Here is a 115343-nt window from a genome sequence, read left to right as displayed (position 1 = left end):
AAGCAATCTTGAAGAGCCGCTCGGACAGCGAAATCAGGCGATTTTAGAGCTTCTTTACGGAACGGGTATCCGTGTGAGTGAGTGCTGCGATATACGGATGGATGATCTTGATGTTGTTGTAGAAACGGTTTTAATTCGTGGAAAAGGTAGAAAAGAACGTTATGTTCCGCTTGGAAGCTATGCAATGGAAGCGTTACAAACGTATATAAATGACGGAAGAAAAAGAATCGTAGAAAAATACCATTCAACTTCCAATCACTTATTTATCAATTATAGAGGCGGGGCACTCTCAAGCAGGGGAGTACGCAATATTTTAAATCAACTGATTGAAAAAACGGCATTAACGGTACATATTAGTCCGCACGTTTTAAGGCATACGTTTGCTACCCATATGTTAGAGAGTGGAGCGGATTTAAGGGCGGTCCAGGAACTGCTTGGGCACTCCCACCTTTCTTCGACACAAATTTATACACATGTAACGAAAGAACATTTGAAAAATATTTATAATAACGCACATCCTAGGGCATAAACGAAAGCAACTTCTAAAATCCGGTTTATCAAAGTAGATTATAAAATGAGGGAAGCGTTTGTCTGCCATTATAAAGAAGAGGGAGGTATTTCAATGACTCATTCGTTTCATGCAACAACTATTTTTGCCATCCAGCATAACGGCCAATCGGCGATGTCCGGCGATGGCCAAGTCACCTTTGGGAATGCCGTCGTAATGAAACATAGTGCCAAAAAAGTAAGAAGACTCTATGGCGGGAAAGTCCTTGCCGGCTTTGCCGGTTCAGTAGCTGACGCATTTACGCTATATGAAAAGTTCGAAGGAAAACTGGAAGAGTATAATGGAAATTTGCAGCGGGCGAGCGTTGAACTTGCAAAAGAATGGAGATCAGATAAAATTTTAAGGAAACTTGAAGCGATGTTAATCGTAATGAATAGGGAACACCTCTTGCTTATTTCGGGCACCGGCGAGGTCATTGAGCCGGATGATGGGATTCTCGCAATCGGTTCCGGCGGCAACTATGCCCTGGCAGCCGGCCGCGCCTTAAAGAAAAACGCACCGCATTTATCAGCCAGCGAAATTGCAAGAGCTTCCTTAGAAATCGCAGGAGAAATTTGTGTTTATACAAATGATCAAATTATTTTAGAAGAGCTGTAAGCGGCCTGTTTTAGAATTCTCACGATCGGACACGACTGTTTTTACATCCATAATTTTTAAGGAGTGTGTTGGAATTGAATACACAATTAACACCTCGCGAAATTGTAGAAAAGCTTGACCAATATATTATCGGTCAAAAAGAAGCGAAAAAGGCTGTTGCAGTTGCCCTCCGCAATCGGTATAGAAGAAGTTTACTCGATGATAAATTACGAGATGAAATTTCGCCAAAAAATATTTTAATGATTGGACCTACAGGTGTGGGGAAAACGGAGATTGCCAGAAGGCTTGCTAAATTGGTAAATGCTCCGTTTATTAAAGTGGAGGCGACGAAATTTACCGAAGTCGGCTATGTAGGCCGTGACGTAGAATCGATGGTAAGAGATCTTGTGGAGACGTCCATTCGTCTTGTAAAAGAACAAAAAATGCTTGCGGTTAAAGACAAAGCAGAAGAAAATGCAAACAAAAGGCTTGTTGAATTATTGGTGCCGGGAAAACAGAAGGAGACCGGATACAAAAACCCATTAGAAATGTTTTTCGGTGGGGGAGGACAGAGCTCTCAAAACAATTCCCAAAGCGAAGAAGATCTTTCCTTAAGGCAGCAAAGAAAACAAATGGCACATAAACTAGCCCTTGGTGAGATGGAGGATCATTTCGTTACCGTTGAGGTAGAAGAACAGGGGCAATCAATGATGGATATGTTCCAGGGATCGGGGCTTGAACAGATCGGATTAAACATGCAAGATATGCTTGGCGGTCTCGTACCAAAGAAAAAGAAAAGAAGAAAGCTTACGGTCAGGGAAGCTCGAAAAGTGCTGACACAAGATGAGGCCGCAAAATTAATAGACATGGATGATGTAACTAGCGAAGCGGTTTATAAAGCGGAACAATCGGGGATTATATTTATAGACGAAATTGACAAGATCGCCGGTAAGAATCATAATAGTTCTGCAGATGTCTCAAGAGAGGGTGTTCAGCGCGATATTTTGCCTATCGTTGAAGGTTCAACGGTCATGACGAAATATGGCTCCGTGAAAACCGACCATATTCTGTTCATCGCTGCGGGTGCGTTCCATATGGCTAAGCCATCGGATTTAATTCCGGAGTTGCAAGGTAGATTTCCAATCCGGGTCGAATTCAAAAATTTATCGGTCGATGACTTTACAAGAATTCTAGTGGAACCTGATAACGCTTTATTAAAACAATATACAGCATTACTTGCGACAGAAGGTATAAATCTTGAATTTTCTGACGAAGCTATAGCTAAGATTGCAAGTATAGCTTATGAGGTTAACCAGGAAACAGACAATATCGGTGCAAGAAGGTTGCATACCATTCTTGAACGATTGTTGGAAGATCTTTCATTTGAAGCGCCGGATGTGAAACTAGACGTCGTAAAGATCACGCCTGAATACGTTAACGAAAAGCTGGCCGACATAGCCAAGAACAAAGATTTAAGCCAGTTTATTTTATAGCAATAACTTAAGGCGCATGCAACGTTTATCGCATGATGCTGGACAATATTTTAGGAGGAAGATTAGCAATGAATTTATTAGAAAAAACAAGAAGGATTAATGCAATGTTGCAACAAACAGGAGGCAAGCCTGTCAATTTCAAGGAAATGGCGGAAACACTTTGTGATGTGATTGAAGCGAACATCTTTGTCGTAAGCCGACGAGGAAAATTACTCGGAATCGCTTTAAAACAAGAGATCGAAAACGAGCGTATGAAAAAAATGTTGGAAGAAAGACAATTTCCGAATGAGTACACAAACGCGCTGTTCAATTTAACGCAAACGACGCCTAATCTTGACATCAACAGCCTTTATACGGCGTTCCCGGTTGAAAACAAGGAGCTGTTTGCTACTGGCTTAACGACAATTGTACCAATTGTAGGAGGGGGAGAACGTCTTGGCACATTAATTCTTTCCCGTTTATCTCGCTCATTCCATGATGAGGATTTAGTCCTTGCTGAATATGGAGCAACGGTTGTTGGAATGGAAATCCTTCGTGAAAAAGCAGAGGAAATTGAAGAGGAAGCAAGAAACAAAGCAGTTGTTCAAATGGCGATCAGCTCATTATCATATAGTGAACTTGAAGCGATTGAACACATCTTTGAAGAGTTAGAAGGAAATGAAGGGCTTCTCGTCGCGAGTAAAATTGCCGACCGTGTAGGAATCACACGCTCCGTCATTGTAAATGCGCTTCGAAAACTCGAAAGTGCGGGAGTCATTGAATCACGTTCGCTAGGTATGAAAGGAACGTACATTAAAGTATTAAACGACAAATTTTTACATGAGCTTTCAAAATTAAAGACTTCTTGATCGAATGGAAAAGGCTTTTGGCAGTCGAAACTGTCAAAAGCCTTTTTGTATGTAGAAAAACGAACAAATAGTATTCTTTAAAAACTGGAAAAATTATAGGACTATATGATTAAAAAAATGCCGGTGATGTAGTAAAAAAATCATAGACAAATTTTGCGAACATCGATTAGAATAATGAATATAAGAAAAATTTGTTACTTTCAAGTAATCTGTTTTTATAGGAAATGAAATTATAGGAAGATATAATTAGGGCTATAGACCTATTTATATCAAAAAATGTCGATTTAGTAAAAAAGTCATAGACAAATTTTGTATACATCAAGTAGAATATGGTATATCGGACCATTTTTTAGTTTCATTTTCCTATTTATAAAAAAGAAGGAGGGGGATCTACGATATGTTTTCAGCTCCGGTAATCCAAATGTTAGAACGGGGGCTCGATGGTGCTGCGCTCAAACAGAAAACGATAACAAATAATCTTGCCAATATTGACACGCCAAACTACAAAGCAAAACAAGTTGTGTTTCGGGATGAACTAGAAAGCTCTATAAAAGCTTTTAAAACAGACAATCGGCATTTCGATTTCAGTAATTCTACTAGAGGAAACTTTACGGTAAAAGAAGCGGACCACTCGGTAATGAACAATAATGGAAATACGGTTGATATTGATCATGAAATGGCGGAAATGGCGAAGAACCAAATTTTATATCAAGCTTTGATTCAAGAATTAAATGCGAATTTTACCAGATTGAAAATGGTTGCAAAAGGTGGTAAGTAATCGATGGGGTTTTTTCAAGCATTGAATAATTCGGCATCAGGCTTGACGGCCGAACGGCTGAGAATGGATATCGCATCGTCGAACATGGCGAATGTCGATACGACAAGAGGAAAAATGGTAAATGGTAAATGGGAGCCATATCGAAGAAAAATGGTTGTCATGGAACCGAATAACACTTTTCAATCTGTTTTAAATAGTTCCTTAAAGCCGGCTCAACAAGGCGGAAATGGTGTTAAAGTAACGGCGATAGTTGAAGACCAGACTCCGTTTAAACTCGTTTACGATCCAGATTCGCCGGATGCGGACCAAAATGGATATGTCAGAATGCCAAATGTTGACCCGCTTAAAGAAATGGTCGATTTAATGAGTGCAAACCGATCGTATGAAGCAAATGTCACTGCTTTAAATGCAGCAAAAGGAATGTATTTAAAAGCATTAGAAATAGGCCGTTAGGAGGAGAATCATGGATTCTATCAGTTCCATCACTAGTTTAGGAAATACTCTATCAGTTAGTAACAAAAGTAAGATCAATTCAAATGGAGCACCTGCTTCATTTGCACATATATTAAATACAATGATACATAAAGTAAATGATTCGCAAATCCAGGCCGATCAAGCGGCCGAACAACTCGTAACCGGAAAAGCGACTGATTTGCATCAAGTGATGATCGCAAGTGAAAAAGCGAATATCACGCTTCAAACTGCCCTTGAAATACGAAATAAAGTGATCGAAGCGTATCAAGAGGTTATGAGAACACAAGTTTAATAGTGCTATTATATGTTTCGCATCATCGTTTAAATTTATGGGTCCCTTCATTAAATTTTTTTTTGCGTGTAACTTATCTGGGGGAAAAGATGAAAGAGAAATTAATAAACTTCAAAAATCAAGTGGTACAGCGCTACAAAGAACTTACAAAAAAACAAAAAATTATCCTATTCGGATCAGCTATCATTCTATGTCTTGCAAGTATTTTAACAGTATTTTTTATCACAAGAACTGAATACGTTCCGTTGTATTCAAATTTATCTCCTCAGGAAGCCGGACAAATTAAAGAAAGCCTGGATTCAAAAGGGATCAAGTCAGAACTGTCAAATGGGGGAACAACGATATCCGTCCCATCGGATGTTGTTGATCAATTGAAAGTAGATCTTGCGGCTGAAGGAATACCTAAAAGCGGGAATATCGACTTTTCGGTATTCAGTGATAAAAGCGGGTTTGGCATGACGGACAATGAATTTCAAGTGTTGAATAAGGAAGCTACCCAGACGAAACTCGCTAATTTAATCAAAAGCATTGATGGCATCGAGGATGCAACTGTCATGATTACCATGCCTGAAGAAAGCGTGTGGGTTTCAGATGAAGACAAAAAGGCGACCGCATCCGTTGTATTGAAGCTTAAACCTGGATACAACTTGAATGAAAGCCAGGTAAAGGCATTATATACACTTGTTTCCCGCAGTATACCGAATTTGCCTGTGGAAAATATCGTGATTACAGATCAATATTCGAATGATTTTGATCTAAATGAACATAAATCCAATTCTTCGCTCTCAACATATGAAGAAGAGCAGCAAATCAAACAGGATATTGAAAAAGACCTCCAGCGCCGTGTCCAGCAAATGTTAGGGACGATTATCGGTCCTGATAAAGTCGTATCGATCGTTACGGCGGATGTTGACTTTACAAAGGAGAAAAGAGAAGAAAATTTAGTAGAGCCTGTTGATAAGAAAAAAATGAAGGGGTTGGAAGTAAGCGTCGAAAAAATCAGGGAAAGCTACAGTGGTAATCAAAGCAATCAGGGTGGGGTCGCAGGTACGGGCCAAACCGATATACCAACTTACCCGGCGGGGACAAATGGATCAAATGGGACGTATGATAAAGCGGATGACAAAATCAATTATGCCATTAATAAAATTAAACGGGAAATTGAAAAAAGCCCATATGAAATCCGGGATTTAGGAATTCAAGTCGTTGTTGAACCACCGAAGCCAAACGACCCGAATTCTCTTCCGCAGGCCAGGATCAATGATATTAAACAATTATTAAGCAGTGTCGTAAGTACGTCCATTTCAAAGACAGCGGCGCAAAATCTAACAACTCAACAAATGCAAGACAAAATTTCGGTATCTGTCCAACCGTTTCATGGAAAACAGGCAACAGGACAAACAAATACATCTAGCTTGCCGATCTGGGTTTACATTATTGGCGGAGTTTTACTCGTTGTCATCATTCTTTTAGCCATCCTTTTAATACGAAAGAAACGTGAAAGAGAAGACATGGATGCGGAAATCGAAGAGTTTGATTTTGAAAAGGAAAGATTCGATGTACCGGATGTGAATATAGATCGTGAATCAGAAGAAACGGTTCGCAAAGAACAACTGGAAAAAATGGCAAAGGAAAAACCTGAGGAGTTCGTTAAACTGCTCAGAACATGGTTATCAGAAGATTAATTGCAAACGATATTTTGGCAATTGACAATGGGCAGTTGACTCATTTTACCGCTAGCAAGATTTAGGGGGATGCTTTATGGCCAGGGGAGTAAAGGAAATGTCAGGGAAAGAGAAAGCGGCGCTCTTAATGATCTCTTTAGGCCCGGACATAGCCGCGCAAATCTACAAATATTTAAGTGAAGAGGAAATTGAAAAGCTGACGTTGCAAATCTCGCAAATTCGGAAAGTAGATTCTGAAGTGAAAGAAAATATCATTAGTCAGTTTCATCAGATTGCTCTGGCGCAAGATTATATTGCGCAAGGCGGGATCGGATATGCGAAAACGGTTCTTGAAAAAGCGGTCGGCAAAAATGAAGCGATGGCCATTATCAACCGATTAACGTCAACATTGCAAGTACGGCCGTTTGATTTTGCCCGAAAAGCGGATCCTGCTCAAATATTCAATTTTATTCAAAATGAGCATCCGCAAACGATCGCTTTAATTTTGTCCTATTTGGACGCTAGCCAGGCGGGGCAAATTTTATCGGAACTCCCGCAAGAAATGCAGGCTGATGTGGCAAAACGGATTGCCACAATGGATCGGACATCGCCGGAAATCATTAATGAAATCGAGCAAATACTTGAGCGAAAGCTTTCAACGACCGTATCCAATGACTTTACACAGGCTGGGGGGATTGAGGCGGTAGTCGATGTCCTTAACGGCGTTGACCGCAGTACCGAACGGACAATTCTTGAATCTTTAGAAGTTCAAGATCCTGATTTAGCGGAAGAAATTAAGAAGAGAATGTTTGTATTCGAAGATATTGTCACCCTTGATAATCGTGCGATACAGCGTGTTATCAGAGATGTCCAAAATGAAGATTTACTGCTTGCACTAAAAGCTTCAAGTGAAGAAGTAAAAGAAGTGTTATTTCGGAATATGTCCGAACGCATGGCGGAAAATTTCAAAGAAGAAATGGAATTTATGGGTCCTGTCAGGCTGCGTGATGTAGAAGAAGCACAGTCTAGAATTGTTGCTATTATCCGCAGGTTAGAAGATGCGGGGGAAGTCGTGATTGCTCGCGGTGGAGGAGATGACATCATTGTCTAAAGTTATTAAATCTTCCCATGCGGAATTAAATCATCGGACAAACCGAAGAATTGAAATTCAACAAATCGATCAAACGATTGTAACTGATCACTTACTGTCAGACGAAGAACGAATTGAATACCGTGAAAAACGTTCGCTTGAAATCCTTCATAGCGCTGAGCGCCAGGCGAAGCAATGGAAAGAAAAGATGGAAGAGGAGCGTCTTGCACACGAGGCATATCTTGAACGAAGCCGGGAAGAGCTTCTCATTAAAATCGAAGAAGAAACGGAACGTGCCAGACAAGAAGGATACCGGGCTGGATATGAAATAGGAAGGAAGGAGGGGTATGAAAGTTATCAATCCCTTCTTGAACAAGTAAAAAAAATGGCGGAAGCCGCAAAACGGGATTACATGGCTAAACTGGAAGAGGCAGAACCGGCGATTGTAAGACTTGCCGTGAAAATGGCGAAAAAGCTTGTTAAAGATACATTGCGTGAAAATCCGGATAGTTGGACGAATATCGTTAAAGACTTGATTAAAGAAGCAAGGGAAAATGATGAGATTAAATTATATGTTCATCCGGATTGGTACGAGTTTACCATTATGCACAGGCAAGAATTACAAAATTTATTGCTGGAGACGACGGACTTTTATATATACCCTGATGAAACGTTACCAGAATACGGCTGTATGCTAGAGTACCCATTTGGAAAAATAGAAGCCGGACTGGACAGCCAATTTACAGAGTTAAAGAAAAAAATGATGGAATATTTAGAGGTACTAGTAAATGAAAGCACTGGAGCTGCTGTCGAAAATTGAACGCATTGATACATATCGGCGATTTGGCAAAGTGAATCGGGTTGTTGGCTTAATGATTGAATCGAGGGGGCCGGTTGCTTCTATAGGAGATCTTTGTTTGATACATATAAAGGACGGAAGAAAACTAAAGGCAGAAGTAGTAGGCTTTAGCGGCGAGCATGTATTATTAATGCCATTTACCCATGTGAAAGAAATATCGGCAGGCAGTCTTGTAGAAGCTACCCACGAGCCGCTGAAAATTAAAGTTGGTAGAAGTCTGCTTGGGACAGTTTTGGATGGGCTCGGTTCCCCATTAGATGAAAGAATACGGATCAAAGGGTTAAAAAGCTTTCCAACTGAAAATGAACCACCTAATCCACTTTCGAGACCGAGAATTAAGGAAAAAATACAGCTAGGAGTTCGTTCGCTCGATAGTCTTCTAACAGTAGGAAAAGGTCAACGTGTTGGCATTTTTGCAGGAAGCGGCGTGGGGAAAAGTACATTAATGGGAATGATCGCCAGGAGTTCTACCGCGGATCTAAACGTCATTGCATTAATTGGAGAACGTGGCCGGGAAGTGATGGACTTTATTGAAAAAGACCTTGGAGAGGAAGGGTTAAAACGCTCAATCGTCGTTGTGGCGACCTCTGATCAACCGGCTCTCATGAGAATAAAAGGAGCAATGACGGCAACTGCGATTGCGGAATATTTCAGGGATCAAGGCCAAAACGTCATGTTAATGATGGATTCCGTTACGCGAGTTGCAATGGCGCAGCGTGAAATAGGCCTGGCTATTGGCGAGCCGCCAACGACAAAAGGATACACTCCGTCCGTATTTGCCTTATTGCCGAAATTGCTTGAACGATCCGGAATGGGCGAGAAAGGGAGCATTACCGCTTTTTATACCGTTCTTGTCGACGGCGATGATTTCAATGAACCGATTGCTGATACGGTCAGAGGAATCCTTGATGGTCATTTCGTTCTTGACCGGAACCTTGCCAATAAAGGCCAATTCCCGGCGATTAATTTGCTGAAAAGCGTCAGCCGAATCATGAACGATATTGTCGACCAAAAACATCGTATAGCGGCAGATCATTTCAGGGAACTGCTCAGCAGCTATATTGAAGCAGAAGATTTAATTGCAATTGGCGCTTATAAACGAGGTTCGACGGAAAAAATTGATCAAGCGATTAAAGCATATCCGAAAATCATTTCTTTTTTGAAACAAAATACGGATGAAAAAACAACTTTTGAAGAGTCCGTTAACCGGTTGATTGCTGAATTTGGAAAGGACGAATAAAATGGCTTTTCACTTTAAATTAGAAAAAGTACTGCGTGTTAAGAAGAAAGAAAAAGAGCTGTTGGAAGCCGAATATGCTCAAGCGGTACAAATGTTCGAACAAATGGCGAACAACCTTTATGAATTGTTAAAGAGGAAAGAAGAAATAGAACATCATTCAAACGAACAGTTTAAATCGAAAATGGTAGTCAACGATCTTCAGAATACACAGCGGTATCTGCTATCGTTAACCCAAAAAATCGCAAAAGCGCAAATTCAAGTACAAAAAGCGCGCGAACTAATGAAGATCGCAGAGCAGCAATTCGTTTCAAAAACAATTGAAGTGAAAAAGTATGAAAAATTAAAAGAAAGACAAATGGAAGAGTACAAGAGAACCCTATTTATTGAAGAAAATAAGCAAAATGATGAGTTTTCGATTTTGCGCTATATCAATCAATGAAATTAGGTGAACGAAATGGCAACTAGCGAAAAATCGGGCAAAAAAATACAGGCTTTGCTAATGATTTTCTTTCCATTATTGTTTGCAATCATCGTCGGTTGGATTGTAATGCTGCTTATGGGAATCGATGTTTTCGGTAAAGTGAAAGAACTTCCCGTGATTTCCAGCTTTGCGACCAAAGACAAGAACATTGACCAAAATACTGGCAATCATCAAGTGGAACTGTTGAATAAAAAAATCGTTCAGCAAAATAAAGTCATTTCCCGCCTGGAAAAAGATTTATCAAGCAAGGAGACAGAAGTCCTTCAATTAAAAGATGATCTTGCCGCAGCAAAAAAACGTGAAGAAACAAGTCAATCCAGCAAAACCAATCAAGAAGAAAGCGCAAAAACAAATGACAAAAAAGAAAAGGTTGCCAACTGGTACAATGCGATGTCGCCAAAAAATGCAGCAGCAATTATTGAAGAAATGAAAACAAAAGAAGCAATTGAGATTTTAAACATGCTAGATGATGAAGCAACTGCAGGAATATTGGAAAAAATGACACCCAAAAAAGCTGCTGAACTAACCATCCTATTAAAACAAAGGAGGTGAGGAAGTAGACGTGAAGATTACGGTACCCTGTACTATGCTTATGTCGGAATTTATAGCATCAAATAGTTCCCAGAATCCTCAAGCCGAAGAGTTTAATAATGCCTTATTGCAGGCTCTACAAGTTTCAAATTTAAATATGAAGGATGTTTCGACAAGGGACGCTGAAATTCCACCCGGTCAAATCATTGTTGAACTAAAGAAAGTGCTGGGTGAGGGAGATCTAATGCTTGAGCCGAAAGAACTATTAATGGATGATGCGAAAAAGCTGCTTTCGCTTTTGCCGAAGGAATTGGGGGAGCAATTGGAAAAATTGTTCGACGGAACCAATCATGCGGGCAATGTTAAGGAAGATGAAAAAGGACAGGAAACGGTCGTTCAATTGCTCGGACTCGTTATTCATCTCGCTTATCTCGATCTGAAAACCATCGAAAACAACCGGATGTTTCAAAGCGTGGGCGAACATATCCAAAGGGAACTTGTAACTCATCTTCCGTTCCTGCAAAAAATTGACCAAAAGGATTCGTCATGGGGCCATTTTTTAAAGGAAATCGTTCAACAGGTTGAACAATGGTCCCAATCGAATCATCGATCAATTGAGCCGAATGCAAGTAAGGAGAACGGGCCATTTATAAAAGTTCTTTCAAGTTTCACAAGTATGGATGGCAAGGCGGGCATAGAAGGCCAGCTAAAGCGGATAGATGCGATTCATCCACGACTTTTTTCATCGAAACCGGCGTCACATGCAATGAATAGTCGATTTGACAGCGCGCCGATGCATGCGTTAGAACAGTTTGTTCTTCACGTTCCTCAATATAAAGGTGATGAAATCTCCGAACGGCAATTTGTTCGTGAATTCAATCAAATTATAAGCCGTCATCAATTGGCGATTTTGCAAAATGGAATATCCCGGTTCTCTATTCAATTGACGCCGGAGCATTTAGGAATGTTAGACATTCAGATTTTCTCAAAAAACGGTGAAATAACAGCGAGAATTATGACCGGAACACAAGCAGCAAAAGAATTGCTCGAATCACAGCTGCATCACTTGAAAACCGCCTTTCACGGATCCGATTTACAGCTTAACAAAATTGATATTTTCACGTCACTGCAGGATGCGGGCTATAAGGAACAAGGATCATTCTCCGGCAGGCATAACAGACAGGAGCAACAACCATCATTAAAAGACGAAAAAAATAGCCAGGATGACGACCAATCATTTATCGATATATTAGATGAACTTAATATAAAGGTGTGAAAAAAATGGAGAATCGTGTTTCAAGTGACCTTTATTTATCAAACTATCAAAAAAACGAACGACAGACAGGCACAAGCGCGCTTGGAAAAGATGATTTTTTAAAAATTTTAATTACGCAATTGCAAAACCAGGATCCGACTAGCCCGATGGAAGATAAAGAATTTATTTCACAAATGGCAACTTTTTCATCACTTGAACAAATGACGAACATGAACAAAATGTTTGAACAGTTTTTATACCAGCAAAGTGATATGTCTTTTTTTCAACAAAGCGAGCTCATTGGAAAAACGGTTACGTATGAAGTGGATAGCTCGGGGAATTCAGGAGATCCATCGCCAAAGACGAAAACAGCTGTTGTGAAGTCAGTCCTGTTTGAGGACGGGACGACAAAGCTCGAGTTAGATGATGGGACAAAAATTGATAATCGGGCAGTAATTAAAGTGAGCAAACCTTAACCAAAAACTAAAAGGGGGAAGCAATATGTTACGTTCTATGTACGCTGGTATTAGCGGAATGAAAAATTTTCAAACGAAATTAGATGTTATCGGCAACAATATCGCCAATGTCAATACATACGGGTTTAAAAAAGGAAGAACGGTATTTAGCGATTTAGTGAGCCAGCAACTTGCCGGTGCAAGTGCTCCATCAGCTACTAGAGGGGGAGTGAATCCGAAACAGGTTGGCCTCGGTTCCCAGCTTGCGGCCATTGATACGGTTCAAACGCAAGGAAGCTTGCAAACGACTGGCCGTACACTTGATTTAGCAGTTGATGGCGATGGCTATTTTGTCGTAACAGATGGAACAAATACGTATTATACGCGGGCTGGCAACTTTTATTTGGATGAAAAAGGAAATCTTGTTACCACAGACGGGCTCTATGTTCAGGGAACTGGAGGCAAATTATCGATTCCAAAAGATGCTGAAAGTTTTAGCATTGGTCCGGATGGAACGATTAGCTACATCCAAAATGGATCATTAAACAATTCTCAAAAAATTCAACTTGCGAAATTTAATAATAATGAAGGGTTAGAAAAAGCAGGGGGAAATCTCTTCAGGCAGACGACGAATTCAGGGAATGCCACTGTTAATAATCCGGGAACAAACGGTTTAGGGACAATAAAATCAAGTTCGCTTGAAATGTCCAACGTTGACCTTTCAGAAGAATTTACCGAGATGATTGTCGCCCAGCGCGGCTTCCAGGCCAATACGAGAATTATCACAACATCTGATGAAATTTTGCAGGAGCTCGTCAATCTTAAACGTTAGTTAATAATGTGAAGGGAGGAGGGGGAGCGCCTCAATAGTTAACCCCCATCTTCAAATGATAGTTTTAACAAAATTAAACGGCGCGCAATTTGCGTTAAACGCCATATATATTGAGCTGGTAGAATCATTTCCGGATACGACGATCACACTTACAACAGGAAAGAAATTGGTTGTAAAAGAGTCAGAACAGGAAGTTATTGAAAAAATAACTGCCTATTATAAAGAAATTACAGTCATTGGATCAAGTTTACAAGACGGGGAGGACAATTGAATGGAGAAGAGCAAAAAAACGGTAGTCATTGGTACAGTCATCTCTTCCGTCATCATTGCAGGATTGTTAGGATTTTATCTCTTCCATCAATTTTCTCCAAAGTCCAAAGAAGAGAATAGTCCGGCCGCAGACGAACTTGAAAAGCTGACGGTAGAGACGGAAGAGATTACGACGAATTTGGCAGATGATAGCTATATTAAAGTGAAATTTAAGCTTCTTGCAGGCAGTAAAAAAGCGAAACAAGAAATAGAGCAGCGATTATTCCAGATCAACAATATCATCATTTACGAACTGTCTGATAAGAAGGCGAACGATTTAAAAGGACAAAAAGGGATTACTGGATTAGAGGATGTATTAAAACAGAAAATCAACCGCCTGATGCAAGAAGGAAAGGTTGTCAGAGTCTACACAACAGAAAAAATTGTTCAATAAGATGGATCGTTAAAACCCCTTTAGAAAAGAGGTGAGGCACTTGGCAGAAATATTATCGCAAAGTGAAATTGATGCTTTATTGTCTGCCCTTTCTACCGGAGAAATGGATGCAGAGGAATTAAAGAAGGAAGAAGAAGAGAGAAAAGTTAAAACATATGATTTTAAACGCGCGTTGCGTTTTTCTAAAGATCAAATACGAAGCATTACAAGAGTGCACGAGAATTTCGCAAGGCTTTTAACAACTTATTTTTCTGCACAATTAAGGACTTATGTGCAAATCAATGTTGCATCCGTTGACCAGCTTCCATACGAAGAATTTATTCGGTCGATCCCGAAGATGACGATTTTAAATATTTTTGAGGCGAGTCCGCTTGAAGGGCGCCTTTTGATCGAAGTGAATCCGAATATCGCGTATGCCATGCTTGATCGGGTAATGGGCGGATATGGCGCAAGCATGAATAAAGTAGAAAACTTAACGGAAATTGAAACAAAAATTATGTCGCAATTGTTTGATAGAACATTAGAAAGCTTTAAAGAAGCATGGGGGAATATGATTTCGCTTGAACCTAATATGGTAGGTTTTGAAGTGAATCCGCAATTCCTGCAAATGGTTTCGCCAAATGAGACGGTTGTCGTCATTTCATTGACGACGACGATCGGGGAAACGAGCGGAATGATGAACATTTGTCTTCCTCATGTTGTGCTCGAGCCGATTATTCCAAAACTGTCCGTGCACTATTGGATGCAGACAAACCAAAAAAACCGGCGTCCCGAAGAAGCCGCCTTTTTAGAACAAAAAATTAAACTTACCCAATTGCCGTTAACCGTTGAACTAGGAAGTTCCGATTTGACAGTTGAGGAATTTTTGCAATTGGAGTGTGGAGACATCATTCAGCTCAATCAAAAAATCGATCGACCATTACATATACGTATCGAAAACACGATGAAATTTTTAGGCCAGCCCGGTAAGTCAAGAAATCAAATGGCTGTACAAATTATCGAAGTACTTGAGGGGGAAGAGGAAAGTGGCAAGTGATGGAATGTTATCACAAGAAGAGATTGATGCGTTGTTAAATGGAAGGGATGTTCAATCTTCAGACAATGTATCAGTAAATGACTATTTAACTTCAATTGAACAAGATGCGCTAGGAGAAATCGGCAACATATCGTTTGGCAGTGCCGCCACAGCTTTGTCAACATTGTTAAATCAAAAGGTTGAAATTACAACTCCGACTGTTTCGGTTATAAAAAGAGATCGTTTAATGGATCAGTTTCCAGTCCCCCATGTTGCCGTTCAAGTTACATATACAGAGGGAATAAAAGGTGCGAACCTGCTTGTTATCCAAACGACGGATGCTAGAATCATAGCCGATTTAATGCTTGGCGGAGACGGAACGAATCCTTCATCTGACTTTGGTGAACTTCATTTAAGCGCTGTTGGGGAAGCGATGAATCAAATGATGGGCTCAGCTTCAACATCGATGTCGACCATTTTTAATAAAAAAGTTGATATTTCCCCTCCAAAACTTGACATTCTAGAATTTAATTCGGAGGAAAATCTGATTCCTGATGAAGACATTCTAGTGAACATTTCGTTCCGGCTAAAAGTAGGAACATTAATTGATTCGAGCATTATGCAACTAGTCCAGGTTGATTTTGCAAAGACATTAGTTGAGGAATTATTGAATCCACAGCCGGCGAGGGAAATGGTTCTAGCGGGCGAGCCTGAATATAAAGAAAAGCCTGCAATGGAAAGTGCTGGCACCGGAACGGTTCATCGGCATTCAGAGCCGATGAAAGAAGAACCGCGCCCAATCAGTAAGCCGATGGAGAGCCATCGGGCAGTATCTGTAGAGCCGGCTGTTTTCTCAGATTTCAATGAAATGGAGAGAAGCCATTTTGAAACGAAAAACCTGGATATGCTTTTAGACATCCCGCTCCAGGTAACCGTTGAACTTGGAAGAACAAAAAAGACAATAAAAGAAATACTCGATCTTGCTCCAGGATCGATTGTCGAGTTGGATAAATTAGCTGGAGAACCAGTTGATATACTAGTCAACCAAAAATTAATAGCTAAAGGCGAAGTCGTCGTCATTGAAGAAAATTTTGGCGTACGCGTGACTGACATTTTGAGCAAAAAAGACCGATTGCAAACGTTATAAAACAAATTTTCATTGTTGGAGGTAGTAAATATGGGAAATAGGATTTTAATCGTAGATGATGCGGCATTTATGCGTATGATGATCAAGGATATTTTAGTAAAAAACGGGTATGAAGTTGTCGGTGAAGCAGCTGATGGAATGCAGGCCGTCGAGAAATATAAAGAATTATCACCGGACCTTGTCACAATGGATATAACGATGCCTGAAATGGACGGCATTACCGCGTTAAAAGAAATTAAAAAGATAAATGGCGATGCAAAAGTCATTATGTGTTCAGCGATGGGCCAGCAGGCGATGGTTATTGACGCGATTCAAGCCGGCGCGAAAGATTTCATTGTGAAGCCGTTCCAGCCCGATCGGGTCATCGAGGCAATTAAAAAGACGATGGATTAAAGAAGGAAATAGGATGAAGCATCTTTTGTCAATTCAGCATAAACTCATTTTCATCTTCTTCATTGTCTTGTTACTTGTCATTCAAAGCGTTCCTGTCGATGCAAAAACGTTCTCGAAAACAGAAAAGGAAGAATGCAAGACCGTCTGGGATTGTGTTGGCGATAAGGGAAAACAAGAACATTCTGTGACTGGCAATGAAGAATCGATAAATCAAAATCAATCACCGCCATCAAATGGCAGCACATTTACAACGATTGTGAAGGTCGTTTGCGCCTTAGGATTCGTACTTTTTCTTCTCTATTTTTTACTTAAATTTATTCAGAAAAAAACGAAGACCTTTCACGAAAGAGGTGGTATTCAAACAGTCGGCGGAGTAGGGGTTGGTTCTAACCGTTCTGTTCAGCTTGTAAAAGTCGGGAAAACTATACTGGTTGTCGGCGTTGGCGAAACAGTCAGTCTGTTAAAAGAAATTACGGATGAAGACGAAGTAGAGGAGCTTTTAGCAAAAACAGATGCTTCCCCATCGCCGCCGTCCTCCCGTACGATTAGTAATTGGTTAGTAAAATTAAAAGGTGTAAAGGTAGAGAAGTCTTCCCGGGATTTCTCCCGCCTTTTAAAAAGCCAGCTGGATGATCTGGCAGAGGAGAGAAAAACCTTCTTGAAAACAATCGGAAAGAAAGGGAAGCCTCATGAATGATTTACTCCCGGGGATTAACCTGGACTTTTTATCAAACCATCATCCGGGAAACCTGGAAACAACTATTCAACTTTTATTGCTTTTAACGGTTTTATCACTTGCGCCAAGTATTCTAATCTTAATGACAAGCTTTACGAGAATCGTCATTGTGCTGTCTTTCGTTAGAACTTCAATAGGAACCCAGAGTGCGCCACCAAACCAGGTAATCATCGGACTTGCTCTGTTTTTAACTTTTTTTATTATGGCACCGACCTTTCATCAAGTGAATAAAGAAGCCATTACGCCTTTAATCAAAGGTAAAATCTCTCAAGAAGAGGCGTTTGAAAAAGGTTCCTTGCCGATGAAAGAATTTATGGCCAAACATACAAGACAAAAAGATTTAGAGCTTTTTTTACATTACAGCAAGGCAAAACAACCGAAAAATATAAGTGATATTGGTCTCGCTACACTTGTTCCTGCCTTTACGATCAGTGAGCTGAAGTCGGCATTTCAGATGGGGTTTATGATCTTTCTGCCTTTTCTCGTGATCGATATGGTCGTCTCAAGTGTGCTTATGGCCATGGGAATGATGATGCTTCCGCCTGTGATGATTTCCCTGCCGTTTAAACTGTTATTGTTTGTTCTTGTTGATGGTTGGTATTTAATCGTCAAGTCTCTTCTTTTAAGTTATTAAACAAGTAGGTGTCTATATGAATTCGCAATTTGTTATATCAGTCGCCGAAAAAGCGGTCTATACGACGCTGGCGATCTGCGGGCCGCTTATGTTGCTTGCGCTTGTAGTAGGTTTAGTTGTCAGTATTTTTCAAGCGACAACCCAGATTCAAGAACAGACGCTCGCGTTTATTCCAAAAATTGTTGCCGTACTTTTAGCGCTTATCTTTTTCGGACCGTGGATGCTGTCGGAACTTCTTAACTTCACTTACCAAATTTTTGGGAACTTAACAAAATTCGTAGGTTCATAGTGATGAGTTTGCAATTTTTAAATTCGTTGCCGACTTATGTACTGGTTTTTGTAAGAGTGAGCGCTTTTTTTGCAATGGTTCCGTTTTTTTCTTATAGAAATATACCGAATGTACATAAAATCGGCTTGTCAATCCTTTTATCATGGATGATTGCTTATTCAGTGAAAATGCCGGTGGTACCGATTGATGGTTTCTACTTCTTGCTCATTATTAAAGAAGCAATGATCGGTCTTGCGATTGGGATGATTGCTGCAATTCTTTTTTATGCCATTCAAGTTGCAGGGAGTTTTATTGATTTTCAAATGGGGTTTGCTATAGCGAACGTTTTCGATCCGCAAACAGGGGTACAAACGCCGTTAATGGGAAAGTTTTTACAAACAGTTGCTCTCCTATTTATTTTAAGTGTGGATGGACATCATCTTCTCCTGGATGGCATTTATTACAGTTATTCCTTCGTGCCGGTGAATGATCTGTCTTTTGGATTCGGTTCGGGCGATGTGGCGAAATATTTCGTTTCAACATTCGGCGCTATGTTTGTAATTGGCTTTCAAATGTCCATTCCAATTGTCGGCTCTTTATTTTTAATTGATGTTGCTCTTGGAATTGTCGCAAGAACTGTTCCGCAACTTAACATTTTTGTTGTCGGTCTGCCGTTGAAGATTATCGTTGCATTTATTCTACTTATTTTCATTTTGCCAGCCTTTTTTATGAGCGTTCATTATCTTGTGGATCAAATGGTGGAGGCAATGAGAAAGTTATTGGAACTGTTAGGTGGGACATAGGAGATGGCAAGAATACTTGATCTTCAATATTTTTCACAGGAGAAAACGGAAAGAGCTACCCCGAAAAAGCGGCAAGAATCAAGAAAAAAAGGGCAAGTGGCAAAAAGCGCCGACGTCAATACGGCTATAACATTGTTTGTTACGTTTTTGTGTTTATCATTTATGGCAAATAAAATGGGGACTGAGCTTCTCGCACTTTTAATAAACGGTTTACAGAATGGGTTATTAACCGAATTAACCGAAGAAAGTGTTCAAAAGCTTTTCGTGAATATTGCGATGAAGGCAACATCGATCGTAGCCCCGGTTCTAGGGGTAGCGCTGGCTAGCGGCCTTCTCGCTAACTTTATCCAGGTCGGATTTTTATTTTCATCCGAAGCTATTCAGCTAAAGCTTGACCGCATTAATCCACTGCAAGGATTTAAACGGATCTATTCGATAAGGGCTTTAGTAGAATTGTTTAAATCGTTATTAAAGATTATATTAGTCGGCATCATTACATTCTTTGTGTTATGGAATAACAAAGATCAATTGCTCAGGCTAAGCCATTTGAGCAGCAGCCAATCTTTAGATGTTCTTTCGAGGCTAACATTTCAAATGGGTTTGTACGGATCGGTCCTTCTTATGTTTTTAGCTTTTCTCGATTATTTATATCAGAAATTCGATTTTGAAAAAAATATTCGAATGTCTAAACAAGAAATAAAAGATGAATATAAAAAGTCAGAAGGAGATCCGAAAATTAAATCCAAAATTAAAGAAAAGCAGCGGCAAATGGCAATGAGGCGAATGATGCAAGAACTGCCGCAGGCGGATGTGATCATTACGAATCCGACCCATTATGCGATTGCATTAAAATATGATGAAACAAAAGCCGATGCACCGATTGTCATTGCAAAAGGAATGGACTATGTGGCTGTAAAAATGAAAGAAATTGCAAAAAAGCATAATGTCGTTGCCGTTGAAAATAAGCCGCTTGCTCGAAGCCTTTACGCCAGAGTAGATATCGGTGGCGTCATACCAGAAGATTTATTTAAGGCTGTAGCCGAAATTTTAGCGTACGTCTATCGATTGAAGAAAAAGTATTAGTTGAAACAACAGGCGAGGAGAGGAACAGACTTGAAAGCAAGAGACCTCAGTGTCCTCGTAGGAGTGATATTAATTGTTGCTATGCTTATTATCCCGCTTCCTACGTGGATGCTCGATTTCTTAATCATTGTCAATATAACGCTTGCGTTAATTATCATTTTAATCGCAATGAATACACAAGAACCTTTGCAATTTTCCATCTTTCCATCGTTGCTGTTGCTTGTGACATTATTCCGGCTTGGATTAAATGTTTCTACAACACGGTCGATCCTTGGCCAGGGAAAGGCAGGAAATGTTGTCCATACCTTTGGAGAATTTGTTGTTGGGGGCAATATTCTCGTCGGCATTGTCGTCTTCTTTATTCTCGTTATTATTCAATTTATTGTTATTACAAAAGGGTCTGAACGTGTGTCTGAAGTAGCGGCCCGCTTCACCCTTGACGCGATGCCAGGAAAACAAATGAGCATTGATGCCGATTTAAATGCAGGAATGATTTCGGATAGAGAAGCGAAAATACGGCGTGAAAAAATTGAACGAGAAGCTGATTTTTACGGGGCGATGGATGGAGCAAGCAAATTTGTGAAAGGTGATGCCATTGCCGGCATAATTATCGTCCTGATCAATATTTTATTTGGCATTATTATTGGAATGACTCAGATGGGGCTTGGGTTTGCCGAAAGTGCCCATACATTTACCCTTTTAACTGTCGGTGACGGGCTTGTCAGTCAAATTCCTGCACTTATTATTTCAACGGCGACCGGTATTATCGTAACGAGAGCCGCATCAGACGGCAATTTAGGTTATGACGTATCAAAACAAATTTTAGCTTATCCGAAAATGTTGATGGTTGCGGCCGCCACGATTATCGTCCTTGGAATATTTACACCGATTCATGATTTTATCACCCTTACGATCGGTGGGCTCATTGGTCTTGGCGGATTCATGCTTTCGAAGGCGGAAAATGGGAAGAAGGAAATTGAAGAAGAGATGGAAGGTGAGACCCAAACCGGACAATTAAAAAGTCCGGAAAGTGTCGTTAATCTTCTTCAGGTCGATCCGATAGAATTTGAATTTGGATATAGTCTAATTCCCCTTGCTGATACGAACCAGGGCGGGGATTTATTAGACCGGATTATTATGATAAGACGCCAGCTGGCACTTGAACTTGGAATGATTGTCCCGGTGGTCCGAATTCGTGATAATATTCAGCTTTCGCCAAATGAATATCGGATAAAAATCAAGGGAAGCGAAGTGGCAAGAGGTGAATTGCTTCTTGATCATTATCTGGCGATGAGCCCTGGAGTTGAGGACACATCTGTTCAGGGAATTGAAACACTTGAACCCGCATTTGGGCTGCCCGCGCTCTGGATTGGTGAAGAGATGAAAGAACGAGCCGAATTGTCCGGATACACAGTCGTCGATCCGCCATCAGTTGTGTCCACTCATTTAACGGAAGTCATTAAAAAACACGCGCATGAACTGTTAGGCCGCAAGGAAACGAAGCAGTTAATCGATCATTTAAAAGAAACGAATACAACGTTAGTTGAAGAAGTGACCCCGGATCCATTGTCGACCGGAGAAATTCAAAAAGTACTAGCCAAATTACTTAAGGAAAAAATTTCAATTCGGAATTTGCCGGTTATATTTGAGACGCTTGCCGACTTTGGGCAAATGACTAAGGATACCGATTTGTTGACCGAATATGTAAGACAATCGCTCTCAAGGCAAATTTCAAGACAATATTCGGTCGAAAACGAACCGCTTAAAGTGATTACGTTGGGAGGTTCAGTCGAGAAGAAAATTGCGGATCATGTCCAGCAAACCGAACATGGAAATTATTTGTCGCTTGATCCTGCCGACTCACAGCTTATTTTTGATTCGATTACGAAAGAGGTTGAGCGTCAGACCGGCTTTGACCACACTCCGGTTATATTGTGTTCTCCAGCAGTCCGAATGTATGTAAGGCAATTGGTAGAAAGGTATATGCCGGACATCGCCATCCTTTCATACAATGAGCTGGAACCCGAACTTGAAGTACAGAGCATTGGGGTGGTGAATATTTAATGAAGGTAAAGAAATACATAGCTCCGTCAATGAACGAGGCGATGAAAACGATTCGATCTGATCTTGGGAAGGAAGCCATTATTCTTAATTCCAGACAGATTCAAACAGGCGGGTTTTTAGGTTTCTTTAAGAAAACGAGTGTAGAAGTTATTGCCGCTCTTGACCCTGAGCCTATACAAAAGGCATCCAGACCGGGGCAGAAGAACGGATCGCCATCTCAAGAAATGATACGTCACCAACAGGCAAATGAGCATGAAGAATTAACGAAGGAAATACGCCAATTAAAGCAAATGGTGCAAACGATGTCTTTCCATCAAGCGAAAACAAAACACCATGAGTCGATTCAAAAATGGAAAATGTTCTTTGAAGAGCAGGGAGTAAGTTCTTCTCTAATAGAGCAGTTAACTGCGGAAATGGATAAAAAGTGGCAATTGTTGGATGAAGAAGACCGGAAAGCATTTTCCTGGAAAATATGGCTGAATAACAGGCTTAACAGCTTGATCTTAAAAAGCGATTTTGGCGGATTTCATTATGAAGCGAAAATCTTGAATTTAGTCGGGCCGACCGGCGTAGGAAAGACGACAACACTTGCAAAAATTGCAGCAAAAGCTGTTCTTCAAGATGAGAAGAAGGTCGCTTTTATTACGACAGATACCTATCGGATTGCAGCGGTTGAGCAGTTGAAAACATATGCGGATATTTTAAACATTCCGTGTGAAGTCGCTTATTCTACTGAAGATTTTAAGAGGGCGAAAGAAAAGTTTGCTGGCTATGATCTTATTCTTGTCGATTCAGCCGGAAGAAATTTCTTCAATCGATATTATATTGAAGAATTGCAGCGCATCATTCAAATGGATGACAAAATGCAAAATTACCTTGTCCTTTCATTAACGAGCAAGTATGGGGATATGCAAACAATATATGAACAGTTTAAGAAGCTACCAATCCATAAGGTGATTGTGACGAAAAAAGACGAAACGGCAACTTTTGGATCCATTCTCAACTTAATGATCGAACAAAAGGCGAAGCTTGCGTATATAACGAACGGCCAAAATGTGCCGGATGACATGTTTGAAGCAAAGGCGGAAGAATTAATCCATTTGTTTTTAGAGGAAATGAAAAATGATTGATCAAGCAGAAAATTTGCGAAGAAAACTGCAGTCTAAAAAAGAGCAAACAAAAGTAATTTCTGTTGTCAGCGGCAAAGGCGGGGTAGGGAAAACTAATTTTTCCATTAATTTTTCTCTTAATCTTGTGAAGCTCGGGAAGAAGGTTTTACTATTCGACCTTGACATTGGAATGGCGAATGTCGATTTACTACTCGGAATGAAAACTAGCTATACGATCGTCGACATATTTGAAAATAGACGCTCCATCCGCGAAATCATCGAAAAAGGGCCATCAGGCTTAGATTATATTGCAGGAGGAAGCGGGTTAACTGAAATTTTCCAACTTGGCGAAAAGCAAAAAGCCTACTTTATATCGCAGCTCGAACATTTAAACCAGGTTTACGATTTCATTATATTCGATTTAGGTGCAGGCATTTCCGAGACGAGCTTACGGTTTATATTATCGAGTAATGAAGCGATCGTCATAACAACACCTGAAATTACTTCTCTTACAGATTCGTATGCGATGATAAAGTATTTAACGTTCAAAAATAGGGATCTCCCCATCCAGACTGTCATCAATCAATGTGAAAATGAACGGGAAGGAAGGGCGGTTGCCAGAAAAATACAAGAAGTATCAAGCCGTTTTCTGAACATGAACGTTAACTGTATCGGCTATTTGCCACATGACGTGGCGGTTCAGCAAGCGGTAAAGGCGCAACAGCCATTTGCTCTTTATTTACCGGGAGCAAAAATTAGTAAATCGTTGGAGCAATTAACAAGATCGTATATAGGAGATGAAAAAAAGCGAACTGCTACCTTCAGTCATTTTATCAACAAGATTAAGTCATTTCTTATAGAAAGGTAGGAGGTTCCGGTGGCAAAAATAAGAGTTCTCGTCGTTGATGATTCAGCCTTTATGCGGAAACTGATCTCTACGATGCTCGCATCAGATGAGCGAATTGAAGTGGTTGGCACGGCGCGGGATGGCGAAGATGCATTGAAAAAAGTGAAAGAGTTAAAGCCGCAATGTTTAACGCTGGATGTTGAAATGCCAATTATGGATGGGCTTCAATGTTTACGCATTCTAATGAAGACGACTCCCCTTCCTGTCATTATGCTAAGCAGCATGACAAAGGCCGGCGCTGATCATACGATTCAAGCCATGGAGCTCGGAGCCATCGATTTTGTTGCCAAGCCGTCCGGATCTATCTCACTGGATATTGAGAAAGTGAAAGCGGAATTAATTGAAAAAGTGGTGCTGGCAGCAAAAGTGAAGCTGAACAGGCGCCCTCAAATAATGAGTCCAATGAAAAAGGTTGAGAGATTTGAGAGGCCACCATGTTCTTTGAAGAAGATCGTCCTTATCGGAACGTCAACTGGTGGACCAAAAGCGTTGCAAGTACTGTTGTCAAAGCTTCCAGAAACTTTAAACGCGCCATTATTAATTGTTCAGCATATGCCTCCGGGGTTTACCCGCTCTTTAGCCGAGCGTTTAAACACATTATCAGAGCTTACGGTGAAAGAGGCAGAGCATGGAGAGAGTATTCAAAACAATGTCGCCTATATTGCCCCCGGGGGGAAGCATATGAAAGTGGCAGAAGATAAAGGCATTCTAAAAATTGAGCTTAGTGAAGATCCCCCGGCATTAGGACATCGGCCGGCTGTAAATGTATTGTTTGACAGTGCCGCTCATCTTACGGGTTTTTCCAAAGTGGCAGTTGTCATGACAGGAATGGGCGTTGATGGGGCCAGTGGCATTATTAACTTGAAAAGACAAAGAAATTGCATAACCATCGCGGAATCAGAAGAATCATCCGTTATCTATGGGATGCCAAAGGCAGCTGTAAAAACCGGAAAAATCGATCACATCGCTCATCTCGAGAATCTTGCATCATGTATTTTAAATAATGTGTAAACAGGAGATGCCGTCATGGAATTGAATCAATATTTAGATGTGTTTATTGAAGAAAGTAAAGAACATTTATTGGCGATCAACAATAACATCATTGCTCTTGAAAAAACGCCGCATGAAATATCAATCGTTAACGAAATATTTCGTTCGGCACATACGTTAAAAGGAATGTCCGCCACGATGGGCTTTGAAGACCTGGCACAACTGACGCATGTCATGGAAAATGTGCTTGACGGAATCAGAAACGAAACAATAGAAGTTTCGTCCAATGTCCTCGATGTATTGTTTTCTTGTTTGGATCATTTGGAAGCAATGGTTTTGGATATAAGCAATGGCGGCGATGGGAAAAGGAATGTTACGGAAACGGTAGCCAGGCTCGCTGCGATCGAAAACGGAGAGGGGGAAGCTGCCCCTATAAATGCAAACAACGATGACAACGGCAGGGAGCAGGAACTCGCGATCGATTCCTTCGAAAAAACAGTCCTTCTTGAATCCATCGACCAGGGATACAATGCATTTTATACAATTATTCGCCTGAGGGATGATTGTATATTGAAAGCCGCTCGTGTGTTTATGGTTTTTGAAGTTCTCGAACAGGTTGGAGAAGTTGTAAAGTCAGTCCCATCTGTAGAGATGCTGGAACAAGAGGAGTTTGATAGCGAATTTCAAGTAACGGTTATTACAAAAACTTCAAGCGAAGAATTGATCGATCGCATTTTAAGAGTTTCAGAGATTACGAACGTTGATGTTCACCCGATTACGAGGGAGCTTTTAAAGTCTGTGGATGAAGAAACTCCCGGCAGCACTGAAACAAAGGCGAACGAAGAACAACAAGAAGCTAATTTAACAGCGGAAAAAACGGATCATGCGAAAGAAGCAATGTCTGGACAGAAAGGCCAAACTGCTGTTACAAGTAAAACGATTCGGGTAAATATCGATCGCCTTGACCAATTAATGAATTTGTTCGAAGAGCTCGTTATTGACCGTGGCAGATTAGAAGATATCGCAAAAGATTTAAGAAACAGTGAATTAAATGAGACGGTCGAACATATGGCGCGAATTTCTTCTGATTTACAAGGGATTATTTTAACAATGCGAATGGTTCCGGTCGAACAAGTATTTAACCGCTTTCCGCGTATGGTGAGAGGGCTTGCGAAAGAGTTGAATAAATCGATTAATCTGGAAATCATCGGTCAAGAGACGGAACTGGACCGTACGGTAATTGATGAAATCGGTGACCCGCTCGTTCATTTGTTGCGCAATTCGATCGATCATGGGATCGAGCTGCCCGATGTTCGCAAAAAGAAAGGAAAGACCGAAGAGGGGACGATTACTTTACGGGCTTATCATAGCGGCAACCACGTTTTTATTGAAATTGAAGATGACGGGGCTGGAATCAATCGTGAAAAAGTGCTGAAAAAAGCGATTGAAAACGGTATTGTGTCAAAGGAAATGTCGCTTTCTATGACGGATAAACAGATCGATGAATTGTTGTTCGCTTCAGGTTTCTCTACTGCGGATCACATCTCTGACATATCCGGTCGCGGAGTAGGTCTTGATGTGGTAAAAAGTAAGATTGAATCGCTTGGCGGTCAAGTAGCGGTTGAATCGACACCTGGCGTTGGAACGGTCTTTTCGATCCAGCTTCCACTCACTTTATCGATCATTCCATCTTTATTAGTGGAAGTGCAGCAAGAAAAATATGCGATTCCTCTTTCGTCAATCATCGAAACAGCCGTTATTAAAAAAGAAGAAATTTTATCGGCACATCATCAAAAAGTAATTGATTTTCGAGGGAAAGTTGTCCCGCTCATCTTTTTGAAAGACATTTTCGAAGTTCCTGTTGTTTCTGAAAAAGACCGATTTTACCCGGTTGTCGTCGTTCGAAAAGGGGAGAAAATGGCAGGCCTTGTCGTCGACTCTTTTATCGGGCAACAAGAAATTGTCTTGAAGTCGCTCGGGTCTTATTTAACCTCCGTCTTTGCTATATCGGGCGCGACGATTCTCGGAGATGGCCAGGTTGCTCTAATCATTGATTGTAACGCATTAATACAATAAGAAAAAATTGGTTGCGGGGTGTTAAAAATGAATGAAAAGAAAGTAATTGTTTTTCAATTAAATGATGAGGAATACGGAGTTGATGTCCATCAAGTGAAGTCGATTGAACGAGTTTTGCCCATCACAAGAATTCCGCGAACGCCCGACTTTATTAAAGGTGTCATCAATTTACGGGGGATTGTCACACCAATTCTTAATTTGCGAAGCCGTTTTAATATGGAAGAGATTGAAACGAACGAGAACACAAGAATTATCATTGTTACAGTCGATATGATGGAAGTAGGGCTGATTGTAGACGGAGCGAATGATGTGATTGATATTCCGGTTGACGCCATAGAACCGCCTCCTGAAGTCGTAGGCGGAGTATGTGCCGAATACATTGAGGGAGTAGCCAAACTAGAAAACCGCTTATTAATATTACTGAACTTAGAAAAAGTGCTCAATCAACAAGAGTTGAACCAACTTGAGCAAATAGGAAGCGGATTGTAATGAATTTTGAGCAAAACTTCACATCTTTTCACCTGGATATTTTAAAAGAAGTGGGGAATATCGGGGCCGGAAATGCCGCTACCGCAATGAGCCAGCTTTTAAATAAGCCGATCGAAATGAAAGTTCCTTCTGTCAAAATCGTGAATTTTGAGGAAATCACGGAATTGGTTGGGGGGCCTGAAACGGTTGTATCATCGGTTTTTTTACGAATCGAAGGGGATGCACCCGGCAGCATGTTTTTTATGCTGCCAGTCAAACAGGCTAAAAGGCTGAGCCGCGATCTTATTGGTGAAGAATTGGCAGCAAGGAGTGAACATGCATTTTCTGAACTCGCGATTTCCGCCCTGCAAGAAGCGGGTAATATTATAGCCGGATCTTACCTTTCGTCGCTTGCGGATTTTACAAAACTGAATGTTGAGCCGTCCCCTCCTGCCTTAAGCATCGACATGGCCGGCGCAATATTAAGTTTTGGTCTGCTTGAACTATCCCGGGCTGGCGATCATGCGATTGTTATCAACACGACGTTTATCGATCAATCAGAACACTTAGCGCATGAAATTCAAGGCTATTTCTTCTTGTTACCGGACCCGGACTCATTTAAGAAAATATTCCAGGCGTTAGGGGTTCCACTGGATGAATGATGTAATAAAAGTAGGAATAGCCGATATGAATATTGCAAAAGCTCCACAGCTTATAAGGACGACCGGTTTAGGATCATGTGTAGGCGTCGTCCTGTTTGACGAACGAAAGCAAATTTCAGGAATGGCACATGTCATGTTGCCGAATTCCGAATTAACGAGAGTCAAGCCGATCAATAAAGCAAAATATGCGGATACTGCCATACCGCTATTGCTCGAAAATCTTATAAAATGGGGAGCTGGCGCACATGAGGTGAAGGCGAAAATTGCAGGCGGTTCACAAATGTTTCAGTTCGCAGGGGGAAATGAAATGATGAGGGTAGGTCCGCGCAATGTAGAAGCTGTCAAAAAAGAGCTTGACCGTCTGCACATCCGCCTTGTTGCTGAAGATACGGGCGGGAATAAAGGAAGAACAATTGAATTTAATCCACAAACGGCGGAATTATCCATAAAAACAATTGATATGGGGATATATGTAATTTAAATCGATGAATTGATACGTATTCATTTAAAATGATAACAATTTAAGATGACACGAAAAAACACTAGAGTTTCGTGCTTCTAAGTAAATTGTAACAGGGGGAGTAGAGATGGCTACATCAACTTCCGTCTCAGTTGAACAGGAATTATGGGAAAAATGGAATGCAACTCGTGACAGGGAAATCGGGGAAGCGATTCTCAGAATGTATTTGCCGCTAGTACAATATCATGTCCAGAGAATCGCTACAGGATTACCAAAAAATATTAATAAAGATGAATTAAATAGCCTTGGGATGCTCGGTTTATATGATGCCCTTGAAAAATTCGATCTAGAAAGGGATTTGAAATTTGATACATATGCTTCGTTTCGAATAAGAGGCGCAATTCTAGATGGTCTTCGAAGAGAAGATTGGCTACCAAGATCTCTCAGGGAAAAAACAAAAAAAATTGAAGCGGCGATCGAAAAATTAGAGCAAAGGAATTTGCGGACCGTAACAGCAGACGAAGTGGCAAAAGAAGTAGGGCTTACTGAAGAAGAAGTAACGAGCGTCTTATCGGAAAGCTTTTTTGCCAACGTCCTCTCAATCGATGATGAAAATCGTGAAAATGAAAATAAAGAAAAAACGGGATTCGCTATAGAGGATAAAAAGGTGCAGAGTCCTGAATCGAAGCTAATCGAGTCAGAACTTTATTCGGAACTTGCATCTATCATCAGTGAATTAAGCGAAAAAGAACAGCTCGTTATTAGCTTGTTCTATTACGAAGAATTAACGTTAACGGAAATCGGACAAGTTTTAGGTTTGTCGACATCTAGGATTTCACAAATTCATTCAAAAGCGTTATTCCGACTAAGGCAGGTTCTAAAACGCTATTTGTAATAAGAGATAACTTTAAGGGGATCATACAATGCTCGTTTTTTTAGTCGTTATCTGTTTTGTTTTAAACCTTCTATCATTTTATTGTATCGTCATTCTCTGGCAAAAAATGAATCGCGGTGCGAGCCGCCTTGAGGAGGATGAGAGATTTAAAAATGAAATCGAGGATCTACTTTTAGCTTATACCATCCAGATGAAAGAAGAAAATGAAGCGCTTTATAAAGCGCTTCAAGAACATTTTGAGCATGCCCATGAGAAACGAGAACGAAATGAAAATCAAGTAGATCAGAAAGTTGATCTTCGGGAAGAATACGAAGATGTTATGAAGCTTGCCGAAAAAGGGTATAATGCAACTGAAATCGCAAAAAAACTGAATAAAGGTAAAGGTGAAGTAGAATTATTATTAAAATTTTACCGATAACTCTTAAAAGCTCTTGCGATAAAAGATACCCATATGGTATATTTACTTTTGGTGTTAATCACACACGTTCGCTGATTTAATCAGGTGGTGCTGTTTACATGCAGTCCCGGTTAAAAATGAGGCGTTCGGAGGAAAAAAAACCATAGGAGGTGCCATTATGGCAGTTATTTCAATGAAACAATTGTTGGAAGCCGGCGTACACTTCGGACATCAAACTCGTCGCTGGAATCCAAAAATGGCTCGTTACATTTTTACTGAACGTAACGGGATCTACATTATCGACCTTCAAAAAACAGTGAAAAAGGTTGAAGAATGTTACAACGTGATGAGAGACATCGCGGCAAACGGCGGTAAAGTTCTTTTCGTCGGAACGAAAAAACAAGCACAGGATTCTGTTAAGGAAGAAGCTGAACGCAGTGGAATGTACTACATTAACCAACGCTGGTTAGGTGGAACATTAACAAACTTCGGTACGATCAGAAAGCGTATCAACCGTTTAAAAGAACTTGAAAGAATGCAAGAAGATGGTACATTTGAAGTTCTTCCTAAGAAAGAAGTCATTCTTCTTAAAAAAGAAATGGAACGTCTTGAAAAATTCCTTGGCGGTATAAAGGAAATGGACAAACTACCTGACGCTTTATTCGTGGTAGACCCTCGCAAAGAGCGCATTGCGGTTGCAGAAGCTCGTAAGCTGAACATCCCGATCATTGCAATTGTGGACACAAACTGCGATCCGGATGAAGTAGACTACTTAATTCCTGGTAACGATGATGCGATTCGTGCGGTTAAACTTCTTACTGGAAAAATGGCGGATGCAATCATGGAATCTAACCAGGGGACAGATGCACCTGAAGAGCTAAACGACGAAGAAACATCTGCATAATAAGTAAACAATTAAGGGTGATAGAGGGGAAAACCCTTTATCACCTTTTTAACTGTTACATAATTTATAAGGAGGAAAAAAACTAATGGCCATTACAGCACAAATGGTAAAAGAACTGCGTGAAAAAACGGGCGCAGGCATGATGGATTGCAAAAAGGCATTAACTGAAATGAACGGAGATATGGATAAGGCGATTGATTACCTTCGTGAAAAAGGAATCGCTAAAGCTGCGAAAAAAGCGGACCGCATTGCGGCTGAAGGACTTACTTCCGTCATCGTTGAAGGAAATAAAGCGGTTATTCTCGAAGTGAACTCCGAAACAGACTTCGTAGCAAAAAACGAAGGCTTCAAAGAATTGATTTCAGTTTTAGCGAAGCATTTATTAGAAACTTCTCCTTCATCTTTAGAAGAAGCGTTAAGCTCTGAAATTAAAGCTGAAGGCGTTTCTGTAACGGATTATATTAACAATGCGATTGCTAAAATCGGAGAGAAAATTTCTCTTCGCCGCTTTGAAATCATCGAAAAAGGTGACAATAGCGTATTTGGAACATATTTGCACATGGGTGGACGCATCGGTGTCGTTACTGTTCTTGAAGGAACAAGCGACGAAGCTTTGGCGAAAGACATCGCCATGCATGTAGCTGCTGTAAATCCTAAATATATTTCCCGTGATCAAGTGAGCGAGGAAGAAGTAGCCCACGAACGTGAAGTATTGAAGCAACAAGCATTAAATGAAGGCAAACCGGAGAATATCGTTGAAAAAATGGTCGAAGGCCGTCTTGGAAAATTCTTTGAAGAAATTTGCTTAAACGACCAATCTTTCGTTAAAGATCCGGATCAAAAAGTAGGTAAATACGTAAGCTCAAAAGGTGCTGTCGTAAAATCATTTGTCCGCTATGAAGTCGGCGAAGGCATGGAAAAACGCGAAGAAAACTTCGCTGAAGAAGTAATGTCTCAAGTTAAAAATAAATAATCGTAAGTGTTGGTCAGGGGGCACGGTGTGTTCCCTCTTTTTACAGTAGTAATGGAACAAAAAAGGTGATGTGCGGAGGGAATTTATGGAGACATCAAAATACAAACGAGTTGTCCTTAAACTAAGCGGAGAAGCATTAGCAGGCAAACAAGGAATCGGAATTGACCCGAGTGTGATTCAATCGATTGCCGGACAAATTAAAGATATTGTTGATCTTGATGTGGAAGTTGCCGTCGTCGTTGGCGGAGGCAATTTGTGGAGAGGCAAAACAGGAAGCGAGATGGGCATGGATCGTGCTTCTGCTGATTATATGGGTATGCTCGCCACAGTAATGAATTCCCTTGCTCTTCAAGATAGTTTAGAGAATATTGGTGTGCAAACGAGAGTACAGACATCTATTGAAATGCGTCAAGTAGCAGAGCCTTACATTCGTCGAAAAGCCATTCGTCACCTTGAGAAAAAACGTGTCGTTATTTTTGCTGCCGGAACAGGCAATCCTTACTTTTCAACCGATACGACGGCAGCCCTCAGAGCTGCTGAAATTGAAGCGGAAGTTATTTTAATGGCGAAAAATAATGTGGATGGCGTGTATTCCGCAGATCCTACCATTGATCAAACCGCTGTAAAATATAATCATTTATCCTATTTGGATCTTCTAAAAGAAGGTCTTGCAGTCATGGACACAACTGCTTCTTCTTTATGTATGGATAATGATATCCCACTCATTGTTTTTTCAATCATGGAAGAAGGAAACATTAAACGGGCCATTCTGGGCGAAGAAATCGGTACGATTATAAGGGGGAGAAACTAATGGGCAAGCAAGTATTGTCAAATGCTGAGGATAAAATGAAAAAAGGGATTAGCGCCTTCCAACGTGAACTTGCAACAATAAGAGCTGGACGTGCCAATCCTTCTTTGCTCGATCGAATTCAAGTCGATTACTACGGTGCACCGACACCTATCAATCAGTTAGCCGGAATTACTGTTCCTGAAGCACGTTTGCTCGTTATTCAACCATATGATAAATCCGCATTAGCTGATATTGAAAAAGCCATTCAAAAATCGGATCTTGGGCTTACTCCTTCTAACGATGGTCAGGTCATCCGAATTACGATTCCTCCTCTAACGGAAGAAAGAAGAAAAGAACTTGTTAAATTGGTTAAAAAGTTTGCTGAAGAAGCCAAGGTGGCACTCAGGAACGTCCGCCGCGAAGCAAACGATGAGCTTAAAAAGCTGGAGAAGGAGTCAGAAATTACGGAAGATGAGCTTCGTCGTTACAACGATGATGTTCAAAAGCTGACGGACAAATACATTTCAGAAGTTGATTCGATTGCGGGTGCAAAAGAGAAAGAAATCATGGAAGTATAATCGATTTCGATGTAAAATAAAATAAAAAAAGCCCTCTTTTTACAGGGGGTTTTTTTGCACTATTATAGTAATTAACATGAAGACGATCGAAAGCTGCATTTGAATCAAGTCTGTAATAATTGGGGGCTTTGCCATGCTTGGCAGAATGACTTTCTGGAAAAAAGAGAATAAAGATGACGTTGAATTAAAAGAAAATCACATTCCGAGGCATGTTGCCATTATAATGGATGGAAACGGCCGATGGGCGAAAAAAAGAGGGCTGCCTCGTATCGCCGGACATCATGAGGGAATGAAAGTCGTGAAAAAAATTGTAATGGAAGCAAATCGAATCGGGGTAAAGGTGCTGACTTTATACGCATTTTCAACGGAAAACTGGAAGCGACCTCGTGATGAAGTGAACTTTTTAATGAAGTTGCCGGGAGAATTTTTAAATAGCTATTTACCGGAATTAATTGAAGAAAATGTTCAAGTAAGAATTATGGGAAACAAAGATGTTCTGCCGGAACACACGGTAAATGCCGTCAATGAAGCGATTGAGCGAACGAAATATAATGATGGTCTCGTTTTAAATTTCGCTTTAAATTACGGCAGCAGAAATGAGATTACAGAAGCGGTAAAAAAAATTATCGGAGACGTTCAAAGCGGCAAAATAACGAGTAGTATCATTAATGAAGAATTTATTAATCAATATTTAATGAGTGCTGATTTGCCCGATCCAGATCTGTTGATTCGGACAAGCGGAGAAGTAAGATTAAGCAATTTCATGTTATGGCAGCTTGCTTATAGCGAATTCTGGTTTACGGATGTATTATGGCCGGATTTTAAAGGCGAGCATCTTATACAGGCCATTTATGATTATCAACATCGAGGACGACGTTACGGCGGGGTCTGACGGTTTTTAGCTATCCTAAAGAAAAGGATGGCTTAAAGGAGGATTTATGAAAGAGCGGATTATTACTGGCCTTATTGCGGCAGTTCTATTTATAGCTGTTATTATCTATGGTAAGCTTCCATTTACAATTGTCGTTATGCTGCTAGCTGCAGTTGGTATTTATGAGTTGTTAAAAATGAAAGGAATCCCTCATCTCTCCGTTCAGGGGGCTATCGCATTTTTGCTAACGATACTCATCGCTATGCCGAACCATTGGGTGCATGAATTATTCGGATTTTCGTTCGAAAAAAGCGATGGGGTAGTTCTTGCGGTTTTGCTAGTCCTTTTTGCAACGGTGATTACGAAAAATCAGTTTACCTTTGATGATGCGGGTTTTATTGTTTTATCGGCATTGTATGTGGGGTATGGGTTTTATTACATCAATGCGACACGTATGTTAGAAGGCGGCATGCATATCTTATTTTTTGTATTATTTATGATCTGGGCGACTGATTCAGGTGCTTATTTTGTTGGTAAAGCAATCGGGAAACGGAAATTGTGGCCAATGATCAGCCCGAATAAAACAATTGAAGGCTCTCTTGGCGGGATTATTAGCAGCATCGTTGTCGGAACGATTTTCAATATACTCGGATTTGTTGACTATTCCTATCTATCTGTTATTTTAATGGCTATTTTAGTCGCCGTTTTTGGACAAATAGGAGACCTTTGCGAATCCGCTTTTAAACGGGTATACGGTGTAAAAGATTCAGGAAATATACTGCCGGGACATGGCGGGATATTAGATCGTTGTGACAGCTGGCTATTTGCTTTCCCGATTTTGCATATTTTTCATTTACTTTCATAACCGTTAGACTAAAAATGTAAAACGATGAATAAGTTGGACTTAAAAGGAGTTTTTTATGAAAAAAATCAGTATTCTTGGCAGCACCGGGTCGATTGGGACACAAACGTTAGAAGTGATCGCCGCACACCCGGAAGAATTCCAATTAGCAGCGGTTTCTTTTGGTAAAAATATTGAATTAGGGAAGCGCATTATTGCTAAATTTCAACCGCAGCTCGTAAGTGTGCAAAATAAAGAGGATGCCGAGAAATTAAGGACAGAACTGCCATCAAGCATTACAATTGTTCACGGTGAGGAAGGGCTAATTGAAGTTGCGGCATATAGCGACTCGGATGTTCTTGTCAATGCCGTTATGGGAAGCGTCGGACTTGTGCCGACATTAAAAGCGATCGAAGCGGGAAAGAGAATTGCCCTGGCTAATAAAGAAACACTTGTTACTGCAGGGCATATCGTGATGGAGCATGTAGAAAAGTATGGCGTGCAGATGTTGCCCGTCGATAGTGAACATTCAGCGTTGTTTCAATGTTTAAATGGAGAAAGAAAGAGTGAAATATCACGGCTCATTATTACTGCTTCAGGCGGAAGCTTCCGTGACCTGACACGAAAAGAGCTGAAGGATGTTACAGTTGAAGATGCCCTAAAGCATCCGAACTGGGCAATGGGGGCAAAAATCACAATCGATTCGGCAACGATGATGAATAAAGGATTAGAAGTGATTGAGGCGCATTGGTTGTTTAATATCCCATATTCTCAAATTGACGTACTTTTACATAAAGAAAGCATCATCCATTCAATGATTGAGTTTATTGATGGAAGCACTATTGCCCATCTTGGAAATCCAGATATGAAAGTGCCGATTCAGTACGCATTATCCTATCCTTTAAGACTTGAACAACATGAGGTAAAAAGGTTAAACTTATGGGAAGCAGGAAAGCTTCATTTTGAAAAGCTAAGCTTTGAACGGTTTAAATGTTTAAAATTGGCTTATGAAGCGGGACGAATTGGTGGAACGATGACTACAGTTTTGAATGCGGCCAATGAAATCGCCGTACGTCTTTTTCTTGAGAGAAAAATCGCGTTTTTAACCATTGATGATCTCATTGAAGAAGCATTGAATCAACATGAAGTCATTCAGTCACCATCGCTTGAAGAAATTCAGCATGTTGATAAAGAAACCCGGAAGTTAATACTGTCACTAGTAAATTAAAGGTGGGTAAAGCGTATGGATACCGTGATTGCCATTGTGATTATATTAGGGGCTCTTGTCTTTTTTCATGAATTAGGCCATCTGCTCCTGGCAAAAAAAGCAGGAATTTTATGCCGTGAGTTTGCCATTGGATTTGGACCAAAGTTATTTGCTTTTAGAAGAAATGAGACAAATTATACGATTCGTCTCCTGCCGTTAGGGGGGTTTGTTCGGATGGCAGGGGAGGACCCTGAAGGAATCGAGTTAAAGCCGGGCTATCGGGTAGGCCTTATTTTTGACACGGAGCAAAAAGTCGAGAAAATCATTGTTAATCATAAGGAAAAATACCCTGTGCAAAAAATAATTACGGTGGAGTCGGCCGACTTAGAGCATGAATTGTACATTGAAGGGTATGAAAATGAAGATGGAAACCTTACGCGTTTCAAAGTGAACGAAAAAGCATTTTATGTAGCCGATTACCAGGAAACGCAAATCGCTCCATATAACAGGCAATTTGGCTCAAAGACATTGATGCAGCGGACGCTTGCTATTTTTGCTGGTCCATTTGCAAACATTTTACTTGCATTTGTCATTTTAATGTGTTTTGCCCTCATTCAAGGCATTCCTTCCAATGAAGCAAAACTCGGAAAAATCAACCCGAATGATCCTGCCGCAAAAGCAGGGCTTCAAAAAGGGGACAAAGTGCTCTCCATCAACGGTGAGTCGGTCAATAGCTGGGATGAGCTTGTTTCAACGATCCAGCAGCATCCGAAAGAGAAGCTAATGTTTAAAATTAATAGGGATGGGCGAATCATGACGGTTCCTATCGTGCCTGGTGAACGTCAAGTGGACAAGAAACATTCGGAAGGTTATATCGGATCTTTCCAGCCAACGAATTTTTCGATTATCGGCTCTATTTCGTATGGTGCCAAAGAAACATGGATGATGACAACGATGATTTTTAAAGGGCTGGGCGAATTAATATCCGGAAAGCACGGATTTGAACAATTATCGGGACCCGTAGGCATTTTTCAATTTACAAGCCAGGCTACACAACAAGGGATTTTTGTTCTTATGCGCTGGGCTGCTGCATTAAGTGTGAACCTTGCCATTTTCAATTTATTGCCGCTTCCGGCACTTGATGGCGGAAGGTTGATGTTTTTGCTCCTTGAAGCGCTAAGGGGCAAACCGGTTGATCCTCAGAAGGAAGGGCTTGTCCATTTTATCGGATTTGCGTTTTTAATGTTGCTCATGTTAGTTGTTACATGGAACGATATCCATAAATTCTTTTTAAATAAAATTGATCATTAATTTGCGTACACGAGGGTACCTCTTTAGCAGCATAGAGGTACCCTTATATATGGGAGGTGGCCATTATGAACATTGATGAGAACATTAGAAAAGAGCGGTTTGAATTATTATTACAGCAAATTTCCATTCCGGATGATTATATGGATTATTTCAGGAACGGGAAAATTGTAAAGCTCATTATTGAGAAAAATAGCCGGAGGTGGCATTTTCATTTTTCATTGGATGAAGTGCTTCCTGTCTCTATTTTTGAGCTGCTTTCCACCAGGCTGATGGAAACCTTTCAACATATTGCAACCGTTTCTTTTTCGATCACAACGGAAAATAAAACGTTTGATGACGAGCTACTCGTTCACTATTGGCCGATTTGCTGCACACGGATGAAAGAGAAGGCTGGTTCACTGGCTCCCCTTTTAGAATCTCAGAAGCCAGCGATTAATGGCAAAAAGCTAATGCTCACGGTTCGAAATGCTGCCGAAGAAGAGCTGGTCAAACGGAAGCTCCTCTCTAGTCTGTCAGGCGTCTATCAAACGTTTGGCTTTGACCATGTCCAGTTTGAACTAAACGTACAGCAGTGTGAGGAAGAAGTACAAAAATTCATCGAACAAAAAGAACAAGAAGACCGTGATAAAGTATTGGCCGCTCTCATCGAAAAAGAAAAAGCGGATAAGAAACAATCGGAAGTCGCTCCCGCTCAAACCGAAATTATGGTCGGCTATAAAATCCAGGATGACCCGGTTCCGATTGAAACGATTTCTGACGAGGAGCGGAGAATTACGATCCAGGGGTATGTTTTTGATGCCGAAACAAGAGAGTTAAGAAGTGGCCGTACGTTATTAACGTTTAAAATAACCGATTACACGGATTCGATAATGGTCAAGATTTTCTCAAGGGATAAGGAAGATGTACCTATTTTGCAATCGATTAAAAAGGGCGTCTGGCTTAAAGTGCGCGGCGGCATTCAAAACGATACATTCGTCCGGGACCTTGTCATGATCGCAAATGATATTAATCAAATCACACCTGTAAGCAAGGCTGATAAAGCGGAAGAAGGGAAAAAACGCGTCGAGCTTCATTTGCACACTCCGATGAGCCAAATGGATGCAGTAACATCTGCGTCAGTTTTAATCGAGCAGGCGAAAAAGTGGGGGCATGAAGCGATTGCGATTACGGATCATGCGGTTGTCCAATCGTTCCCTGAAGCCTATTCAGCAAGCAAAAAACATGGAATCAAGGTGCTTTATGGCCTGGAAGCGAATCTTGTCGATGACGGCGTTCCAATTGCTTACAACGAACAGCATCGAAAGTTGATCGATGATACGTATATCGTCTTTGACGTGGAAACGACAGGTCTTTCCGCCGTTTATAACAAAATTATCGAGCTTGCCGCTGTCAAAGTGATCAACGGCGAAATCGTCGATCGTTTCGAACGTTTTGCTAATCCGCACGAACCATTATCTGATACTACGATCAACTTAACGGGAATAACGGATGATATGGTAAAGGATGCACCTGAAATTGAAGATGTATTGAAAGATTTCCATGAATTTATCGGCGATTCGATTTTAGTTGCCCATAATGCAAGCTTTGATATGGGCTTTTTAAACGAAGGATTCCGTAAATTGGGCTTAGGAGAAGCGAAAAATCCTGTCATTGACACGCTTGAACTTGCCAGATTTTTATTGCCGGACTTAAAAAACCATCGTTTGAATACGCTTTGTAAGAAATTCGATATCGAATTAACCCAACACCACCGCGCCATTTATGACGCAGAGGCAACGGGTTATTTGCTTTGGAAACTATTAAAAGAGACGGTTGAACGCGGGATAGAATACCATGATCGTTTAAATGACAATATGGGCAAGGGCGGATTTATGCGCTCACGTCCTTTTCATTGCATTTTGCTCGCAAAGACGCAGCAGGGGCTTAAAAACTTGTACAAGCTCGTATCGGAATCCCATATCGATTATTTTTACAGAACGCCGCGCATTCCCCGATCACGGCTTTCGAAATACAGGGAAGGAATATTGGTCGGTTCCGGCTGTGATAAGGGCGAAGTGTTCGAAGGCATGATGCAAAAAGGAGCGGAAGAAGTAGAAGGAATCGCAGCCTTTTATGATTATTTGGAAATCCAGCCTCCATCCAATTACTATCATTTAATTGAAAAAGAGCTCGTTCAAGATGAGCTGGCATTAAGAGAAATATTAACAAACATCGTCAAGTTAGGGGAAAAGTTAAATAAGCCTGTCGTTGCAACAGGAAATGTTCATTATCTTAATGAAACGGATGCCATTTACCGAAAAATCTTAATCTCGAGCCAGGGAGGGGCGAATCCGTTAAATAAGCAAGAGTTGCCTGCTGTTCACTTCAGGACGACCGATGAAATGCTTGATTGCTTCTCTTTCCTCGGGGAGGAAAAGGCGTTTGAAGTGGTTGTCAGCAATACGCAAAAGATTGCGAGAATGATAGATGACATTAAACCCATCCCCGATGATTTGTATACGCCAAAAATTCCGGGGGCCGAAGATGAAATCCGCGAGATGAGTTATTCAAGGGCAAAAAGCATCTATGGCGAGAACCTTCCGGAAATCGTTGAAAAACGTCTTGAAAAAGAATTGAACAGCATCATTGGCCATGGTTTTGCCGTTATTTACTTAATTTCGCATAAGCTCGTTAAAAAATCGCTTGACGATGGTTATCTTGTCGGTTCGCGGGGATCGGTCGGATCTTCATTTGTTGCGACAATGACGGAAATTACGGAAGTGAATCCGCTCCCTCCCCACTATGTTTGCCCGGAATGCAAGGAATCCATCTTTTTCGATGACGGGTCTGTCGGTTCCGGATTCGATTTGCCGGATAAAGAGTGTCCGAACTGCCATGTCCTTTACAAAAAAGACGGCCAGGACATTCCGTTTGAAACATTCCTTGGCTTTAAAGGAGATAAAGTACCCGATATTGATTTGAACTTTTCGGGTGAATATCAACCAAGAGCGCACAATTACACGAAAGTGCTTTTCGGTGAAGATTACGTTTACCGGGCAGGGACAATCGGAACGGTAGCCGATAAAACGGCATATGGCTATGTCAGGGGATATGCTCAAGACCATAACATCAATTTCCGTTCAGCTGAAGTTGACAGATTAGTAGCAGGATGCACGGGTGTCAAGAGAACAACAGGCCAGCACCCGGGAGGCATAATCGTCGTCCCGGATTATATGGATATCTTTGACTTCTGCCCGATTCAATTTCCGGCCGATGATAAAAATTCAGAATGGAAAACGACACACTTTGATTTCCACTCTATTCATGATAACCTGTTAAAGCTTGATATACTCGGACACGATGATCCGACCGTGATTCGGATGCTTCAAGACTTAAGCGGCATCGATCCAAAAACGATTCCTGCATCTGATCCTGAAGTCATGAAAATATTCAGCGGACCAGAAGTGTTAGGCGTAACCGAAGAACAAATTATGTGCAAAACGGGAACGCTCGGCATCCCGGAATTCGGTACAAAATTTGTTAGACAAATGCTTGAAGAAACGAAACCGTCGACTTTCTCCGAACTTGTCCAAATCTCCGGGCTGTCCCATGGAACGGATGTATGGTTAAACAACGCCAATGAATTAATCGCAAACGGCACATGCGAATTAAAAGACGTTATTGGTTGCCGTGATGACATTATGGTTTATTTAATTTATAAAGGGCTAGAACCATCCGTCGCATTTAAGATCATGGAAAGCGTCCGGAAAGGAAAAGGGCTGACGGAAGAATGGATTGAGGAAATGAAGAAAAACAATGTGCCGGATTGGTATATTGGTTCATGTTTGAAAATCAAATATATGTTCCCAAAAGCCCATGCCGCCGCTTATGTGCTCATGGCTGTAAGGATTGCCTATTTTAAAGTGCATTATCCGATCTATTTTTACGCCGCTTATTTTACAGTTCGGGCGGATGATTTTGACATCGATACAATGATTCGCGGTTCAAAAGCCATTCGTTCGAAAATTGAAGAGATTTCTGCCAAAGGCCTTGATGCTTCAACGAAAGAAAAGAACTTGCAAACCGTGCTTGAATTGGCGCTTGAAATGTGTGAGCGAGGCTTCTCATTCGGAAAAGTAGATTTATATCGCTCAAGCGCCACAGAGTTTCTCGTTGATGGGGACAAGTTAATTCCTCCATTTAACTCCATCGCGGGACTCGGAACAAATGCGGCCTTAAACATCGTGAAAGCCCGGGAAGAAGGGGAGTTTCTTTCGAAGGAAGATTTGCAGCAGCGGGCAAGGCTATCAAAAACAATCGTTGAATACTTGGATGACCACGGCTGTCTGGCGGGTTTGCCGGAAGCAAACCAACTCTCCCTCTTTTAGCGGAATTTAGGCTTTAGTTGCACTAGAATGAAGTTTATGATAAGATAAATTTGGAAACACTAGTGTATAGTTTTTAAAGAAAGAGTGGGGAAATCCCACTCTTTCTGCGTTCTCTAAAAATTAGAAAGGAGGGACCTTTTTGAGCAAGAAAATCATTGAACAAACCGAAGAACTTGTTCTTCCCATTCTTGAAGAAATGAATCTCGAACTAGTGGATGTTGAATTTGTGAAAGAAGGGAAAAACTGGTTTCTCCGGGTGTTTATCGACAGCGAAAAAGGCGTAGATATTGAAGAATGCGGTGTAGTTAGCGAACAATTAAGCGAAAAATTAGATGCGATTGATCTAATTGAGCAGGCATATTTCCTTGAAGTGTCTTCTCCGGGTGTTGAACGTCCATTAAAGAAGCCTGAAGATGTGAAGAAGGCCATTGGCAAAAATATTCACGTAAAGACGTATGAACCGATTAATGGTACGAAGGAATTTGAAGGGCTTTTACTCGACTTTGACGGCGAAACGGTCACGCTTGAAGTGAAAATTAAGACACGAATAACAAAAGTAGAACTGCCGTATAGCAAAATAGCAAGTGCGAGGCTTGCTGTTGTTTTCAATTAAAAAGGGGAGAAGAAAAAAATGAGTAGCGAGTTATTGGATGCACTTACATTGTTGGAAAAGGAAAAAGGAATCAGTAAGGAAGTCATTATTGATGCTATTGAAGCTGCATTGATTTCCGCCTATAAACGAAATTTCCATCAAGCACAAAATGTACGTGTCGATTTCAATCCTGCCACCGGCAGCATCCGTGTTTTTGCCAGAAAGAATGTAGTTGAGGAAGTAACAGATCCAAGACAAGAAATTTCACTTGATGAAGCTCATAAAATTAATTCGCAATTTGATGTGGATGATATTGTTGAACTTGAAGTGACACCAAGAGATTTTGGCCGGATTGCTGCTCAAACGGCAAAACAAGTTGTGACACAGCGTGTTCGGGAAGCAGAACGCGGAATTATTTTTTCTGAATTTATCGATCGCGAGGAAGATATCATTACCGGTATCGTCCAGCGTCAGGATCACCGCTACATTTACGTAAATCTCGGCCGTGTAGAGGCACTCTTACCGGCGAGTGAGCAAATGCCGGGTGAACACTATACGACGAATGACCGTATAAAAGTGTATATTACGAAAGTGGAAAAAACGACTAAGGGTCCGCAAATCATGGTATCCCGTACGCATCCTGGCCTTTTAAAACGGTTGTTTGAATTAGAAGTGCCTGAAATTTATGATGGAACCGTTGAAATTAAGTCGATAGCCCGTGAAGCTGGCGATCGTTCAAAAATTGCAGTGCACGCAGAAGACCCGGAAGTTGATCCTGTCGGTTCTTGCGTAGGTCAAAAGGGTGGCCGTGTGCAAACGATTGTGAACGAATTAAACGGTGAAAAAATTGACATTGTCCGCTGGTCCGAAGACCCTGTCGTTTATGTCGCAAATGCACTTAGTCCAGCAAAAGTCCTTGAAGTGCTCGTAAACGAAGAGGAAAAGATGACAACTGTTATCGTTCCCGATTACCAGTTATCATTAGCCATTGGAAAAAGGGGACAAAATGCTAGACTCGCTGCGAAATTAACGGGATGGAAGATTGATATTAAAGCGGAATCTGAAGCTCGCCAGGCAGGTATTTATTCAGAGGATAGCCATGAGGAGGCCATCGATTCTACTGAAGAACTGCCAGGTGATACGACCGATCATGAAGATTTAATAGAACACTCAGACGAAAAATTAAACGAAGACATGTAACGTGTGAGGGGGAGACGAATGAAAACCCGTAAAATTCCTATGAGAAAATGTGTGGCCTGCCAGGAAATGAAGCCGAAGAAAGAATTAGTGCGCATCGTTCGATCTCCAGAAGGGGAAGTCTCAGTCGACCCAACCGGCAAGAAATCGGGAAGAGGAGCTTATCTTTGCAATCAACATTCTTGTTTTGTCCTCGCCAAAAAGAAAAACAGCTTAGGCAACCAATTAAAGACAACCATTTCTGAAGAAGTGTATGCTGAATTGGAAAAAGGAGTTCAATAAATTCATATGGCTGAAAAATGGGCTTCCCTTTTAGGTCTGGCGCATCGCGCAGGCAAGTGCATTTCAGGCGAAGAACTGGTTGTTAAGGCAATACAGAGGAGAACGGTTCAATTAGTTTTGTTATCTCTAGACGCTTCCGAAAATACGAAAAAAAAAATAATGGATAAATGTTCGTATTATCACGTTGATCTAAAATGGGTCGAAAATCGTGATGTTCTAGGGGAAGCGATTGGAAAAGACAGACGAGTCGTTGTTGCAGTAACGGATCAAGGTTTTTCAAAAAAATTAAAAACATTACTTGATCACTACACTTGGGGGTGAACGTATGAGTAAAATGCGAGTATATGAATACGCTAAACAGAAAAATGTGCAAAGCAAGGATATTATTGATAAGTTAAAAAAAATCAACGTGAATGTTTCCAATCATATGTCGATGATTGATGAGGAGGCGATTCAAAAGCTGAATGACGCCTATCAATCGGGCAAATCGCAAAAGCCTCTAAACTCAAAAGATGAACGTAGAAAACCGGACAACTCCAATTCCGGATCAAATAAAAAAGAGCATAAAAAAGAAGACCGCCAGAGCAAAAATAACAGTCAGAGCAAAAATAACAGTCAGGGCAAAAATAACACCCAGGGCAAAAATCATAGCCAAAACCAAAATAAGCACCAAAATCAAAACCAAAATAAACATCAAAGCCCAAATAAGCATCAAACTCATAAAAAAAATAAAAATAAAAAAGGAAATGCTATGCCACAAACAACACAACATGAGAAAAGAACTGTACCATTACCGAAGAAAATTACGTTCGAAGGAACGCTTACTGTCGGCGAGTTAGCAAAAAAGCTTCATAAAGAATCGACCGAAATTATTAAGAAATTAATGTTTTTAGGTGTTATGGCAACCATTAATCAGGAGCTCGATAAAGATACGATTGAGCTGATTGCCGGGGAATATGGCGTTGAAGTTGAGGAAGAAGTCACCATTGATGAAACTGAATTCGAAAATTATCAAATCGAAGATAAAGAGGAAGACTTAGAAGTTCGTCCTCCAGTTGTTACCATTATGGGACACGTTGACCATGGTAAAACGACATTGCTTGATTCCATCCGCCATACAAAAGTTACGGCTAGTGAAGCAGGTGGAATTACCCAGCATATCGGTGCTTACCAGATTGAAAACAACGGAAAAAAAATTACGTTCCTCGATACTCCGGGCCATGCCGCATTTACAACAATGCGCGCTCGCGGGGCGCAAGTAACAGACATTGCGATCATCGTAGTTGCAGCTGATGATGGAGTGATGCCGCAAACGGTGGAAGCGATCAACCATGCGAAAGCAGCGGAAGTCCCAATCATTGTTGCTGTTAATAAAATGGATAAAGAAACGGCAAATCCTGACCGTGTCATGCAAGAATTGACAGAACATGGTTTGATACCGGAAGATTGGGGAGGCGACACGATTTTTGTTCACGTCTCTGCTTTAAAAGGTGAAGGGATCGATGATTTGCTTGAAATGATTCAACTTGTTGCTGAGGTTGAAGAATTAAAGGCTAACCCTAATCGAATGGCACAAGGCACGGTTATCGAAGCACAGCTCGATAAAGGCCGCGGCTCTGTAGCAACGCTTCTTGTTCAAAACGGAACATTACATGTTGGAGATCCAATTGTTGTCGGAAACACATATGGACGCGTTCGAGCAATGGTTAATGATCTTGGACGAAGAGTAAAAACAGCTCCGCCTTCAACACCGGTTGAAATTACCGGCTTAAACGAAGTGCCTCAAGCAGGCGATCAGTTCATGGTTTTTGCCGACGAGAAGAAAGCTCGCCAAATTGGGGAAGCGCGCGGAAAGAAACAGCAAGAAGCGCAACGAAAAGATTCATCCAAGCTAAACTTAGAAGATCTTTTCAACCAGATTAAAGAAGGCGACATAAAAGATATTAATGTCATTATTAAAGCCGATGTCCAGGGATCGGTTGAAGCACTTGCCGGATCATTGCAAAAAATTGATGTTGAAGGGGTTAAAGTTAAAATTCTCCATACAGGTGTCGGTGCAATAACTGAATATGATATCATGCTGGCTTCAGCTTCCAATGCAATCATTATCGGCTTCAACGTTCGTCCGGATAATAATGCGAAAAAGACGGCTGAAACTGAAAAAGTCGATATCCGTTTGCATAGAGTTATCTACAATGTAATTGACGAAATAGAATCGGCCATGAAGGGGATGCTTGATCCGGAATTTGAGGAAAAAGTAATCGGCCAGGTCGATGTACGTACGACCTTCAAAGTATCAAAAGTAGGAACGATTGCCGGTTGTTATGTAACAGATGGTAAAGTAACACGTGATTCAACCGTTCGCCTAATTCGTGATGGCATCGTTGTTTATGAAGGAAAAATTGATGCGCTCAAACGTTTCAAAGACGATGTCCGTGAAGTTAGTGCAGGATACGAGTGTGGAATTACCCTTGAAAAATTCAATGATATTAAAGAAGGCGATGTCATTGAAGCATATATTATGGAGGAAATTAAACGTACATGATCTAAACGTCCTTGACCGTTTACTATCGTAAATTGTTCTTGTTGGTACATGAAATGGGGTGGTAGAATGGGCAATTTGCGTTCCAATCGAATTGGTGAACAAATGAAAAAAGAACTCGGCGATATTATTGGCCGAAAATTAAAAGACCCGCGCGTAGGTTTCGTAACCGTTACGGGAGTGGAAGTGACGGGTGATCTTCAACAAGCGACCGTTTATATTTCAGTATTCGGCGATGATGAGCAAAAACAGCAAACATTGCACGGTCTTGCGAAAGCATCTGGTTTTATTCGTACGGAAATCGGAAAGCGAATTCGTTTGCGAAAAACTCCAGAAATTTTCTTTAAGTTTGACGAATCGGTTGAATATGGAAACCGAATCGAAACATTGCTGACAGATATTCAGCGCAAAGAACAAAACGAAGATGCAAATGAATGAACAATAAAAAGTAAAAGATAGGCAAATGTCTATCTTTTCTTCTGTTCCATTCCTTCTCTAAAAAAGGAGGAGTCTACTTGATAGAAGGAATTTTACCATTATTAAAGCCTGCGGGGATGACATCCCATGACTGTGTCATGAAATTGCGCAAACTCCTCAGAACAAAAAAAATTGGCCATACCGGGACGCTTGATCCGGAAGTGACCGGCGTATTGCCTATCTGTGTTGGAAGGGCAACTAAAATCGCTCAATATCTTTCGGACTATGCAAAAAGTTATGAAGCGGAAGTGACGATCGGCCAATCAACAACAACGGAAGATCGACATGGGGAGATTGTTGAAACGAGAAAGGTTGAAGAACCTCTTGAAAGGGAAACGGTAGAAGCCGTTCTCCGATCTTTTGTAGGCGATATTGAACAAACGCCGCCAATGTATTCCGCCGTGAAAATAAATGGGAAAAAATTATACGAATATGCTCGCCAGGGGATTGAGATCGAACGTCCGGCAAGAACGGTTCACATTTATTCGATTGATCTTATATCGAAGGAAGGGCGTTTTGAGCCGCCGTTTCCATCCTTTGCAATTCGAGTGACGTGCAGTAAAGGCACATATGTCAGGACACTTGCAGTCGACATCGGCAAGAAATTAGGCTTCCCTGCACATATGTCTCGGCTTGTCCGGACGGCGTCAGGACCTTTTCAGCTTAATGATTGCGTAACATTTGAAGAACTTGAGACGCTCATAAAAAAAGAAGAGGTCGATAAGGCGCTGTTCCCGATTGAAAAAGGGCTTGAGGCGTTTGAAAAGCTCATTGTAAATAGAGAAATCGAAGCGAAAATAAGAAACGGTGCCGTATTGCCATTAAGTAAAGAAGTGGAACATAGCCCTTTTGCCGTTTATAATGAAAAAGGGGCATGCTTAGCGCTCTATCAAAAACATCCGACGAAACCGTATTTAATGAAGCCGGAAAAAATATTAAATGCACAATAATGTGATCAAAGTTAGTAGGTGGAGTTTTGAAGACGATTAGATTAACACATCCACATCAACTGAAGAAAGAAGAATTGCCTCAAACCGTTTTAGCCTTAGGCTACTTTGATGGAATTCATCTCGGCCATCAACGAGTCATTAAAAAAGCAAAAGAAATTGCAGAGGTGAAAGGATGGGCTTCTGCCGTCATGTCTTTTCACCCGCACCCATCCGTCGTGCTTGGGTCGGAAATCAAGCATGTATCGTATTTGACACCTCTGGAAGAAAAGGAAAAATTGCTCGAGGAAATGGGAATCGATCTATTTTACATCGTGCAATTCGATGAAGAATTTGCCTCTCTCCCGCCTGAAGAGTTTGTTGAACAATACATTGTCGGTTTAAATGCAAAACATGTTGTCGCAGGCTTCGACTTTACATACGGTCGATTTGGAAAAGGAAATATGGCAACGTTAGCGGAGCATGCCAGAGGTCGCTTTCTTCAAACGATGATCGAAAAAGTGGAAATCGACTGTGAAAAAGTGAGTTCGACAATGTTAAGGCTGCTCTTAAAAGATGGAGCGGTAGAAAAAATTCCGAAATTTTTAAATCGCTATTATTCCATAAAGGGGAAAGTCGTTCATGGCGAGAAAAGAGGAGCGACAATCGGCTTCCAAACCGCGAATATTCAATGTTCAGATGATTATTTGCTTCCTCAAGTCGGGGTTTATATCGTTCAAATGAAACTTAAGGGTGAACGGTTTAATGGTATTGCCAATATTGGCTTTAAGCCGACATTTCATGAAGAAAAGTCGAGGCCGACCATCGAAGTTCATCTGTTTGAATTTAATAAACAAATATATGGAGAGGCAGTCGAAATTTTTTGGCTGAAACGATTAAGGGAAGAAAAAAAATTTGCTTCAGTTGATGCCCTGATTAACCAGCTGAATAAGGATAAAGAAATTGGCCTGAAATATTTTTCATAACCCTTGCTTTCTCTTATAAAACAATGTATTCTATTAAATGTACGATTTTTTAAACCGTTACCTGGCAAAACGATTCACCGACGTTTGCTGGAGTAATCGGGGTTAATTTAAAAGGAGGTGAACAGGATGGCAATTTCTCAAGAGCGCAAAAATGAATTAATTAATGAATTTAAAACACACGATACCGATACTGGTTCTCCAGAGGTACAAATCGCTATCCTTACAGAGCAAATTAATTCGTTAAATGATCACTTACGTACGCATAAGAAAGATCATCACTCACGTCGTGGTCTTCTTAAGATGGTCGGTAAACGTCGTAACTTGTTAACGTATTTGCGTAATAAAGACGTTACTCGTTACCGTGAGCTTATTCAAAAGCTTGGTTTACGTCGTTAGTCAAAAAAGCGGGGATGTTTTCCCGCTTTTTTTGGTGTATACGAATTACATATCTTTTTAGAATTAAAAAGTTTAGGCTATAATAAAATATAACTATTTTGTTTTTGTTGAGAGGAGTACCCGAAGAAAATGGAACAAGAAAAACGAGTTTTTTCGATGGACTGGGCGGGACGAGAACTATCTTTTGAGATCGGAAGGCTGGCTAAACAGGCAAACGGAGCCGTGCTCGTTAAGTATGGAGATACGGCAGTTCTATCGACCGCTGTAGCATCAAAAGAGCCGAAAAATTTAAGCTTTTTCCCTTTAACCGTAAACTATGAAGAACGATTATATGCCGTTGGTAAAATTCCAGGGGGATTTATTAAACGCGAAGGTCGGCCGAGCGAAAAAGCGATTCTTGCAAGTCGCCTGATTGACCGTCCCATTCGCCCGTTATTTGCAGACGGTTTTCGAAATGAAGTCCAGGTTGTCAGCACTGTAATGAGTGTTGACCAGGATTGTTCTTCCGAAATGGCTGCAATGATCGGTTCATCACTTGCCTTATCGATTTCAGATATTCCATTTGAAGGACCAATTGGCGGTGTGACGATCGGCCGGGTTGATGGGAAATTTATTGTTAATCCGACGGTAGAACAACATGAGAAAAGCGACATTAACCTCGTTGTCGCAGGAACGAAACATGCGATAAATATGGTTGAAGCAGGTGCGAATGAGGTGCCTGAAGAAATCATGTTGGAAGCGATTATGTTTGGCCATGAAGAAATTAAAAAAATCATCGCATTCCAGGAAAAAATCGTCGCTGAAATTGGAAAAGAAAAAATGGAAGTTGAGCTACATACAGTTAGCGAGGAATTAACGGCGCAAATCAGAACTTTGGTCGAAGATGAACTGAAGGCCGCTGTACGCGTCGTTGAAAAGCATGCCCGGCAAGATGCCCTTGATGCGTTGAAGGAAAAGGTTGTCGCCCAATTTGAAGAGCAAGATGAAGAAACGATTGAAGAGGCAAAAGAAATTCTGCAAAAATTGATTAAAGAAGAAGTTCGCCGCTTAATTTTAAAAGAAAAAATTAGACCGGATGGAAGAAAGATTAATGAAATCCGGCCTCTTTCATCTGATGTCGGCTTGCTTGCCCGAACTCATGGCTCCGGCCTCTTTACGAGAGGGCAAACACAGGCGCTGAGCGTTTGTACACTCGGGGCACTCGGCGATGTTCAAGTGTTGGACGGGTTAGGCGTCGAGGAATCAAAACGGTTTATGCACCAATATAATTTCCCGCCTTTTAGCGTAGGTGAAACCGGGTTTATGCGTGGTCCCGGCCGCAGGGAGATTGGACATGGCGCACTAGGGGAGCGGGCGCTTGAAGTCGTCATCCCTTCAGAAGAAGAATTTCCGTATACGATTCGCCTTGTTTCAGAAGTGCTTGAATCGAACGGTTCTACTTCCCAGGCGAGTATTTGTGCAAGCACGCTTGCCTTAATGGATGCGGGAGTTCCAATTAAAGCGCCTGTTGCGGGTATTGCCATGGGACTAGTCAGCGATGGTGAAGATGTAACGGTCTTGACAGATATTCAAGGAATGGAAGATCACCTCGGCGATATGGACTTTAAAGTTGCAGGAACGGCTAACGGTGTAACCGCCTTGCAAATGGATATTAAAATTTCCGGAATTAATCGCGAGATTTTAGAGCAAGCGTTAACTCAGGCGAGAGAAGGCCGAATGCACATTTTAAATTCGATGCTTGCCACATTGTCTGAGCCTAGAAAAGAACTTTCCGAATACGCTCCAAAAATCTTGACGATGAGGATCAATCCAGATAAAATCCGTGACGTCATCGGACCAAGCGGGAAAGTTATCAACAAGATCATTGAGGAAACAGGCGTCAAGATTGATATCGAACAGGATGGAACGATATTCATTGCATCAAGCGACCAGCAAATGAACGAAAAAGCGAAGAAAATCATTGAAGATATCGTTCGAGAAGTGCAAGTCGGAGAGTATTATCTTGGCAAGGTAAAACGGATTGAAAAATTCGGAGCGTTCGTCGAACTATTCAGCGGCAAAGACGGCCTCGTTCATATTTCTGAACTTGCAGAAGAACGTGTCGGCAAAGTTGAGGACGTCGTGAAGATCGGCGATGAAATTCTTGTAAAAGTAATGGAAATCGACAATCACGGACGTGTCAATTTATCGCGCAAAGTTGTTCTAAAAGAGCAAAAACAACAAGAAGAAGTAGAAAACAACCGGTAAACGGTTGTTTTTTTGTTAGAGGAATCAGCTAACCGATTCCTTGAAAGTTGCTGAAGCAACCTTGTTCTAACTTGTCTCCTATGGACATAATGTGTTATGGGGAGGGAAGTAGCGTGAAAAGAATAAGATTGCAATACGTATTGCTCTTCGCCATCATGATTGCGAGTGTTATGATTGTCCAAAATAAGTATACTTCCACATATGTTGCAAAATTAAAAAGTCAAACGATGGCGGTAGCGAAAATGCAAACCGGTGATTTGTATGAACAACTAGAGGAAAAAGCGAAAGAATATTACCGCAAGCCGCAAGATGCCGTTGTCGATCGAGTCTGGAAGGCGATTCCAGGCTATAACGGGCTGGAACTGGATGTCGAGGCTTCCTTTAAAAAAATGAAACAGTTAAAATTAAAAAAGATTGATGAAAAAGAGCTTGAGTTTAAACAAATCAAGCCAAAAGTATCATTGGATGACCTGCCGCCTTCTCCCATTTATAAAGGGAATCCACAAAAGCCCATGGTAACTCTCTTAGTTAATGTCTCATGGGGTGAGAAGTACTTGCCGACATTGTTGAAAGTGATGAAAAAGCACGGGGTTCACTCCACGTATTTTCTTGATGGAACATGGGTGAAGAAAAATCCGAGCCTGGCAAAGATGATTGTTGACGAAGGTCATGAAATAGGCAACCACGCCTATTCCCATCCCGACTTAAAACGATTAACAAAAGCCCGGATAACAGATGAATTAGAAAGCACCAATCATATTATTCAAGCAACATTGAATAAGAAACCGAAATGGTTTGCTCCCCCAAGTGGCAGTTTCCGAGATGACGTCGTCAAAATCGCAGCACAGATGAATATGAAAACGATTCTCTGGTCAGTGGATACAATTGATTGGCGAGAGCCGGATCCAACCACAATGGTCAACTCCGTGTTAAGTAAAGTTCATCCTGGCGCGATGATTTTAATGCATCCGACAAATGCTACAGCAAAGGGGCTAGATTCATTAATCAAAGGGTTAAAGAAAAATGGCTATCAAATTGGTACGGTGTCGGAGCTAATGGATGAAAAGCGAATCCTTTCAAATAAAGTTAATCACTTAAAATAAGTTTTGTTGTATGTATGTATGGTTAATGGTATATTGTTCCTATGAGAATAGATGTAGAATGATGAAACACAGCTTAGGAGGAAACAAGTTTTGATTACAAGACATACTTGTCGGAACGGGGTAAAAATCGTTCTTGAAGAAATACCTACTGTAAGATCCGTAGCCATTGGCATTTGGATCGGTACTGGTTCACGTTTTGAAGTACCTGAAAATAACGGAATCTCGCATTTCCTTGAACATATGTTTTTCAAAGGAACAAAGACCCGGAATGCCCGTGAAATTGCTGAAGCATTTGACAGCATTGGCGGTCAAGTGAATGCGTTTACTTCAAAAGAATACACTTGTTATTATGCCAAGGTTTTAGATACCCATGCCGCATATGCTCTTGAAGTACTTAGTGATATGTTCTTTCATTCAACATTTGATAAGGTGGAACTTGTAAAAGAGAAAAATGTTGTCTTAGAAGAAATAAAAATGTATGAAGATACTCCTGATGACATCGTGCATGACTTGTTAAGCCGCGCCAGTTTTGGAGGACATTCCCTTGGATATCCGATACTTGGTACGGAATCCACGTTGAATACATTTACTGATGAAACATTAAGGCACTATATGAATGAGTATTATACACCTGAAAATGTCGTCATTTCAGTAGCTGGAAATGTAGATGAGAAATTCATTAAAGAAGTGGAAAATCTTTTCGGCTCGTATGAAGGTGCCAAAACTAAAAAAAGTTTGCAAACGCCGAATTTCGAGAGCGGCCGCTTAACAAGAAAAAAAGAAACAGAACAGGCGCACCTTTGCCTTGGCTTTCCGGGATTATCCTTAAAGGAGTCACAAAATTACAGTTTAGTTGTGCTTAACAACATTTTCGGTTCAAGCATGTCAAGCCGTTTATTCCAGGAAGTCCGTGAACAACGCGGATTAGCTTATTCTGTTTTTTCTTATCATTCCGCTTACCGTGATAAAGGACTGTTTACCATTTATGGTGGCACTGCGCCACATCAACTTGATGAACTGTATGAAACGATTCAACATATCATCGAAGATTTAAAAGAAAAAGGAATTACGGAAAAGGAACTTGCGAATTCGAAAGAACAAATTAAAGGCAGTCTCATGTTGAGCCTTGAAAGCACGAACAGCCGGATGAGCCGTAACGGAAAACAGGAATTGATTTTAAATGAACACCGAACGCTTGATGAAATGGTTGAACTCATTGACGCCGTTTCGAAAGACTCCGTTAATCAATTAATCCGGCAAATCTTCTCTCATAAATGCTCCGCTTCTCTCGTCAGCCCTGGCGGAGTCTTGCCAAAAGGATTGCAATAATTAGTAAACCTGAGTGGAAATCCACTCAGGTTTTTTGTGTTTTAGGAAACTATAGTTTGTTAAAACAAGTGGATAACTGGAATCGGCTATTCGCCGATTCCGACAAATCCAACATCTCACTTCTCCACTTCTGAACAAAGTTGTTAAGCAATTTTGTTCCTTTTACAAAAAATAGGCGCTGCTTTGTTTAGTGTACTCTAACCAGTTTTTGCGTAGTGAATATAATGATCAAGTGGAAATAAAGAAATTAACTAAAGAAGAGAAAGAAAACGGGATGTACCGTTGTTTATAGACAGGGCACCAGTCACCAAATAGGCACTTATCACATAAGATGTTCAACAACTAAAGATTCCCCCTGTTTTGAAAATGGAACAACGGAGAAAGGGGAGGAAGGATGTTAACTGATTTACAAATTGCCATCGTCGGTGGTGATGCTAGAACATTGGAAGTCATTCGCAAATTGACAGAAGAAGACGCCATCTTAACACTCGTTGGCTATGACCAATTGGACCATGGATTCACCGGGGCTTCTAAACGCAATATTGATGAAGTGAACTTCTCGATTATGGATAGCATCATTCTGCCTACGAGTGGAACAGGGTTAAGCGGAGAGGTTGAAACGATCTTTTCCAATAAAAAAATAATTCTTAAACCTGAATATTTAAAGCAAACACCGCCACATTGCCATGTCTATAGCGGGATAAGCAATTCCTATTTAGACAATTGTATAAAAAATAGCAACAGGAAATTTACAAAGCTGTTTGAACGGGATGACGTTGCGATTTATAACAGCATTCCAACAGTTGAAGGGACGATCATGATGGTTATCCAACATACGGACATTACCATTCATGGTTCAAATACGATTGTCCTAGGCCTTGGCAGAGTTGGAATGAGTGTCGCACGGACATTTGCCCTTCTTGGAGCGAAAGTAAAAGTTGGAGCGAGGAAGTCGGAACATTTTGCAAGAATTACGGAAATGGGTCTAACGCCTTTTCATATTGATGATTTAAAACATGAAGTGGCCAATACCGATGTTTGTATTAACACCATTCCCGCACCAATTGTAACAGCGGAAGTGATTACGAAAATGCCATCACATACGCTGGTTGTCGACCTCGCATCAAAACCCGGGGGAACGGATTTCCGTTATGCGGAAAAAAGAGGCATAAAAGCGCTGTTAGCACCCGGACTGCCCGGAATTGTTGCCCCAAAAACGGCAGGCAAAATTATCGCAAATGTACTCTCCCAATTAATAAAAGAAGATGTTCTCTCGAGAAAGGGGAAAATAACATGAATGTGAAGGGGAAACACATTGGTTTCGGATTAACTGGATCTCATTGCACGTATCATGAAGTCGTTCCGCAAATTCAGCGGTTAGTTGACGCTGGAGCCGATGTTTCACCATTTGTTACCCATACCGTTCAAAACACAACGACCCGTTTTGGAGAAGGCGGGGAGTGGATTCAAAAAATTATCGAAATTACGGGGAAAGAACCTGTTGATTCGATTGTGAAGGCTGAGCCGTTTGGACCGAAAACTCCACTGGACTGTATGGTTATCGCTCCATTGACAGGAAATTCAATCAGCAAGTTTGCCAATGCGATGACGGATTCGCCGGTATTAATGGGCGCTAAAGCAACGATGAGAAATCAAAAGCCGGTTGTTCTCGCCATATCGACAAATGATGGGCTCGGCTTGAATGGAGTCAATATTATGCGCCTTATGGCAGCGAAGAACATTTATTTCGTTCCATTTGGCCAGGACGATCCATATAAAAAACAGAACTCTCTCGTCGCCCATATGGATTATCTTCTCGAGACGGTTGAAGCCGCTCTAGAAGGCAAACAGCTCCAACCAGTGTTGAGAATGAGCCTGTAAAGATAAAAATTTTCTTTCATTTATAGCAGATTATGATACAATGTGAATTAAAAATAATGAATCAAGGAGAAACGGATGAAGTTTCTCCTTATGCCATTCATTTCAACAGAAGAAGGGGTTATAACAGATGACATCAAACGGTTTACATGTAGCAGTAGTTGGTGCAACAGGCGCTGTTGGACAACAAATGTTAGAAACATTGGTAAAAAGAGATTTCCCGATTCGAAAATTATCCCTATTGGCAAGTAAACGTTCCAGTGGCAAAGAAGTTCTATTTAAAGGCGAACCGATAACGATCCAAGAAGCGACGCCCGAAGCATTTGAAGGCGTAGACGTTGCTTTGTTTTCAGCAGGCGGCTCAATTTCTAAAGAACTTGCTCCTGAAGCCGTGAAAAGAGGGGCAATCGTCATTGATAATACAAGCGCTTTTCGGATGGATCCGGAAGTACCGCTTGTTGTGCCAGAAGTGAATGAAGATGATTTATTGAAACATAATGGGATTATTGCGAACCCGAACTGTTCAACAATACAAATGGTTGTCGCTTTAAAGCCGCTGGCGGATAAATATGGCATTAAAAAGGTTATCGTTTCAACATATCAGGCCGTTTCGGGCGCGGGGGCAAAAGCGGTTGAAGAATTGAAAGCCCAGGCGAAAGCGATTTTAGAAGGAGAGCCATTTACTCCGGAAATCTTGCCATGTGCAAGCGACGAAAAGCATTACCAGATTGCCTTTAATGCCCTTCCGCAAATCGATAAATTCCAGGAGAATGGATTTACGTTTGAAGAAATGAAAATGATTAACGAAACGAAAAAAATTATGCATTTGCCAGACCTTGAAGTAGCGGCAACCTGCGTAAGATTAGGTGTTATTACAGGACATTCCGAATCTGTTTATGTAGAATTAGAAAATGGAAGCCCTGATGTCGCTGAAGTCAAGAATTTGTTGGCGAATGCTTCCGGCGTAACGTTAGAGGATGCACCGGAAGAACAAATCTATCCGATGCCGTCAAATTGTGTTGGAAAACATGACGTGTTTGTCGGCAGAATCCGAAAAGACCTGGACCGCAATAACGCTTTTCATATGTGGGTCGTCTCTGATAATTTGTTAAAAGGTGCAGCATGGAATTCCGTACAAATTGCTGAAAGTTTGCTTAAACTAGGGTTACTGAAAGCGTAAAAGAAGGTGTTTTTTTAAATGAAAGTAATCGTACAAAAATTCGGAGGCACATCCGTAAAAGACGCTATTGGCAGAGAGAAAGCAATTGAGCATGTTGAGCGGGCAAAAAAAGAAGGCTACAAAGTTGTTTGCGTCGTCTCGGCCATGGGACGAAACGGCGATCCGTACGCTACTGATACACTCCTTAGTCTAATAGGCGGATCGGAATCATTTGTGACGAAGAGGGAACATGACCTTCTTCTTTCCTGTGGTGAAATTATTTCAGCTGTCGTCTTTTCTAATCTTCTCAATCAGTCAGGATTAAAGGCCATTGCCATGACGGGACCTCAGGCAGGATTTCGAACGAATGATGAGTTCACGAATGCCAGAATTATCGATATGAAGTGTGAGCGATTGTTAAAAGAACTTGAAACGAACGACGTCGTTGTTGTCAGCGGTTTTCAAGGTCAAACGCCAATCGGTGATATTGCTACTCTTGGCAGAGGTGGGAGTGATACATCAGCCTCTGCATTAGGTGCTGCATTAAATGCCGAATATATTGATATTTTTACAGATGTAGAAGGTGTGATGACGGCCGACCCAAGAATCGTCAGTGAAGCACGTTCATTATCTGTCGTAACATATACGGAAATTTGCAACATGGCATATCAAGGGGCAAAAGTCATTCATCCGCGGGCCGTTGAAATCGCCCAACAGGCGAAAATTCCTTTGAGGATTCGTTCCACTTATTCAGACTCACCGGGTACGCTTGTCACTTCAGGCACTGGCATGAAAGGAAGAGATGTAAGAGACCTGATTATTACAGGGATCGCACATGTTTCTAATGTGACGCAAATTAAAGTGACGGCAAAAGACGACCAATACGATCTGCAAACAAATGTTTTCCGGGCGATGGCCAGGGAGCAAATTTCGGTTGATTTTTTCAATATTAGCCCAAAAGGTGTTGTCTATACGGTAATGGGTGAAATGACCGATCGAGCGATTGAAACGTTAAAGCGGATTGGATATCATCCAGAAGTAACGCGACATTGTGCTAAAGTTTCTGCGGTAGGAGCCGGAATTGCCGGTGTCCCTGGTGTAACGGCAAAAATTGTGGATGCTTTAGTATCCAGAAATATTCAAATTCTGCAATCGGCAGACTCGCATACAACCATCTGGGTTCTTGTGAAACAGGAAAAATTAGTAGAAGCGGTAAACGCCCTTCATCAAGCTTTTGAGCTTAATAAGAAAATAGATGAATAAGAGACTTGCTTATTCATACGATTGTTTTTTAGGAGTGAATTAAATGGATATCGGCAGGATTAGTACGGCGATGGTGACTCCATTTGACAGCAAAGGAAACATTGATTTTTCGAAAACGACAAAACTTGTAAACTATTTAATCGATAATGGATCCGATAGTCTCGTCGTTTCAGGGACAACGGGCGAATCCCCGACGTTAACAACAGAAGAGAAAGTTGCATTATTTAAGCATGTTGTAAAAATCGTGGACGGTCGCGTACCGGTAATTGCCGGTACGGGAAGCAACAATACGAAGGCATCGATCGAATTAACGAAAAAGGCAGAGGAAATTGGCGTGGACGCCATTATGATTGTCACTCCATATTACAACAAACCGAGCCAGGAAGGGATTATACAACATTTTAAAGCAATTAGTGAAGCAACGAGATTACCGATCTTGGCGTATAATGTCCCTGGACGAACAGTTGTCCGAATGAATGCGGAAACGGTCATTGAGCTTTCAAAAATTCCGAATGTGTTCGCTATTAAAGATGCCGGCGGTGATCTAAATGAGATGAGCCGGATCATTGAAGAAACGCCAGACGATTTTCTATTGTACAGTGGAGACGATGGCGTGACACTCCCGGTTTTGTCGATTGGAGGCGCAGGTGTTATTTCAGTTGCTTCACATGTGATTGGCAACAGCATGCAAGAGATGATCTCATTATTCCTTAATGGTAAAAATGATCAGGCGGCAAAGCTTCATAGACGTTTACTTCCTCTCATGAATGAATTATTCAAGGCTCCTAGTCCGGCTCCTGTTAAAACTGCGCTGCAGATGAAAGGGCTGGATGTCGGCGGTGTGCGAATGCCGCTATTGCCGCTAAATGAAGCGGAAAGAACCTCGTTATCTAAAGTCATGCAAGCTCTCTAATAGGAAGGGTGAATCCTTTCCTTTTTTGTAATCGGCTATTGGCCGATGTGAACAAGGGAACAGAATTGCAATTAGCAATTTTGTTCCCTTGTTTCTTGTCTTCCCTTTCCAACTTAGGCTATAATAAATGCAAGTGACGTGAACGGATTAACGGATTTTATTTTATTCATTCATCTGGGAGGATCTTAACATTGACAATAAAACAAAATATAGAAAAAGTCAGGGTTTTCGCCCTGGGCGGAGTGGGCGAAATCGGCAAGAACATGTATGTGGTGGAGGTTAATGAAGATATTTTTGTTCTTGATGCGGGGTTAATGTTTCCACATGAGGAAATGCTTGGAATTGATATCGTCATTCCCGATATTACATACCTTACTGAAAATCTTGACCGGGTTCAGGGTATTTTTTTAACACATGCACATGAAGACCATATCGGTGCACTTCCTTTCATATTAAAAAAATTGCCGGTTTCCGTTTTTGGTACAAAATTCACTCTCGGACTTGTTGAATCCAAATTAAAAGAAGCGGGAATATTTCGAACGTCTCGGCTTCAATTGATTGATTCCAATACGGTCTTAACATTTAACCATGCTAAAATTTCATTTTTCGGCACAAATCATAGTATTCCGGACTCCGTAGGAATTGCTGTTCACACGTCACAAGGGGTTATAGTGAATACTGGTGATTTTAAAATTGACCATACGCCGATCGACGGGTCTCATACGGAATTTAGCAAAATAACGGAACTTGCTAGTAAAGGGGTGCTTTGTCTCCTTTCTGACAGCACCAATGCGGAAAGACCGGGAATGACCGGGTCTGAGAGAACCGTTGGAATTGAAATTAACGACTGTTTTTATAAGGCAAAAGGAAGAATTATTATCGCTTCGTTTGCATCAAACATTCATCGCATTCAACAGGTGATGAACGCCGCTATATTAACAAACAGAAAAGTTGCCATTTCAGGCAGAAGCATGGTCAAATATGTCGATATAGCCATCGATTTAGGCTATTTGCAAGTAGAGAAAGACATCATTGTTTCAATTGACGACATTAATAATTACGCCGATGAACGAGTAGTCATTTTAACAACCGGAAGCCAGGGAGAACCGATGGCAGCACTGTCCAGAATGGCGTCAAATAGTCATAAACAAGTATCCATTAAAAAGACGGATACGGTAATCATTGCTGCTACTCCGATTCCAGGCAACGAAATGGCTGTTTCGAAAATTGTTGATCGCCTGATGCGCACCGGCGCAGAAGTCGTTTTTGGACAGCGAAAAGTTCACGTGTCCGGACATGGCAGCCAGGAAGAACTTAAATTAATGATCAATCTTATTAAGCCAAAATATTTTCTCCCCGTTCACGGAGAATTCCGCATGCAAAAAGCCCACCAGTCTTTAGCCATTGAAGTCGGAGTTCAACCGGAAAATATATTTATTTTGGAAAAAGGGGAAGTTGTCGAATTTACAAATGGAGAAGCAAAGAGATTTGGAAAGGTTCCTGCGGGTAATGTGTTAGTAGATGGGCTTGGCGTCGGCGACATTGGAAACATTGTATTGCGCGATCGCAAGCTTTTATCTCAAGATGGCATTCTTGTCGTCGTAGTTACCATTAGTAAAGTAATGAATCAAATTGTTTCAGGTCCAGAAATCATCTCTCGTGGCTTTGTATATGTTCGTGAAAGCGAAGAATTGTTAAAAGGTGCGGGCACCCTTGTAAAAGAAGTTTTAGAAAAATGCATGACCGAAAAAGTGAAAGACTGGTCTTCATTAAAATCAAATATACGGGATTCTTTAAGCTATTATTTATTTGAAAAAACAAAACGCCGTCCAATGATCATGCCGATCATCATGGAGATATAAAAAAGCTTTAACCCTGGCTTTACTTTGACTAAAAAAAATGCCTGCAAATTGCGGGCATTTTTTTTATGAACAAAGCTCAAACTATAAAAAAATGAGAGGAGTTTTGTTGTGGATAACGAATTTAACAATGAAGAACAGCAAGAGTCGCAAAGTCCAAACGGGCAGCAATCAGAAGTTGTTGATAAAATACAATCGCTCGGTCAAACGAATATTCCGCAAATGGAAGCTTCTAATATTCATTGTTTGACGATTGTCGGTCAAATCGAGGGACATGTCCAACTGCCGCCAACGAATAAAACGACAAAATATGAACATTTAATTCCTCAGTTGGTCGCGATTGAGCAAAATCCAAAAATTGAAGGGTTGCTCATCATTTTAAATACTGTTGGCGGCGATGTGGAAGCAGGCCTTGCCATTTCCGAAATGATCGCATCACTTTCAAAGCCGACGGTATCGCTCGTTCTTGGCGGAGGGCATTCAATTGGTGTTCCAATCGCCGTAAGTGCCGATTATTCTTTTATCGCAGAAACGGCAACGATGACAATCCATCCTGTTCGTTTGACGGGGCTTGTCATAGGCGTACCGCAAACCTTTGAATATTTGGATAAAATGCAGGAGAGAGTCATCAGCTTTGTTATTCGCCATTCAAAAATTTCAGAGGAAAAGTTTAAAGAATTAATGTTTTCAAAAGGAAATCTAACAAGGGATATCGGGACAAATGTCATTGGAAAACATGCGGTTGAAGATGGATTGATTGATGAAGTTGGCGGCGTCGGCCAGGCGATTGCCAAGCTGAATGAATTGATTGACAAGAATAAAAATAAGGGATTAGAGGTCGTTCAATGATTCTCTATACGATGATGCCGCGTGAATTGATCTTTCCGTATGACCAAACAAATGACCGGGAAACCCATTCAGTTATGGTGTATAATGACGTTCCTGTTTTAGTTGAACATCTCTCAATGGGTGAATGCCGCATCGTTCGGATTTTAAGCACGGATCCGAACCATTTTCTCGATCAATCCTTTCAACCTGGAGAAAAAATAAGCTTTCCAATGCCGAACATGAAAAGTTAGTATTATGTTATAATGAAAGATAACGTAAGTAAAGCAGCCTCTGGCTGCTTTACTTAGTTTTACTGTTTGCATGAGGTGAGGCTATGGCAAAAAAAAGAAATAAAAAATCAGCGAAAAAAAAAGCAGAGTGGAAAGAGCAAATAACGTATGAACTGATCGGTTTATTAATGCTCGCGTTAACGATGCTCGCTTTTTCAAAGATGGGGAAAGTCGGCCTTGCATTTGTCGAGTTTTTGCGCTTTTTTGGCGGCCAATGGTACGGCCTTTTCTTAATCGGACTGCTCATCGTTTCCGTATATATTATTATTAAGCGAAAAATGCCTGTTTTTTGGTCTAGAAGGCTTGCGGGTGTTTATCTTTTATTTTTATCGTTATTGATTTTAAGCCATATTAAATTATTTAACAATTTATCAGAAGGCGGAAGATGGGCCGATCCTTCAGTTATTCGCAATACATGGGATTTATATTGGATGCAGCTTTCTGGAAAAACGTCGGGAGCCGACCTTGGCGGTGGAATGATTGGCGCCATCGGATTTGCATTTTGCCATTTTTTATTTGACGTTAAAGGAACGACGATTGTTATCGCTTTTGTCATGATCATTTCATTTATTTTAATCACAGGAAAATCGGTTTCTGATGTGTTTTCCAAAGCGATTCAGGGGACAGCGCAGAAGTTGCAACATACATATGAGAACATGAAGAGAGCGACGAAAAATCGAAAGCAATCCGTTAAAATAAAAGAGAAGAAAAAGAAAGAAGATGAATCAGAGGATGATTCTTCCATTGTTTTAGTGGACGAGCATGAACCGATTATTGAGGATTTTTCAAAACATCTTGATCATGATGAGCAAACTGGGCAGCTTAAATTTTCTTCCCACGGTTTTGATGAAGAGTCTTCATCGGACAATGGCAAGGCGAAAGAGGAGCCAATAGAACTATTGGAGAATTTTGAGGATGCCGTTGAACAAAATGAAAATTATGAATTGCCTTCATTTGATCTCCTTCAATCGCCGGTTGCGAATGGCCAGCATAAAGATAAACAATATGCTTTAAGCCGACACAACGCGAAAAAACTTGAAAGAACATTTGAAAGTTTTGGTGTAAAAGCAAAAGTGCTTAAAGTCCATCTGGGGCCTGCCGTAACGAAATACGAAGTGTATCCCGATGTTGGCGTTAAAGTAAGTAAAATCGTTGGATTAACGGACGATATCGCACTTGCTCTGGCGGCAAAAGGAATTCGAATTGAAGCGCCGATACCTGGAAAATCGGCGGTTGGAATCGAAGTGCCTAACCAGGAAGTCGCAATGGTGACACTCCGGGAAGTACTTGAATCAAAACAATTCAAAAAACAAACGTCAAAATTGGCGATCGGGCTTGGACGGGATATTTCAGGCGAGCCCATTTTCGCCGAGTTATCAAAAATGCCGCACCTTCTTGTTGCAGGGGCAACAGGGAGCGGGAAGAGTGTTTGTATTAATGGAATTATTACAAGCATATTAATGCGGGCGAAACCACATGAAGTAAAAATGATGATGATTGACCCGAAAATGGTCGAATTAAATGTGTATAATGGGATTCCGCATTTATTAGCGCCGGTCGTCACTGAGCCGAAAAAAGCCGCACAGGCCTTAAAACGGGTGGTCAGCGAGATGGAGCGAAGGTATGAACTTTTTTCTCATAGCGGTACGCGCAATATCGAGGGATACAATGAAAGCATACGGAGAGCCAATAGCGAAAGTGAGGCAAAACAGCCGACATTGCCTTATATTGTTGTCATTGTCGATGAGTTAGCGGATTTAATGATGGTTGCCTCAGGTGATGTTGAAGATGCTATCACGAGGCTTGCGCAAATGGCAAGGGCTGCAGGTATTCATTTGATCATCGCGACACAAAGGCCTTCTGTCGATGTCATTACAGGAGTTATTAAAGCAAATATTCCATCAAGGATCGCGTTCAGCGTGTCTTCACAAACCGATTCCCGAACGATTCTCGATATGGGAGGAGCAGAAAAGCTGCTCGGCCGCGGAGATATGCTCTTTTATCCGTCAGGGGCATCGAAGCCGACTCGCATTCAAGGTGCTTTTTTATCTGATCAAGAAGTTGAAAATGTCGTTGAATTTGTCATTTCACAGCAAAAGGCGCAATATCAAAAAGAGATGATACCGACGGAAGAAACGGAAAAAACCGTTGAAATCGAAGATGATTTATTTGAAGACGCGGTTAAGCTTGTTGTCGATATGCAAACCGCTTCTGTGTCCATGCTCCAGCGGAGATTTCGGATCGGCTATTCCAGGGCCGCCCGACTAGTAGACGCGATGGAAGCAAAAGGGATCATTGGTCCATATGAAGGCAGCAAACCGAGAGAAGTATTAGTCTCTTCACTGCCCGAAGACCATGACGCTTCATAAGACGGGTTCAAAAAATAATTGAACTCGTCTTTTTAATATTTTTAAAAAAAGTATTTATTTCGTTTCATAAAAATGATATAGTAATTGTCAGTTATATTACTAATATGTCTAAATTCTGATACAAATTTAAAAAAACGTACAAATTAATAATGTTTTTGTAACAGGCCAGAGGTGGTATCCCGAATGTCTATTAAAACAGATCATCGACTATTGTACTTAAAAGTAATTGAAAAAATTAAGGACGACATTGAAAGCGGGTATTACGAGGAAGGGGAAAAGCTTCCATCCGAATTTGAATTGTCGAAACAGTTAGGAATCAGTCGCGCGACATTGCGGGAAGCGCTCCGTATTCTCGAAGATGAAAACGTTGTCATTCGGAAACATGGAGTCGGCACATTCGTTCGGACTCGCGCCTTATTTTCATCGGGCATTGAAGAATTGTTCAGTGTGACCGATATGATTGAAAGAGCTGGGAAAAAAGCAGGAACAACGTTTATTTCTTCGAGTGTAAAACAGGCAACGGATGAAATCATAACGAAGTTCAATTTGAGCGGAAGCGACGACATTCATGTCATTGAAAGGGTAAGAACGGCAGATGGAGAACCGGTTGTTTATTGTTTGGACCATATTCCAAAAATGTACTTGAATAAAATGGTTCATCACCAGTATGAGTCATTGCTCGAATTGCTTGAAAAGGAAGCCAACCGCCGGATCATGTACGCGGTAACGAAAATTGAACCGCTCGGCTTTCATGATCGAATATCCGGTATTTTAGAATGTCCACCGGAGTCGGCCATTCTCGTGTTAAAACAAATGCATTACGATCAACACGATGATCCGATTCTTTATTCGTGCAATTATTTTAAAGCGGACAAGTTCAATTTTACAGTCGTTAGAAGGCGGATGTAAGGTCTGACGTCTATCCATATTTAGGGGGTGATTGACTACTGTAACGGTAAGTAACAATCGGTCTTAGTTTTAAATTTTTTTAAAAAAACAGGGGGAATTTGAATGAAGAAGAAATTTGGCGCTTTATTGAGCGTAGGTCTTGCAGCAAGCGTAATGCTTGCTGGCTGTGGCAGCGATACTTCTAAAGAAACAAAAGGCGGAAAAGATAAGAAAGATTTTAAAGTAGCAATGGTTACAGATGTCGGCGGTGTTGATGATAAATCATTCAACCAATCGGCATGGGAAGGGCTCCAGCGGTTCGGGAAAGAAAATGGGCTTGCTAAAGATAGAAACTACAAATATTTGCAATCTCAATCCGCAAGTGATTACCAGCCGAACTTGCAGCGGCTCGTGCGTGAAAATTACGACCTTGTATACGGAATCGGCTATTTAATGCAGGCTGATGTGCAAAAAGTAGCAAAACAAAAGCCGGATGCACATCTTGCGCTTGTTGATTCCGTTGTTGAAAATCAAAAGAACGTCGCTAACATTTTATTTAAAGAGCAAGAAGGTTCCTTCCTTGTCGGATTAATTGCCGGAAGCCAGACAAAAACGGGTAAAGTCGGATTTATCGGCGGGGTAACAGGACCGGTTATTAAACGCTTTGAAAATGGATTTAAGGCGGGCGTTAAAACGGCCAATCCAAAAGCGGAAGTCGAAGTCCAATATGCTGAAGCGTTTGATAAAGCGGAAAAAGGCCAGCAAATTGCTAACACGTTCTATGACAAAGGTGTCGATATTATTTTCCCGGCTGCCGGAGCGACAGGAAATGGTGTATTCACTGAAGCGAAAAACCGTGCGAAAAATGGCAAAAAAGTATGGGTGATCGGTGTAGACCGCGATCAATATGAAGAAGGTCTGCCAGAAGATGTAACACTTACTTCGATGGTGAAAAAAGTAGACCAGGCTGTTTTTGATGTATCCAAACAAACGATGGACGGCAAATTCCCGGGAGGACAAGTTCTAAACTTCGGTCTTAAAGAAAACGGAGTAGGAATTTCCAGCCATAAAGATCATGTGACGGATAAAGCATTAAAACTCGTTGAAGAATACAAGCAAAAAATTATTAAAGGTGAAGTGAAAGTTCCGGGAACGGATGCTGAATTCAAGAACTTTAAGGTAAAATAATGGAAATAAATAAAGGCTAGTAGAATACTAGCCTTTATTTATGATGAAAAAAGGTTAGACTTCTGACACCAGAAAAGATCTAAGGGGTGAGGAAACACTCATGGATTACGTGATTGAAATGCGAAACATTAGAAAAGAATTTCCCGGAATTGTTGCCAATGATAATATAACACTTCAAGTGAAAAAAGGGGAAATTCATGCGCTTCTCGGGGAAAATGGGGCGGGAAAATCAACCTTAATGAATGTCCTTTTCGGCCTCTACCAGCCAGAGGAAGGAGAAATTTTTGTTAAAGGAAAGAAAGTCACTGCCAATGACCCAAACGTTGCCAACGATCTTGGCATCGGGATGGTGCATCAACATTTTATGCTTGTCGAAAAGTTTACCGTTACAGAAAATATTATTCTTGGAAAAGAACCTACCCGTGGTGGAAGAGTGGATATCAAATCGGCTGCAAACGAAATCAAAAAGCTTTCCGACCAATACGGATTATCTGTTGATCCGCACGCGAAAATCGAAGATATTTCAGTCGGAATGCAGCAGAGGGTAGAAATTTTAAAGACCCTCTATCGCGGTGCAGACATTCTTATTTTTGATGAACCGACAGCTGTGCTTACACCACAAGAAATTAGCGAGCTCATGCAAATTATGAAAAAGCTCGTTCGTGAAGGAAAGTCGATTATATTAATTACACATAAATTAAAAGAAATTATGCAAGTTTGTGATCGCTGCACCGTCATTCGCAGGGGAAAAGGTATCGGCACTGTCAATGTCGCTGATACAGACCCGGACAAGCTTGCCGCTATGATGGTTGGTCGTGAAGTTAATTTTAAAGTGGCGAAAACAGATAGCGTGCCGAAAGAAACCGTTCTTGAAATTAAAGACCTTGTTGTCGAAGACGCCAGGAAAGTAAACGTCGTTAACGGTTTAAATCTTGAAGTAAGAGCCGGAGAAATTGTTGGAATTGCGGGGGTTGACGGCAATGGGCAAACCGAGCTTTTAGAAGCCATTACCGGCCTCGCAAAAGTTTCTTCAGGTAAAATTATGTTAAACGGGAGAGACATTACGAAATTATCACCGCGGAAAGTAACGGAGTCAGGGCTCGGCCATATTCCGCAAGACCGCCATAAACACGGTCTCGTTCTTAATTTTACAATTGGAGAAAATATGGCCTTGCAAACGTACTATCAATCTCCTTATTCAAAAGCTGGCATTTTGAATTACAAGACAATCTATGAAAAAGCAAAATCCCTTATTCAAGAATTTGATGTTCGTACACCTAGCGAGTTTACACCGGCCCGGGCGTTATCCGGCGGGAACCAACAAAAGGCGATCATCGCCCGTGAAGTGGATCGCAGCCCTGATTTTCTTATTGCGGCACAACCGACCCGCGGTTTAGATGTAGGGGCGATTGAATTTATTCACTCCAAGCTGATCCAAGAAAGGGATAAAGGAAAAGCGGTCCTGCTTGTTTCTTTTGAACTCGATGAAATTATGAATGTTAGTGACCGGATTGCCGTCATTTACGAAGGGAAAATCGTCGCTATTGTCAACCCGAAAGAAACGAACGAACAAGAACTAGGCTTACTTATGGCAGGCGGCAAGAAAGAAAAAGTAGGTGGATTTCAGTGAATTTACTAAAAGGGCGCTTATTTTCAATTTTAATTCCGGTAATATCTGTTGTGCTCGCTTTAATCATTGGCGGGATTGTGATGCTTGCGAGCGGCTATCAACCGATACTTGCATATACAAGCCTTTTTGAAGGGATATTTGGTAACAGCTACAATATTGGTGAAACGGTCAGGCAAATGACGCCGCTCATTCTGGCAGGTCTTGCCGTTGCCTTTGCCTTTCGCGCCGGGCTGTTCAACATTGGTGTGGAAGGTCAAGTGCTTGTCGGCTGGCTTGCTTCGGTTTATGTCGGCGTTTCATTTGATCTGCCGAAAATCATTCATCTTCCATTTGCGATTGTAACCGCTGCCGTAGCGGGTGCGCTCTGGGGGGTTATTCCGGGCTTTTTAAAAGCGCGTTTCAAAGTTCATGAAGTCATTACGACCATTATGATGAACTATATTGCCCTTTATATGACGAATGCCATTATTCGTGCTTACATGCTTGCACCTGGCGAGCGGACAAAGGATGTAAAACCGACGGCTTCACTCGCTTCGGATTTCTTGCAAACGATTACGGACGGCTCCCGTCTTCATTATGGAATCATTGTAGCGCTTATTTGTTCCGTTATTATGTGGTTTATCCTCTGGAAAACGACAATGGGATACGAACTTCGCGCTGTCGGATTTAACCAGCACGCTTCCCGGTACGCCGGAATGAACGTCTCTAAAAATATTATTTTATCGATGGCGATTTCGGGTGCTTTTGCCGGCATTGCCGGAGCGATGGAAGGACTCGGAACTTACGGGTATATGATGATTAATGCGGCATTCACTGGAGTTGGGTTCGATGGAATCGCTGTCAGCCTGATCGGGGCAAATAATGCCATTGGCATTATTATCGGAGCCGCCTTGTTTGGAGGATTAAAAATTGGCGCTTCCAACATGTCTTCCGTTGCCTTTGTTCCGATCGAATTAGTTGATATTATTATCGCACTTATTATTTTCTTTATTGCATCAAGCTATATCATTCACTGGCTCTCTAACCGGGTGAATAAAGGGGGTAAATTATAATGAGTTTTTTAGACATTTTGGCAATTGTAATTCCTGCCGCAATCGTTTCGGCAGCACCCCTTATATTTACTGCTCTCGGCGGCGTTATCTGTGAACGATCCGGTGTTGTTAATATCGGTTTGGAAGGTATGATGCTATTTGGAGCATTCGTTGGCGCGGTATGCATGCATTTTTTTGAAAAAATGCATTTGGGTGCTGCTTCACCATGGCTCAGCTTTCTTATAGCAATTGTTGCTGGAGCTTTATTTTCTTTGCTTCATGCGATGGCGAGCATTTCATTTAAAGCCGATCAAGTCATTAGCGGTGTTGCGCTAAACTTTTTAGCGTCCGGTCTTGCCCTCTTTTTGACAAAGAAGATTTTTGATGCAGGGGAAACACCGATGATTCATGAGCGGATCTCAAAACAAGATGTTCCAGTTCTCTCTCATATTCCAATTATCGGCGACTGGTTTTTCTCAAATGCATACGCCACTTCATATGTTGCTATTTTCTTAAGTGTTGTCGTCTGGTATGTGCTTTATAAAACACCTTTTGGCCTGCGTCTCCGCTCCGTCGGTGAACACCCAATGGCTGCTGATACGATGGGCATCAACGTTGTCCGTATGCGGTATGTTGCCGTACTTATCAGCGGTGGTTTTGCAGGTCTCGGGGGAGCAGTGTACGTTGCTTCCATTAGCGGTAACTTTACTCATGCGACCATTTCTGGTCAGGGGTTTATGGCGTTGGCTGCGATGATTTTCGGTAAATGGCATCCGCTCGGCGCGCTCGGCGCGGCCCTGTTTTTCGGACTTGCACAAAGCATAAGCGTCACGGGAGAATCACTGCCGTTCTTTAAAGATATCCCGTCAGTCTGGCTATTGATCGCTCCATATGTATTGACGATCCTCGCGCTTGCTGGTTTTGTCGGCCGGGCAGACGCGCCTAAGGCGAGTGGCCAGCCTTATGAGAAAGGTAAACGATAAAAGGAAGTCCAGTATGTCCGGGACACATTGCAAAAAGTTGGAGAGGATTTGTCCCTCCAACTTTTTTTATAAGCAGGAAAAGTCATGTTTCGTATCGAAGAGGGGTAAACTATGATGAGTGGTATGATAAGGAGGTTATAAAATGGCATATGTTCAACATCGAATGACGGAAATCCCCGGAATGAGAATACATAGTGTTGAAACGAAAAAGTATAAAACAAATACAATCGTTCTGCAGCTTAAAAACTTGATCAAAGAAGACAGTGTGACAAAACGGGCTCTTTTACCTTATGTCATGCAAAGCGGCACGAAAAAATATCCTTCAAGCAAACAATTGCGCGGGGCTCTGGATGATTTATACGGGGCGACATTGAACGTTGATCTTTCGAAAAAAGGCAACTATCAAATTATTAGTTTTCGGATGGATATTGCGAACGAGAAATTTTTATCCGATCAGTCGAAACTGTTAGATCAAGGGATTGCGCTATTAGCCGACGTCCTGTTAAGGCCGGTAACGGAAAACGGCGCTTTTAAAGAGGATATTGTTTCAAAGGAAAAACGTTCATTAAAGCAGCAAATTGAATCAATTTATGATGATAAAATGCGATATGCGAACAAGCGTTTAATTGAAGAAATGTTTAAAGGCGATCCGTACCATCTTAATGTGTATGGAAATGAAAACAAAGTGGATCAAATCACACCGCAAGATTTATATGCATATTATCAGGAAGTTTTAGCAAATGATGAATTCGACTTTTACGTTGTGGGTGATATTTCCCATGATGAGATTGTAAATAAAGCGAAGCAATTTTTTGTCTTTAACGAAAAAAGGGCGGCAGGCCAGTCGATCGAAAAAAATGAAGCGGTGGAAGTTACAAAAGTCAACGAAGTGATTGAGGAGCAGGATGTTCAGCAAGGGAAACTGCATATGGGGCTCAGAACGTATACGACATATGCTGACCCTGACTATTTAGCGCTTCAAGTATGTAATGGCATTTTTGGCGGCTTTTCGCACTCCAAGCTGTTTATCAACGTTCGAGAAAAGCATAGTCTTGCGTATTATGCAGCTTCCCGTTTTGAAAGCCATAAAGGATCTATCTTCGTAATGTCCGGCATCGAAACAGCGAACTATGAAAAAACAGTTTCGATTATTAAAGAGCAACTCGAAGATATGAGAAACGGTAACATTACAGACGATGAAATGGCAAAAACGAAAGCGATGATTAAAAACCAAATACTAGAAACGGTTGACGATGCCGCGGGGCTTGTGGAAGTGTTGTATCATCAAATAATTTCCGGATATGAACGAAGCATCGAAGAATGGATCAATGGAATTGACCGCGTAACGAAGGATGAGGTTGTTGAAGTTGCGAAAAAAATCAAGCTTGACACGATTTATTTCTTAAAAGGAAGGGGGAACGAAAATGGAACAAAAACAGTTTGATCAATTAAATGAAACGTTATATTTTAAAACTTTGCAAAATGGGTTGAAAGTGTTTATTCTTGAAAAGAAAGAATTTAACAAAACGTATGCCACTTTTACAACTAATTACGGTTCGGTTGACAACCATTTTACGCCGCTTGGCAAAAATGAACCGGTGAAAGTCCCGGATGGTATTGCCCATTTCCTCGAGCATAAAATGTTTGAAAAAGAAGATGGCGATGTGTTCCAACAATTTAATCAGCAAGGGGCTTCTGCGAACGCTTTTACATCGTTTAAACGGACGGCTTACTTGTTTTCGACTACGAATGAAGTAAAGAAAAATTTAACAACGTTAATCGATTTTGTTCAGGATCCCTATTTTACGGAAAAAACGGTAGAAAAGGAAAAGGGAATTATCGGCCAGGAAATCCGCATGTATGATGATAATCCTGACTGGCGCGCATATTTCGGATTAATTTCCAATATGTACCACCATCATCCTGTGAAAATCGATATTGCCGGAACGGTAGAATCGATTGCTAAAATCACGAAAGATGATCTTTATGAATGTTATGAAACCTTTTATCATCCAAGCAACATGATATTATTCGTCGTCGGTCCAGTTGACGCAAAAGAGATGATGGAGCTGATTGAAACAAACCAGGCGAGTAAGGATTATAAAGACCAGCCGCCGATTGAGCGCTTTTTTGATGAAGAGCCTTCAGCGCCACGGACGAAAAAGGAAATTGTTCCGATGCCGGTGCAAACACCGAAATGTTACATTGGCTTTAAAGAGAAACAGCCAGAGCGAAAAGGAGAAGCGCTTTTAAAACATGAGCTTTCCGTCAATTTGCTATTAGAAATGATGTTTGGCAAAAGTACGGAAAACTATGAAAAGCTTTATAACGAAGGATTAATTGATCAAACGTTCGCGTTCGACTATACGGAGGAATTCGGCTTTGGCTTTTCCATGATCGGCGGAGATACGAAAGATCCTGACCGCCTTTCTGAAACACTAATGAAAATGGTTCAAGATTTTATTTCCAAACCGCTCTCAAAAGAAGACCTTGAACGAACGAGGAAAAAGAAGATTGGCTCTTTTTTAAGGGCGCTTAATTCACCTGAATTTATCGCCAACCAATTTACACGCTATGAATTTAACGAAATGAATCTTTTTGACGTGATTCCGACATTTGAACAAATAACAGAATCCGATCTTCTCGATGTCATGAAAAATCATTTTGATGAAAAGCAGGCGACCGTTTGTCAAGTGCGCAAAAAAGAGGCATAATACAATTAAAAACATCCCATTCATGGGATGTTTTTAATTGGGGGAGACAAATGAAAAAGTGGGCGTTAATTACCGGTGCAAGTGGGGGGATCGGCTCAAAAATTAGTGAACGGCTCGCGAACCTTGGTTACCATTTAATCATGCACTACCATTCGGCGGATGAGCGCATTTTTAACTTACAAAAGAAATTAATGGATACATATAACAATGAAATTATTTGCCTCAAGGCTGATTTATCAACGAAAGAGGGAGCTTCCTCCCTGCTTTCGGGTATTTACAACCCGATCGATTGCATCGTTCACAATAGCGGTTTAAGCTATTACGGCCTATTTACAGAAATGCTGGATGAAGATATTCAGAAAATGATCCAGGTGAATTTTACAAGTCCGATCACGATTACGAAACATTTATTGCCGGGAATGATTGCGCGAAAAAGCGGGCGTATCATTATCATTTCTTCGATCTGGGGACACTCTGGCGCATCGTGTGAAGTCGTCTATTCAGCCGTGAAAGGCGGCCTTAATACATTTGTCAAGGCGCTGGCAAAAGAGGTGGCGCCGAGTGGCATTTACGTAAATGGCATTGCACCGGGCGCGGTCGACACAAATATGCTTTCGCTTTTTACCGAAGAAGAAAAGTCGCTGATAAAAGAAGAAATTCCGATGAACAGGCTTGGAAGGCCGGAAGAAATAGCGGATATTGTCTCTTTTCTTTGTACCAAGCAGTCTTCTTATGTTAATGGCCATATCATTACAGCGAGTGGTGGCTGGCATTCGTAATTAATTTGCAGGATGATGAATAATTGGGCATTCTTCTTGAAATATTAATCGATGTACCCTATTTTAAGGAGGAAATAACATGTCTGTATTAGATAATTTCGGCCAATGGAAAGATTTCCTTTCTAACCGCTTGCAGCATGCACAAAGCCAGGGAATGGATCAATCTTCTATTTCTAATTTAGCGACTGAAATCGGCGGTTACCTTGCTTCACATGTGGAGCCGAAAAATCCGGAAGAAAAAGTGCTTCAAGAATTATGGCAAGTTGCTGATGATCAGGAAAAACATGCTATTGCTAATATGATGGTTAAACTTGTTCAAAAATAAGACCCGGAGGATGTTAAGAAAAATTCTTAACATCCTTTTATTTTTTCTTTCATAATAAATTGAAATCATATATTATTAATTAATAGATGGACACAGCATTTGTCTGACAACTGATTTCGCCCTATTTTAAAAGAATAGCAAGCGGGTGTTTCTAGCTCAGGGCTTGCAAGAGCGAGGTGAGGCGCCCCGCGCTTTTCTTATATGAAAGAAGGAGATGAGTAATGGAAAAGCAAGAATGGTATTTGGAGTATGAAATACATAAAAACCGGCCTGGATTAATGGGGGATATTTCTTCCCTATTAGGGATGCTTGGCATAAACATAATAACCATTAACGGTGTTGATAATAAACGGAGAGGCATGCTGCTTGTCAGCGACACCCATGAAAAAATAGAACGTCTTGGATCCATTCTCCAATCCATGGATAATATTACAGTGACGAAATTTCGTGTCCCGAAATTGAGAGACCGTTTAGCTGTTCGGCATGGACGTTATATTGAACGGGATGCGGACGATAAAAAGACGTTCCGATTTATCCGCGATGAGCTTGGCCTTTTAGTTGACTTTCTGGCAGAAATTTATAAAGTTGATGGCCATAAATTAATTGGCATTCGCGGAATGCCCAGAGTGGGAAAAACGGAATCCATTGTTGCATCCAGTGTTTGTGCGAACAAACGGTGGGTATTTGTCTCTTCAACTCTTTTGCGCCAAACCGTAAGGACGACTCTTGCAGATGATGAGTATAGTTCGGACCATGTTTATATTATAGACGGGGTTGTGTCTACAAAACGTGCGAATGAAAGACACTGGCAACTCATTCGTGAAGTGATGCGATTGCCTTCTACGAAAGTGGTTGAACACCCTGATATTTTTGTCATGCAAACGGAATATACGATGGACGATTTTGATTATATTATTGAACTTCGAAATGATCGGGATGAAGAAATTACATATGAAGTGATTGATGAAGATGAAGGTTTTTCCGGATTTGAATGATTTTTTACAGTGGTAGGTGGTAAGGTTGTCTGATTTAGGAAACTTTTTAAAACAGAAGCGGGAAGAAAAAGGACTTTCATTAGAGGAACTTCAAACGATAACGAAAATTCAAAAACGGTATTTGCAGGCAATTGAAGAAGGACGGTACGATGTGCTGCCCGGTTCATTTTATGCCAGAGCATTTATTAAAAATTATTGTGAAGCAGTTCATTTAAACTATGAAGAAGTGTTTGAAGAATATGAGAACGATCTACCAAAGTCGGTTAAGGAAGTGACCGAGTATACTCCTCGCTCGGAGAAAACCAGGCAAGTAGAAACGAAAGACGCGACCTTCATTCGTTTTCTTCCGTCTGTCGTCATTGTCGTTGTTGTTCTTGCGCTGTTTCTTGGCATTTGGAAGTTATATCAACATTTTAGTGCAGCGGATCATGTGGAGCAAAAAAACCCGGAAACGGGAATTGAAATGGAAAAAGACAAAAAAGCAAAAGAAGCGGATCGCCTGAAGAAGCAAAAGGAAGAAGAAGCAGCGAAAGTAAATAAGGAGAAGGAAAAAGCGAAAAAAGATGCGGATAAGCCAAAAGGGACATTATCAAAGATTTCAACCGTCGGAAATCGAACGACCTATGAATTGAAAAATACAGATCAATTCGAAGCTGAGGTTACGATGCGGGACGATGCTTACATCGGAATTAAAGGCGATGGGGCATTTATCGTCAATACGACGATCAAAAAAGGCGATAAAGTAAAACGTGATCTTAGCGATAAAAAAGAAGTCGATTTTAACATCGCCAAGAGCCATATGACCGATCTGAAAATTAACGGTCAGCCGATCACATACCCGGTTGAACCGAGTTCAATGATGCATCAACATATTATTATTAAATTTACGAAATCAACACAGCCATAACGTACAAGAGAAGGCCTATATTGGAGGAATTACAGTGAATTTACCGAACAAAATAACCATTTCCAGGGTCATGCTCATTCCCATTTTTTTAATCGTATTGCTCGTGCCTTTTCATTGGGGAACTTTAACAATCGGTTCATGGTCGCTTCCAGTAACCCATTTTGTTGCTGCGCTTATTTTCATTGTGGCATCATGTACAGATTGGATTGACGGTTATTACGCGAGAAAATTCAATCTAGTAACAAACCTTGGGAAATTTCTTGATCCGCTTGCGGATAAATTGCTTGTAACTGCGGCTTTTATATCCCTCGTACAGCTCGGTTTCACCCCGGCCTGGATGGTCATCATTATTATAAGCCGTGAGTTTGCGGTCACAGGCATTCGAACGATCGCTGCAGCAGAAGGGGTTGTCATTGCAGCAAGCCAGGCCGGCAAAGTGAAAACGTGGATTCAAATTATTGCGATCAGCGTTACTCTCTTGCACAATTTCCCATTTGCTTTTATCGGGATCCCGTTTGATCAAATCAGCCTCTGGATAGCGACGGCTATTACCCTTTATTCGGGATGGGATTATTTTATTAAAAACAAAGAAGTCATGTTAAAATCAAAATAGAAGAGAAAACAGGAGCTCATCTCCTGTTTTTTTTCGGCTTAAATAAGGAGGGGCAGTTTATGAATGCTGAAATAATCGCAGTAGGAAGTGAGCTTCTGCTCGGTCAAATCGCCAATACGAATGCGAAGTTTATTTCTGAGCAGTTGGCCGAACTCGGCATCAATGTTTTTTACCATACTGTTGTCGGGGATAATCCGGGACGGCTCGAAGCCGTGTTTGAAAATGCGAAAGACAGGTCCAATCTTATTATTTTTACCGGCGGACTCGGACCGACAAAAGATGATTTAACGAAGGAAACGATTGCAAAAAGCCTCGGCAGAAAACTCGTTTATGATCAAAAGGCGATGGATAACATCGAGGCGTATTTCCGGAAAACGAACCGGGTGATGTCTGAAAATAACCGGAAGCAGGCACTCGTCATCGAAGGAGCCGAGGTACTGGATAATGATTTCGGAATGGCGCCGGGAATGGCTCTTTATGATAACGGGATGACGTACATGTTATTGCCGGGACCGCCCAAAGAAATGGAGCCGATGTTCAGCAATTACGGACGCTCTTTTTTGCTCAGGCAGTTGCCTGACAAGCAGATCATTCATTCACGGGTTTTGCGGTTTTTCGGGATTGGCGAGTCATTGCTTGAAGCGGAATTAGAAGATTTAATTGACGAGCAACAAAATCCGACGATCGCTCCGCTTGCCGGCAATTATGATGTAACGTTAAGGCTAACGGCAAAATTTGCGGATCAAAAAATGGCGGCGCGAGAACTTGATTTGCTGGAAGAAAAAATAAGGGAGCGCGTCGGACAATTTTTGTATGGCTATAATGATATGACACTTGCGGATGCCGCAGTTTCTTTATTAAAGGAAAAAAGCTTGACGGTCGCAGCGGCTGAAAGTTTAACGGGTGGCATGTTCGGCAAAAGCATAACTGATGTTCCAGGCAGCTCCGCTTGTTTTAACGGTTCTGTCGTGTCTTACACGAATGAAGTGAAAAACAAGCTTCTTCACGTACCGCAGGAGTTATTGGCCAGTGATGGCGCGGTAAGCGAGGCATGCGCGAGAGTAATGGCTGAAAATGTCCGGGCTATGACTGCATCCAATATCGGCATTAGTTTTACCGGAGTTGCAGGTCCGGGACAAAGCGAAGGAAAAGAGCCAGGGACCGTTTATATCGGAGTCTCAACAGAAGCAGATAGCGTTGTTCATTCGCTCACTCTTTCTGGAAGCAGGCAAGGCGTAAGAGAGAGAACGGTTTATAACGGTTTGTTTTATTTGCTACAAACGGTAAAAGGAATGAAAAAATAATCGAATAAACGTTCGTGAAAATGATTGGCAAATGGTGAAAAAACAGTTATGATAAGAGTGTAGACATACTTAAATTTTTGTCAACGCAACAATTTTAAATATATAAGGAGTGATTTCATGAGTGACCGTAAAGCAGCATTAGAGCAAGCGTTGCGGAACATTGAAAAGCAATTTGGCAAAGGCTCTATCATGAAGCTTGGCGAGCAGGCGGAACAGCGTGTTTCAACGATTTCAAGCGGCTCATTGGCCCTTGACATCGCGCTTGGCGTCGGCGGCTATCCCCGCGGGCGGATTATAGAAGTATACGGGCCTGAATCTTCTGGTAAAACAACCGTAGCGCTTCACGCTATTGCTGAAGTGCAAAAAAATGGTGGACAAGCGGCGTTTATCGATGCCGAACATGCGCTCGATCCTGTTTATGCGCAAAAGCTCGGGGTCAATATTGATGAATTATTGCTTTCACAGCCGGATACGGGTGAACAGGCGCTTGAAATTGCCGAAGCGCTCGTTCGCAGCGGAGCGGTGGACATCATTGTCATCGACTCTGTCGCTGCACTCGTGCCGAAAGCGGAAATTGAAGGTGAAATGGGAGACTCCCATGTCGGGCTTCAAGCTCGCCTAATGTCTCAGGCCCTTCGCAAGCTGTCCGGTGCGATTAATAAATCAAAGACGATCGCTGTGTTTATTAACCAAATAAGGGAAAAAGTGGGCATCATGTTTGGAAATCAACACAAAGCTTCTTAATCGTTAAACAATATCTAACAACTCAAGATTTGCTATCTTTAGAAATTAAATTAAGGGGATAAAGATGGCGGTTAAAGTTGGCAATCGAGTATATAAAAATATTGAACAATGGCAAGTTGATTATATTGTGAAAAACTCTCACAGAAAGTTAAAAGAAGTTGGAGACGAGATTAAATACTTGGTTGTTTATGAAGACGAGTTATTAGATATTGATAATGTAAAGAAGAAGATTAAGGAGTTTACTCTGGGTTTCCCTTGCTAGCGATAGCAAGTTAAAAAACCTTGTGAACCTTATTGCCTAAGGGTGTAGTTAAAAAACTGCTAACGGTGAAGCCCTCCAATTTTTAGGGTAATACCGTGCCAAGCCTCATTAATTTTGATGAGGAAGGTGTAGAGACTACCGAAAAGAGCCGTTTGGCTAACCGAGTAGGGTACAACAGAGGATAGGCTACTGTTGGAAGTGCAAGGCTCTCAAATTATTGAGATGAAGAGATAGTCCGTACTATAGAAATGGTAAATCTATAGAGTTGGCCAGAAACAACCCCCGGCGGTCGAGCTTTGAAGTTCTATTCCTCAGTAAGACTTGAAGTGCGCCGTGCCGAACAATTGAAGCAAGGAACGGATATGGTTGGTAACAAGACGAAGATTAAAGTCGTGAAAAACAAGGTGGCTCCTCCATTTAAACAGGCGGAAGTCGACATTATGTACGGGGAAGGAATTTCCCGCGAAGGAGAAATTCTCGATATCGGCTCCGAGATCGACATCGTTCAAAAGAGCGGAGCGTGGTATTCGTTTGAAGGAGAACGACTCGGCCAGGGCCGTGAAAACGCCAAGCAATTTTTGAAAGAAAATCCGGAAATCGCGGATGAAATCATTGCCCAGATCAGAAACTACCATCAGCTCGGCACGGAAGTAGTTGTTGAAACACCGGGTACGGAGGAAGAACAACTCGAGTTAACTGAATAAATGATAGGCCGAAGAGTCGCTTGACTCTTCGGCCATTTTAATGCTTGCTATTTTTTAGGGAACGTTCTATCATGATAGTTTTGACAACTCTTGACAACGCATTTTTTCAACTATAAAATAAAATTATATTTTGATTTCCTATGAAATTAAAAAATATACCATTAACATGTTTACGGCAAGACTTGTGCACAACACTTTGTTACACGAAGACGTTCTTGACTCAGTAAAAAAAGTAGATAGCAAGAGGAGGTGGAAAAATGGACAACATTTTCGTATTCATCTCCAGTTTGCTTGTCTCACTAGGTGTCGGTGCAGTTGTCGGATATCTTGTTAGAAAGTCTATTGCTGAAGCGAAAATTTCGAGCGCGGAAACTGCTGCTGCTCAAATCGTTGAAGAAGCGAAACGCGAAGCGGAAGCAAGCAAAAAAGAAGCCCTTCTAGAAGCGAAGGATGAAATTCACAGACAAAGAACAGAAGCCGAGCGAGACATTCGCGATCGCAGAAATGAGCTTCAAAAACAAGAACAACGATTGGTTCAAAAAGAAGAGATTCTCGACAGAAAAAGTGAAACCCTTGACAAAAAAGAAGAAACATTGGACAAGAGGGAGGAGTCTCTCACCAAAAAACAACGACAAATTGAAGAGATGGAAAGCAAAGTGGAGGAACTGCTTAACGAGCAGCAAAGAGAATTGGAACGCATCTCCGGATTTACACGCGAGGAAGCAAAAGTCATCATCATGAATGAAGTGGAAAAAGAAACGACACATGAAATGGCGATGATGGTGAAGGAAATCGAAACTCGCGCGAAGGAAGAAGCGGATAAGAAAGCGAAAGAAATCCTTTCTCTAGCCATTCAGCGATGCGCGGCTGACCACGTTGCTGAAACGACCGTTTCCGTCGTTAACCTTCCAAATGACGAAATGAAAGGTCGTATTATTGGTCGTGAAGGCCGTAACATTCGAACACTTGAAACATTAACAGGTATCGATCTTATTATTGACGATACGCCTGAAGCGGTTATTTTATCAGGATTCGATCCAATACGAAGAGAAATCGCCCGCATGGCTCTGGACAAATTGGTTCAAGATGGCCGCATTCATCCTGCGAGAATCGAGGAAATGGTTGAAAAATCTCGCCGTGAAGTGGACGAATACATTCGGGAAGTTGGTGAACAGACCACATTTGAAGTTGGCGTTCACGGTTTGCATCCGGATTTAATTAAAATTTTAGGACGTTTAAAATACCGAACAAGCTATGGCCAAAATGTATTAAACCACTCGAAGGAAGTTGCGTATCTTGCCGGTTTAATGGCTGCGGAGATCGGGGAAGATGTTCATTTAGCAAGACGAGCAGGATTGCTTCATGATATCGGAAAGGCAATTGACCATGAAGTTGAAGGGAGCCACGTTGACATTGGTGTCGAACTAGCGACAAAATATAAAGAACACCCTGTTGTCATCAATGCCATTGCCTCTCATCATGGAGATACCGAGCCGACTTCGATCATCGCAATTTTAGTAGCAGCGGCTGATGCATTGTCTGCTGCAAGACCGGGCGCAAGAAGAGAAACGCTCGAGACATACATCAGGCGTTTGGAGAAATTGGAAGAAATCTCGGAATCATTCGAAGGTGTGGAAAAATCATTTGCAATCCAGGCCGGACGTGAAATTCGTATTATGGTCAAACCTGACATGGTTGATGATTTAGCTTCATATCGTTTAGCTCGTGATATCACGAAGAAAATCGAAAATGAACTGGATTATCCGGGACATATAAAAGTAACTGTAATTCGTGAAACAAGAGCTGTTGAGTACGCAAAATAAAGTGGTCCAGTCACCACTTTATTTTGTTTTTATATAAGAAATTTTAGGAAATGCTAGTAGTTGCAAGAAGGATAGAAAAGGAGATTTTCATGAGAATATTGTTTGTTGGTGATGTGGTTGGTGCACCGGGAAGAAAGATGATCCATACATATTTGCCAAAACTGAAAAAGAAATATCAACCGACCGTTACCATTGTCAATGGTGAAAATGCCGCACACGGGCGAGGAATTACGGAAAAAATAGCGAAAGGGTTTCTTGAGGATGGTGCACAGGCAATAACGCTTGGCAACCATGCCTGGGACAATAAAGAAATTTTTGAAATCATTGATAGCATCCCGCAAATGGTTCGCCCCGCTAATTTTCCGAAAGGGACTCCCGGTAAAGGAGCGATGATCGTCAAGGTAAACAAGCTTGAAATTGGCATTATTAATTTGCAGGGGCGGACGTTTTTGCCGCCGCTCGATTGCCCGTTTGAAAAGGCAGAACAGCTTGTTTTTGAACTTAAAAAAAGAACGCCATTTATCTTTGTTGATTTTCATGCGGAAGCGACGAGTGAAAAACAGGCGATGGGATGGTTTTTAGACGGGAAAGTATCGGCCGTCGTCGGAACACATACGCACGTACAAACGGCCGACCATCGCATTTTGCCTAAAGGAACCGCCTACTTGACAGATGTAGGGATGACAGGGCCGTATGACGGTATACTTGGAATGGATCGCGATGCCGTGTTAAAAAAATTTTTAACAAGCCTTCCGGTGAGGTTTGAAGTGGCCAGCGGAAGGGAACAGTTAAGTGGGGTCATTATAGATTGCGATGATAAAACCGGACTCGCTGTTTCCATCCAACCATTCGTCATTAATGAAGATCATCCATTTTTTGAATAAAAAATAGAGTTTCTTATCCGGTTGGCAGGAATACGAGCCGTTTAGAGTGAATATAGTAGAATTGGTATAATATCTCTAAGGAGGTACAAAATAATGGAAATATTAAAAGTTTCAGCAAAGTCCAACCCCAACTCTGTAGCTGGTGCACTTGCCGGTGTTCTCCGTGAACGCGGGGGCGCGGAAATTCAAGCGATTGGGGCCGGTGCATTAAACCAAGCCGTTAAGGCAGTAGCGATTGCACGAGGGTTTGTAGCGCCGAGTGGAGTTGACCTCATTTGTATTCCTGCATTCACCGACATCTTGATTGACGGGGAAGAACGTACCGCCATTAAATTAATTGTAGAACCGCGTTAAATGAAAAATATAGTGAATTAGCTGCCTGTTTACTTCAAGTTCGAGTAAACAGGCTTTTTCCGTGCAGAAAAATGGCGTGAAGAGATTCTACCTGTTATCCTAAGAGTAAAGGCAAAGTATGGGGGGGCAAGGAGATGAAGATATTTGATGCGCATTGCGATGTCCTGTTAAAAATGTGGCTCAACCCACAGATCGCTTTTGAGAATGAGAAATCCTTACATATTACGTTAGACCATTTGAAAAAAACCGGAGCAAAAGTCCAATGTTTTGCCATTTTTGTCCCCGATCATGTGAGCGGGCCTGAGAAGTTTCATGTCGCATTGCAAATGGTTGATATTTTCTACTCCAAAATTGTTGAAGCGTATGATGAAATGAAGTTAGTGACATCAAAACGAGAAATAGAGGCGCTCGAAAGTGGCGAGATTGGCGCGTTTTTGACGCTTGAAGGCTGCGACTCGATTGGGGACGATTTATCGAAGCTGCGCATTTTGCATCGCCTTGGCGTAAGGAGCATCGGATTGACATGGAACCATGCCAATCTGGTTGCGGACGGCATTATGGAGGAAAGAGGAGCCGGGCTCACCACTTTCGGGAAGGAAGTTGTCCGGCTGAACAATGAGCTCAAATTGTGGACCGATGTGTCCCATCTTTCGGAAAAAGGATTCTGGGATGTAATGGAGGAAGGGAAATACGTTATCGCTTCTCATTCAAATAGCAAAAAGCTCTGTCCTCATCCAAGAAACTTAACCGATGAACAAATCAAAAGTTTAATCAAGCGTGACTCCATCATTGGCGTTACCTTTGTGCCGAAATTTCTTGCAAGTGAACAAAAAGCGAGCCTGACAGATGTCCTGCGCCATATCGAGCATATTTGTTCTTTAGGCGGGGAAAAGAACATTGGATTCGGCTCGGATTTCGATGGCATTACCGATACACCTGCCCAGCTTGAACATTACGGGAAATATGAGAAATTAATTAATGAACTCTTGAAACACTATAATGAAACGTTAGTAAAAGGATTTTGCTTCGACCATTTTGCCCGCCAACTTCCCGAATAAAAGAATACTTGCAATTTTATAAAGTTAGGTCTAGAATTGAAGGCGTTTAGACGTATTTTTTTCCTTTCTTAATAGGATTTTTACAATATGATATGGAATTTTTAAATGAACGAATGTTTGAATGAATCAAAGGGGTGGAGACATGATTGATCAACTTTCATGGAAAGTTGGCGGACAACAGGGTGAAGGTATTGATAGCACCGGAGAAATCTTTGCAAGCGTATTAAACCGGTTAGGCTATTACCTGTATAGTTATCGTCACTTTTCTTCGCGTATTAAAGGGGGACATACGAACAATAAAATTCGTGTAAGCACGAAAGAGATGCGTTCGATTTCTGATGATTTAGACATTTTAGTTGCATTTGACCAGGAAACGATTGATGTGAACGTCCATGAATTGCGGGATGGCGGGATCGTTATCGGGGATGCGAAATTCAATCCAACCGTTCCGGATGATGCAAACGTAAGACTATTTGCCGTTCCTTTTACTGAAATCGCCAATGAACTTGGAACGTCTTTAATGAAAAACATGGTTGCGATTGGTGCAACGAGCGCCGTTTTAGGTCTGCCTGCTGAAGGATATGCTGAAGTAGTTGAAGAGATCTTTTCAAGAAAAGGCGCAAAAGTTGTGGAAAAGAATATGGAAGCGATTCGAAAAGGCGCCGAATATTTTAACGAAATCGCAGGAGGTCCGATCGAAGGATTTAAGCTAAACAAGGCGGATGGGAAAAAGCGCATGTTTATGATCGGAAATGATGCGATATCTCTCGGATTTATCGCGGGCGGTGTTCGTTTTATGGCTGCTTACCCGATTACCCCGGCTTCTGAAATTATGGAATATTTAATCAAAAAACTGCCGAAATTCGGGGGGACTGTTATTCAAACAGAAGATGAGATTGCGGCGTGCACGATGGCGATTGGCGCTAACTATGCAGGTGTGCGCACGATTACATCTTCCGCAGGTCCTGGCCTTTCTTTAATGATGGAATCGATCGGGCTTTCCGGCATGACGGAAACGCCGCTCGTCGTTGTCGATACACAGCGTGGAGGTCCAAGTACGGGGCTTCCAACAAAACAGGAACAATCCGACTTGATGCAAATGATTTATGGTACACATGGGGAAATCCCGAAAGTTGTTATGGCTCCAAGTACGGCCGAAGAAGCCTTTTACGATGCCATTGAAGCATTAAACATTGCCGAAGAATACCAGTGCCCGGTTATTCTTTTATCAGATTTACAGCTGTCTTTAGGCAAACAAACCGTTGAGCCGTTTGATTATAGCAAAATTGAAATTCGCCGCGGGACGTTAGATATTAATCGAGAGCTCCCGGACCTTGAAGGGAATTATTTTAAGCGGTATGAAGTAACAGAGAGCGGCATTTCCCCTCGTGTGATTCCAGGAATGAAAAATGGCGTCCACCATGTAACGGGTGTTGAACATGATGAGACAGGAAAACCGTCTGAAGTAGCTGCAAACCGCCAGGCGCAAATGGACAAGCGGCTTCGCAAATTGGCGAATCTCAAATTCAATACGCCTGTTTATAAAAACGCTCCACATGAAGAAGCGGATGTCCTGTTAGTTGGATTCAACTCGACAAGGGGCGTCATTGAAGAAGTGATCCCTCGCTTAGAAGCGGAAGGCTTAAAAGTCAATCATGCCCATATTCGTTTAATCCACCCGTTCCCGGTAGATGAAATGAAACCGCTTGTCGATCGCGCGAAAAAAGTCATCGTGATTGAAAACAACGCAACAGGTCAGCTTGCCAGCATTTTAAAAATGAATTTAAATTCGCATGAAAAAATGGCAAGCATTACAAAGTATGACGGCAACCCGTTCTTGCCTCAAGAAGTATTCAACAAATGCAAGGAGCTGGTCTAATTGGCAACGTTTAAAGACTTCCGTAATAATGTGAAACCTAACTGGTGTCCTGGTTGTGGGGATTTCTCTGTGCAAGCAGCCATCCAGCGTGCGGCGGCAAATGTCGGTCTGGAACCTGATAATTTAGCGGTCATATCCGGAATTGGATGCTCAGGCCGTATTTCCGGGTATATTAAATCATATGGCCTTCACGGAATTCATGGACGTGCGCTCCCGATCGCCCAGGGGGTAAAAATGGCAAACCGCGATTTGACAGTAATCGCTTCAGGCGGTGACGGTGACGGGTTTGCAATCGGAATGGGCCATACTGTTCATGCGATTCGCCGAAATATCGATATTACGTATATTGTCATGGACAATCAGATTTATGGATTAACAAAAGGGCAAACCTCTCCTCGTTCTGAAGTTGGCTTTAAAACGAAAAGCACGCCGCAAGGTTCCGTCGAGCCAGCGATCGGTGTAATGGAACTGGCATTAACAGCCGGTGCTACATTCGTTGCCCAGAGCTTTTCGACCGATTTAAAAGAACTGACTTCCATAATTGAGGAAGGAATTAAACATAAAGGATTTTCTTTAATCAATGTGTTCTCGCCATGCGTCACATACAACAAAGTAAATACGTATGATTGGTTTAAAGAGCATTTGACGAGCCTTAGCACGATAGAAGGCTATGATTCTTCCAACCGGATGATGGCGATGCAAACCTTAATGGAACATAATGGGCTTGTCAAAGGGATCATTTATCAAGATAAAGAGAAGCCTTCTTATCAAGATCTCCTACACGGATACAGCAAAGAAGCACTCGCGACAGCCGATCTGTCCATTTCGGAAGCGCAATTTAACGAACTCATTGCTGAATTTATGTAAAACAACCCTCCGTCCTGGAGGGTTGTTTTATTTCAAGCTATTTTCTGCTATAATAGTAAAGTTGACAATAGGTTACTTGCAAGGAGGTATGACAATGAGTGATAAAACAACTCCTGTTATAAATAAAAATGAAACGAAAGATTACTCACAATATTTTCAAACGACATACCAGCCTCCATCTTTAAAAGATGCCAAAAAACGCGGAAAAGAAGAAGTGAAGTTTTTAAAGGACTTCTCCATTCCCGAAGACATGAAATCAATCGGTGCTGGGAAAAAGTTTTATATTCGCACATATGGCTGCCAAATGAATGAACATGATACGGAAGTTATGGCGGGTATTTTAACCGAAATGGGCTATGAACCGACAACCGATGTTAAATGTGCCGACGTCATCCTTTTAAATACGTGCGCTATTCGAGAAAATGCGGAAAATAAAGTGTTTGGCGAGCTTGGCCATTTGAAACCGTTAAAGCTTGAAAAGCCAGATATTCTTCTCGGCGTGTGTGGCTGCATGTCGCAAGAAGAATCGGTCGTTAATAAAATTTTACAAAAACATCAACATGTCGATATGATTTTCGGCACACACAACATCCATCGCCTGCCGCAAATCATTAAAGAAGCAATGCTCGCCAAAGAGATGGTTGTTGAAGTCTGGTCGAAGGAAGGAGACATTGTTGAGAACCTTCCTCGTGTCCGAAAAGGAAATATTCAAGCTTGGGTGAACATTATGTACGGCTGTGATAAGTTTTGTACGTATTGCATCGTCCCATATACGCGCGGTAAAGAGCGAAGCCGCCGACCGGAGGATATTATTCAGGAAGTTCGCCATCTTGCAGCCCAGGGCTATCAAGAAATTACCCTGCTCGGACAAAACGTCAATGCATATGGCAAAGATTTGGAAGATATCGAGTATGGTCTTGGCGACTTAATGGATGAAATCCGCAAAATCGATATTCCGAGAATCCGTTTTACAACGAGCCATCCACGTGATTTTGATGATCGCCTGATCGAAGTGCTCGCAAAAGGCGGAAACCTTGTCGAACATATTCATTTGCCTGTTCAGTCCGGAAATAATGATATTTTGAAAATAATGGCTCGCAAATACACGCGTGAGCACTATCTTGAGCTCGTCCGTAAAATTAAAAAAGCGATTCCGAATGTCGTCTTAACGACGGATATTATCGTTGGCTATCCAAATGAAACAGAAGAGCAATTCCAGGATACGTTATCATTAGTGAAAGAAGTAGAATACGACTCTGCCTATACGTTTATCTATTCACCTAGAGAAGGGACACCTGCGGCAAAAATGAACGATAATGTACCGCTTGAAGTAAAACGGGATCGCCTTGCTCGCTTAAACAATGTATTAAATGAAATTTCACTGCGAAAAAATCTTGCTTACAAAGATAAAGTCGTTGAAGTACTTGTTGAAGGCGAAAGTAAAAAAAATCCTGATGTTCTCTCCGGCCATACGACGGGTAATAAACTTGTTAACTTTAAAGGGCCAAAATCGTTAATTGGAAAAATCGTAAAAGTGAAGATAACAGATCCGAAAACGTGGACGTTAAATGGAGAATTGGTTGAAGAAACTCTAGGAGTGATTGGCGGATGACGTATACGAGAAAAGAGATTTTAGATAAAACGGAAGAACTTGCAAAGATGATTGCCAATACAGAAGAGGTTGCCTTTTTCAAACGGGCGGAAGAGCAAATTAATGAAAACAAAAAAGTAGCCGCATTGATGGGCAAAATTAAAAACTTGCAAAAAGAAGCCGTTAATCTAAGGCATTATGGCAAACATGAGGCGTTAAAAGAAACAGAAGCGAAAATTGATCAATTAATGAAGGAACTTGACGATATTCCGATTGTCCAGGAATTTAAGCAATCCCAGCTTGAAGTGAACGACATTTTGCAAATGGTTTCTCATACGATCACAAATACGGTAACAGAGGAAATTATTGTTTCTACTGGCGGGGATGTCCTCGCAGGAACGACCGGATCGGCTACTTTTCCCGGCAGCTGTCCTACCGATGGCTGTGAACGCTAAAAAGGCGCTTTATGCGTCTTTTTTTACATATTGAATAAAAAAATAGTAATCCCTCTATAAAAATTGGTCACCATTTTATCCAATTACATAAACTGTAGTAATGAGTTTATGAAATGCACTTTTTTAGGCACAATCATTATTTGCCCTGCATAGGATGAAATGAAGATTGGAAGAGGAGGGATTAAGTCTATGTCAAACATAGATCATGGTCTTAATTACAGAGAGATTATTTGTAAGGCTGTTTGTGGAAAAGGGCGAAAATTCTCTCAAGCGACACATACGATTGCACCGCCTCACAAACCTACCAGCATATTAGGTTGCTGGATTATTAATCATCAGTATAAGGCGAAAAAAATCGATGATACGGTCGAAGTGGAAGGACAGTATGACATTAACGTATGGTATTCTCACCATAACAATACGAAAACAGAAGTTGTAACGGACACTGTAAAATATAAAGATGTCGTTGTACTTTCTGTAAAAGATGAAAATGCAGTCGGGGAAGATTATGAGGTAGTTGCCCGTGCCATTCAACAACCGAATACATTAGAGGCGACCATTTCGCCAAACGGGAATAAAATTATTGTACAGGTCGAACGTGAATTTATTTGTGAAATTATTGGTGAAACGAAAGTATGCGTTTATGTGAATCCAGAAGGTTGTGTTGAAGCGGAAGAGGAAAAAGATTGGGAGTATGAAGTGGAAGATGAGGATTTTGAAGATTTAGATCCTAACTTCCTAATTGGAGAACTGGAAGAATAATCAACAAGGAAGAAACCTTTTCTTCCTTGTTTTTTCTTTAAGTTAAAAATGGCTGTGTTATAATGAATAATTGAAGTAGAATAAAGAGGTTAGGTGGAAACATGGCACAATACACACCAATGATTCAACAATATTTATCAGTGAAGGCAGCCCATCAAGATGCCTTTTTATTTTTTCGCTTAGGCGATTTTTATGAAATGTTTTTTGAGGATGCCATTAAAGCTTCACAAATACTTGAAATTACGTTAACAAGCAGGGACGGCGGAGATGGCGGGAGAATTCCGATGTGCGGAGTTCCTCATCATTCAGCCGCAAATTATATAAAGCGTCTCGTCGAAGAAGGGCATAAAGTAGCCATTTGCGAACAGACGGAAGATCCAAAAGCGACAAAAGGGGTTGTGAAACGAGAAGTCGTTCAAATTATCACCCCGGGAACAGTTATGGAAAATAGTCTGTTAAACGAAACCGAAAATAATTATATTGCAGCAGCGGATGCTAGAGATAACAAATTTGCGATTCTTTTATGCGATTTATCAACCGGTGAAATGAAAGGGTACATATTAAGCGGCGACACGTCCCAATTGATGCAGGAATTATATACGCATCATGCAAAGGAAGTACTGTTGTCTAAACCGTTATTTGACGAGATGGGTCCCGCGTTAAAACAGCAGTATGGCATTATCTCTTCTCAGATAGAAGAAGCAACCATTCCGGATCCTTTTGCTAAGCTTGTACAAGAAGTTGGCGATCCGTTGTTACTAAAAGCGTGTGGACGACTGTTCCATTATTTCATTCACACACAAAAACGGTCACTGGACCATCTTCAACCCGTTGTCGTCCAACAAATGGAAGAGTATATGAAACTTGATGGTTTTTCAAAACGGAATCTTGAATTAGTTGAAACCATCCGTTCAAAAGGAAAGAAAGGCTCGTTATTGTGGCTGCTTGATAAAACGGTAACCGCGATGGGCGGACGCCGGTTGAAACAATGGATTGAACAACCGCTTCTCGTCCCTGAATTGATTGAGAGACGATTAAATGTAGTGGAAGAATTACTGAACGAACTGTTTATTCGCCAGGAATTAAGGGAACAGTTAAAAAACGTTTACGATATGGAACGGCTTTCCGGCAAAGTTTCATTCGGCAACGTAACGGCAAGAGACTTGATCCAACTTAAATTATCTCTCCAGAGCGTACCGGCTATCCGTTCTCTCGTCGCTCAATTAAATGATCCGTACTCAAAAAGGCTAGCGGAAGAAATGGATCCACACGAGGAGCTGTGCGAGTTTCTTGAAAAGGCGATTCATGATGACCCGCCACTTTCGATTAAAGATGGAGGGATTATTAAAGATGGCTATCATAAGGAACTTGACCAGTATCGGGATGCTTCAATAAATGGAAAGACGTGGATTGCAAAACTGGAACAAAGAGAACGAAATGAAACGGGAATTCGCTCTCTGAAAGTCGGTTATAATAAAATTTTCGGCTACTTTATTGAAGTGACGAAAGCGAATCTATCATCTGTTCCGGAAGGCCGTTATGAAAGGAAGCAAACATTGGCAAATGCCGAACGGTTCGTTACACCGGAATTGAAGGAAAAAGAAAAACTTATCGTGGAAGCTGAAGAAAAAATTGTTGATCTTGAATATGAACTTTTCCTTTCTGTTCGCGAACAAGTAAAAAGCTATATTGCAAGTTTGCAATTGCTTGCAAAACAGCTTAGCGAGCTTGACGTGCTTCAAAGCTTTGCGACGATCAGTGAGGAACAGCATTACACAAAACCAGTCATCTCAAAAAATAAGACGATTCGCATTAAAGGCGGCCGCCATCCTGTTGTCGAGAAAGTAATGAATGCACAGGAATATGTAGCCAACGATATTTTCATGAATGAAAAAAGAAACATGCTTCTAATTACCGGGCCGAACATGGCAGGTAAAAGTACGTATATGAGGCAATTAGCTTTAACGGCGGTTATGATGCAAATCGGTTGCTTTGTCCCTGCAGATGAAGCGGAATTGCCGCTCTTTGATCAAATTTTTACGAGAATCGGTGCCGCTGATGATCTTGTTGGCGGTCAGAGCACGTTTATGGTTGAAATGCTTGAGACGAACTATGCCTTGAACAAAGCGACCGAAAATAGTTTAATATTGCTTGATGAAATAGGCAGGGGTACATCTACCTATGATGGGATGGCACTTGCCCAATCCATCATTGAATACATTCATGATCATATTGGAGCAAAAACATTATTCTCCACACATTATCACGAATTGACGGTGCTGGAAAAAGAGTTAAAAACGTTGAAAAATGTATTTGTCTCTGCGGTTGAAGAGGACGGGAAACTCGTATTTCTTCATAAAGTGATCGATGGACAGGCTGATAAAAGCTTCGGGATTCATGTCGCACAGCTTGCGGATATGCCGGATACGGTTATTGAACGGGCGAAAAGCATCTTAAATGAGTTAGAAGCGGGTTCTATCACCCAATCAGCAGCTGAAACAAAGAAGGAAGAGCCGGCTCAACTTTCCTTATTTGAAGAAGAGGAAGTTCCAAAAAGGAGAAAAAGAGATTCCGAAGTCATTTCTCTTTTAAAAAATATGAATATCCTTGAAATGACTCCTCTTGCTGCATTAAATGCATTATATGAATTGCAAAAGAAAGTAAAATAGGAAGTGGTCAAGTGGGAAAAATTGTCCAGTTGGATGATCTCCTTTCTAACAAAATCGCGGCAGGTGAAGTCGTTGAACGGCCGGCATCGGTGGTTAAAGAGCTTGTCGAAAATTCAATTGATGCGAATTCAACAAGAATTGAAATTGAACTTGTAGAAGGCGGGCTTTCATCTATTCGCGTTATTGATAACGGAGACGGTATCGAAGCCGATGATGTCAGGCTTGCCTTTAGCCGTCATGCAACGAGTAAAATAAAAAATGAACATGATTTATTCCAGATTCGGACGATGGGATTTAGAGGGGAAGCTCTTCCGAGTATCGCTTCCGTTTCTCATGTAGAAATGAAAACATGCACAGGGGATGGACCAGGATGCGCCGTAAAAATAATAAACGGTGAAATTGACTCGATTTCTCAGGCAAAAGCTCGAAAAGGAACAGACATTACCGTCAGCAACTTGTTTTATAATACTCCGGCACGTTTAAAGCATATGAAAACGGTAAACACTGAACTTGGCAACATTACTGACGTCGTCAACCGCCTGGCACTTGCGAATCCCGACATTTCGTTTCGATTGAAACATAATGATAAAGAGATGCTTTCAACAAGCGGGAACGGTCAGCTGCTTCACGTGATTGCCGCCGTGTATGGAATGGGAATCGCGAAAAATATGATACCGTTTCAAGCACAATCGCTTGATTATGAAATTCGCGGATTTATTGGAAAGCCAGAATTGAACAGAGCGTCAAGAAATTATATTTCGTTGTTTATGAATGGAAGATATATTAAAAATTATGTGGTGCAAAAAGCCGTTTTAAATGCGTATCATACGTTTCTGCCAATTGGTAGATTTCCTGTTGTTATTTTATCAATCACGATGGATCCAACCATTATTGACATAAATGTTCATCCTTCAAAGCTAGAAGCGAGATTAAGCAAGGAGCCCGAACTTTGCCAGTTAGTTCAAGACGCCATCAGAAACACGATTCGAAAGCAAACATTAATTTCAGAGCCGCTAAAGCCGAAAAAGAAAACCGCTTTTTCGGAACAGCCGTCCTTCCATTTCGAACACAATCTTGGTCCGGCTAAAGAACAAGAGTTTCGTCCAACTGAAAATAAAGAAGCCCGGGCGGAGACTAAGAGCGAAGTTGCCTATCCGCCTTCACCGCCAAAATGGGAAGAAAAAGTAATTGAAACACCAGCGGAAGAGATGAGAGAAGAAGAAATTATCGTAAATAACGAATGGCCGGATGAAAATGAGCTGGAAAATAAACAGCCGAAAATTCCGCCGATGTATCCAATCGGACAAATGCACGGAACGTATATATGCGCGCAAAATGAGCATGGCCTCTATTTAATTGATCAACATGCTGCCCAGGAACGCATGAAATACGAATTTTTTAAAGAAAAAGTGGGCAAGGTCGCATCTGAATTACAAACATTAATGGTTCCTTACACTTTTCAATTTACGAACAAAGAATGTATGATTATAAACGACCATATTGAAATGCTTCAGGAAGTTGGCGTGTTTCTTGAACCGTTTGGCCAAAATACGTTTATTGTAAGAGAACATCCTCAATGGTTTCCGAAAGGATTTGAAAAAGAAACGATGGAGGAAATTATTCAGCAAGTGATTGATGATAAAAGGGCGGATATAAAAAAATTGAGGGAAAAAGCGGCCATTATGATGTCATGCAAAGGATCGATTAAAGCCAATCGCCATTTGCGAAATGATGAGATATTTCAATTGCTCGAAGATCTTAGAAACACATCCGATCCGTTTACTTGCCCGCATGGAAGGCCGATCATCATTCATTTTTCTACTTATGAACTGGAAAAAATGTTCAAGCGGGTGCAATAAAAAATGGCTAAAGCTAACTCGACGTCCGAAGACTAGATCCCGAAACCGTCGAATGGGCGACATATTTTCATAAATTAAAAAGAAAATGCAAGGGAGTAACGATGAAAGAAAAACTTGTCGTAATTGTTGGTCCAACTGCCGTCGGGAAAACGAAGATGAGCGTTGAACTTGCAAAAGCGTTAAATGGTGAAATTATAAGCGGTGATTCAATGCAAATTTATCGCGGGATGGATATTGGCACTGCGAAAATAACCCATGAAGAAATGCAAGGCATCCCTCATTATTTAATTGATATAAAAGATCCGACAGAACCTTTTTCCGTGGCGGAATTTCAGGAACGTTCGCGAAAGCTTATCAACGAAATTAACAAAAGGGGAAAGGTTCCGATTATTGTAGGGGGCACGGGGCTGTACATCCGCTCAGTGACCCATCACTATGAATTTTCATCAGCTGGATATGATGAAAACTATCGTGCCGAGCTTGAAGCTTATGCTAAAGAGCATGGAGCTGATAAATTGCATGAGCGGCTGAAAAACATTGATCCTGAGAGCGGTAAACGAATCCATCCAAATAATATAAGACGGGTCATTCGTGCACTCGAAATTCATCATGTGACCGGAAATACGATGACCGAAAAGTTAAATGCCCAAGAAACGGAACATGTATATGACGATTGCATCATCGGTTTAACGATGGAACGAGAGCTGTTATATGAAAGAATCAATAAACGGGTGGATGAAATGATCCGGCTCGGTTTAGTGGATGAAGCAAAACGCCTTTATGATAGAGGCGTCCAAAATTGCCAGTCTGTGCAAGCTATTGGCTATAAGGAGATTTATTCCTATTTAAAAGGAGAGGTTACGCTCGAGACAGCGATCGAACTTTTAAAAAGAAACTCCCGGCGCTATGCCAAACGACAATTCACGTGGTTTAAAAATCAAATGGATGTAAAATGGTTTGATATGACGGACTTGAAATTTTACGAAAAATTTAAGGAAATCCGTCATTACATAGAAGGGAAATTGAATCTATTGTAGAATGAATAAGGGGAATGCCTAAAGAGGAGGACGTTTATATGAAGCAACCAATCAATATCCAGGATCAATATTTGAATCAACTCCGTCGGGAAAATATTTATGTAACGGTATATTTATTAAATGGATTTCAATTAAAAGGCTTGGTAAAAGGGTTCGATAATTTTACGGTTATCCTTGAGTCTGAAGGAAAGCAACATTTAATATATAAGCATGCGATCTCAACATTTACACCACACCGCCCTGTCGAATTACCTGCTGAAAACCAATGAGAATGCGTAACCTGCATACGCCAGACTGAAGAAACCCGGAGTAATCAATGATTACTCCGGGTTTCTTATATTTTTTTCAAGATAGTTAATATAACGGTTCAGGCTTAATGGCGTTTTAAAGCCAAATTGCTTTTGCACTTTTTCCACATTTTCCTCCTGCTTAAGCAGTCGAAGAATGCAAGTTCGTCTCATATGTTGAGCACTGATCCCTTTCCGTAAATTCGCGCGGGCAACTTCAAGGCGGATCATTTTTTGCACTGCTATTTCGGTTAATGGCTTCGGAGATTCCAACTTATAATCCCAACGAAATGTCCCCCTTTGAAAATCGAATGCCACAAATAATGGATCGTTCGTATACAGTCTCGGCCGAACCGACTCTGGAATGGTCTCATAATACGAAAAAAGCAATGTTTGATCACTTCGGTTTAAATAAATCGGACGGGACACGCTCGTCTCAGAATGAACGTTTATTCGTCCAGAAGTCAGAGCGACTTGTTTCATCGTTATCGATACAAGTTCTTGCAATGTTAAGCCATAATGGTATAGCAAAGTAAAAATTGCCTTATTCCGGTCAATGAGAAGATAACGGTATTTCAGCTGATTTTCGGTTAAATCGTCCAATGAGGCGAGTGTTTGTACTAACTTTTCGGCCTCTTCTTCTGTCATAAAATCCGTTTCACTAAACGGTGCCTCATCATCAAATTCTAGATGTAGTTGATCAACAGGATTTGAAGAAAGATTTCCTTTCATCATTTCAAAACGAATGAACTGTTTCAAAACGGTCATAATTCTTTTTAATGTTTTTGGAGAATATTTTCGTTGTTCTGATAAAAAGTGGAAATAAGAAAGGTAATCTTCAATTGTCAATGATTGAAACATGTCGTATGTATCTGCATTTTTTTTCACTTTCATCCATGCAAAAAAATCGTTTAAATCGTAAAAATAGCGTTTGACCGTACTTTCTTGTCTTCCTTTTCGAATCAATTGCTCTAAATAATCGCGTGCGTATATGGGGAGTGTATTAATAAGCTGATTCATACGTCCCTCCACGTGTCCTTTTAACCCATTATAACGCTTTTTTTACAAAAATGAATAATTCCATTTTGATGTTAAAAACTAATATAAGAAAGTGAGGGTTTCCATATGCGAAAAGCAGTCATTGTATTAGGTATTTTTCTTACCGTTTCGGCCTGCAGCACGAAAAATAATGCGGGAAGTGAAACAAGGACAAATGATAATGAGCCGAATAAAGTGAGCTCCATTGAACATCACACGCCGAATACGAAAGAAAAAAGCTATGAGGTTGAAAACGCAAAGCAAATTGTCGCTCTTGCAAAGACGGTTGACGGTGTAAAAAATGCACATGTTATCGTAAGCGGCATCTATACAGCAGTCGGTATTGAGCCTACAAGAGCATTGACGAAAAATGAAGATGAACGGCTTCGTCAAAATGTTTACGATGCGATTAGAACGGATTCTCACGGAAGAAATGCCGCGATTACAACAAACCCTGAATACGTCAAAAAAATCAATGAACTTGGCATTATGGCGATGAAAGGGCACAATCAACAATTAAAGCATACTATTTTCGATGAACTCGGAACTTTAATCGGAAAAATCCCGCCACTGCCGAACCAGGCAAAAACGACAAAACCCAAAGACATTCATTTAAACCGCAAACAGGAAAGACAAGGAAGAAATTTATATGACTAAATCCGTTAAAAGCTATTCATATTTGCATGAATAGCTTTTTTTCTATTTCGGAAACGGGCTTTCGCTGATTCCTGCGAAATAAATAAAGACGAGCGGAATACATTAGTAAAGATACTTGAACTTAGGCATTTGTCACAAGTTTTAGAGTCATGCGTATAATGAAGTCAGATAGATAAAGAGAGGTGTTTCTCTTGCATGATTCAATGACAGTTAAAAACAAAACGCAAATTAATATCGTATTGAACCAGCAAAAGGAAAAGTTAAAGACGGAAAGTGCTTTATTTGTAAAAGAAGAAAAGCTTGATAAACATTTGCCTCTAAAGAAAGTGGAAAAAGAATTAAGCGCACTTGTTGGCATGGAAGAGTTAAAGCAAATAGTGAAAGAGATTTATGCATGGCTGTATGTCAATAAATGCAGAGAAGAACAAAATTTAAAAGTCGAGAAACAAGTGCTTCATATGATGTTCAAAGGAAATCCGGGAACGGGAAAAACGACTGTAGCAAGGCTGTTAGGCCACTTGTTTTACGAGATGAATGTCTTGTCAAAAGGGCATCTAATTGAAGCGGAAAGGGCGGATCTGGTTGGCGAATATATTGGCCATACCGCGCAAAAAACACGTGACCTGATCAAAAGGGCGATCGGCGGAATTCTTTTTATTGATGAAGCGTATTCTCTTGCCCGTGGCGGTGAAAAAGATTTCGGCAAGGAAGCGATCGATACGCTTGTAAAGGCGATGGAAGATCAGCAACATGACTTTATTTTAATACTTGCGGGCTATTCGAATGAAATGGACAAATTTCTCCGCTTAAACCCGGGCTTGCCATCAAGATTTCCCATTAAAATCACCTTTCCGGATTATAAAGTGGATGAATTAATGGAAATCGCCCGAAAAATGATAACTGAACGCCAATACATGTTTACGAAGGAATCCGAATGGAAACTCCGCCAGCATCTTCAAAAAATATGCGCCAATCCTGAAAAATCGTTTAGTAACGGCCGCTATATCCGCAATGTGATTGAAAAGGCGGTCAGAAAACAATCCGTCAGGCTTCTGCGTGAAGATCGGAACGACCGAAAAGCGTTAATGACGATCGAAGCGGATGACCTTCAGGTAGAATAGCGGGAATAGATTTGATAAAATGAAGACAGGAAAGGCGGTATTAATCATTTATCAGGTAGACTCTAAAGGCAGGTTAGTTTATTGAAAGAAATCACGCAAGGATCAAGGGAAAAAGCGATTCTCGTTGGCTGCCAGTTGGTCGGGCAATCCGACGAGCGCTTTTTTTATTCGATGGAAGAATTAAAATCGTTGTTAGACACTGCAAAAGGATTATCAGTTGCTGAGGTTACACAAAAACGCGAGCGCGTGTGTGCTTCCACGTTTATCGGAAAAGGTAAAATTGAAGAAATAAAAGCCCTAGAAATTGAACTTGAAGCCGATGTCATCATTTTTAATGACGAGCTTACTCCGGCGCAAAATCGTAATCTAAGCCGTTTTTTTGAGGCAAAAGTGATTGATCGAACCCAATTAATATTAGATATTTTTGCCCAAAGAGCCAGGTCAAAGGAAGGTAAGCTCCAGGTCGAGCTCGCTCAATTGCAATACTTATTGCCGCGCCTTGGCGGCATGGGAATCGCCCTTTCAAGGCTCGGCGGAGGAATTGGAACGAGAGGGCCAGGTGAAACGAAGCTTGAAAAAGACAGAAGGCATATCCGTTCACGCATCAATGATATTAAAAGTCAGCTTAAGAACATTGTCCAGCACCGCGAGCGTTACAGGGAGCGAAGGAAAGAAAATTATTGTTTTCAAATCGCTCTCGTAGGCTATACAAATGCTGGGAAATCAACGATATTTAACCGGTTAACGGAGGCGGATAGCTTTGAGGAGAATCAGCTGTTTGCCACATTAGACCCGCTAACAAGACAATTAAAATTGCCGAAAGGGCTTAACGTGCTCATGACGGATACGGTTGGATTTATCCAGGATTTGCCGACTTCGCTTATCGCGGCTTTCCGATCAACATTAGAAGAGGCAGCTGAGGCGGATCTGCTCGTTCATGTTATCGACGGTTCCCACGAAGATCACGCCGAACACGAAGCGACAGTGCTTTCGATTTTAAGTGAGTTAGGGGCTTCGAACGTCCCTGTTTTAACGGTTTATAATAAAAAGGACCGTTTTCCAGAATCGTTTACCCCGATTACTACATCCATTTCGATTTCTGCATTTGATCAAAAGGATATCAATCGATTAAAAGAGGAAATGGAAAAAGAAGTCGTTAAGCAATTAAATTATTATCATATTGAAGTTCCGGCAAGTGATGGCAAGAAGCTTTCTATTCTAAAGAAGCATACTATTCTCATCGAGCGAAATTTCAACGATGAAAAACAAGTTTATGAATGCAAAGGATATGCCCATCCATTTTTAAACCTTTAAAAAAGTAAGATAAGGAGCAGGAGATGTACTCATTATTTTCAAATGGCGAAAGATTAAAACCACTTGTAGAAAAAATCGAATGTAAGATTATCGAAAAACATAAAGAAATTGACAAAGTTTCAGAATTTAATCAATTGAAGGTACTTAAAAGCTTTCGTAAACATAAAGTGAGCGACTATCATTTTAACCTTTCTACGGGCTATGGATATGACGATGCGGGCAGAGATACGCTTGACGCGATATATGCTGATGTTTTTGGCGGGGAAGCGGGGCTCGTCAGACCGCAATTGATTAACGGCACACATGCGATTTCAACCGCTTTATTTGGCGTTTTAAAGCCTGGAGATGAATTGCTATATATAACTGGCAAACCGTATGATACGCTAGAAGAAATTATCGGAATCCGTGGGGATGGATCTTGTTCATTAAAAGAATACAACATTTTTTATAACCAGGTTGATTTACTTCCTGATGGATCTGTTGATTTGGGAAAGATATCCCAAGCCATTAACAAGAATACTCGTATGATCGGCATCCAGCGATCAAAAGGGTATGCTGACAGGCCTTCTTTTACGATTGCTGAAATCGAGCAAATGATCCGTTTCGTAAAAGAAATTAAACCCGATGTTGTGGTGTTTGTTGACAATTGTTACGGCGAGTTTGTCGAAGAAATGGAGCCATGCAACATTGGAGCGGATTTAATGGCCGGCTCGCTTATTAAAAATCCCGGTGGAGGGCTTGCCAAAACAGGTGGATACATTGTTGGAAAGAAAGAACTGATTGAAAGATGTTCTTATCGGCTGACAACCCCTGGCATTGGAGCGGAAGCGGGAGCCTCCCTATACAGTTTATTGGAAATGTATCAAGGCTTTTTCCTCGCCCCTCACGTGACGGCACAGGCGGTAAAAGGGGCTGTCTTTACGGCCGCTTTTTTGGAGGAAATCGGGCTTACGACTAATCCGTCATGGGATGCGAAAAGAACGGACTTAATTCAAGCTGTTTCGTTTCATGACCGAGAGCGAATGATCGCTTTCTGTCAGGCGCTCCAAACCGTTTCCCCGGTAAATAGTCATGCTATTCCAACTCCGGGTTATATGCCGGGGTATGAAGATGATGTCATTATGGCAGCGGGGACGTTTATCCAGGGAGCCAGCATTGAGCTTACCGCGGATGGTCCAATCAGGCCGCCGTATATAGCATATGTCCAGGGCGGTTTAACCTATGAACATGTAAAAATCGGCATTTTAACGGCTGTCGATCATTTATTAGAGAAAAAGTTAATTGATTTTTAAAAAGAAGACCCGGTCTTCTTTTTTTTTGAAAAAATCATGTTAAAAAACATAACATTTAATTGACATGTGAGCTTTTATGACATAAGATAAAAATAAGTTGAAAGGAGGAATTGATCGTGAATGACAATACAAGAAGAAATATGCCTTTATTTCCAATCAGTATTGTAATGAAATTGACAGAGCTTTCAGCACGTCAAATTCGCTACTATGAAGAACATGATCTCATCCATCCGGCACGTACGGAAGGAAATCGCCGCTTATTTTCTTTCAACGATGTTGATAAATTGCTTGAAATTAAAGCTTTGCTAGAACAGGGTGTAAACCTGGCGGGGATTAAGAGAGTGTTCGAATTAAACGAACAGGCGGTCAATATCCTACAAGCAGGGCACCAGATGCAGGCGAAAAAAGAGGTTTCCGATTCGGCGATTCATCGCCGCTTAAAGCGTGAGTTGATGCATGCGGGCCGTTTCGGAAAAACGTCCCTTATTCAAGGGGAGTTATCACGATTTTTTCATTAATTCATTTTTGATCATTTAGAGGAGGAGAACGACGTTGGCTAAGTATACGAAAGAAGACATCATGCGAATTGCTGAGGAGGAACATGTTCGTTTTATCCGTTTGCAATTCACCGATTTACTAGGAGTTATTAAAAATGTTGAAATTCCAATTGGACAATTGAAAAAAGCATTGGATAACAAAATGATGTTTGATGGGTCTTCAATTGAAGGTTTCGTTCGCATTGAAGAGTCCGATATGTATTTGTATCCGGATTTAGATACATGGGTTGTTTTTCCTTGGACTGCCGAAAAAGGAAAAGTGGCGCGCCTTATTTGCGATATTTACAACCCGGATGGAACTCCTTTTGAAGGTGACCCGCGCGGCATTTTAAAACGTGTTCTTAAAGAAATGGAAGAGCTTGGATTTACTGATTTTAATATCGGACCTGAGCCAGAGTTTTTCCTTTTCAAAAATGATGAGCATGGCGAACCAACGCTAGAATTAAATGATAAAGGCGGCTATTTCGACCTTGCCCCAACAGATCTTGGCGAAAATTGCCGGCGTGATATCGTTCTTGAATTAGAAGATATGGGCTTTGAAATTGAGGCTTCCCACCACGAGGTAGCTCCAGGGCAGCACGAAATTGATTTTAAATATGCAGATGCCGTATCGACTTGTGATAACATTCAAACCTTTAAGCTTGTCGTTAAAACGATTGCTCGCAAACACGGATTGCATGCGACGTTCATGGCAAAACCATTGTTCGGTGTGAATGGTTCCGGTATGCACTGCAACATGTCATTATTTAAAAATGGCGAAAATGCATTTTACGATCCATCTTCAGATACTGGTTTAAGCGAAACGGCGATGCAATTCCTTGCCGGCGTTTTAAAACACGCCCAAGATTTCACGGCAATTACGAATCCGACAGTAAACTCGTATAAGCGTTTAGTGCCTGGTTATGAAGCTCCGTGTTACGTCGCCTGGTCCATGCGCAACAGAAGCCCTCTTGTCCGTATTCCGGCTTCACGCGGCTTAAGCACACGTATTGAAGTGCGCAGCCCGGACCCGACGGCAAACCCTTACCTTGCGATGGCTGTCCTTCTTGCAGCTGGCCTTGATGGCATTAAAAACAAGTTGAAAGCTCCAAAACCTGTTGACCGCAATATTTATGTGATGGATAAAGAAGAGCGTGAAGAAGAAGGAATTTTAGATCTTCCAGCAACGTTAAAAGAAGCGCTTGACCGCCTGTTGAAAAACGAAGTGCTTGTCAAAGCATTGAGCGACCATGCTGTGAGCCACTTTGCTGAAGCAAAAGAAATTGAATGGGATATGTTCAGAACGCAAGTCCATCCTTGGGAGCGCGAACAATATTTATCGATGTATTAAACATTGAAAAAAATCCCCGCACATTAAAAGTGCGGGGATTTTTGCTGTTATGTATGCCTTGTTTATTGAATGGTGCGATAGACGCCGATAACTTTGCCGAGAATCGTGCATTGTTTCAATATAATTGGAGCGAGCGCGGAGTTTTCAGGCTGCAGGCGGATATGGTCTTTTTCTTTGAAAAAGCGTTTAACCGTCGCTTCATCGTCTTCCGTCATCGCAACGATAATATCCCCATTTTCAGCGGTTGGCTGTTGTTTGACGACAACGAGATCTTTATCGAAGATTCCGGCTTCGATCATGCTATCCCCTTGAACGACAAGCATGAATACATTATTATCTCCGACAACATGTTCCGGCAAGGTAAAAAATTCTTCAACGTTTTCCACAGCCGTAATCGGAGTTCCGGCGGTAACTTTACCGATGACAGGAATATTGACCGTACGGTATTTTGGAACTGGATCATTGTTATTTTCCCCTAAAATTTCAATCGCTCTCGGCTTCGTTGGATCTCTGCGGATGAGCCCTTTTTTCTCGAGTCTTGAAAGGTGCCCATGAACTGTAGAGCTTGATGCAAGCCCGACAGCTTCTCCGATTTCACGAACGGATGGCGGATATCCCTTTTTTTGAACTTCTTGCTTAATAAATTCCAATATATCGAGCTGCCTTTTTGTTAATTTATTCATTTTTTTCCACCTCTTTTTACAGAATCATCTTACAAAAAGTATAACATGAACGTTCGTTTTCCACAAACATAAGTTCGAAAAAAACGTTGACTAGAACGGATGTTCTTTTTATAATATAAACAAGAACAAATATTCGGTTTAGGGGTGGTTATTAATGCAACGTAAAGGATTATCTTATATTATAGTATTGGTAGCGCTTGTATTCGGTTTCTTCCTTACCTTTGTCCACCATTCGCTTGCTGAAGATCGGCAGCATTACATACAAGTTACTGTCCATAAAGGGGATTCATTGTGGAAGCTTGCCGAAAATTTTAAAGCAAAACATCATTTATCCAATGAGGAGTTTATTCACTGGGTGGAGGAGAGAAACGGTATTTATGCCGGGAATATTATTCCAGGACAGAAAATTACGATACCGGTGAAAACAACAAAAGATTAGGTGGCTATTATGAAAGCTGTTATTTATTGCAGAGTTAGTACGGAAAAAGAGTCGCAATATTCCTCTTTAGAGCGGCAAAAAGAAGAGCTGATGGCCGTTGCCCATCAATACTCGATGGACGTTGTGCGGACCATTGAAGAGCAGGCGAGCGGTTACGACCTTGATCGCGATGGAATTTTCGACATTATGGAAATGGCGAAAAATAAACGGTTTGATACACTGCTCGTTATTGATGACACGAGGCTTGGAAGAGGGAATGCGAAAATAGCGCTTCTTCATCAATTGCTGAAATATAACATTAAAATTTTCACGTTTCACGGTGAATATAAGCTGCAAGAGGCGGAATCGATGGTTCTTGAGATTGTCGGGGTGGTCGAGGAGTATCAACGGAAGTTGCACAATTTGAAGATCAAGCGTGGAATGCAAAAAGCGATAAAAAATGGGTACAACCCTGAGCTCAATTTAAAAAATAGACAGAACGGCGGAAGGGAGCGAAAGGAACTCCCCATCAATGAGATCATCAGATTGCGCCGAATGAATTTAACCTTCAAGGAGATTGCGACAACACTAAAAGGCCTGGGATATGAAGCATCAAAAGCGACCGTGCACCGGCGGTATATCGAGTATATCGAGAGCAATGATTCTAAGGCTAGAAATTCTCCTTAATTTCCGTTAATATAGTAGTAATTTAAATAGAGTAAGGAGTTAATTGCATGCTATCACCTGAGAAGATTGAACGGATTAATTATCTTTCTAAAAAATCAAAAAGAGAAGGACTATCAATAGAAGAAGCGAAAGAACAAAAACAACTTCGGGAAGAGTATTTAAAGAATGTACGCCGTTCTTTTGAAAACAAGTTGCATTCGATAAAAATCGTTGATCCAGAGGGCAATGATGTTACCCCAGAGAAGCTAAAAGAAAGCCAGAAAAGCAAAAAGAATTTGAAGCAGTAAAAACATCAGCTAATCTTTTATGGGAAAAAGAGCCTGATTTGTATTTTTGCAAATTAGGCTCTTTTTATTGTTGCAAATTTTCAAAAATAAGATATACTGTTATACAACAAGTTGAAAAGGGGAGAGAGAAATGACATTTTCGATGACGGAGTCTGTTATAAAACTATATAAAGAAATTGAGTTAAATGCAGGGGAAGCGCTCCGGTTGTTTGTCAGGTATGCAGGCGGTACGAATAATGGCGGCTTTTCTCTTGGTGTTAGCCCTGATGAGCCCAGGGAAGGGGATTATATGCAAGAAATGAACGGATTGCGTTTTATTGTACGACCTGATGATCAATGGCTTATAAATAATATGAAGCTCGATTACGACGATAAAAACGATCAATTTATATGCGAAATTCCAGCATTGGGTTAATTGGAAAAGCTGTATTATAACAAAAAATGTTATAATACAGCTTTTTTAGTAATGTAAAATGTTAAATTTGGAAAGCTAAAATGGACAAATGTGCTTGAGAAAAATGCACTTTATGTATATAGTAAATCGTGAATACATAATTGGAGGGATAAAGGAGTGGCAACACAATCAATTGATCAATTAGCGATTAACACGATTCGTACATTGTCAATCGACAGTATTGAAAAAGCAAATTCCGGTCATCCGGGAATGCCTATGGGTGCTGCACCGATGGCATACAGTTTATGGACGAAGTTCATGAATCATAATCCGGCTGATCCGAAATGGTTCAATCGTGATCGTTTCGTTTTATCAGCAGGACACGGATCAATGCTTCTTTATAGTTTATTGCATTTATCCGGATATGATGTCTCAATGGATGATTTAAAAAGTTTTCGTCAATGGGGCAGTAAAACACCGGGGCATCCCGAGTACGGCCATACACCGGGTGTTGACGCAACGACAGGCCCATTAGGACAGGGGATTGCGATGGCAGTAGGGATGGCGATGGCAGAAAGACACCTTGCTGCAACGTACAATAAAGAAGGGTTTGAAGTCGTCGACCATTTCACGTACTCCATTTGTGGTGATGGGGACTTAATGGAGGGTGTGGCAAGTGAAGCTGCATCACTAGCCGGCCATTTGCGTCTTGGAAAACTCGTTGTACTTTACGATTCAAACGATATTTCACTTGACGGTGATCTCCATCTTTCGTTCTCTGAAAGTGTACAAGAACGTTTTAAAGCATACGGCTGGCAAGTGTTATATGTCGAAGATGGGACAAATCTTGAAGAAATTGAAAAAGCATTACACGCTGCCAAAGAGGATACAACCCGTCCGACATTAATTGAAGTGAAAACGGTGATCGGCTATGGTTCGCCGAATAAATCTGGAAAATCCGCTTCCCACGGAGCCCCTCTTGGCCCTGATGAAGTAAAGTTAACGAAGAACGCGTACGATTGGGTATTTGAGGAAGATTTTTATGTTCCTGATGAAGTGAGGGAACATTTTAATCAGCTTAAACGAGCGGGAGAGCAAAAACAACAAGAATGGAACTCGTTATTTTCAAAATATGAAGAAAAATATCCTGAGCTTGCCAAAGAGCTCACATTAGCGATTAATGGGGAATTGCCTGAAAACTGGAATCAACATCTTCCAGAGTTTGACAAAGCGATTGCGACAAGATCGTCTTCAGGAAAAGCGTTAAATGCCCTGGCGAAAAATGTTCCATGGCTGTTTGGCGGTTCTGCCGACCTTGCGGGATCGAACAAAACCCTTTTAGAAGGTGAGCGTAACTTTAGCCGCGATGATTACTCCGGTCGAAACATCTGGTTCGGCGTGAGAGAATTTGCTATGGGTGCCGCGGTAAACGGTATGGCGCTTCATGGTGGGTTAAAAGTATTTGGCGCAACTTTCTTCGTGTTCTCTGATTATCTTCGTCCGGCCATTCGTCTTGCGGCCTTAATGAAACTTCCGGTTATTTATGTGTTTACACATGATAGCATTGCAGTTGGTGAAGACGGGCCTACACATGAGCCGATCGAGCAATTGGCTTCATTACGGGCAATGCCCGGACTTTCCGTTATTCGCCCGGCCGACGGTTATGAATCAAATGCTGCATGGGAAGCCGCTCTGGAAAGCAAAGATACACCAACGGCGCTTGTTTTATCAAGACAAGATTTACCGATATTGGAAGGCTCAAAAGAGCTTGCTGCTGAAGGTGTAAGACGCGGCGCTTATGTCCTTTCACCTGCCGAAGGAACTGCAGATGTCTTGCTACTTGCTTCAGGATCTGAAGTGAGTCTTGCGGTTGAAGCGCAAAAACAATTGAAAAATGAAGGAATTGAGGCTTCAGTTATTTCCATGCCTTCATGGGATCGCTTTGAAGCGCAATCCGCAGAATATAAAGAAAGTGTCTTGCCATCTAATGTAAAAGCTCGCCTCGGCATAGAAGTAGGCGCATCGCTTGGATGGCATAAATATGTAGGAAGCGAAGGTGACACCTTAACTATTGATCAATTCGGTGCCTCTGCTCCTGGTAATCGCATTATGGAAGAGTACGGTTTTACTGTGGAAAATGTGATTGCTAAAGTAAAAGCATTATTAAACAAATAGTAAGCGCAAAACCCGGGGACTATGAACCCCGGGTTTTTTTCGACAAAAAAAGTGAAGTCTTGCTCCAGTATAAGACATAAATTTTAGTAGAAATCATATATACTACTGTAAAAAGATGGACGGGAGGAGCGGCTTTGAGGGAGTACTATATTTATAAAATCAATGAAGAAGTAGCCAGTGAATTTTTCAGTAAAGAAGGCAAACTTTTTCACCTTTTTCTAGAAGAATATAAAACGTTTTCAACAAAGAAAGAGATCCTTCTTAAGCAAATCCATTACATAACGTCTTCTATTTCCTGTGACAGCCTTGAAGCTTTTCTTATTATGATGTTGAAATCGACGGAAGGCTTTACGTTTGAAAATCACTCGTTTTTACTTGAATGTGAGAAAAGTTCCGCTCGTTTGCATTTATCGAAACATTATTTAGTCCTTCAAAGTGCCGGCAATTATGAAGCGGAAACGATTTTTTTTGAAATGCTTAGAAAATATGAACGATGCTTTTTTGCGATGGAATTTGATTATTATCGATACGGTTGGCTGAATCCGCTCAGAGTAACTTCCGTATATGGATCATAAATATTTTCTTGACCTTCTTGTCTACGGCTGTCCTTTTATAGTAAACTGTTTTTAGACAACATGAAGGAGGAAATTTTTATATGTTTTATTGGATTCTTGGGATCATTGTGGCACTAATTGCCGGGGTTGCCCTTGGCTTTTTTATTGCCCGCAAATATATGATGAATTACCTGCAAAAAAATCCACCAATTAATGAAAATATGCTGAGAGTTATGATGATGCAAATGGGACAAAAACCGTCGCAAAAAAAGATCAATCAAATGATGCAGGCGATGCAAAAGCAAATGAAATAGGTGGACAAGCACAATCCCTTGAGCCACAAGGGTTTTCAGGTTCACTTATTTGAAGGATAAGGAAAGATTTCTTGAATCTAAAAGTTATTCCGGTTTATCTTTCCCCGAATTTTTGCTAAAAAATGCTTTATCTTTCTCCAAAACCACTTTTTCTGTTGGAAAATCAACCAACGGGAAAGGTGGTTTTTTGTTTGGAATTAGAAGATGTGATAAGGGAATACGAGTATCACTGCATGGCAAAAGGGTTCACAGAAAAGACGATGAAAAATAAACGCCAAGAGTTGAAACAGATGAAAAATTTCCTCATTGAAAAACGAGGAATACACGAATTAGAAAGCATAACAACTTTTGATTTGAAAGCATATATGAGATTGAAGCAACAATCAGGGTTACAACCGCAATCCATCGTGACCATGTTTAAAATGATTCGAGCGTTTTTTTCATGGTGTGAAAAAGAAGAATACTTAAAAGAAAACATTGCCAAAAAGGTAGAAATACCGAAAATACCTAAAAAACTATTGAAAGGCTTCACTGTTGAAGAGGTATCGGCAATGGTTGATGCGTTCAGTTTTAAGAATTACATTGAAGCCAGAAATAAAGCCATCATAGCCATGTTGAGCGATTGTGGACTTCGGGCAATGGAGATTAGGGGTCTTTTAGCTAAAAACGTAAAAGAAACAGCGATTTTGGTTAATGGAAAGGGCAATAAAGAACGAATGATGTTCATTTCCCCTGCATTAAAAAAAATTTTGATCCGATACGAACGACTGCGAAAGCAATATTTTAAAGACAAGATTGTCAAAAGCGATCATTATTTCCTTTCTTATGTAGGTGACACCTTGTCTCATATGGGAGTTTATAACGTGGTAAAAGAAGCAGGGGAGAGAGTAAAGATTGAAGAGGCTAGATGTAGTCCACACACGTTCCGACATTTTTTCGCCGTTCAGTGCATTTTAAACGGAATTGACATTTTTACATTATCAAAGTTACTCGGTCATTCTGACGTTTCAACTACACAGCGATATTTACAGTCATTAGAGGATTTTGAGTTGATAAAAAAAGCCATGCCTTCAAGTCCGCTAATGAATTTAGGGAGGTCACCCCGATGAAAAACCCACCAATCCCAGACCTTAACACAATGACACTAACCGCTACCATTGCCTGGTATACAACGGAAGTCAAAAAAGTATTTGATAGACAAGCTTTAATTAAAGACATTTATTCGGACGAATACAAACTTGCCTTACTGGACTTTAAACAACGTTTAAATCAACGAATTGAAAGGGTGAATGGGGAAAATGATGTGTTCTTTGCCGATTGATTTTTCATCTTATGAATACCAACTTCTAAAACAATGTGCTGACGAAGAAGGAATGAGCGTAGATCAACTAATCATGTCAATTCTTTCTAAAACAATATTCTAGTCAAAAAAAATGGACTGGTTGTGCTGTAACACTTCCAGTCCTACCATTGAGCATACTCAAACTCAAATGTCAATTATAAGTGTACTACTTTTTCGAAAAAATATCAAGGTAGTAGGCTTATTTGAGTATGCCCAAAATTAGGACAAGAAGGGGCATATAAGCAATGAGAGCCGGAATGATCGAAGAGTTTAGTCACCTGTCACAATTTAAAAATCTAAAGGACTTTAACAACAACGTAGAAATGTTTCTCGCAGAGCACAAAAATGATTTTACCAAAGGCGAATATATCGCCTTTATGCGTTTAACTAAATTTGCGGCTAGGGTGTATGGTGTTGCTAATTGTAAAATTGCAACGCTTGTTTCGTCATGCCATGATAAACTGGGTGGTATTAGTCGATCAACTGCCGAGCGAATGATCCGCAAAGCAAAAAAGTTGGGTATTTTAACCGTTCACAATACAACTCGAAAAAAAGGTGGCTTTGCTCATAACGTTTTTATTTTTAATCGATTTGACGTATCAAAAAACGATAAATTGACGGATCGACAAAATGCCCAAACACTAACGCCAGTAAAGGATGAGCCGACAAAATCCGAGCAGGAAACTATCCATCCTCTAAAAACTAATAACAATAAAAACATAAATAAACGTAACGAAACGCTTGACCATACTTTTACAAGTGATAGAGTTCCATTTGCATTTACCAACCTTGTCAAATGCTTTTTTGATGATGCAAAAAAAATTGAAGCATATTGGAACAGGGTGCAAATTGCTGCTTATCGTAATAACATTGAGACAAGGACAGATGATGTTTTAGACATTGCTATAGACAGTTTTAAGCAATTAATCGGCAAAATGAAACGTTCAAGGGTTAGGGATACACTAGGTTATTTTTACGGCATTTTAGACAAAAAGATGACTGATTTGTATTTTGAGGATTTATTGGACTTGGGGTTCAATTTTAAAGAGTTACAAGAGGATTGTTGGTTGTCATCATAACACATCACCAGAAGCCCATATCCTTTGATACAGCGTTTCTGTTTAAGAATTAATATCATAAGTCATATTTAAAAAAGTAGGCTAGAATCGAGTGTATGGCGGGTGTCGGTTGAACCTACTACCTTTTCATCATCTATTATGATTTGTATTATGGCGAAAATAGAGTTAAAAGATGTGAGAATTTAAATTGTGGAGTTCCGATTAAATTATCATTAAACTCAAAGTCTGCTAATCCAAAGAAGTACTGCAATGAATGCGCTAAAGAAAAAGCAAAAGAGAGTAAAAGAATATGGAAAAATAAATATGGTAGAAAAAACGAAAAACACTGAAACCCTTGTGGCAGTAAGAATTAAACGACTTATAATATTTCTGTTACTATGATAAGAAAAACCTTTTTAAATAGGTGTTTCTATCACAAGTTCAACTTAAAATTAAATTAAATGATTAAAAGGAGATGTTTCATAAATGAACAAAAAAGAATTAGTTGCAAAGGTAGCAGAAAAAGTAGGATTTAATTCAGCGTGACGTAAAAAAATATTTATCGTCTAAAAACCTTTGTTTTACAAGTGTTTTTAAGATAAATAAATTAAAAATAGATAAATGTCGTTTAAGGAAAAAAAATACTAGTATACACAGGAGCTACTCAGACAACGAGAAAAGTGGCACAAAAATAAGCATAAGTACAAAAGACTACCTAATTAGAAAATGTCAAAACCATTGATATTACTACACTTTACTCTAACTTTTAAATTACATAATACCTGTATCCCTTGTGGCTCTAATGGTTGAGCATTTTTTAAAGAACCGCCGTTTAAGGAAAGAAAATACTAATGTACACAGGAGCTACTCAGACAACGAGAAAAATGGCATAAAAATAAGCATAAATATCGTGCTACCTAAACGACAATGAAGCTAAATCCCTACAGCCACAAGAACTTTCACTATTGCAGTCGAAATAAAACTAGAATAAACGAACACTATTAAATTAAATTGTTGCATAAAAAACCTTGATATAACAACGTTTATATGAAAAATTGGAGGGTGTTTAAGGGAGAAAGGCATTATATACAAAGTTAAGGGATGTTTTAATGATTAGCAATTAGAGAAGTAGTTTAAACCATTGAGCCGCAAGGGCTCGCATGATTTTTAATATTTTTGTTATTAAGGTAAGGAAAAGGTTCGGAATAATGTTCCGACCCCTTTATATGACTGGTTTTTATCTATCGACAATTGGAAGAAAAAACCATTGAAAATCGTAAAAATAAAAGGTGTTTGAAATAGAAAATAACTAAACTTCTTGATATTGCTAGACTTTTAGCACCACTAGTCTATTTTTATACTAAGGAATAAAGAGATACCAGGTGTACATTTCATTGGTTGCCATTTTCAGCAAGTGACAACGAATGAAGGGTATACCCTTCGTATATCAATACATTGTTTTAACTAATTCTTTTATTTTTTTCCTTCACTTGGAGCGAGGATTTTTCCTTGCTCTTTTATTTTTTTTACTCATAATTTTTATCTTTTTGTGATTGGAGGGTTGACAAAATGGACTTAACGTCAATTCCCATTGAACAGTTTGTTTCCAATGGTGTATTTGCAGTTCTATTTGTTTGGTTGCTCATTGACACTAGAAAAGAAGCCAAGCAACGCGAAGAAAAATTAACAGTACAAATTGAGAAACAAAATGAAGCACAAGATCGAATTGTGCAATCGCTGGAAAGACTTGAGCAACAAATATCGCAATTAAAGGAGGTTAAATGATGGCTGAGATTACAAGTCAAGCGTATCAAGATTTACGAGATTACATTAAGAACTCTTGGAAGTACATTGAACTTCAAGATGAATCATCCAATGCAATTTTAAGGTTGTCACCTTCTGATAGTCGTATAACTTCAAATGTTGAAGGAAACAATATCAAAATTACCGTCGTTATCAAGGGTTCAGATAGTGACATTATTAAACCAAAAACTTTTGCAAAGTCAGCAATATTTAATGTTTCTACAGGCGGACAACCATTTAGCATTGAATCATTTTCTCCATTTACATTAGAGACAGACCAGGACGAATTAACGGTGATCCACACTATCCAAGTGCCTAAAGTATTGTAGGTGATTAAATGGCTATTTTAATTAGCACACCGCAAGATTTACATAATGTGAGAAATAACCTTACAGGCGCTTTTGAATTAGCAAATGACATTGATATGTCTAACTTCGGCAACTTTACCCCAATAGGAACTACTTCAGCGCCATTCAAGGGTACTTTTGACGGTAAAGGACATAAGATTAAAAATCTATCAATTAATGTTACTTCAGGTTATAGTGGATTATTTTCTTACGTTAGTACATCTACAGTAACCATTAAAAACGTTGGTTTAGAAAACTGCAACATTAATGGTAATGATTCTAACTGGGCTGGCGGAATTGTCGGTAGTTTGGTAAATGGTACTATCACAAATTGTTACGTTACAGGTCAGGTGACTGGTCGGTACATGGTCGGCGGGATTGTTGGACAGTTCACGGGCGGAACCATTAGCAATTGCTACTCTAAAGCTAATGTAACTGCATATGCTCGTGTTGGTGGATTGATCGGTTATGTTGGAGGTACAACCTGCAAAATAATTAATTGTTATTCAACTGGAAAAGCGAAATCGACAGAAGTAGGTACATCATTTCCGGCTGGCGGATTGATTGGTGATAACGTATCAGTTTCAACGGTAACAAATTCTTATTGGGATACAGAAACTAGTGGATTAACTTATTCAGCAGGTGGAGTTGGAAAAACTACAGCAGAATTAAAAACACAATCAACCTATACAGGTTGGGATTTCACATCAACTTGGGCAATAAATAACAATTATCCATATTTGAAGGTGTTTGGGGTTCCAGCAAATATAGGCAATGTTAAAGTTGATTCATTTGTTAATAATCTTAATGTTTCTTTAACTAAAACTATCAAGGCAAACAAGAATACAGAATCAATTATAAAGCCAATACTCACCTATACAGATAAGAAAAAACGAACGAATAGAAACGTTTTGACTTATACCCTTCCAATTGATTCTAACTCTTTACAGAGCCACAGGACAGTAAGAAGCAGCACTCAAAACGTAACATCATTTATTAATCCCATTTCCGCATTAGTGGAAAGACGTACAAAAACAATTCAAAATTTATTAACCTATGTAAGCCCTCTACAAGCCCATACAGACGTTTTAATCCCTCTTAATACAAATAATGTAGCCAACGCTTTTACAAGTGTCATAGAAAACCCCTTAATGGCTACATATATAGGCAATATGTCCGCGTTAAGTGTAATTAAAAATCCTTCGTATGTGGAGGTGATTAAATAATGTTAAAAGGCGATACAGTACGTTTAAAAGTCCATTTTAAAACGTTTACAGGTCAATCAGTCGATCCTACAGATGTAAAATTGACCATTTACAAAAGTGACAAAACTAAAATTGAAGAAATACCAATTACAGACAGCAACAAGGAAAATGTTGGTGTCTATTTTTATGATTACATTGTACCCGATGAGATCCTTGAATCCTTTATATTCGAGTTTAGAGGGTTATATAACAACAAACCGATCCTTGCAAGAGATTCGGTGCAAATCAAGTTCACAAAATAATCAAAGGAGGAATTTTAATGGAAGAAAATCAACAACATCAACAAGAAACAGATGTTCAGGATGAAACTGTGTCTAAGCTAGAGTACGATAAAATTGTCGCTCAACTAGAAGAAGTTAAAGCCAAACTACCTAAAGAGTTATCAGAAGAAGAAAAGGCACTTCAAGCAAAGCAACAGGAGTTATGGCAAAAAGAAGTCAGTTTAGAATTAAAGTCCGCTGGACTTGATATGTTCGATGGTGTAACCGTCAAGTAGTTTTGAACACTTTTTGCTAATTAAGATTGAACACTTTTTTCTGCGAAAATGGTGCTCCTGTGTTTAATCCTGTAACTGTTCTCATTCAGGTGGATGACCTCCACCCTGTGAAGAAGCCGGTCTAGAATGGCCGTTGTGATGCCTTGATCTCCCATCAGCTCGCCCCATTGCTCCGGACCTTTATTTGAGGTCAGGATGATAGAACTTCGCTCGTAAAGGCCGTTGACCAGATGAAAGAATAGATTGGCTTCCCGTTGATCCATTGCCATATACATCAAATCATCAATGATAACCAAATCTGATTCCCTGATCCTTTTAAGCTGGGTTTTAGATTTAGACAAGTACTCTTCTGTCTTGAGCACATGAACCAGTTCTCCCATCGTGAAAAAGGTAACCTTAAATCCTTTCTGGATGGCCTCAAGACCCAGACCAATCGAAATATGGGTTTTTCCAACCCCGGGTGGCCCCAGGAGAATCAGGTTATATTGCTGTTCTAGCCAATTTAGCTCCCTTAGTTGATTCAGTTGCCGGGTGCTGATGGATCTCTGCTCCTCCATTCGAAACTCATCTAAGGTTTTCTGATAAGGAAATTTAGCCCATTTCAGCCTTCTTTCTATATTCTTCTCTTCTCTTCGGGTTAGTTCGTAGGTTAAGAGTTCCTCTAGGAATTCGTGATACGTCCAGGAAGATTGTTCGGCTTTACGCAATAATCCCGGCAGCCCATTTGCAGTCTCCGCCATCCGAAGATGGCGGAAGCGGTCTTGCAGATCCCTCAATGTGCTGTTCATTGTCTCGTGCCTCCAAGTATCTTGATATAATCGTCCAACTCCCTGACCTGTGCAGTGGCCTGTAAAGCGGGGATGTTTTCTTGCTTATGAATGGTGCTACGAGGTTC

At 40.9% G+C, this 115343-nt stretch carries 117 protein-coding genes and 2 pseudogenes (1 of these 119 running past the window's edge); 116 read left to right on the top strand and 3 right to left on the bottom strand.

All coding sequences use genetic code 11. The annotated features are described in order from the left end of the window. From xerC to hfq, 95 genes and pseudogenes are all read left to right on the top strand, one after another. Positions 1–529, top strand: partial view of a tyrosine recombinase XerC gene (gene xerC / locus H538_RS0100600; RefSeq protein WP_026675884.1) — the 3' portion only. It extends 374 nt beyond the left edge of the window; only the last 529 of its 903 coding nucleotides appear in the window; its start codon lies beyond the left edge, outside the window; its stop codon occupies positions 527–529. A 93-nt stretch (positions 530–622) separates the two neighbouring features. After that, positions 623–1165, top strand: coding sequence for an ATP-dependent protease subunit HslV (gene hslV / locus H538_RS0100595; RefSeq protein WP_026675883.1), 543 nt, complete (start codon positions 623–625; stop codon positions 1163–1165). 74 nt (positions 1166–1239) lie between these two features. Beyond that, complete coding sequence (gene hslU / locus H538_RS0100590) at positions 1240–2637, top strand: ATP-dependent protease ATPase subunit HslU (RefSeq protein WP_035349721.1); 1398 nt, start codon at positions 1240–1242, stop codon at positions 2635–2637. A gap of 68 nt (positions 2638–2705) precedes the next feature. Continuing rightward, the gene (codY, locus tag H538_RS0100585; protein ID WP_026675881.1) at positions 2706–3485 is read left to right on the top strand and encodes a GTP-sensing pleiotropic transcriptional regulator CodY; all 780 of its coding nucleotides are present in this window, start codon (positions 2706–2708) and stop codon (positions 3483–3485) included. A 397-nt stretch (positions 3486–3882) separates the two neighbouring features. Next, complete coding sequence (flgB, locus tag H538_RS0100580) at positions 3883–4263, top strand: flagellar basal body rod protein FlgB (protein WP_026675880.1); 381 nt, start codon at positions 3883–3885, stop codon at positions 4261–4263. A gap of 3 nt (positions 4264–4266) precedes the next feature. Beyond that, the gene (gene flgC, locus H538_RS0100575) at positions 4267–4716 is read left to right on the top strand and encodes a flagellar basal body rod protein FlgC (RefSeq protein ID WP_026675879.1); all 450 of its coding nucleotides are present in this window, start codon (positions 4267–4269) and stop codon (positions 4714–4716) included. 10 nt (positions 4717–4726) lie between these two features. Then, the gene (gene fliE / locus H538_RS0100570; protein WP_051291170.1) at positions 4727–5029 is read left to right on the top strand and encodes a flagellar hook-basal body complex protein FliE; all 303 of its coding nucleotides are present in this window, start codon (positions 4727–4729) and stop codon (positions 5027–5029) included. Positions 5030–5118: 89 nt separating this feature from the next. Continuing rightward, positions 5119–6714: a flagellar basal-body MS-ring/collar protein FliF gene (fliF, locus tag H538_RS0100565; RefSeq protein WP_026675877.1), complete on the top strand. Its 1596-nt coding sequence runs from the start codon at positions 5119–5121 to the stop codon at positions 6712–6714. A gap of 76 nt (positions 6715–6790) precedes the next feature. Then, positions 6791–7804: a flagellar motor switch protein FliG gene (gene fliG, locus H538_RS0100560; RefSeq protein WP_026675876.1), complete on the top strand. Its 1014-nt coding sequence runs from the start codon at positions 6791–6793 to the stop codon at positions 7802–7804. Next, positions 7797–8603, top strand: coding sequence for a flagellar assembly protein FliH (gene fliH, locus H538_RS0100555; protein ID WP_026675875.1), 807 nt, complete (start codon positions 7797–7799; stop codon positions 8601–8603). Before fliG ends, fliH begins: the two co-directional genes overlap by 8 nt. Further along, on the top strand, positions 8572–9882 hold the full coding sequence (gene fliI, locus H538_RS0100550) for a flagellar protein export ATPase FliI (RefSeq protein WP_026675874.1): 1311 nt from the start codon (positions 8572–8574) through the stop codon (positions 9880–9882). The genes fliH and fliI overlap by 32 nt, the downstream gene beginning before the upstream one ends. 1 nt (position 9883) lies before the next feature. After that, positions 9884–10321 (top strand): flagellar export protein FliJ, encoded by a 438-nt coding sequence (gene fliJ, locus H538_RS0100545; protein ID WP_026675873.1) that lies wholly within the window; start codon positions 9884–9886, stop codon positions 10319–10321. Between the two features lie 15 nt (positions 10322–10336). Beyond that, positions 10337–10915, top strand: a complete 579-nt coding sequence (locus H538_RS0100540; RefSeq protein ID WP_026675872.1) for a MotE family protein — start codon at positions 10337–10339, stop codon at positions 10913–10915. A gap of 10 nt (positions 10916–10925) precedes the next feature. Continuing rightward, a complete protein-coding gene (locus tag H538_RS0100535) occupies positions 10926–12170 on the top strand; it encodes a flagellar hook-length control protein FliK (RefSeq protein WP_154657874.1) in 1245 nt (414 codons plus the stop codon). Between the two features lie 5 nt (positions 12171–12175). Continuing rightward, positions 12176–12625, top strand: a complete 450-nt coding sequence (gene flgD, locus H538_RS0100530; protein WP_026675870.1) for a flagellar hook assembly protein FlgD — start codon at positions 12176–12178, stop codon at positions 12623–12625. 25 nt (positions 12626–12650) lie between these two features. Beyond that, positions 12651–13436: a flagellar basal body rod protein FlgG gene (gene flgG / locus H538_RS0100525; RefSeq protein ID WP_026675869.1), complete on the top strand. Its 786-nt coding sequence runs from the start codon at positions 12651–12653 to the stop codon at positions 13434–13436. Between the two features lie 55 nt (positions 13437–13491). Beyond that, the gene (locus tag H538_RS0100520) at positions 13492–13707 is read left to right on the top strand and encodes a flagellar FlbD family protein (protein WP_026675868.1); all 216 of its coding nucleotides are present in this window, start codon (positions 13492–13494) and stop codon (positions 13705–13707) included. Then, positions 13708–14139: a flagellar basal body-associated protein FliL gene (fliL, locus tag H538_RS0100515; protein ID WP_026675867.1), complete on the top strand. Its 432-nt coding sequence runs from the start codon at positions 13708–13710 to the stop codon at positions 14137–14139. Positions 14140–14179: 40 nt separating this feature from the next. Further along, on the top strand, positions 14180–15175 hold the full coding sequence (gene fliM / locus H538_RS0100510; RefSeq protein WP_026675866.1) for a flagellar motor switch protein FliM: 996 nt from the start codon (positions 14180–14182) through the stop codon (positions 15173–15175). Beyond that, a complete protein-coding gene (gene fliY / locus H538_RS0100505; RefSeq protein WP_026675865.1) occupies positions 15165–16301 on the top strand; it encodes a flagellar motor switch phosphatase FliY in 1137 nt (378 codons plus the stop codon). The genes fliM and fliY overlap by 11 nt, the downstream gene beginning before the upstream one ends. A gap of 30 nt (positions 16302–16331) precedes the next feature. Further along, positions 16332–16694: a response regulator gene (locus H538_RS0100500; RefSeq protein ID WP_026675864.1), complete on the top strand. Its 363-nt coding sequence runs from the start codon at positions 16332–16334 to the stop codon at positions 16692–16694. A 13-nt stretch (positions 16695–16707) separates the two neighbouring features. Then, the gene (locus tag H538_RS24935; protein WP_051291168.1) at positions 16708–17391 is read left to right on the top strand and encodes a flagellar biosynthetic protein FliO; all 684 of its coding nucleotides are present in this window, start codon (positions 16708–16710) and stop codon (positions 17389–17391) included. Then, entirely contained in the window at positions 17384–18064 is a 681-nt protein-coding gene (fliP, locus tag H538_RS0100490) for a flagellar type III secretion system pore protein FliP (RefSeq protein ID WP_026675863.1), read from the top strand. Before H538_RS24935 ends, fliP begins: the two co-directional genes overlap by 8 nt. Positions 18065–18080: 16 nt before the next feature. Then, on the top strand, positions 18081–18353 hold the full coding sequence (fliQ, locus tag H538_RS0100485; protein WP_026675862.1) for a flagellar biosynthesis protein FliQ: 273 nt from the start codon (positions 18081–18083) through the stop codon (positions 18351–18353). 2 nt (positions 18354–18355) lie between these two features. Further along, positions 18356–19135 carry a flagellar biosynthetic protein FliR gene (fliR, locus tag H538_RS0100480; RefSeq protein WP_035349718.1) on the top strand — a complete coding sequence of 260 codons (780 nt, stop codon included), beginning with the start codon at positions 18356–18358 and terminating at the stop codon, positions 19133–19135. A gap of 3 nt (positions 19136–19138) precedes the next feature. Further along, positions 19139–20218: a flagellar biosynthesis protein FlhB gene (flhB, locus tag H538_RS0100475; protein WP_026675860.1), complete on the top strand. Its 1080-nt coding sequence runs from the start codon at positions 19139–19141 to the stop codon at positions 20216–20218. Between the two features lie 30 nt (positions 20219–20248). Continuing rightward, positions 20249–22282 (top strand): flagellar biosynthesis protein FlhA, encoded by a 2034-nt coding sequence (gene flhA, locus H538_RS0100470; protein ID WP_026675859.1) that lies wholly within the window; start codon positions 20249–20251, stop codon positions 22280–22282. After that, the gene (flhF, locus tag H538_RS0100465) at positions 22282–23412 is read left to right on the top strand and encodes a flagellar biosynthesis GTPase FlhF (RefSeq protein ID WP_026675858.1); all 1131 of its coding nucleotides are present in this window, start codon (positions 22282–22284) and stop codon (positions 23410–23412) included. Before flhA ends, flhF begins: the two co-directional genes overlap by 1 nt. Beyond that, positions 23405–24259 carry a MinD/ParA family protein gene (locus H538_RS0100460; protein ID WP_026675857.1) on the top strand — a complete coding sequence of 285 codons (855 nt, stop codon included), beginning with the start codon at positions 23405–23407 and terminating at the stop codon, positions 24257–24259. The genes flhF and H538_RS0100460 overlap by 8 nt, the downstream gene beginning before the upstream one ends. A 9-nt stretch (positions 24260–24268) precedes the next feature. Beyond that, the gene (locus H538_RS0100455; protein WP_026675856.1) at positions 24269–25309 is read left to right on the top strand and encodes a protein-glutamate methylesterase/protein-glutamine glutaminase; all 1041 of its coding nucleotides are present in this window, start codon (positions 24269–24271) and stop codon (positions 25307–25309) included. A 15-nt stretch (positions 25310–25324) separates the two neighbouring features. Continuing rightward, on the top strand, positions 25325–27364 hold the full coding sequence (locus tag H538_RS0100450) for a chemotaxis protein CheA (protein WP_026675855.1): 2040 nt from the start codon (positions 25325–25327) through the stop codon (positions 27362–27364). Between the two features lie 27 nt (positions 27365–27391). Beyond that, positions 27392–27853 (top strand): chemotaxis protein CheW, encoded by a 462-nt coding sequence (locus tag H538_RS0100445; protein ID WP_026675854.1) that lies wholly within the window; start codon positions 27392–27394, stop codon positions 27851–27853. Beyond that, the gene (locus H538_RS0100440; protein ID WP_026675853.1) at positions 27853–28494 is read left to right on the top strand and encodes a chemotaxis protein CheC; all 642 of its coding nucleotides are present in this window, start codon (positions 27853–27855) and stop codon (positions 28492–28494) included. The genes H538_RS0100445 and H538_RS0100440 overlap by 1 nt, the downstream gene beginning before the upstream one ends. Continuing rightward, positions 28487–28975, top strand: coding sequence for a chemotaxis protein CheD (locus H538_RS0100435; protein ID WP_026675852.1), 489 nt, complete (start codon positions 28487–28489; stop codon positions 28973–28975). Before H538_RS0100440 ends, H538_RS0100435 begins: the two co-directional genes overlap by 8 nt. Before the next feature lie 106 nt (positions 28976–29081). After that, the gene (locus tag H538_RS0100430) at positions 29082–29849 is read left to right on the top strand and encodes a FliA/WhiG family RNA polymerase sigma factor (protein WP_026675851.1); all 768 of its coding nucleotides are present in this window, start codon (positions 29082–29084) and stop codon (positions 29847–29849) included. Positions 29850–29877: 28 nt separating this feature from the next. Further along, positions 29878–30267 carry a DUF6115 domain-containing protein gene (locus H538_RS0100425; RefSeq protein WP_026675850.1) on the top strand — a complete coding sequence of 130 codons (390 nt, stop codon included), beginning with the start codon at positions 29878–29880 and terminating at the stop codon, positions 30265–30267. A 157-nt stretch (positions 30268–30424) separates the two neighbouring features. Beyond that, entirely contained in the window at positions 30425–31150 is a 726-nt protein-coding gene (gene rpsB, locus H538_RS0100420; RefSeq protein WP_026675849.1) for a 30S ribosomal protein S2, read from the top strand. Positions 31151–31235: 85 nt separating this feature from the next. Then, complete coding sequence (gene tsf / locus H538_RS0100415) at positions 31236–32123, top strand: translation elongation factor Ts (protein WP_026675848.1); 888 nt, start codon at positions 31236–31238, stop codon at positions 32121–32123. Between the two features lie 85 nt (positions 32124–32208). Continuing rightward, positions 32209–32934 carry a UMP kinase gene (pyrH, locus tag H538_RS0100410; RefSeq protein ID WP_026675847.1) on the top strand — a complete coding sequence of 242 codons (726 nt, stop codon included), beginning with the start codon at positions 32209–32211 and terminating at the stop codon, positions 32932–32934. After that, positions 32934–33491 (top strand): ribosome recycling factor, encoded by a 558-nt coding sequence (frr, locus tag H538_RS0100405; protein WP_026675846.1) that lies wholly within the window; start codon positions 32934–32936, stop codon positions 33489–33491. The genes pyrH and frr overlap by 1 nt, the downstream gene beginning before the upstream one ends. 133 nt (positions 33492–33624) lie before the next feature. Then, positions 33625–34383, top strand: a complete 759-nt coding sequence (gene uppS / locus H538_RS0100400) for an undecaprenyl pyrophosphate synthase (protein WP_026675845.1) — start codon at positions 33625–33627, stop codon at positions 34381–34383. A gap of 46 nt (positions 34384–34429) precedes the next feature. After that, positions 34430–35227, top strand: coding sequence for a phosphatidate cytidylyltransferase (locus tag H538_RS0100395; RefSeq protein ID WP_026675844.1), 798 nt, complete (start codon positions 34430–34432; stop codon positions 35225–35227). Between the two features lie 55 nt (positions 35228–35282). After that, positions 35283–36431 carry a 1-deoxy-D-xylulose-5-phosphate reductoisomerase gene (gene dxr, locus H538_RS0100390; protein WP_026675843.1) on the top strand — a complete coding sequence of 383 codons (1149 nt, stop codon included), beginning with the start codon at positions 35283–35285 and terminating at the stop codon, positions 36429–36431. 15 nt (positions 36432–36446) lie between these two features. Further along, on the top strand, positions 36447–37721 hold the full coding sequence (rseP, locus tag H538_RS0100385; RefSeq protein WP_026675842.1) for an RIP metalloprotease RseP: 1275 nt from the start codon (positions 36447–36449) through the stop codon (positions 37719–37721). Positions 37722–37786: 65 nt separating this feature from the next. Further along, positions 37787–42088 carry a PolC-type DNA polymerase III gene (locus tag H538_RS0100380; RefSeq protein WP_026675841.1) on the top strand — a complete coding sequence of 1434 codons (4302 nt, stop codon included), beginning with the start codon at positions 37787–37789 and terminating at the stop codon, positions 42086–42088. A gap of 139 nt (positions 42089–42227) precedes the next feature. Then, positions 42228–42701, top strand: coding sequence for a ribosome maturation factor RimP (gene rimP / locus H538_RS0100375; RefSeq protein WP_026675840.1), 474 nt, complete (start codon positions 42228–42230; stop codon positions 42699–42701). 18 nt (positions 42702–42719) lie between these two features. Continuing rightward, positions 42720–43880, top strand: a complete 1161-nt coding sequence (gene nusA, locus H538_RS0100370) for a transcription termination factor NusA (protein ID WP_026675839.1) — start codon at positions 42720–42722, stop codon at positions 43878–43880. Positions 43881–43898: 18 nt separating this feature from the next. Further along, a complete protein-coding gene (rnpM, locus tag H538_RS0100365) occupies positions 43899–44159 on the top strand; it encodes an RNase P modulator RnpM (protein ID WP_026675838.1) in 261 nt (86 codons plus the stop codon). Positions 44160–44165: 6 nt separating this feature from the next. After that, a complete protein-coding gene (locus H538_RS0100360) occupies positions 44166–44480 on the top strand; it encodes a YlxQ family RNA-binding protein (RefSeq protein WP_026675837.1) in 315 nt (104 codons plus the stop codon). 4 nt (positions 44481–44484) lie between these two features. Further along, complete coding sequence (gene infB / locus H538_RS0100355) at positions 44485–46704, top strand: translation initiation factor IF-2 (RefSeq protein ID WP_026675836.1); 2220 nt, start codon at positions 44485–44487, stop codon at positions 46702–46704. A 66-nt stretch (positions 46705–46770) separates the two neighbouring features. Continuing rightward, positions 46771–47139 (top strand): 30S ribosome-binding factor RbfA, encoded by a 369-nt coding sequence (gene rbfA / locus H538_RS0100350; RefSeq protein ID WP_026675835.1) that lies wholly within the window; start codon positions 46771–46773, stop codon positions 47137–47139. A gap of 77 nt (positions 47140–47216) precedes the next feature. Then, entirely contained in the window at positions 47217–48128 is a 912-nt protein-coding gene (gene truB, locus H538_RS0100345) for a tRNA pseudouridine(55) synthase TruB (protein WP_281172138.1), read from the top strand. 26 nt (positions 48129–48154) lie between these two features. Then, positions 48155–49090 (top strand): bifunctional riboflavin kinase/FAD synthetase, encoded by a 936-nt coding sequence (gene ribF, locus H538_RS0100340; protein WP_026675833.1) that lies wholly within the window; start codon positions 48155–48157, stop codon positions 49088–49090. 126 nt (positions 49091–49216) lie between these two features. Next, positions 49217–49486, top strand: coding sequence for a 30S ribosomal protein S15 (gene rpsO / locus H538_RS0100335; RefSeq protein ID WP_026675832.1), 270 nt, complete (start codon positions 49217–49219; stop codon positions 49484–49486). 129 nt (positions 49487–49615) lie between these two features. After that, positions 49616–51733 (top strand): polyribonucleotide nucleotidyltransferase, encoded by a 2118-nt coding sequence (pnp, locus tag H538_RS0100330; protein WP_026675831.1) that lies wholly within the window; start codon positions 49616–49618, stop codon positions 51731–51733. 113 nt (positions 51734–51846) lie between these two features. Next, positions 51847–52836: a polysaccharide deacetylase family protein gene (locus tag H538_RS0100325; protein ID WP_026675830.1), complete on the top strand. Its 990-nt coding sequence runs from the start codon at positions 51847–51849 to the stop codon at positions 52834–52836. Between the two features lie 90 nt (positions 52837–52926). After that, complete coding sequence (locus tag H538_RS0100320; protein WP_026675829.1) at positions 52927–54165, top strand: M16 family metallopeptidase; 1239 nt, start codon at positions 52927–52929, stop codon at positions 54163–54165. A gap of 394 nt (positions 54166–54559) precedes the next feature. Continuing rightward, positions 54560–55462 carry a dipicolinic acid synthetase subunit A gene (dpaA, locus tag H538_RS0100315; RefSeq protein WP_026675828.1) on the top strand — a complete coding sequence of 301 codons (903 nt, stop codon included), beginning with the start codon at positions 54560–54562 and terminating at the stop codon, positions 55460–55462. Continuing rightward, positions 55459–56046 carry a dipicolinate synthase subunit B gene (gene dpaB / locus H538_RS0100310; protein WP_026675827.1) on the top strand — a complete coding sequence of 196 codons (588 nt, stop codon included), beginning with the start codon at positions 55459–55461 and terminating at the stop codon, positions 56044–56046. Before dpaA ends, dpaB begins: the two co-directional genes overlap by 4 nt. 127 nt (positions 56047–56173) lie before the next feature. After that, positions 56174–57223, top strand: a complete 1050-nt coding sequence (gene asd / locus H538_RS0100305) for an aspartate-semialdehyde dehydrogenase (protein ID WP_026675826.1) — start codon at positions 56174–56176, stop codon at positions 57221–57223. Positions 57224–57241: 18 nt separating this feature from the next. Further along, the gene (dapG, locus tag H538_RS0100300; protein WP_026675825.1) at positions 57242–58465 is read left to right on the top strand and encodes an aspartate kinase; all 1224 of its coding nucleotides are present in this window, start codon (positions 57242–57244) and stop codon (positions 58463–58465) included. Positions 58466–58508: 43 nt separating this feature from the next. Beyond that, positions 58509–59378 (top strand): 4-hydroxy-tetrahydrodipicolinate synthase, encoded by an 870-nt coding sequence (gene dapA / locus H538_RS0100295; RefSeq protein ID WP_026675824.1) that lies wholly within the window; start codon positions 58509–58511, stop codon positions 59376–59378. A gap of 191 nt (positions 59379–59569) precedes the next feature. Continuing rightward, positions 59570–61240, top strand: coding sequence for a ribonuclease J (locus H538_RS0100290; RefSeq protein WP_026675823.1), 1671 nt, complete (start codon positions 59570–59572; stop codon positions 61238–61240). A gap of 108 nt (positions 61241–61348) precedes the next feature. Further along, positions 61349–62086, top strand: a complete 738-nt coding sequence (locus H538_RS0100285; protein WP_026675822.1) for a ClpP family protease — start codon at positions 61349–61351, stop codon at positions 62084–62086. Next, positions 62083–62316, top strand: a complete 234-nt coding sequence (locus H538_RS0100280) for a YlzJ-like family protein (RefSeq protein ID WP_026675821.1) — start codon at positions 62083–62085, stop codon at positions 62314–62316. The genes H538_RS0100285 and H538_RS0100280 overlap by 4 nt, the downstream gene beginning before the upstream one ends. Before the next feature lie 83 nt (positions 62317–62399). Then, positions 62400–64724 (top strand): DNA translocase FtsK, encoded by a 2325-nt coding sequence (locus H538_RS0100275; protein ID WP_026675820.1) that lies wholly within the window; start codon positions 62400–62402, stop codon positions 64722–64724. 183 nt (positions 64725–64907) lie between these two features. Then, positions 64908–65633: a GntR family transcriptional regulator gene (locus tag H538_RS0100270; protein ID WP_026675819.1), complete on the top strand. Its 726-nt coding sequence runs from the start codon at positions 64908–64910 to the stop codon at positions 65631–65633. 102 nt (positions 65634–65735) lie between these two features. Continuing rightward, complete coding sequence (locus H538_RS0100265; protein ID WP_026675818.1) at positions 65736–66800, top strand: BMP family lipoprotein; 1065 nt, start codon at positions 65736–65738, stop codon at positions 66798–66800. A 100-nt stretch (positions 66801–66900) separates the two neighbouring features. Further along, positions 66901–68430 carry an ABC transporter ATP-binding protein gene (locus H538_RS0100260; protein WP_026675817.1) on the top strand — a complete coding sequence of 510 codons (1530 nt, stop codon included), beginning with the start codon at positions 66901–66903 and terminating at the stop codon, positions 68428–68430. Further along, a complete protein-coding gene (locus H538_RS0100255; protein ID WP_026675816.1) occupies positions 68421–69482 on the top strand; it encodes an ABC transporter permease in 1062 nt (353 codons plus the stop codon). The genes H538_RS0100260 and H538_RS0100255 overlap by 10 nt, the downstream gene beginning before the upstream one ends. After that, a complete protein-coding gene (locus H538_RS0100250; protein WP_026675815.1) occupies positions 69482–70444 on the top strand; it encodes an ABC transporter permease in 963 nt (320 codons plus the stop codon). Before H538_RS0100255 ends, H538_RS0100250 begins: the two co-directional genes overlap by 1 nt. A 142-nt stretch (positions 70445–70586) precedes the next feature. Beyond that, on the top strand, positions 70587–71888 hold the full coding sequence (gene yfmF / locus H538_RS0100245; RefSeq protein WP_026675814.1) for an EF-P 5-aminopentanol modification-associated protein YfmF: 1302 nt from the start codon (positions 70587–70589) through the stop codon (positions 71886–71888). Beyond that, positions 71869–73158, top strand: coding sequence for an EF-P 5-aminopentanol modification-associated protein YfmH (gene yfmH / locus H538_RS0100240; protein WP_026675813.1), 1290 nt, complete (start codon positions 71869–71871; stop codon positions 73156–73158). Before yfmF ends, yfmH begins: the two co-directional genes overlap by 20 nt. A gap of 50 nt (positions 73159–73208) precedes the next feature. Further along, positions 73209–73937 (top strand): elongation factor P 5-aminopentanone reductase, encoded by a 729-nt coding sequence (gene ymfI, locus H538_RS0100235; protein WP_026675812.1) that lies wholly within the window; start codon positions 73209–73211, stop codon positions 73935–73937. A 79-nt stretch (positions 73938–74016) separates the two neighbouring features. After that, positions 74017–74262 carry a DUF3243 domain-containing protein gene (locus H538_RS0100230; protein ID WP_026675811.1) on the top strand — a complete coding sequence of 82 codons (246 nt, stop codon included), beginning with the start codon at positions 74017–74019 and terminating at the stop codon, positions 74260–74262. Positions 74263–74483: 221 nt separating this feature from the next. Further along, positions 74484–75257: a DUF3388 domain-containing protein gene (locus H538_RS0100225; protein WP_026675810.1), complete on the top strand. Its 774-nt coding sequence runs from the start codon at positions 74484–74486 to the stop codon at positions 75255–75257. Positions 75258–75282: 25 nt separating this feature from the next. After that, positions 75283–76164, top strand: a complete 882-nt coding sequence (locus H538_RS0100220; protein ID WP_026675809.1) for a helix-turn-helix domain-containing protein — start codon at positions 75283–75285, stop codon at positions 76162–76164. Positions 76165–76198: 34 nt separating this feature from the next. Continuing rightward, a complete protein-coding gene (gene pgsA / locus H538_RS0100215) occupies positions 76199–76777 on the top strand; it encodes a CDP-diacylglycerol--glycerol-3-phosphate 3-phosphatidyltransferase (RefSeq protein WP_026675808.1) in 579 nt (192 codons plus the stop codon). Positions 76778–76836: 59 nt separating this feature from the next. Next, positions 76837–78081, top strand: a complete 1245-nt coding sequence (locus tag H538_RS0100210; RefSeq protein ID WP_026675807.1) for a competence/damage-inducible protein A — start codon at positions 76837–76839, stop codon at positions 78079–78081. Between the two features lie 117 nt (positions 78082–78198). After that, positions 78199–78807, top strand: a pseudogene (recA, locus tag H538_RS22805) (recombinase RecA); the annotation flags it as partial. Positions 78808–78889: 82 nt separating this feature from the next. Continuing rightward, positions 78890–79087 carry a hypothetical protein gene (locus tag H538_RS26540; protein ID WP_035349711.1) on the top strand — a complete coding sequence of 66 codons (198 nt, stop codon included), beginning with the start codon at positions 78890–78892 and terminating at the stop codon, positions 79085–79087. 269 nt (positions 79088–79356) lie between these two features. Beyond that, positions 79357–79791, top strand: a pseudogene (locus H538_RS22795) (recombinase RecA family protein); the annotation flags it as partial. Positions 79792–80048: 257 nt separating this feature from the next. After that, complete coding sequence (gene rny, locus H538_RS0100195) at positions 80049–81614, top strand: ribonuclease Y (protein WP_026675806.1); 1566 nt, start codon at positions 80049–80051, stop codon at positions 81612–81614. Positions 81615–81703: 89 nt separating this feature from the next. Then, positions 81704–82498, top strand: a complete 795-nt coding sequence (locus H538_RS0100190) for a TIGR00282 family metallophosphoesterase (RefSeq protein ID WP_026675805.1) — start codon at positions 81704–81706, stop codon at positions 82496–82498. 93 nt (positions 82499–82591) lie between these two features. Beyond that, positions 82592–82852: a stage V sporulation protein SpoVS gene (gene spoVS, locus H538_RS0100185; RefSeq protein ID WP_010193268.1), complete on the top strand. Its 261-nt coding sequence runs from the start codon at positions 82592–82594 to the stop codon at positions 82850–82852. Positions 82853–82986: 134 nt separating this feature from the next. After that, a complete protein-coding gene (locus H538_RS0100180; protein ID WP_026675804.1) occupies positions 82987–83910 on the top strand; it encodes a dipeptidase in 924 nt (307 codons plus the stop codon). Between the two features lie 142 nt (positions 83911–84052). Continuing rightward, positions 84053–85789, top strand: coding sequence for a 2-oxoacid:acceptor oxidoreductase subunit alpha (locus H538_RS0100175; protein WP_026675803.1), 1737 nt, complete (start codon positions 84053–84055; stop codon positions 85787–85789). Beyond that, on the top strand, positions 85790–86656 hold the full coding sequence (locus tag H538_RS0100170; RefSeq protein ID WP_026675802.1) for a 2-oxoacid:ferredoxin oxidoreductase subunit beta: 867 nt from the start codon (positions 85790–85792) through the stop codon (positions 86654–86656). 88 nt (positions 86657–86744) lie between these two features. Then, positions 86745–88268, top strand: coding sequence for a tRNA (N6-isopentenyl adenosine(37)-C2)-methylthiotransferase MiaB (miaB, locus tag H538_RS0100165; RefSeq protein ID WP_035349707.1), 1524 nt, complete (start codon positions 86745–86747; stop codon positions 88266–88268). Beyond that, on the top strand, positions 88265–88702 hold the full coding sequence (locus tag H538_RS22790; RefSeq protein WP_051291162.1) for a YlbF/YmcA family competence regulator: 438 nt from the start codon (positions 88265–88267) through the stop codon (positions 88700–88702). Before miaB ends, H538_RS22790 begins: the two co-directional genes overlap by 4 nt. Before the next feature lie 189 nt (positions 88703–88891). Beyond that, on the top strand, positions 88892–89464 hold the full coding sequence (locus H538_RS0100155) for an outer spore coat protein CotE (RefSeq protein WP_026675800.1): 573 nt from the start codon (positions 88892–88894) through the stop codon (positions 89462–89464). A 101-nt stretch (positions 89465–89565) separates the two neighbouring features. Further along, a complete protein-coding gene (gene mutS / locus H538_RS0100150; protein ID WP_026675799.1) occupies positions 89566–92133 on the top strand; it encodes a DNA mismatch repair protein MutS in 2568 nt (855 codons plus the stop codon). Positions 92134–92144: 11 nt separating this feature from the next. Beyond that, positions 92145–93992 carry a DNA mismatch repair endonuclease MutL gene (mutL, locus tag H538_RS0100145; protein ID WP_026675798.1) on the top strand — a complete coding sequence of 616 codons (1848 nt, stop codon included), beginning with the start codon at positions 92145–92147 and terminating at the stop codon, positions 93990–93992. A gap of 101 nt (positions 93993–94093) precedes the next feature. Next, the gene (gene miaA / locus H538_RS0100140) at positions 94094–95029 is read left to right on the top strand and encodes a tRNA (adenosine(37)-N6)-dimethylallyltransferase MiaA (protein ID WP_026675797.1); all 936 of its coding nucleotides are present in this window, start codon (positions 94094–94096) and stop codon (positions 95027–95029) included. 38 nt (positions 95030–95067) lie between these two features. Next, on the top strand, positions 95068–95298 hold the full coding sequence (gene hfq, locus H538_RS0100135; RefSeq protein WP_026675796.1) for an RNA chaperone Hfq: 231 nt from the start codon (positions 95068–95070) through the stop codon (positions 95296–95298). A 51-nt stretch (positions 95299–95349) separates the two neighbouring features. On the opposite strand, the gene H538_RS0100130 is transcribed toward hfq, so the two are convergent. Then, positions 95350–96336 carry a tyrosine-type recombinase/integrase gene (locus H538_RS0100130; RefSeq protein WP_026675795.1) on the bottom strand — a complete coding sequence of 329 codons (987 nt, stop codon included), beginning with the start codon at positions 96334–96336 and terminating at the stop codon, positions 95350–95352. A gap of 105 nt (positions 96337–96441) precedes the next feature. Here H538_RS0100130 and H538_RS0100125 point away from each other — a divergent pair, with 105 nt between their 5' ends. The 6 genes from H538_RS0100125 (at position 96442) to glnA (ending at position 102625) form a co-directional block, all read left to right on the top strand. Beyond that, positions 96442–97011, top strand: coding sequence for a YhcN/YlaJ family sporulation lipoprotein (locus H538_RS0100125; RefSeq protein ID WP_026675794.1), 570 nt, complete (start codon positions 96442–96444; stop codon positions 97009–97011). A gap of 203 nt (positions 97012–97214) precedes the next feature. Next, on the top strand, positions 97215–98132 hold the full coding sequence (spoVK, locus tag H538_RS0100120) for a stage V sporulation protein K (RefSeq protein WP_035349815.1): 918 nt from the start codon (positions 97215–97217) through the stop codon (positions 98130–98132). A gap of 81 nt (positions 98133–98213) precedes the next feature. Then, a complete protein-coding gene (gene hflX / locus H538_RS0100115) occupies positions 98214–99446 on the top strand; it encodes a GTPase HflX (protein WP_026675792.1) in 1233 nt (410 codons plus the stop codon). Between the two features lie 23 nt (positions 99447–99469). Continuing rightward, on the top strand, positions 99470–100738 hold the full coding sequence (locus H538_RS0100110; RefSeq protein WP_026675791.1) for a methionine gamma-lyase family protein: 1269 nt from the start codon (positions 99470–99472) through the stop codon (positions 100736–100738). A gap of 116 nt (positions 100739–100854) precedes the next feature. Then, positions 100855–101256 (top strand): MerR family transcriptional regulator, encoded by a 402-nt coding sequence (locus H538_RS0100105; RefSeq protein WP_026675790.1) that lies wholly within the window; start codon positions 100855–100857, stop codon positions 101254–101256. A gap of 34 nt (positions 101257–101290) precedes the next feature. Next, positions 101291–102625 carry a type I glutamate--ammonia ligase gene (gene glnA, locus H538_RS0100100; RefSeq protein ID WP_026675789.1) on the top strand — a complete coding sequence of 445 codons (1335 nt, stop codon included), beginning with the start codon at positions 101291–101293 and terminating at the stop codon, positions 102623–102625. Between the two features lie 62 nt (positions 102626–102687). Here glnA and lexA read toward each other — a convergent pair whose 3' ends face one another. Further along, a complete protein-coding gene (lexA, locus tag H538_RS0100095; RefSeq protein WP_026675788.1) occupies positions 102688–103308 on the bottom strand; it encodes a transcriptional repressor LexA in 621 nt (206 codons plus the stop codon). 154 nt (positions 103309–103462) lie between these two features. Between lexA and yneA the strand changes: the two genes are divergently transcribed. The 15 genes from yneA (at position 103463) to H538_RS22780 (ending at position 114448) form a co-directional block, all read left to right on the top strand. Continuing rightward, positions 103463–103747 carry a cell division suppressor protein YneA gene (yneA, locus tag H538_RS0100090; protein WP_026675787.1) on the top strand — a complete coding sequence of 95 codons (285 nt, stop codon included), beginning with the start codon at positions 103463–103465 and terminating at the stop codon, positions 103745–103747. A 9-nt stretch (positions 103748–103756) separates the two neighbouring features. Beyond that, on the top strand, positions 103757–104413 hold the full coding sequence (locus H538_RS0100085) for a YneB family resolvase-like protein (protein WP_026675786.1): 657 nt from the start codon (positions 103757–103759) through the stop codon (positions 104411–104413). A 47-nt stretch (positions 104414–104460) separates the two neighbouring features. Next, the gene (locus H538_RS0100080) at positions 104461–104700 is read left to right on the top strand and encodes a DUF896 domain-containing protein (protein WP_026675785.1); all 240 of its coding nucleotides are present in this window, start codon (positions 104461–104463) and stop codon (positions 104698–104700) included. A 130-nt stretch (positions 104701–104830) separates the two neighbouring features. Continuing rightward, positions 104831–105115 (top strand): HesB/YadR/YfhF family protein, encoded by a 285-nt coding sequence (locus H538_RS22785; protein ID WP_051291160.1) that lies wholly within the window; start codon positions 104831–104833, stop codon positions 105113–105115. Between the two features lie 156 nt (positions 105116–105271). Continuing rightward, positions 105272–107269 carry a transketolase gene (gene tkt, locus H538_RS0100070; RefSeq protein WP_026675784.1) on the top strand — a complete coding sequence of 666 codons (1998 nt, stop codon included), beginning with the start codon at positions 105272–105274 and terminating at the stop codon, positions 107267–107269. Positions 107270–107403: 134 nt separating this feature from the next. Then, positions 107404–107844, top strand: a complete 441-nt coding sequence (gene sirA, locus H538_RS0100065; RefSeq protein WP_026675783.1) for a sporulation inhibitor of replication protein SirA — start codon at positions 107404–107406, stop codon at positions 107842–107844. A gap of 80 nt (positions 107845–107924) precedes the next feature. Continuing rightward, entirely contained in the window at positions 107925–108137 is a 213-nt protein-coding gene (locus H538_RS0100060) for a YneF family protein (RefSeq protein ID WP_026675782.1), read from the top strand. Positions 108138–108328: 191 nt separating this feature from the next. Then, the gene (locus tag H538_RS0100055) at positions 108329–109246 is read left to right on the top strand and encodes a tyrosine-type recombinase/integrase (RefSeq protein WP_026675781.1); all 918 of its coding nucleotides are present in this window, start codon (positions 108329–108331) and stop codon (positions 109244–109246) included. Next, entirely contained in the window at positions 109243–109458 is a 216-nt protein-coding gene (locus H538_RS0100050) for a hypothetical protein (protein ID WP_026675780.1), read from the top strand. Before H538_RS0100055 ends, H538_RS0100050 begins: the two co-directional genes overlap by 4 nt. Before the next feature lie 266 nt (positions 109459–109724). Further along, on the top strand, positions 109725–110558 hold the full coding sequence (locus H538_RS0100045; RefSeq protein ID WP_026675779.1) for a hypothetical protein: 834 nt from the start codon (positions 109725–109727) through the stop codon (positions 110556–110558). Positions 110559–112106: 1548 nt separating this feature from the next. Further along, the gene (locus H538_RS0100035; RefSeq protein WP_026675778.1) at positions 112107–112322 is read left to right on the top strand and encodes a BhlA/UviB family holin-like peptide; all 216 of its coding nucleotides are present in this window, start codon (positions 112107–112109) and stop codon (positions 112320–112322) included. Beyond that, positions 112322–112669: a hypothetical protein gene (locus H538_RS0100030; RefSeq protein ID WP_026675777.1), complete on the top strand. Its 348-nt coding sequence runs from the start codon at positions 112322–112324 to the stop codon at positions 112667–112669. The genes H538_RS0100035 and H538_RS0100030 overlap by 1 nt, the downstream gene beginning before the upstream one ends. Positions 112670–112677: 8 nt before the next feature. Further along, positions 112678–113913, top strand: a complete 1236-nt coding sequence (locus tag H538_RS0100025; protein WP_026675776.1) for a GLUG motif-containing protein — start codon at positions 112678–112680, stop codon at positions 113911–113913. Further along, complete coding sequence (locus H538_RS0100020; protein ID WP_026675775.1) at positions 113913–114194, top strand: hypothetical protein; 282 nt, start codon at positions 113913–113915, stop codon at positions 114192–114194. The genes H538_RS0100025 and H538_RS0100020 overlap by 1 nt, the downstream gene beginning before the upstream one ends. A 17-nt stretch (positions 114195–114211) precedes the next feature. Beyond that, positions 114212–114448, top strand: coding sequence for a hypothetical protein (locus H538_RS22780; protein WP_035349797.1), 237 nt, complete (start codon positions 114212–114214; stop codon positions 114446–114448). Positions 114449–114468: 20 nt separating this feature from the next. On the opposite strand, the gene istB is transcribed toward H538_RS22780, so the two are convergent. Further along, on the bottom strand, positions 114469–115236 hold the full coding sequence (gene istB, locus H538_RS0100010; RefSeq protein WP_026675774.1) for an IS21-like element helper ATPase IstB: 768 nt from the start codon (positions 115234–115236) through the stop codon (positions 114469–114471). Positions 115237–115343 lie beyond the last annotated feature (107 nt).

The organism is Fictibacillus gelatini DSM 15865, assembly GCF_000430745.1.
GTDB classification, from domain to species: domain Bacteria; phylum Bacillota; class Bacilli; order Bacillales; family Fictibacillaceae; genus Fictibacillus_A; species Fictibacillus_A gelatini.
The sequence above is the reverse complement of the archived record's forward strand: the minus strand, read 5'-3'. Positions and strand labels throughout refer to the sequence as shown.

What these genes read in the sequence shown, in the direction of transcription:
- hslV (WP_026675883.1), top strand. Translation starts at nt 623, where the DNA reads ATGACTCATTCGTTTCATGCAACAACTATTTTTGCCATCCAGCATAAC.
- codY (WP_026675881.1), top strand. Translation starts at nt 2,706, where the DNA reads ATGAATTTATTAGAAAAAACAAGAAGGATTAATGCAATGTTGCAACAA.
- flgB (WP_026675880.1), top strand. Translation starts at nt 3,883, where the DNA reads ATGTTTTCAGCTCCGGTAATCCAAATGTTAGAACGGGGGCTCGATGGT.
- flgC (WP_026675879.1), top strand. Translation starts at nt 4,267, where the DNA reads ATGGGGTTTTTTCAAGCATTGAATAATTCGGCATCAGGCTTGACGGCC.
- fliE (WP_051291170.1), top strand. Translation starts at nt 4,727, where the DNA reads ATGGATTCTATCAGTTCCATCACTAGTTTAGGAAATACTCTATCAGTT.
- fliF (WP_026675877.1), top strand. Translation starts at nt 5,119, where the DNA reads ATGAAAGAGAAATTAATAAACTTCAAAAATCAAGTGGTACAGCGCTAC.
- fliG (WP_026675876.1), top strand. Translation starts at nt 6,791, where the DNA reads ATGGCCAGGGGAGTAAAGGAAATGTCAGGGAAAGAGAAAGCGGCGCTC.
- fliI (WP_026675874.1), top strand. Translation starts at nt 8,572, where the DNA reads ATGAAAGCACTGGAGCTGCTGTCGAAAATTGAACGCATTGATACATAT.
- fliJ (WP_026675873.1), top strand. Translation starts at nt 9,884, where the DNA reads ATGGCTTTTCACTTTAAATTAGAAAAAGTACTGCGTGTTAAGAAGAAA.
- H538_RS0100540 (WP_026675872.1), top strand. Translation starts at nt 10,337, where the DNA reads ATGGCAACTAGCGAAAAATCGGGCAAAAAAATACAGGCTTTGCTAATG.
- flgD (WP_026675870.1), top strand. Translation starts at nt 12,176, where the DNA reads ATGGAGAATCGTGTTTCAAGTGACCTTTATTTATCAAACTATCAAAAA.
- flgG (WP_026675869.1), top strand. Translation starts at nt 12,651, where the DNA reads ATGTTACGTTCTATGTACGCTGGTATTAGCGGAATGAAAAATTTTCAA.
- H538_RS0100520 (WP_026675868.1), top strand. Translation starts at nt 13,492, where the DNA reads ATGATAGTTTTAACAAAATTAAACGGCGCGCAATTTGCGTTAAACGCC.
- fliL (WP_026675867.1), top strand. Translation starts at nt 13,708, where the DNA reads ATGGAGAAGAGCAAAAAAACGGTAGTCATTGGTACAGTCATCTCTTCC.
- H538_RS0100500 (WP_026675864.1), top strand. Translation starts at nt 16,332, where the DNA reads ATGGGAAATAGGATTTTAATCGTAGATGATGCGGCATTTATGCGTATG.
- H538_RS24935 (WP_051291168.1), top strand. Translation starts at nt 16,708, where the DNA reads ATGAAGCATCTTTTGTCAATTCAGCATAAACTCATTTTCATCTTCTTC.
- fliP (WP_026675863.1), top strand. Translation starts at nt 17,384, where the DNA reads ATGAATGATTTACTCCCGGGGATTAACCTGGACTTTTTATCAAACCAT.
- fliQ (WP_026675862.1), top strand. Translation starts at nt 18,081, where the DNA reads ATGAATTCGCAATTTGTTATATCAGTCGCCGAAAAAGCGGTCTATACG.
- fliR (WP_035349718.1), top strand. Translation starts at nt 18,356, where the DNA reads ATGAGTTTGCAATTTTTAAATTCGTTGCCGACTTATGTACTGGTTTTT.
- flhB (WP_026675860.1), top strand. Translation starts at nt 19,139, where the DNA reads ATGGCAAGAATACTTGATCTTCAATATTTTTCACAGGAGAAAACGGAA.
- flhF (WP_026675858.1), top strand. Translation starts at nt 22,282, where the DNA reads ATGAAGGTAAAGAAATACATAGCTCCGTCAATGAACGAGGCGATGAAA.
- H538_RS0100460 (WP_026675857.1), top strand. Translation starts at nt 23,405, where the DNA reads ATGATTGATCAAGCAGAAAATTTGCGAAGAAAACTGCAGTCTAAAAAA.
- H538_RS0100450 (WP_026675855.1), top strand. Translation starts at nt 25,325, where the DNA reads ATGGAATTGAATCAATATTTAGATGTGTTTATTGAAGAAAGTAAAGAA.
- H538_RS0100445 (WP_026675854.1), top strand. Translation starts at nt 27,392, where the DNA reads ATGAATGAAAAGAAAGTAATTGTTTTTCAATTAAATGATGAGGAATAC.
- H538_RS0100440 (WP_026675853.1), top strand. Translation starts at nt 27,853, where the DNA reads ATGAATTTTGAGCAAAACTTCACATCTTTTCACCTGGATATTTTAAAA.
- H538_RS0100435 (WP_026675852.1), top strand. Translation starts at nt 28,487, where the DNA reads ATGAATGATGTAATAAAAGTAGGAATAGCCGATATGAATATTGCAAAA.
- H538_RS0100430 (WP_026675851.1), top strand. Translation starts at nt 29,082, where the DNA reads ATGGCTACATCAACTTCCGTCTCAGTTGAACAGGAATTATGGGAAAAA.
- H538_RS0100425 (WP_026675850.1), top strand. Translation starts at nt 29,878, where the DNA reads ATGCTCGTTTTTTTAGTCGTTATCTGTTTTGTTTTAAACCTTCTATCA.
- rpsB (WP_026675849.1), top strand. Translation starts at nt 30,425, where the DNA reads ATGGCAGTTATTTCAATGAAACAATTGTTGGAAGCCGGCGTACACTTC.
- tsf (WP_026675848.1), top strand. Translation starts at nt 31,236, where the DNA reads ATGGCCATTACAGCACAAATGGTAAAAGAACTGCGTGAAAAAACGGGC.
- pyrH (WP_026675847.1), top strand. Translation starts at nt 32,209, where the DNA reads ATGGAGACATCAAAATACAAACGAGTTGTCCTTAAACTAAGCGGAGAA.
- frr (WP_026675846.1), top strand. Translation starts at nt 32,934, where the DNA reads ATGGGCAAGCAAGTATTGTCAAATGCTGAGGATAAAATGAAAAAAGGG.
- uppS (WP_026675845.1), top strand. Translation starts at nt 33,625, where the DNA reads ATGCTTGGCAGAATGACTTTCTGGAAAAAAGAGAATAAAGATGACGTT.
- H538_RS0100395 (WP_026675844.1), top strand. Translation starts at nt 34,430, where the DNA reads ATGAAAGAGCGGATTATTACTGGCCTTATTGCGGCAGTTCTATTTATA.
- dxr (WP_026675843.1), top strand. Translation starts at nt 35,283, where the DNA reads ATGAAAAAAATCAGTATTCTTGGCAGCACCGGGTCGATTGGGACACAA.
- rseP (WP_026675842.1), top strand. Translation starts at nt 36,447, where the DNA reads ATGGATACCGTGATTGCCATTGTGATTATATTAGGGGCTCTTGTCTTT.
- H538_RS0100380 (WP_026675841.1), top strand. Translation starts at nt 37,787, where the DNA reads ATGAACATTGATGAGAACATTAGAAAAGAGCGGTTTGAATTATTATTA.
- nusA (WP_026675839.1), top strand. Translation starts at nt 42,720, where the DNA reads ATGAGTAGCGAGTTATTGGATGCACTTACATTGTTGGAAAAGGAAAAA.
- rnpM (WP_026675838.1), top strand. Translation starts at nt 43,899, where the DNA reads ATGAAAACCCGTAAAATTCCTATGAGAAAATGTGTGGCCTGCCAGGAA.
- H538_RS0100360 (WP_026675837.1), top strand. Translation starts at nt 44,166, where the DNA reads ATGGCTGAAAAATGGGCTTCCCTTTTAGGTCTGGCGCATCGCGCAGGC.
- infB (WP_026675836.1), top strand. Translation starts at nt 44,485, where the DNA reads ATGAGTAAAATGCGAGTATATGAATACGCTAAACAGAAAAATGTGCAA.
- rbfA (WP_026675835.1), top strand. Translation starts at nt 46,771, where the DNA reads ATGGGCAATTTGCGTTCCAATCGAATTGGTGAACAAATGAAAAAAGAA.
- rpsO (WP_026675832.1), top strand. Translation starts at nt 49,217, where the DNA reads ATGGCAATTTCTCAAGAGCGCAAAAATGAATTAATTAATGAATTTAAA.
- pnp (WP_026675831.1), top strand. Translation starts at nt 49,616, where the DNA reads ATGGAACAAGAAAAACGAGTTTTTTCGATGGACTGGGCGGGACGAGAA.
- dpaA (WP_026675828.1), top strand. Translation starts at nt 54,560, where the DNA reads ATGTTAACTGATTTACAAATTGCCATCGTCGGTGGTGATGCTAGAACA.
- dpaB (WP_026675827.1), top strand. Translation starts at nt 55,459, where the DNA reads ATGAATGTGAAGGGGAAACACATTGGTTTCGGATTAACTGGATCTCAT.
- asd (WP_026675826.1), top strand. Translation starts at nt 56,174, where the DNA reads ATGACATCAAACGGTTTACATGTAGCAGTAGTTGGTGCAACAGGCGCT.
- dapG (WP_026675825.1), top strand. Translation starts at nt 57,242, where the DNA reads ATGAAAGTAATCGTACAAAAATTCGGAGGCACATCCGTAAAAGACGCT.
- dapA (WP_026675824.1), top strand. Translation starts at nt 58,509, where the DNA reads ATGGATATCGGCAGGATTAGTACGGCGATGGTGACTCCATTTGACAGC.
- H538_RS0100280 (WP_026675821.1), top strand. Translation starts at nt 62,083, where the DNA reads ATGATTCTCTATACGATGATGCCGCGTGAATTGATCTTTCCGTATGAC.
- H538_RS0100275 (WP_026675820.1), top strand. Translation starts at nt 62,400, where the DNA reads ATGGCAAAAAAAAGAAATAAAAAATCAGCGAAAAAAAAAGCAGAGTGG.
- H538_RS0100270 (WP_026675819.1), top strand. Translation starts at nt 64,908, where the DNA reads ATGTCTATTAAAACAGATCATCGACTATTGTACTTAAAAGTAATTGAA.
- H538_RS0100265 (WP_026675818.1), top strand. Translation starts at nt 65,736, where the DNA reads ATGAAGAAGAAATTTGGCGCTTTATTGAGCGTAGGTCTTGCAGCAAGC.
- H538_RS0100260 (WP_026675817.1), top strand. Translation starts at nt 66,901, where the DNA reads ATGGATTACGTGATTGAAATGCGAAACATTAGAAAAGAATTTCCCGGA.
- H538_RS0100250 (WP_026675815.1), top strand. Translation starts at nt 69,482, where the DNA reads ATGAGTTTTTTAGACATTTTGGCAATTGTAATTCCTGCCGCAATCGTT.
- yfmF (WP_026675814.1), top strand. Translation starts at nt 70,587, where the DNA reads ATGGCATATGTTCAACATCGAATGACGGAAATCCCCGGAATGAGAATA.
- yfmH (WP_026675813.1), top strand. Translation starts at nt 71,869, where the DNA reads ATGGAACAAAAACAGTTTGATCAATTAAATGAAACGTTATATTTTAAA.
- ymfI (WP_026675812.1), top strand. Translation starts at nt 73,209, where the DNA reads ATGAAAAAGTGGGCGTTAATTACCGGTGCAAGTGGGGGGATCGGCTCA.
- H538_RS0100230 (WP_026675811.1), top strand. Translation starts at nt 74,017, where the DNA reads ATGTCTGTATTAGATAATTTCGGCCAATGGAAAGATTTCCTTTCTAAC.
- H538_RS0100225 (WP_026675810.1), top strand. Translation starts at nt 74,484, where the DNA reads ATGGAAAAGCAAGAATGGTATTTGGAGTATGAAATACATAAAAACCGG.
- H538_RS0100210 (WP_026675807.1), top strand. Translation starts at nt 76,837, where the DNA reads ATGAATGCTGAAATAATCGCAGTAGGAAGTGAGCTTCTGCTCGGTCAA.
- H538_RS26540 (WP_035349711.1), top strand. Translation starts at nt 78,890, where the DNA reads ATGGCGGTTAAAGTTGGCAATCGAGTATATAAAAATATTGAACAATGG.
- rny (WP_026675806.1), top strand. Translation starts at nt 80,049, where the DNA reads ATGGACAACATTTTCGTATTCATCTCCAGTTTGCTTGTCTCACTAGGT.
- H538_RS0100190 (WP_026675805.1), top strand. Translation starts at nt 81,704, where the DNA reads ATGAGAATATTGTTTGTTGGTGATGTGGTTGGTGCACCGGGAAGAAAG.
- spoVS (WP_010193268.1), top strand. Translation starts at nt 82,592, where the DNA reads ATGGAAATATTAAAAGTTTCAGCAAAGTCCAACCCCAACTCTGTAGCT.
- H538_RS0100180 (WP_026675804.1), top strand. Translation starts at nt 82,987, where the DNA reads ATGAAGATATTTGATGCGCATTGCGATGTCCTGTTAAAAATGTGGCTC.
- H538_RS0100175 (WP_026675803.1), top strand. Translation starts at nt 84,053, where the DNA reads ATGATTGATCAACTTTCATGGAAAGTTGGCGGACAACAGGGTGAAGGT.
- miaB (WP_035349707.1), top strand. Translation starts at nt 86,745, where the DNA reads ATGACAATGAGTGATAAAACAACTCCTGTTATAAATAAAAATGAAACG.
- H538_RS22790 (WP_051291162.1), top strand. Translation starts at nt 88,265, where the DNA reads ATGACGTATACGAGAAAAGAGATTTTAGATAAAACGGAAGAACTTGCA.
- H538_RS0100155 (WP_026675800.1), top strand. Translation starts at nt 88,892, where the DNA reads ATGTCAAACATAGATCATGGTCTTAATTACAGAGAGATTATTTGTAAG.
- mutS (WP_026675799.1), top strand. Translation starts at nt 89,566, where the DNA reads ATGGCACAATACACACCAATGATTCAACAATATTTATCAGTGAAGGCA.
- miaA (WP_026675797.1), top strand. Translation starts at nt 94,094, where the DNA reads ATGAAAGAAAAACTTGTCGTAATTGTTGGTCCAACTGCCGTCGGGAAA.
- hfq (WP_026675796.1), top strand. Translation starts at nt 95,068, where the DNA reads ATGAAGCAACCAATCAATATCCAGGATCAATATTTGAATCAACTCCGT.
- H538_RS0100130 (WP_026675795.1), bottom strand. Translation starts at nt 96,336, where the DNA reads ATGAATCAGCTTATTAATACACTCCCCATATACGCACGCGATTATTTA.
- H538_RS0100125 (WP_026675794.1), top strand. Translation starts at nt 96,442, where the DNA reads ATGCGAAAAGCAGTCATTGTATTAGGTATTTTTCTTACCGTTTCGGCC.
- spoVK (WP_035349815.1), top strand. Translation starts at nt 97,215, where the DNA reads ATGACAGTTAAAAACAAAACGCAAATTAATATCGTATTGAACCAGCAA.
- H538_RS0100110 (WP_026675791.1), top strand. Translation starts at nt 99,470, where the DNA reads ATGTACTCATTATTTTCAAATGGCGAAAGATTAAAACCACTTGTAGAA.
- lexA (WP_026675788.1), bottom strand. Translation starts at nt 103,308, where the DNA reads ATGAATAAATTAACAAAAAGGCAGCTCGATATATTGGAATTTATTAAG.
- yneA (WP_026675787.1), top strand. Translation starts at nt 103,463, where the DNA reads ATGCAACGTAAAGGATTATCTTATATTATAGTATTGGTAGCGCTTGTA.
- H538_RS0100085 (WP_026675786.1), top strand. Translation starts at nt 103,757, where the DNA reads ATGAAAGCTGTTATTTATTGCAGAGTTAGTACGGAAAAAGAGTCGCAA.
- H538_RS0100080 (WP_026675785.1), top strand. Translation starts at nt 104,461, where the DNA reads ATGCTATCACCTGAGAAGATTGAACGGATTAATTATCTTTCTAAAAAA.
- H538_RS22785 (WP_051291160.1), top strand. Translation starts at nt 104,831, where the DNA reads ATGACATTTTCGATGACGGAGTCTGTTATAAAACTATATAAAGAAATT.
- H538_RS0100060 (WP_026675782.1), top strand. Translation starts at nt 107,925, where the DNA reads ATGTTTTATTGGATTCTTGGGATCATTGTGGCACTAATTGCCGGGGTT.
- H538_RS0100050 (WP_026675780.1), top strand. Translation starts at nt 109,243, where the DNA reads ATGAAAAACCCACCAATCCCAGACCTTAACACAATGACACTAACCGCT.
- H538_RS0100045 (WP_026675779.1), top strand. Translation starts at nt 109,725, where the DNA reads ATGAGAGCCGGAATGATCGAAGAGTTTAGTCACCTGTCACAATTTAAA.
- H538_RS0100035 (WP_026675778.1), top strand. Translation starts at nt 112,107, where the DNA reads ATGGACTTAACGTCAATTCCCATTGAACAGTTTGTTTCCAATGGTGTA.
- H538_RS0100030 (WP_026675777.1), top strand. Translation starts at nt 112,322, where the DNA reads ATGGCTGAGATTACAAGTCAAGCGTATCAAGATTTACGAGATTACATT.
- H538_RS0100025 (WP_026675776.1), top strand. Translation starts at nt 112,678, where the DNA reads ATGGCTATTTTAATTAGCACACCGCAAGATTTACATAATGTGAGAAAT.
- H538_RS0100020 (WP_026675775.1), top strand. Translation starts at nt 113,913, where the DNA reads ATGTTAAAAGGCGATACAGTACGTTTAAAAGTCCATTTTAAAACGTTT.
- H538_RS22780 (WP_035349797.1), top strand. Translation starts at nt 114,212, where the DNA reads ATGGAAGAAAATCAACAACATCAACAAGAAACAGATGTTCAGGATGAA.
- istB (WP_026675774.1), bottom strand. Translation starts at nt 115,236, where the DNA reads ATGAACAGCACATTGAGGGATCTGCAAGACCGCTTCCGCCATCTTCGG.